Consider the following 115343-nt stretch of genomic DNA (forward strand, 5'->3'; position numbering starts at 1 on the left):
TTTTAGCGCGTGGTTTTCTTGTTTTTTTAACCACTTTTTCAGCCTCTTTTTCTACTTTTTTAGCGCCACGTTTTGCTTTTTTCTCTTCTTTTACCATGAAGTCTTTTGCGTCTTTTGCGACGTTTTTACCTTTTTTGTAAAGATCTTTTGCAGCCTCTTTGCCTTTGTCTAAGCCATCTTTTGCGCACTCTTTGATCTTATCTCTTTTACTCCAAGCAACTACTGCTAAACCGCCTACTGCTAAACCTGCTAAAAATGGTAATGCCATTTTAAATCCTTTCTTTGTTTGATTTTGTAAATTATTCATCTTCTCCATCCTTATTTAAATTTTTGCTAACTACTGAAATGCCTAATGCCCCAAGTGCAAGCCCGCTAAAAAACGAGAAATTTGGGTTGTTTGTGATCTTTGCCAACTCGCTTTTATCAGCCTTGCCACTTGCGATATTTTGCAAGCTTTTAGTTATCTCATTAAAGTCATTTTGATAGCTTTCTAAAATATTTGTTATGCCATTTTGCTCAAAATTTTGTGAAATTTCATTTAAATTTAGCTCATTTTTTGCCACAGCTCCGCTATAAATTTCTTTTAAGCAATGCCTTAAAGAGGCGATGTATTCGTTATTTGAAGTAGCCCAAAGTCTAAAAAATAGATCTTTTAGCTCCTCATCATCTAAGCTTTCACAAAATTTTTCATACATTTTGTTTAGCTCATTTTCATAGTTTAGTGCCTCTATCAGCGCATCTTCTTTATTTTTTGCTGGCAAAAAGATAGCTTCGTTTTCACAAACAAGCTCATACTCATGCGCGCTTGCAAATTTCTCTATCAAGATGATCGCATTTTTTCTTACGCTTGCGATTTGATCAAATACTTCACCAAACGAAGCTAGGCTTTCACATAGCCTTAGTGCGTTTTTTTCGCTCGTATAAGAGGCGTTTAAAAGCTCATTAAGCATATTTTACTTCTTTTGCTACTTCATTTACTTTAGCTGAAATTTCTTCTAAATTTTGCCCTTTTAAGAGATCCTCCCAGAGATTTTTAGGGAAAATTTCATGGTCGTATTCGATCGTTACAGAGCCGATTATCTTGTTAAATTTAACATTTTTTATGCCATTTATCTGAGCGATCATATCATCTAAACTAGCTAAATTTACGCTACTACTTAGCTCTTTGATCTTTGGGCTAACCCTTACTCTTAGTCTGCCATTTGTGTGAGCTATCATCGAAAAATAGCTTGCAACTTGTGCTAAAGTTTGTGTTTTTATATCCATTTTCATCCTTTTATTTTGTCTGCGTATTATCTAATCTGTAACTTAAATCAATCTGAAATTTTTTTGTCTTTCATTATCAAAAAGCAAAATGAAATGATAAATTTAAACCCCATTTTTTGCTTGGCAATCACTACAAATTCCATAAAGTATCATCTTGTGAGACTCTGCGCTAAATGAACTTTGGATACAAATTTGCTCCTGCCTTTGCTCTATCATCTCATCTTCAAAATCAACCACCTTTCCGCAATTTTCGCAGATCAGATGATCGTGAGAGGATTTTAAATTTAACTCGTAATTTTTAACACCATTTTGCTCAAAACTATTTGCCAAATGGTGCTCTTCAAGAAAATTTAAAAAGGTATATATAGAAGTCATTGAAATTTCATTTTTGTAAATTTCATAAATTTTTTGACAAATTTCTTGAGCATTTAGATGTGACTTGCTTGCAAAAAGCACACGCAAAATTTGCTCTTTTATCTCAGAGCCTTTTTGACCAAAAGCTTTTAAAAACTCGTTAAAATGCTTGTAAAATAGTTCAAAGTCTTCCACAAAATCCCTATCAAATTGATAATGAATGTAAAGATTTTACAACTTTTCTACTAAAAAATGCATAAAATTTATTACAAATTCTAAGTAAAGTATTTTATAAGCTTCTTTTGGTATAGTTTCGCATTTTTTAAATCAGAATTAAGGAACGAAATGACTTACGACGAGCTAGAATTAGACGCCGTTTTGTTAGAGGTTTTGGAAAATAGAGGCAGCTTTGACTCGATGGATGACGAAGAGCTTTACGAGCTTATCGAGCAAGTCGCGCAATATACTGACGGCGACTACGAAGAGGCGTTTGAATATATGACTCAATTTTCTCCGATCCCTAAAAAACGCTTTGTATCACTATTTATGGTTTAGCAAAAGGCTAAGCCATAATCTTGCTAATTCATAAACTAAATTTCAAAAATCTTTAAAATGTAAAAAAGAGAGCTTGACTCTTCTAAAAGAGCCAAGACATGAGGTTATTATAAGAAGTATTTTGAGATTATCTCTTTAAATTTGATTGTGTATTTGCTAGCTTTTGGGCTGTTGTTGTAGATATCTTCAAAGTCATACATTCTCTCGTAGTAGTCGTTTGTATCTTGTGCGTTTATCTTAAGTCTTGCCACATCTAAGCTAACGCCAACAAAAGCTCCACTAGTCTTGCCACGCTCCTCGACAAATGCTGAAATTTCAGGCAAATCACTAGCTATCGCTACTTCGTTACCAACACCGCCAGTTGCCTCTGCTTTTAGGCTGATCGTATCTTTTGCGTTAAATAAGCTTGCATAGGCTTCCGAGTTTTTAAACAAAATGATCATATCAGCCGAGCTATATCCTAGCTGAAGGCCGATGCTGCCAGATGTGTAATTTACAAAAAATGGGCTTGACCACTCGCCATTGTCGTTTTTAGCGATAAATACGCCTCTGCCTTTTGAGCCAGTGATGATCGCGCCTGCTTTTGTCACGTCTGGGATGATAGCGATGGCTTTGATGCCTGTAAATTTAGTATTTGGTTTTAAATTTCTAGTGCCAAAAGCGTTTAAAATGTTTATCGCATTTTTTAATTTTTGATTTTGAATCACATCAGCGTTTAAATTTAGCGCAAAAAATGAGCCGATCAAAAAGAGTAAAGTTAGAATTTTTTTCATCAAATTTCCTTATTTAAAATTTTTGTTATTATAGCCTAAAATAAACTATTATTTAAAAATTTATTAATGAAATTTTATGAGATTTCATTATAAAATGCCCATTTTTTAAGGAAAAATATGAGCTTAATACTTTTTGTGGAGTACGTTGGTATCGCATCAGCTGCGCTTAGTGGCTTTTTGTTTGCTGTAAAGAGGGAGTGTGACTGGCTTGGCGTCTTTTTGTCCGCATTTTTGACCGCACTTGGAGGCGGTATCATGCGTGATATGCTCGTTGGCAGGGCAGTTTATTCATTCACTCACTACATGCCAGTAAGTGTTGTCATCTTTATGCTTGTCGTATCTAGGATCACAAATTTACATATAAAAAGAGAGGGCTTGGAGAAGAAATTTGTCTTTATCTTTGCCGACGCGATCGACGTTATCTGCTTTTCTATCGTTGGAGCAATGGTTGCCATCGAGTATAGTTACAACATCTTTGGCGTCATGATGATCGCCTTTTTTAACGGCGTTGGCGGCGGTATCTTAAGAGACATCTTGCTAAACGAAGTCCCGTGGTTTTTACGCACAGGACTTTATGGCACGATAAGCCTTGGCGTGGGGCTTGCCTACTTTATCCTCTATCATCTGGGCCTTACCAACATATTTTTTACCATGCTTTTGCTAGCTGCTGGTATCACGGTCAGGATGTTTGCATTTTATAGAGGCTGGAAGCTGCCTGATCTATGAAATTTAGCGAGTTTTTTGATATCTGGGTCAATGAAAACTACTATAAATTTGGCGTGGATATCGGCAAGAAGGGCGATTTTTACACAAATGTAAGCGTTGGCTACCTCTTTGGCGCCTGCCTTGCAAACTACTTTATAAAGTTACTTAAAAATGGCGAAATTTCTAGCTCTTGCAAGGTCGTGGAGATCGGCGCAAACTCAGGCGACATGCTGGCTGATTTCGCGCAGGGCATTTTTACGCTTGAGCCAGAAATTTTGTCAAATTTGGAGCTTATCATCATCGAACCTCATGAAATTTTACGTAAAAAACAGCTTGAAACCTTTAAAAATCGCTTTGGTGACGAAGTAAAAATAAAACACTATGAAAATTTAGATGAGTGCTCGTTTGATGAAATTTTTGTCATCTCAAATGAATTGCTTGACGCATTTGGCTGCGAGGTGATAGACGCAGATAATATGCTTTTTGTGGATAGCGATCTAAAATTTCACTGGCAAAAGGCAGATCAAAATTTACTAGCTCTTGCAAAGAAATTTGGCATAAAAAAGGGCGAGATATCAACTAGCTACGCTAAATTTGCGCTCCAGCTTGCAAATGTGGCTAAAAAAATTAGATTTTTAAGTTTTGACTACGGTGAATTTGAGCCAAAAAATGAATTTAGTCTAAGAGTTTTTAAAGATCATCAAGTTTTTTCTTTATTTGAAATTTCAAACCTTGAGCCACATTTTAAAAGCTCAGACCTAACTTATAGCCTTTGTTTTAAGCAGGTAAAAGAGGCTTTCTCTCTGGCTGGCTTTTTGATGCTTAAATTTAAAAAACAAAATGATGCCTTAGTTTGCGACTTTGGCGTGGATGAAATTTTATCTTTGGTGCTTGAAAAAGGCAGCAAGCAAGCCTATGAAAATGTCACCAAACAGGCAAAATTTCTACTCTCGCCAGAGTTTTTGGGTGAGAAGTTTAAATTTATAGAGTTTTTAAAGGGCTAGCCTAGCGATATCAGCGTAATCCGCCTCACAAGCCTTCAAAAGGTCATTTGGAGCTATCTTTATCTGCTTGCCTCTTACTCCAGCGCTTACTAGCACATACTCTTGCGCTTTTGCTCGCTCATCGATGAATGTGGCAAAGTGCTTTTTCATAGCAAGTGGCGAGCAGCCGCCCCTAATGTAGCCGGTGATCTTTTCTAGGTCTTTTAAGTTTATGAGCTCGCAGCGTTTGGCCCCGCATGCATGAGCAAGTGCTTTTAGATCAAGCTCCAGATCGCCTTGTAAGCAGGCAACGACAAAATTTTTAGGCTCGCACTGGCAGACGATAGTTTTGTAAATTTGCTTTATATCTTGCTTGGTGCTAGCTGCGACGTGAACGGCTGAAAGATCGTTTAGATCAACTTCGTATTCAAGTATCTCATACTCTATTTTTAGATTGTCTAAAAGCCTAGCGGCGTTGGTTTTATGTATCATCTTTTCTCATTTTTGTGAATTTTTTGTATAATTATAGCCAAAACTTAAAGGAGGAAAGATGGCTGAAGAAGTTGAAGAGAAAAAAGCAAAAAAAGGTGGCAATGGCGCTTTGATGATAATCATCATCGCGATATTTGTTTTATTGCTAGTTATCGGAGGGCTAGTCGCGTTTTTGATGCTTAGTTCGGACGAGCCAAAAGAGGCAAATATGGCGCAAACACCAGCTCAGACTCAAACTCAACCAGCACCAGCTCAAAATAAAGCAAAACGCGGTGGCAACGACTATTCGAACATGGGACCGATATATCCGCTTGATCAGTTTGTCGTAAATTTACTTAGTGAAAATGGATCAAGATTTCTTAAAACTAAGATCGATTTAGAGCAAAGCGACGAGCTACTAACTGCTGAGCTTGATAAGAAAAAGGCACTTTTAAGAGATATCATAATAAGAACGCTATCTTCTAAAACTTACGAAGAAGTAAGCACTGCAAAGGGCAAAGATAGGCTAAAAGACGAGATCGTCGGCAAGCTAAATGAAGTGCTAAACGACGGCTACATAAAAAACATATTTTTTACTGATTTTGTGGTGCAATGATAGGCATCGATATCGTTAAAATAGACAGGATATCAAGGCTGAAGGCTCGTCACGGCGAGCTTTTTTTAAAGAGATTTTTAAGCGATGATGAGATCGTGCTAGCAAAAAATGATGCGACTTTGGCTGGATTTTGGGCGGCCAAAGAAGCAGCTAGCAAAGCCCTTGGTGTGGGCATCAGCAAAGAGTGTGGCTTTTTGGACATTGTGCTTAGCAAAAGCGACAAAGGAGCACCAAAAATAAAATTTAGCCCAAGAATTTATACTCATTTTAATATCAAAGAAGCAAGCCTTAGTATAACTCACGACGGCGGATTTGCCGTAGCTGCAGTGATGATCGTATGAAATTTGTCTGTTTTAACTTTTAGCTACTTTTTTATGTAAAGCCTAATTTACAAATAAATACCTATATAAACTTTTTTACAAAAAAGACGAAATTTGATATAACGCTTTGGTGATCATAAGAACTAAGGATAGTAAAATGCAAATTTCTAATAATCTTTCAACCCCTAACTATCTCTCAAGAGAAAACATAGCAAGAGAGATGGGCTTTAAATTTAACGATATAAACGAGATACTTAGTAACGATATGGGTCATAGCATGACATTTCCTAAGTATGCAAGGCTAGATGATAAAGAAAGAGCAAGAGAATATGACAGATATGATCACTCACTCACTGGCTTTGTAAAAGGCGAAGGAGAGGCAAGAGTAAGCATACTTGGCAAACTAATGGGCTATGACGACTCTTTTTCAAAAGATGAGATAGATGAGCTAAAGAAATTTATAGATGATAGCGGTGTTTTAGGGCTTGAGAGAAATCCAGCGTTTGAGCCAAAGGGAATTTTCAAAGATCCATTAAATAGTAAAAAGCTTAGTGTTGATGATTTTATAGATCAGTTTGCAAATAAAAAAATCCTCTCTTTTATAGCTTTTGGTGGTAGTAAGACAGCTGAACTACTTGATAGCGATATGAGTGTTGATGAGTTCAAGGGCAAATGGGCTAAATTTGCACTAAAGGAGCGCTTTGGTTTAGAGCTTGACGAAGAGCTAGCAAAAGAGACTATAAATTCTATTAACGATCTTGAAACACAAAACGAAGAAGATAAAAAAGAGAAGAAATTTACACCTATACAAGTTACTAAAAAGTCTCAAACCTATAAGCTTGAAGCCGATGAGAGATTTAAGGAGCTTTATAAATTTATAAAGAGTGAATTTGATAGTGGCAAGAGTATGTTTGAAATTTTAGAAAAAGTGGCAAAGTTTAAAGTGGATAAGACGGCATAAAAAAATGGGGGTGGCTGAAATGATAACTAGCATAAACGGACTTAGCAATACACCAATACAAGATAACACTATCCAAAAAGAAAATGTAGCCAAAGAAAGCAAGCAAGACAAAAACGCTACCGAAGAAAAATTTGATTACTCAAAGTATATGTTTAGACCCTGGACTGATAATGTAAAAGAATTTATTGATATAGACCAAAGTAAAGAGGGTTGGATAACAGATACTATAAATCGAATAGATAATATGCTGTCTGATTATCCCATGAAAGAAAGAAGAGCTTTAGCATCAAAATATCCTCCAGAAACTATGGAAGAATTTAGAGTTGGAGAGTTACAAAGCTATATGGATTGGCTACTTACCAACTCTGTTGATGGCAAGCCAACAATAAATGGCTTTATGATTGGTCTTGGCACAGCAGAAGAAGCTGAGCTAGAAGATTTTATGAACTCGTTTCCTGAAGATACAATGATGAGTAATGATGGTGCTAGATTGTTTGCTAGAGCAGATCTAAGCATAGAAGAGTTTAAGAAGCTTTATAGAGAAGATGTAGAAAAAACTACAAAAGAGCATAAAGAATTTCTAACTAAACTACACAAAGAAGAGCAAGAATACAATGCAAATTTTGCCAAAGAGCAAAATGAGAAGAAATTTAAACCTATGCAGGTTAAAAAGAAGTATGAGACCTATGATATAAACAAGGATCAAAAATTTCTCTTTGCAAGAGAGCTTTTAAATTTTAAAGAAAAAAGAGGTATAGATGTCTTAGAGCTTATGCAAAAGATAGACAAGAAGCAAATTTTAAATAAGATGGCTTGATGGATTAAAGATAGCCACCTTTTAAATTTATCTATTTAGATTTTGTCTCGTTTTGAAGCTTTGTGGCATGAGCTAGCACACTATCTACTATCTCGCTCGCACTTTTGCCATCTTTTGAAATGAGTAAATTTCTCTTTAGTAGCTCTTCTAAGATAAATTTGATCATCTTCTCATTTTTTAAAAGCCTTGAGAGAGGCACTACATCATCAGCCAAGCTTTGCTCATTCATTAGCTTTGAGTAAGAGCTTGCTTCCGCACTAAGCTTCGTCTCACCACTATCACTAGCGATAGGGCTAAAACTCTTTAAAAATCCCACAAACACACCAGCATTGCTATAAGTATCATCTGCTTGATATACAGACATGTCAGGGTTAAATGTATATTCGTCACTGGCTCTTGTGTCAAGATGCTCTTTACTAAAATTTAGCTCATAGACCTCGTGGCTTACTCCAAAGCCTCTAAGCTCATCTCTAACGCTCTTTGCTTCACTAACTTGATCAAATGTTTTATATACATTTGTAACGGATATTAGGCTCACATCTTTTAAGAAATTTGCATTTTTACCAAAGGTTTTTTGATTGGTATCTAGGCTAAAGCCTTTTGGTAAATTTGTTAGATCAGCTTCGCCATATCTATCTTTTTCATCCCTTACAATGCTTTTAAAAAGTTTATAGTAGTGCTTTGTAGTATCAGCTACATCTATCTTTTCAAAGGCAGCCTTGCTTCTATCTTGCGCAAAAAGATATGTCTTGTTGTTGTATCTAACTATCTCATCAAGCGTGCTTTTATGGATTTTAAAGTCTTGCGGCAAGCCTACAGCTTTGTTAAAGTCAGCTCCCATAAACCCAGCCTTATCTACTGTGTAGCCGTAAGCTTGAAGATCACTGAAATTTAAAGAGATGAGGCTGTTTTGTGAAGAAGAGACATAGTTAAATTTAGCAGGCTCTTGGCTTGGCTCGCTAATCTTTTCTTTGGTTTTTTGGTTAAAGATATCACTAAAATTTGTAGATCTATCACGTTTATGTTGTTGCTTGGTGTATGAATTTACATTTGTGCTTAAGACGCTAATACCATTCATAGCTTGCTCCTTGATAAAAGCAAGCATGATTTGTTCCAGAGTAAATTTACATCCACTCAAGCACTTGCGTGATATCTTTGGCGTAAAAGCACTTTAGGCCTTGTGTGTCAAGCGGTTTATTTGGGATGATCGCGTTTTTAAATTTCTGCGTTTTTGCCTCTTTTAGTCGCTGATCGAGGTTGAAAATTTCTCTTATCTCGCCATTTAGGCTTAGCTCGCCGATGAAGACGCTGTCCTTGCTGATAGGGCGGTTTTTGAAGCTGCTGATTATCGCTGCGATGACGGCTAGATCGGCAGCGGTCTCGCTTATCTTAACGCCACCTGAAACGTTTATAAAGACGTCGTAGTGCCCAAGTGGAATTTCAAGCTTTCGCTCAAGTAGGGCTAGCAGCATATCTAGACGGTTTCTCTCAAAGCCAGTCGAGCTTCGCTTTGGATAGGCGCTTTCGCAAACAAGTGCCTGAATTTCTATGCTAAGCGCCCTTGAGCCTTCCATTATGATAGTGATCGCACTGCCACTCATCGCCCCGCCACGTGTGAAAAATTTACTCGATACCTCATTTGCGCTCACAAGTCCGTGCTGGCTCATCTCAAAGATGCCAACCTCGCTCGTCGAGCCAAAGCGGTTTTTAAATCCACGCAAAATTCTAAGCTCTCTACTCGCATCGCCCTCAAAATAAAGCACTACATCGACCATGTGCTCAAGCACTCTAGGCCCTGCGATCGAGCCCTCTTTGGTTATGTGACCGATGATGAAAACGCAGATATTTTGGTTCTTTGCAAGCCTCATCAGCTCAAATGTGATCTCGCGAACCTGCGTGATAGATCCTGGAGCGGAGGTTATATTTTGGCTATAAAGCGTTTGTATGGAGTCTATCACTAGCACCTTGTAGTCGCTCTTTTGCACTTCTAGTAGGATATCTTCTAGGCAAATTTCAGTTAGTAGGTATAAATTTTTATCCACCGCATTTAGCCTGTTGGCTCTCATTTTTATCTGGCTTTGGCTCTCTTCGCCGCTTACATAGAGCGTTTTTTTGCCGTCTTTTGCTAAATTTGAGCCGATTTTTAGAAGTAGGGTTGATTTGCCAATGCCAGGACTGCCGCCTATAAGCACAAGTGAGCCCTCAACCACGCCACCGCCAAGAACAAGGTCTAGCTCGCTATCTTTGGTGCTAAATCTCGTGAAATTTTGAATTTCAACTTCGTCTATGCTTATGGCTTTGCTAGGTGTGCTGCTGCTTTTTGCTATCTCTTTACTTATCTTTATCTCTTGTTGGCTAAGCTCGACAAAGCTATCCCAAGCCCCACATTGTGGGCATTTGCCCAGCCACTTTGCCTGTTGATTACCGCAAGCTTGACACTCAAAAACTGGCTTTGCTTTTGCCATAATATATCCTTTTTAAAATTTCAACTACTATCACTCCAAAAGTCGCTCCGATCATGTCAGCCACGATGTCAAGCAGGCTAAAGCTCCTATTTGGTAAAAAAGCCTGAACGAGCTCTATTTGCACGCCAAAGGCTAAAAGTAGGGCTAAATTCTTTAAAATTTTAAACTCATAGCCAAGGTAGAGCAGTATATAAAGGACGAAAAAGGCTAAAAAATGGTTTGCTTTGTCCCACGAATTTTCGATGATCGCGGGACTTTTTGGAGTAAATGCAAGAAAATCAATCGCCAAAAGAGCAGCGAAAAAGCAAATTTTACTAAGAAATTTTACCCTACTCAAAAATGGCGTCCATCAGCTCGTCTAAAAACTCGTCTGGGTTAAATTTGATGATATCATCCATGCTCTCGCCAACGCCTATATAAAATATAGGTAGCTCAAGCTCCCTTGCCACGCCAAATAGCGCTCCGCCCTTTGCAGTGCCATCAAGCTTTGTGATGATGACGCCATCAAGCGAGACGATCTCGTTAAATGCCTTTGCCTGTGCGACGCCAGCGTTGCCCTGCGTGCCATCAAGGATGAGGATCTTGCGGTGAGGCGCCTTTTCGTAGGCTTTTTTGCTGATGCGAACGATCTTGTCAAGCTCGTTTGCTAAATTTGTCTGATTTTGAAGCCTGCCAGCCGTGTCTAGGATGACGCGGTCGATGCCTTTTGCAAGGGCCGAGCTGATCGTGTCGTAGGCAACTGCTGAAGGATCATGCCCTTGCTGGGTGGCGACTATAGGCACATTTAGTCTGATAGACCACTGGCGCAGCTGCTCGATCGCCCCAGCTCTAAATGTATCGCAAGCGCCCAAAATGACGCTTTTGCCGTTATTTTTATATAAATTTGCTAGCTTTGCGATGGTCGTCGTCTTTCCAGCGCCATTTACGCCAAGGATAAGATCGACAAATGGCTTATCAGGCTCGATCACGCGCTCGTTTTCGTAGATAAAATAGCTACTCATAACGCGTCTAAGATCGGCTCTGCTCACTTCATCTTGTGGCGGCAAGTAGTATAAAATCTCCTCTACGATCTCGTAAGCCACGTCAGCTTCTAGTAAAATTTCCTCTAAGCTCTCTTTGTCGATCTTTTTCGACTTTTTAGCCGAGCTTATCGCTCCAAAGGTCTTTTCAAAGCCTCTTTTTAAAAACTCAAGCATTATTTTATGGCCCTATTTATGTCAGTTTCAAGCATCTCTTCAGGCACAAGACCGATGTAGCCTTGAGCGTAGTCGCCATTTGCTTTAAAAAGCGCAGATGCTGGGAGTCCTTTGATGCCGCCCATCGCCTTTTCAAATAAGAAATTTCCCTCGCCGACTGCGATGTCGTATTTGATCTTATATTTTTGTGCAAATTCTTTTACTTCGTCCTCGCTCTTGTCTTCAAGCAAGACGCCAACGATGTTTAACTCGTTTTTAAATTTCTCACTTAGGTTGTTTAAGTGCGGGATCTCAGCCTTGCATGGTGGGCACCAAGTAGCGAAAAATACGTAAAGTGTCGCTTTTTTGCCATCTTTTACGTCAAAGCCATTGCTTCTTTTGGTTACTTGCATCGTGCTGCCACTTATGAGCTTTAAATTTATCTCATTTGTCTCTTTTGTGTCGCCGCTTTGCGTGTTTTCGCTAGTTTTTAAAGCTGGCGTCTCTTTGCTCGTGTTTTCATCTTTGGTGATGTTTTTTTCTGTTAAATTTTTACTTTCTACGGCTTGCTCACTTGGCTTTTGCTCGCTTTTTTTACTCGAATCATCGCCGCATCCAAAAAATGCAAAAAGGCAAAGTAATGTTATAATTGCTCGTTTTAGTGTCATAAATTTCCTTTAGAATAAGATCTCGGGATTATACAAGAAAGAGCATAAAATGAGCGTTAATTTAGAAAAAAATGAATTTAGAAAAAATGCAAGAGCAAATTTGATGAGGCTTGCTAAATTTAAGGCTAAATGCTCACACTACCAAGCTACAAAAACGCTTTTAAATTTGATAAATTTTACAAATTCTAAGAAAGTTTTGCTCTATTTGCCGCTTGATTACGAGGTCGATGTGCTTAAAATGAGAAGAAATTTATCACGAAGATGTGAAATTTTTGCCCCTTTTATGGTAGGTCTTAGTTTAAAAATGGTAAGATTGCGACTGCCATTTGTCACTTATAAATTTCACGTCAGACAGCCTTCTGGCAGAAAAATGGATAATGTAAGACTTGATATGGCGGTAGTTCCAGCGATTGGGGTTGATGGAGCTATGGCAAGGATAGGGCACGGAAAAGGATTTTACGATAGATTTTTTGACACTTTGCCCATTAAGCCAAAACTGATAGTTTTCTTAGAGGTAAAAGACTTTTACACCAAAGATGTGCTCTCGCAGGCGCACGATGCGGTAGGAGACTTTTATATAACCCCAAGTAAAAATTATATAAAAAGAGGAATAAATGATAGAGGTTTTAATAGGCTTAGGAGCCGGTGTGGTGGGCGTTGGAGCAGGGTATCTCTACGCCAAAAAGATAAATGATGCAAACTACAACATATTTTTAGAGCAGGCAAAAGCAAAGGCAAAAGCCATTGAGTATGAAGCTGAGCTAACGCTTAAAAACTCTAAAATTTCAGTGCAAGAGGCTGAATTTGAGGCTAAAAAAAGATACGATGACAAGACGACAAAGCTTCAAAAAGAGTATGCAAGTAAATTTGATGAGCTAACCAAAAAAGAGAAAATTTTGCTAAATGAGCAAGAGCTTTTAAATGAGAGTAAAGAGCTTTTTGAAAAAGACAAGCAAGATGCAAAGGTTACTTACGAAGAGGGCTTAAATTTAAAAGCGACTTATCAAAACAAAGTAGAAGAGGCGATAAGGGTGCTTGAGCACGCTGCTGGCTTAACGGAGGAAGAGGCAAAAGAGGTCGTACTTAAAAAGGTCGAGGAGAAGTCACGCGCCGACATCGCTCACATCGTTAGAAAGTACGAAGAAGAGGCAAAAAGAGAGGCTAAAAAGAGGGTTAATTACATCTTGGCGCAGGCTACGTCAAGATTTGCTGGAGAATTTGCGGCCGAGCGACTGATAAATGTCGTAAATATCAAAAACGATGAGTTAAAAGGCAGGATCATCGGTAAAGAGGGGCGTAACATCAAAACCCTTGAAATGGTCCTTGGCGTTGATATCATCATCGACGATACACCACATGCGATCATCTTAAGCAGCTTTAACCTTTATAGACGTGCGATCGCTACAAGAGTGATCGAGCTTTTGGTGGAGGATGGCAGAATTCAGCCTGCAAGGATAGAGGATCTTCACAAAAAAGTGACTGAAGAATTTGAGCAAAGCATACAAGAAGAGGGCGAAAATATCGTCATGGACCTTGGTCTAAATAAAATTCACCCAGAGATAGTAAAACTAATAGGCAAGCTTAAATTTAGAGCAAGCTACGGTCAAAACGCCCTTGCTCACAGCCTTGAAGTGGCTCACCTTGCTGGCATCATCGCGGCTGAGTGCGGCGGAGATGAGAAGCTAGCAAAAAGAGCTGGCATACTTCACGACATCGGCAAGGCGCTAACTCACGAGTACGAGGGCAGCCACGTTGATCTTGGAGCTGAAATTTGCAAACGTTACAAGGAGCATCCAGTTGTTATTAATGCGATCTATGCTCACCACGGCCACGAAGAGGCGACAAGTATAGAAAGTGCTGCTGTTTGCGCAGCTGACGCACTAAGCGCAGCTCGTCCAGGAGCAAGACGTGAGGTGCTTGAGAGCTTCTTAAAACGTGTTGAAGAGATCGAAAACATCGCAAAAAGCAAAGAGGGCATCAAGCAAGCTTATGCGATCAACGCTGGCCGTGAGATCCGTGTCATTGCAAATGCTAAGCTCATAAACGACGATGAGGCAGTGCTTGTGGCAAAAGAGATCGCTCAAGAGATCGAGAGCAAGGTGCAGTATCCTGGTGAGATCAAAGTAAGCGTCATCAGAGAAACTCGCGCTGTTGATTTTGCGAAATAACGGCGAGATATGAAATTTCTTTTATCATTAATAATGTTTTTCTCGTTTGGCTTTGCCAGCGAGGAGCTCGTGCTAGACTCAGCAAATTCGTTTATAACGACGATGAGAGGCGCTAGAAACGCTCCTATAAAAGAGCTCATCGAGCAGTCAAAGGCGACGATCATCTTTCCAAGTGTAAAAAAAGTCGGTTTTGTAGTCGGTGGCATGGGCGGAGATGGCATCATGGTCGTTGGCAACATCAACTCGCCAAGTGAAATTTTGCCAGTTAGTATAAGTGGCGGCAGCATCGGCATACAGCTTGGTTATGAAGATAGCTCGCTTGTGCTATTTATATTTAAAGATAGCATCATCTACGACATAAAAGACGCCAAGATCACGCTTGATACGAAGCTTTCGGTGGCGTTTGGTGATATCGGACGCAATTATAGTAAAGTAAGCGACTTTAAATTTTCAAGCGACATCTACGCTTACGCTGCAAACGACGGATTTTTCGCTGGGGCTAGCTTTGGCGGAGCAGTCATTAGCGCAAAGGATGAAATTTTAAAGCAAAGTGGCTACGCATACGAGCAGCTAATATCTTCAGCTTCTAAACTTTTGGGGCAATGATGCAAGATATTATAAACTCAATCTCAATTTACGGCTACGTTGTGCTGTTTTTTTACAGCCTTGGTGGTGGCATGGTTGCGCTTATCGCCGCTGGGATATTAAGCTTTGCAGGCAAAATGGACATCACTCTTAGCATAATCGTCGCTGCCGTGGCAAACACGATAGGCGATACTTTGATCTTTTACGTCGCAAGGTTTAACAAAAGTTCGCTTATGCCTTATGTGAAAAATCACAAAAGAAAGCTTGCCTACGCTGGAATTTTGGCAAAAAAGCACGGTGATAAGATAATATTTATCAAGAAATTTATCTATGGCGTCAAAACTTTGGTGCCTATCGCACTTGGACTTACAAAATACTCTTTTTATAAATTTAGTGTTATAAATTTGATCTCTTCAGTGCTTTGGGCGGTGATCGTTGGTCTTGCTAGCTACAAAGCAGGGGATTATTTCGTGAGTGTGAGTGACTATCTTGGCGCGCATGGATATATCATGCCACTTGCTATGGTAGGCTTATTATTTGGTATCTGGTTGTTTTTACAACACATTACAAAAAGGAGAAAAGTATGAAAAAGGTGATATCTGCTCTAATCGTAGTTATCGTGATTATCGCAGGCGCTGTTTATTTCGCCTCAAACAAGGTTGAGGAGAACTATCAAAGGATAGTTGATAGACTAAATGATGTAAATGGCTTTAAAGTTTCAGAAAATAGCTATCAAAAGGGCTTTTTTGGCTCAAAAGGATCATTTGATCTTGTAGTTTCAAAAGATCTTTTGAAAAATTTAGCTGGCAAAGATGTAGATGAGGATCTAAATTTTAAGGTAGAAAATGAAATTTCTCACTCAGTGCTTGCATTTGTAAATGGTTTTGAGATCGACTCAAAAATTTCTATACAAAATGAAGCGATAAAAAATATCGTGGCTTCATTTCTTGGATCAAATGTCATCGCAACGGCTAAAACAAAGGCCAGCGTGAGTGGCGATAAAGATGTAAATGTTAAATTTAGCGATATCGACTTTAGCGACAAGCAAACTATGAACGTTCATACAAAGGATGTGAAATTTGGCTTGAAACTAGACGCAAAAGATAATGTAAATAGTGCAAACTTGGGCCTTGAAAAAGTTGTTTTAAAAGATCTTAATGAAGAAAATAAAGCAGAAGTTAATCTTGAAGGCGTCGATATAGATACAAGTTACACTGTGCCAGTTGAAATTTCAAAGATATTTGAGAGCAAACTAGCCCCTTACGTAGCAAAGGCTAAGATCAAAAAACTAGCATTATTAGATGAAAAAGATGGCAATGTTGCTTTAGATGATCTTGAGTATAGCTCGAAATTTGAAGTCTCAAATGATCTTGGTAGCTCAAAAGATGTGGTGAAGATAGGTGCAGTTGCTGTTAATAAAGTGAAATTTACAGATTTTATCTTAGATAGCAAGATAGCAAATATCAACGTACCAACTATAAATAATATACTTGATAGACTAAGCAATGTAAATGTTGATTCAAATGAAAGTGTCTTTGCTGGGCTAAATTTAGACGAAGTAATGGGTCAAATTTTGGAGAAAAACCCAAGTGTGAAAGTGGATAGATTAAGCTTTAAAAATGGCGATAATGCGATAAAATTGAAATTAGACGCTGCTATTAATGGCTTTAAAAGCGGAGAAAGTCAGCTTGCGATCTTTGATAAGCTATCACTTAATGGTGAGCTAAGTGTAGATGAGACTTTAGCTAAATTTTTTGATACACTCTTCCCTGAGATGACTCTTATCGAGCCAACGCTTATATCTGCTGGATATTTAAAAGAAGATGGCAAAAAAGTAGTAAGTAAATTTAAGTACGATCCAAATAAAAAAGATATTATTTTTAATGAAAAGGTTGGACTTCAAAATTTATTTATGGGCTTTTAAAAAAATAGCCTGATTTTTATCTACTTTTAAGCATCACTTCTATATACTTCACTTTCTGTTTTGCAGAGCGCAGAGCAGAAAGTTCTTTTAACTTACAATTGTTAAACTATTAGTCAATCTTTGAAATCTAAACAAGTGATCGATTGAGCCAGTCTATTATGATTAAATAATAGATTAGACAAACTAATATAAAAACTAAAAGTTTTTTTGATTAAAAACTTCATAATAAATACTAAAAAGCAATTTTAGTAAAAACATTATTACTAGATTGCATTAGCAATCCTAGTCTTTAGTGTTGCTTCTTAGTAAAGCTCTGCTTTACGCTAAAGAAGGTTAATATGGAGAGTTTGATCCTGGCTCAGAGTGAACGCTGGCGGCGTGCCTAATACATGCAAGTCGAACGGACAAGTAAGAGCTTGCTCTTATGAGTTAGTGGCGCACGGGTGAGTAATGTATAGCTAATCTGCCCTACACTAGAGGACAACAGTTGGAAACGACTGCTAATACTCTATACTCCTGTCTGACATAAGTTAGATAGGGAAAGTTTTTCGGTGTAGGATGAGGCTATATTGTATCAGCTAGTTGGTGAGGTAATGGCTCACCAAGGCTATGACGCATAACTGGTCTGAGAGGATGATCAGTCACACTGGAACTGAGACACGGTCCAGACTCCTACGGGAGGCAGCAGTAGGGAATATTGCTCAATGGGGGAAACCCTGAAGCAGCAACGCCGCGTGGAGGATGACACTTTTCGGAGCGTAAACTCCTTTTGTTAGGGAAGAACAATGACGGTACCTAACGAATAAGCACCGGCTAACTCCGTGCCAGCAGCCGCGGTAATACGGAGGGTGCAAGCGTTACTCGGAATCACTGGGCGTAAAGGACGCGTAGGCGGATTATCAAGTCTCTTGTGAAATCCTATGGCTTAACCATAGAACTGCTTGGGAAACTGATAATCTAGAGTGAGGGAGAGGCAGATGGAATTGGTGGTGTAGGGGTAAAATCCGTAGAGATCACCAGGAATACCCATTGCGAAGGCGATCTGCTGGAACTCAACTGACGCTAATGCGTGAAAGCGTGGGGAGCAAACAGGATTAGATACCCTGGTAGTCCACGCCCTAAACGATGTATACTAGTTGTTGCTAAGCTAGTCTTGGCAGTAATGCACCTAACGGATTAAGTATACCGCCTGGGGAGTACGGTCGCAAGATTAAAACTCAAAGGAATAGACGGGGACCCGCACAAGCGGTGGAGCATGTGGTTTAATTCGAAGATACGCGAAGAACCTTACCCGGACTTGATATCTAACAAATCATCTAGAGATAGAAGAGTGTCTGCTTGCAGAAATGTTAAGACAGGTGCTGCACGGCTGTCGTCAGCTCGTGTCGTGAGATGTTGGGTTAAGTCCCGCAACGAGCGCAACCCACGTCATTAGTTGCTAACAGTTCGGCTGAGCACTCTAATGAGACTGCCTTCGTAAGGAGGAGGAAGGTGTGGACGACGTCAAGTCATCATGGCCCTTATGTCCGGGGCGACACACGTGCTACAATGGCATATACAATGAGAAGCAATATCGCGAGATGGAGCAAATCTATAAAATATGTCCCAGTTCGGATTGGAGTCTGCAACTCGACTCCATGAAGCCGGAATCGCTAGTAATCGTAGATCAGCCATGCTACGGTGAATACGTTCCCGGGTCTTGTACTCACCGCCCGTCACACCATGGGAGTTGATTTCACTCGAAGCCGGAATACTAAATTAGTTACCGTCCACAGTGGAATCAGCGACTGGGGTGAAGTCGTAACAAGGTAACCGTAGGAGAACCTGCGGTTGGATCACCTCCTTTCTAGAGTACATATAGATATTCTCTCACAAGATATCTATAAGAAAGATATTCTCAATCATCCTTGTTTAGTTTTGAAAGATTGATAGACCTATAGGGGCCTATAGCTCAGCTGGTTAGAGTGCACCCCTGATAAGGGTGAGGTCACAAGTTCAAGTCTTGTTAGGCCCACCAGAGAATTTAATTGGGGAATTAGCTCAGCTGGGAGAGCGCCTGCTTTGCACGCAGGAGGTCAGCGGTTCGATCCCGCTATTCTCCACCATAAAATAGTTTAACAGTAAAAGTCTATATTAAGTGTTTTTAGAAACATTTACTTTAGACTTTTAAGCGTACTTAATCTTTATTGATGACGAAGTTGCCGAAAGCAACTTTGTGCTTTAGGGGTTTCCAAAGGGTGTAACTCTTTGGTCGTAAAGACTAGCTTGCTAGTCTGCGAAGTCTAAATGTTCTTTTAATTAATATTGTTAATAGTCACAAGCAAGTTTTAAAAACAATTTTACAGGACTTGTTAAAGATTTAAATTTCTATCATCTTTGCATTTAATGCAAAAGTTTGACATCACAATCTATTTAGGATTTAAAACTTATCTAAATAGTAGTCAATGCTTTCCGTCTTGAGAGCTAGAATTTAAATGTAGTAACATAAAGTTATCTTTAACAAGGAAGTGATGCGAATTAGAATAATCTAATATAGAAAAGGTAAGCTACAAAGAGCAAGTGGTGGATGCCTTGGCTAGTAGAGGCGATGAAAGACGTGCCAGGCTGCGATAAGTCTCGGGGAGCCGTCAAGGGGCTTTGATCCGGGAATTTCTGAATGGGGCAACCCAACTAATAGAGATATTAGTTACCGTATAACGGAGCGAACGAGGGGAATTGAAACATCTTAGTACCCTCAGGAAAAGAAATCAAAAGAGATTACGCTAGTAGCGGCGAGCGAACGCGTAAGAGGGCAAACCACTAGTTTACTAGTGGGGTTGTAGGACTGCAATATAGACTAAACTTAGCTAATAGAACGACCTGGAAAGGTTAGGCACAGAGGGTGATACCCCCGTATATGAAAGCTTTGTTTTACTTAGCAGTATCCTGAGTAGGGCGGAACACGTGATATTCTGTCTGAAGCTGGGTAGACCACTATCCAACCCTAAATACTACTACTAGACCGATAGTGCACAAGTACCGTGAGGGAAAGGTGAAAAGAACTGAGGTGATCAGAGTGAAATAGAACCTGAAACCATTTGCTTACAATCATTCAGAGCCCTATGATTTATCAGGGTGATGGACTGCCTTTTGCATAATGAGCCTGCGAGTTGTGATGTCTGGCGAGGTTAAGGAAACCCGGAGCCGTAGCGAAAGCGAGTCTTAATAGGGCGTTTAGTCAGACGTTGCAGACCCGAAACGATGTGATCTATCCATGAGCAGGTTGAAACCGGTGTAAGAACCGGCGGAGGACCGAACCCGCTAGCGTTGAAAAGCTATGGGATGACTTGTGGATAGGGGTGAAAGGCCAATCAAACATCGTGATAGCTGGTTCTCTCCGAAATATATTTAGGTATAGCGTCATGTAGTAACACTAGGGGGTAGAGCACTGAATGGGCTAGGGCATACACCAATGTACCAAACCCTATCAAACTCCGAATACCTAGTGTGTAATCATGGCAGTCAGGCGGCGAGTGATAAAATCCGTCGTCGAGAGGGGAACAACCCAGACTAACAGCTAAGGTCCCTAAATCTCATTTAAGTGGAAAACGATGTGGAGTTACTTAAACAACCAGGAGGTTGGCTTAGAAGCAGCCATCCTTTAAAGAAAGCGTAATAGCTCACTGGTCTAGTGATTCTGCGCGGAAAATATAACGGGGCTAAAATGAGTACCGAAGCTTTAGACTTAGTTTTACTAAGTGGTAGGAGAGCGTTGTATTTGCGTTGAAGGTATACCGGTAAGGAGTGCTGGAGCGAATACAAGTGAGCATGCAGGCATGAGTAGCGATAATTGGGGTGAGAATCCCCAACGCCGTAAACCCAAGGTTTCCTACGCGATGCTCGTCATCGTAGGGTTAGCCGGGTCCTAAGCAAAGTCCGAAAGGGGTATGCGATGGAAAATTGGTTAATATTCCAATGCCAACTATAATGTGCGATGGAAGGACGCTTAGAGTTAGAGGAGCCAGCGGATGGTAGTGCTGGTCGAAAGGTGCAGGTTGGAGTTCAGGCAAATCCGAACTCCTTTAAGCCGAGGCCTTACAGGTGCGTGAAGTTCTTCGGAATGAATCGTAAATCCTTGATACTGTCGAGCCAAGAAAAGTTTCTAAGTTTAGTTATAGTTGCCCGTACCGTAAACCGACACAGGTGGGTGGGATGAGTATTCTAAGGCGCGTGGAAGAACTCTCTTCAAGGAACTCTGCAAAATAGCACCGTATCTTCGGTATAAGGTGTGCCTAACTTTGTGAAGGATTTACTCCGTAAGCATTGAAGGTTACAACAAAGAGTCCCTCCCGACTGTTTACCAAAAACACAGCACTCTGCTAACTCGTAAGAGGATGTATAGGGTGTGACGCCTGCCCGGTGCTCGAAGGTTAATTGATGACGTTAGCTCTGCGAAGCGTTTGATCGAAGCCCGAGTAAACGGCGGCCGTAACTATAACGGTCCTAAGGTAGCGAAATTCCTTGTCGATTAAATATCGACCTGCATGAATGGCGTAACGAGATGGGAGCTGTCTCGAAGAGGGATCCAGTGAAATTGTAGTGGAGGTGAAAATTCCTCCTACCCGCGGCAAGACGGAAAGACCCCGTGGACCTTTACTACAGCTTGACACTGCTATTGGGATAAAAATGTGCAGGATAGGCGGGAGGCTTTGATCCATAGACGCCAGTTTATGGTGAGCCATTGTTGAGATACCGCTCTTTTTTATTCTGATAGCTAACTAGCTTGAGTTATCCTCAAGTAGGACAATGTCTGGTGGGTAGTTTGACTGGGGCGGTCGCCTCCCAAAATGTAACGGAGGCTTACAAAGGTTGGCTCAGAACGGTTGGAAATCGTTCGTAGAGTATAAAGGCATAAGCCAGCTTAACTGCGAGACATACACGTCAAGCAGAGACGAAAGTCGGTCTTAGTGATCCGGTGGTTCTGTGTGGAAGGGCCATCGCTCAAAGGATAAAAGGTACCCCGGGGATAACAGGCTGATCTCCCCCAAGAGCTCACATCGACGGGGAGGTTTGGCACCTCGATGTCGGCTCATCGCATCCTGGGGCTGGAGCAGGTCCCAAGGGTATGGCTGTTCGCCATTTAAAGCGGTACGCGAGCTGGGTTCAGAACGTCGTGAGACAGTTCGGTCCCTATCTGCCGTGGGCGTAAGAAGATTGAGGAGAGTTGACCCTAGTACGAGAGGACCGGGTCGAACCAACCACTGGTGTACGAGTTGTCCTGCCAAGGGCACCGCTCGGTAGCTATGTTGGGATGTGATAACTGCTGAAAGCATCTAAGCAGGAAGCCAACTCCAAGATGAATCTTCTTTTAAGAGCTCATATAGACTATGTGTTTGATAGGCTGGGTGTGTAATGGATGAAAGTCCTTTAGCTGACCAGTACTAATAGCTCGTCTGCTTATCTTTTAATAAGCATCACTTCCTTGTTAAGGGTAAAAACTTAATAAGATATGTTTTTATAAAACTTTGTTTATGACTTTTAACTTTATTTAGTAGTGTTAAATAAGAGATTTATATAATATATCTTTTATTTAACACTGCCCGTGACTATACAGACGAGGAAACGCCTTGCTCCATCTCGAACCAAGAAGCTAAGCTCGTCCTGGCTGATGATACTCTCCCTTACTGGGATGTTGGAAAAGTAGGTCGTTGCGGGCTTTGTTGTTTGTCTGCTTAGTTCTTATATTTTTAATCCTAGTTTTTATTAGTGTTACTTTCCGCTTAAGTATAAAATTATTGGTTTTTTACTTTCTTATTTGTTTTTAATTGGTTTTTATTGATTAGGCGTAGTAAGATTTTTATGTTCGTTCTTATGTTATTGAGGTGTTTATCTTTTTAAATTTTTATTCTCTTATTGGTGTTAGGGGCTGCTTATTTGTTAGATTGCGGTTTGATGTGATGTAAAAAATGGCTTGTATAATGCTTTTTTATAGTTAGTTAGTCGGCAATATTTTTAATGGTTTGAAATAAATTTATTGTTTATGAAGTAGGTTTTTTAATGGAAGGTTGTAAATCATGGGACAATATGCGAAGATATAAAGTCCTCGATCTGTGAGAAAATAGGTTTAATAGGTTATGGTAAAAACTGCGGTATTATGTAGTATCCGCACAAGACTTTCATTCTAAAATCCGCTAAAATTCAGTCTATTATAGCATACTATAAAGGATTTTATATGACCGAATCTCACGTAATATCCGCTCTAGTATCTAAGCACTCCGAGCTTCAAGGAAATATCAAATATTATCAAGATATAATCTCAAAGCTAAAATCCGAGCTTGAAACAATAGATAGGGCTATTACTATATTTGACCCTAGTTATAAAACTACGTTCATTCGAGCTAAAAGAATTAGTAATGCTTCGTATTTTCCTCACGGAGAATTAAATCGTAGGATTATAGAGTGTTTAAAGATAAAGCCTAGCACTGTAAATGAAATAGCCGAGTATGTTTTTAAAGATGAGGAAGTAGATGACACTCTTATAGCCAAGTATAGGCAAAACATATCCTCTTTAATTTCAAAGCTCATAAAAAGAGGAACTGTCTCGTTATTTACCGACAACGGAGTAAAATTTTATAAGATAGCTTCCTAAGCTCCAAGCCTTTCGGCTACTCTATGATTGCCTTGCCAGTAACCGCAAAATTCATTAGATATTGAGTTATCGGCTAGGCATCTTGATAAAATATCGTCCATTATAGCTTTATTATCTAGTCTTCTCGTATCTTCTCTATAGGCTATCTCGTTAGCATAGTTTGAAAGATAAAGCGTTCCTAGCTTATGGCATTGACCGTATTGCAAACGTCTAAATCTAGCGTTAAAACTTTCGCTTTGGTTATTATTTTCTCCGTTTAGTCCTGAATACTCTATTTGGTGATTTACCCTTTTTAAATCGTAATGAGTTAGCAAATCGTCGTAAGCCGAATTTTCATCGGTATGAATTTCGCTATTTGGCGCAATATGCGATTTAGCGATAGCGTTTATATCTATGTTATTTTCACTTTTTAGGATAAATGTCTTGGTTTTACTAGCTCCGCTTCCAAGCAAATTTCTTTCTCGAAGCGATATAATAACTCTCTTATTCGGCTTAAAAGCCTTACGCCTATCTATTCTATCGTTTATATTATTAGCGAGTTTTATATAGTTTCCGACGTATACTCCGTCCATTTCGACTACTCCGCTAAATTTATTTCCGTTATCGCTAGTCATAAGACTTTCTCTGATTTTATGAGATAAGACCCAAGCCGTTTTATATTGAACGTCTAGGTCTCTACTAAGCTGTAAGGCTGAAATACCTTTGGTAGCGTTTGAGAATATAACGATAGCAAGAAGGATAACTTTAAAATCAAGCTTATGAGAATGAAATATCGTTCCGCTAGTAACGCTAAAGGTATGAAAGCAATCCTTGCAGCGATATTGCAATCTACTTTCTATAAAGTAGTGAGACGATGCGCTTCCGCAAGTAGGACAAACGGGATTGCCCTTGTTGCTACTCCAACGAATCGACTTAAAATACTCGTAACACTCATTCTCGCTCATTGAAGCTATCTTTCTGACTGATATCGTTCTAGCTTTAGATGAGAGGAGGAAGTGTTGGGACATTTGATAATCCTTTATGTTTTTATAGCCTTATTATACATAAAAATGTATTAGATTTACCTTAAATATAGATATATTTATATCCTAAATTATTATAAATATATCTTAATAAGATATTTATAGCTAATAGTCAAGATTTTTTTAAGAATAAACTAGCTATAATTAAATTATGGAACTAAACGATTTGATAAACAGAATTCACAAGCTCATTGAGGCAAAAGAGATAAAAACTATATCGCAAGCCGAAATGGCGAAGCGTATAGGCGTTCAACATAGAACATACGTAGAGTATTCTCGCGGCAAAAATCAACCGCTTGCTATGAAAGCTTTGCTAAATTTACTTAATGAGTTGGATGACGACGAAATTGTTAAGGTAGTAAGAGAATGGGTAGATTGATAAAATTTATAGATTTATTTGCTGGTATGGGAGGCACAAGGCTTGGTTTGGAACAAGCAGCAAATAAATTAGGCATTAACGCAAAATGCGTGTTTACTTCCGAAATAAAGAGTTATGCACTGACTACATATAATAGCTTCTTCAAAGAGAACAACGATGTTGTGGATATTACCAAAGTAAATAGCGCAGATATTCCGGATTTTGATATATTATTGGGAGGTTTTCCTTGTCAGGCTTTTTCTGATGCAGGCAAACGCAGAGGTTTTGAGGATGCTAGGGGAACTCTATTTTTTGAAATTGCTCGCATATTAAAAGATAAACGCCCAAGCGCCTTTATTTTAGAAAATGTAGAAGGCTTAGTATCACACGACAATGGTAAAACTTTAGATGTGATTCTAAATATATTAGGGCAACTAGGTTATAACGTAGATTATAGAATACTCAACTCAAAACATTTCTCTACGGCGCAATCAAGAAGAAGAATTTATATCGTTGGGGCAATAAATAAAAAAATATGCTTGAATTTTAAAAAAGAAAAGCCTATATATTTTAAAGATATTCAAGAAAATAATTTGTCAACGATAAATAACGATTTAACCAAAAAGATATTAAAATATTATAAACCACAAGAGCTTTACGGAAAAGCACTAAAAGATAAAAGGGGTGGCAAAAATAATATACACTCTTGGGATATAGCATTAAAGGGGGAAGTTTCAAAAGAACAAAAAGAAATATTAAATAAAATCGTTACAGAAAGAAGAAAGAAGAGTTGGGCTGAAACAATAGGTATTGATTGGATGGACGGAATGCCTTTAACGGCTAAACAAATAGCCACATTCCATTCTAGCAAAAATTTAACAGATAATCTTAATGATTTATGCAAAAAGGGATATTTAAAACTAGAACACCCCAAGAAAAAGGAAGGAAACGCAAGAGTATTCGATACTCAAAAACCAAAAGGATATAATATTGTTGCCGGCAAATTGTCTTATAGTTTTTCTATGTTTCTAAACCCATGCGATACAACGCCGACATTAGTAGCAACTGACTTAGATAAGATAGGTGTCATAGATAAAGGCGGTATCAGAAAAATTAGTTTAACGGAAGGATTAAGGCTATTTGGGTATCCCGATAACTATCCTTTACAAAAAATTAAAGAAAAAGAGGCTTATGACTTATTAGGAAATACGATTTGTGTAAACGTTATAGAAAAAATAGCTAAAAACATATTATCTGTTATTTAAAACAAAAGTCATTTCCATATTTTGTTATCAAATTATTTATAATGTTGCTTTTCCATAACTGAGGGTTTTGTTGTGATATTTGATGGTAATTACATAAAGTGCAATAAATTGCTGTTAAAAAACTTGCAATATCTTGAAACGGTCCTTGACTATTGTGCTTAAAATCAGAATTTGGTCTTATATTATAAATCATATTTCGTTTTACTTGTGTTTTTAGAGGAGGATACTTTCCATTTGAAGTAGTTCCAGCTATTTCCCAAATTTTTTTTAACCAGATATCTTTAATTTCAATATCAAAATTGTCATCAAAATCATATCCAAAGATTAAATAGTCCGCAAAAAGCTTATGAGGTTCAAACGCAATCGCTTCACAATATGAAGAAAAATTCGCGATATCAAAAGCCGGATTTCTATTGTAATTAAACGATTTAACTTCCAATAAATTGACATCTTCGGAATTTGATAAAAAGAAATCTGGAAATTCTTGCGAATTTAAAGGTTCTCGATAATATATATTATTGGTTATAAAATAGTTTTTTACCCAATCTTGCAATACATTACCAATAATATCAGTATGGGTTATTTTTACAGTTGTATTTACTATTGAAAAATATATAGAACCTTTACTTCCTTTCCAGTTTATATTTTTTAATTCATTAAATAAAGAACTAGCGGTGATATATCGTTTAGACATTTGTTTAATCCATTTTCGTTTTAAAAGTATATCTTAACATTATTTAGTTTTTATTAAAAACTTGTGCAAATGCTACATAATACCGGAGTTTTGCATAAATAGCAGCTGGCGGTTACCGCGATATTCATTTAAAAATTCATTTACAGTATAGGCGGTATCTCTTAAAATTTTTGGCTTATCATTGTCTGGTTTTGCTTGCTGACCTTGTATATACTCTACAAACAAACCCTTGCTTTCATTTATGAAATTTTTAAGATCTGATAGCTGCTCGCTTGTAAAATCAGGATCATAGCCTCTAAGCTTTCCTATGATAGTGACTTTTGCTTCATCGCCTTTTGTAAAGCCAGATAGTGGATATATGTGTCTATCGTAAGCCGCAGCTTGAGCTTTTCTATCAAGCCTTGCGTATTTAGGAAAGCTCATACCATATCCCATGTCGTTACTAAGTATCTCGTTAATATCGTTAAATTTAAACCCCATCTCACTAGCTATGTGTTCTCTAGACAGATAAGGATATGGTGAGCTAGAAATTTGCATTTTACTATCCTTAGTAAATTTTAAACTACTCAACGATTTTCAAAATTTGTTTGAGTAAGGTTTTTCTTTGATTTAAATCGACCTTTCAACAATTTAGTTTATATATAGCCTATCTCTACACAAAAGTATTGCTGATAGCGCTTATCCTCCCACTCCAAGAATTTGCTAGAGAATTTATATCCTCGCTAGTTGGCTTAAATTTCTCATATTCGTGTGAGGTAACACTTTCTGCGTTAATGTTCTTTGATCTTGCATATATCAAAAGCGTTAGCTCTTTAAGTCTTTCTTTTATGAGCGCTTTTATGCTCTCACTATCTTTACCCACTTTTTCAAAATCCACAAAGTACTCTTTATGCTCTCCAGTGCTTGAGATATCATTTAAGGCAGCGCTACTTAGCTTAGTCTTTGCACTATCACTTGGTAGCGGTCTAGAGCTGCGCAAAAATCCCATAAAAAGAGCCTCTTTACTGTAGCCTTCATCTGACTTATAAAAAGAGATATCAGGGTTAAAGCTAAACTCATCACCTGATTCGCTCATCGTAAAATCAACCTCTTTTACTATGAGCCTAATGCCTGCGCTTGATAGCTCTTTACTTATAGACTTAGCGCTATTTAGCTCATCAGTGCTAGAGTAGATGTTTGAGATAGTAGAGTTTGATAGATCTTTTAGTAGGTGTCCTTTGGCATCGTAGCTAGTGCCTTTTGTGCTGTAGCCTTTTGGTAGTTTGCCTATATCTGCAAGGGTGTAGCTCTTTTTATCATCACCTAAGGCAGAGGTCATTTGGTCAAATAGTCTGTAGTAGTGCTTTATGGTGTCAGCCATATCAATATTATCAAAGATCTTTATCTGCTCGTCCTTGCTCTTGATGCGATTTAGCACATGGTTGCGCTCGGCAAATCTATTAAGTTCATCAAGCGTGCTTTTATGGATTTTAAAGTCCTTTGGCAAACCTGCTGCTTTGTTAAAATCAGCTCCCATAAAGCCAGCTTTATCTACTGTGTAGCCATAAGCTTGAAGGTCATTAAAATTTAAAGAGCTGAGACTATTTTGTGAAGAAGTAGTATAAGTAAATTTAGCTGGCTCTTGGTTTGGCTTGCTAATCTTTTCTTTGGCATTTTGCTTCAAAATATCACTAAAATTTGCAGACCTGCCTTGTTTATGCTGTTGCTTAGTATATGAATTTACATTTGTGCCTAAGATGCTAATATCATTCATGGCTTGATCTCCTAGCTTCTTTTATAGTTTAAAGCAAAAGGTGTTCCAGTAAAATTTGAGTTTAAGAAAATGTGGGGAGATATATCCCCACAAAAAATGTTATTTATTTTTTATCGTCACCTACTTCTTCGCAAGCTACTTTATAGCGGTATTTGCACGCTAGCTCTAGGTAACTTTTTTGAGTGGCTGCATCGTTTTTTTCGCCGTAAAAGTCAGCTAGTTTATAACAAGCAAGACCAAATCTTTGCTCACATGATTTTGCAAATAGCTCATTTGCTTTGCCTTGCATTTTTGGGTCATCTTCGTAGTATTCGCCAAGTTCAAAGCAAGCTTTTGGCGTGCCAAGATCGCATGATTTGGTTAGTGATTTTACGATCGTTTCATTATCTTTTTTTGAGTTAATTGATTTTGAGTTTAGTAAAACTGCAAGTCTGTAGCAACCCCTTTTATCGCCTAGATCACAAGCTTTTTGATAGTACATGACACCTTTGTTGATGTCTCTTCTAGCATATGTTTTGCCAAGCTTTAAACACCAAATAGCTTCATTATTTGCGCATTTTTGCTCGATCCTAGCTATCTTTTCAGCTCTACCACAACCTGAGATGAACAAGATTGCAACAGCCATTAGAATTAAATTTTTAAACACATTTACTCCTTTATCGTTAAAAATTTATTTAACTGCATTATAAAATCATATAACTTAGATTAAAATTTAAAAAGGAGCAGAAAGGTAAATTTGCCCCAAGAGGGACAAATTTATAGATATAGCATCGTCCCAAGGCGGATCATATTTGAGCCACATTTTATCGCTAGTTCGAAGTCGCTACTCATACCCATCGAGCAGATAGTTGCGCCTTTTGGCTTTAGGCTCTCGTAAATTTTATATGTTAGCTCGAAGCTCTTTTGCACCTCTTTTGGCTCATCCACATGCGCTCCGATGCTCATCACGCCTTTTAAATTTATATTTTTGCACTCGCTTTGGATGCGCTCATAAATTTCAGCCGCATTTGCGACGCTGACACCTTGCTTTGTATCTTCGTCGGCCGAGTTTATCTGAAGTAGGGTGTCTAGCTTGTAGCTAAGCCTTTTATCGACCTCTAGGGCTCTTTCGAAGCTATCGCAGCTTTGCCAAAGCACTGGTTTTAGGCTTATCATTTGATTGATTTTGTTATTTTGCAGGCGGCCTATCATATGCCATTTGATGTCAGTGAAATTTTGCAACTCTAGCTCTTTTTTGGCTAGCTCCTGGACTCTATTTTCGCCAAAATTTCTCTGCCCTTGTGCGTAAAGCTCCCTCACTTCAGTGCATGTCACATTTTTGCTAACGGCTATCAGCGTCACATCTTTGCTTAAATTTTCTATCTTTTCAAGTAGATCTTTTAAAACTATCATCATAAACCTCCGCTTAATCTCATAATGTCATTGAATGTCGCGAGCACCATGATGCCAAGCAGTAGTGCCCAGCCGCAGTAGGTAAGCGTAACAAGCACTCGCTCATTTATCTCGCGTCTGAAAATTAGTTCATAAATGTTAAATAAAATGTGCCCGCCATCAAGCGCTGGGATAGGAAAGAGGTTTAGCACGCCCAAATTTACAGAGATGAGCGCTACGATTGTTAAAAGCACACTAAGGCTGATCTTAGCGGCCTTTGATGTGACATCGGCGATCTGCACGATACCGCCAACCTCTTTTAGTGGCACAGCTCCAACGACTAGCTTTTCAAAGCTTTTAAAGATGAGCTTTGAAGCCTCAACTGTCTCACCAAAGGCAAATTTTAAGCTCTCTAAACCTGTGTGATAAATTTTCACCACTTCGCCATTAGGCTGGATGCCGATAAGTGGGCGCTGCATCTTTTCATTAAATAAATTTATCGTTTCACCTATCTTTGGTGTTAAATTTATAGTCATTTGCGAGCCGTTGCGATCTATCAAAATGGCGCTAGGTTCAAGCTTTACATTTTTGCTGATCTCGTCCCACTCGTTTATTTTTACGCCATTTATCTCTAAAATTTTATCGTTTATTGCTATGCCAGCGCTTGCAGCTGCCGAGCCTTCAGCTATGTGTCCGACACTTGGCGCAAGTCTTTCAACACCGATAAATCCAAGCAAAATGTATATGAAAAATGCCAAGATAAAGTTAAAAAATGGTCCTGCAAAGAGGATGTAGATGCGCTTTATGGGACTTAGTACGTTGTAGCTATCAGCGTCGTAGTTTTTGGCCTTTGGGTCGGTGTCGTCTTGCCCTTTTAGCTGCACGTATCCGCCAAGCGGGATAGCGCTTAGGCAGTAGTCGGTGCCGCCAACATTTTTGGTGTAAATTTTCTCGCCAAAGCCGATGCTAAAGGTATTTACTTTGACGCCGAGCATTCTTGCTGCTAAAAAGTGGCCAAGCTCATGGAAAAATATGAGAAAACTAATGGCTAAAACGGTCACTAAAAAATAAAACGAATACGCATAAAGCCCAAGGCAAAGCAGGGCTAGCGTGAAGAGAATGCCTTTCAAAACTTACCTTTTTTTGAAAAAATTGATGAGATTTTAGCCAAAGTTTATAAATTTACTCTCAAATTTGGCTTGCCATCTAGCTAGGCGAAAATTTCTCTTAGCCAAGAGAGTGTTTTGGCTCTATTTAGCCCTTTGCTGAGACTAAAATAAGTTTTATCTTTATCGTCTAGGTCAAATTTCACATTAAAACGTGACTTTGCTTGATCAACAAATGGCTTTAAATTTAAAATATCAGGGCAGGGCAAAATATCTTTTGGCAGCTCTTGTAAAAAGCTCATGCCATCATCGTTAAAATTTATTCTAGCCCTTGGCACAGCGTCGTTTCTAAGCTCTATCTCAAATGTGTGATCATACACAAATGGCGCAAAAAGGCGAATTTCTAAGTGAAATTTACCGGCTAGCTCATCATCGCTTAAGCCTTGATTACTAAACCAGTAGCCAAAATTTACAGCATTTAGCGAGATGTCAAAATCATAAGGATCAGCAGGGCTCACGCCTATACGGCGCAAAAGCTCATATATAGGCAGTTTTGCCTGCAAACCATCATAATAGTCATAAAGCTTGGCAAGTAGCGGATGTGAACGGCCGGCTCTCTCTTGCAAGCGTAAAATTTCAAAGATATATCTGTGCGCAAACGAGCGGTGCGATACCGAGCGAGTGACCTGCGTGCTTAGATAGTCTAAAATTTCAGGGCTTTTTGAAAAGCTCATCGCGCTCCAAATGCCACGCAAAGTCTCTACGTCGTTATCAAACGTATCAAATTTATCTGCATGGGTTTTGTTGTATTCTAAAGCGCAGCTTAATAAAAATTCATTTAGCTCGGGACCGATCACACCGCCGATCTTTTCTAAATTTTTAGCATCGTGATAAAAATTTGTATTAATGATCTTTTGATTTAGTTTTTTCGCTTGTTTTTGCAGTGCCAGCTCTAAATTTGCAACGCGTTTTAGAATGATCTCTTTTAGTTCGTAGCTCAAATTTAACTCTTTTTCATCGCCTTTACATAGGCAAAGATGTATTCAAACCCAGAATAAAGAGTGAGCGCAACAGCGATCCATAGCAAAAGCTCGCCACCAGGCCAGCTCATCAGTAAAAATCCAACCGCAAACATCTGCGAAACGGTTTTGACCTTGCCAGCCATCGAAGCTGCGACTTCGACGCCGTCACTTGCCATCACGACACGAAAGCCAGTTATAAAAAACTCTCTTATCAAGATAAGATAAACAGCCCAAGCACTCGCTCTACCAAGCATCATAAGGCCTAAAAATGCAGCCAAAATCAGCATCTTATCGGCTAGTGGGTCAAGGATCGCGCCAAGTTTAGTCTTTTGATCCCAGCTTCTAGCGATGTAGCCGTCAAAAAAGTCAGTCACCGAGGCGATCACAAAGATGAGGGCTGCGAAGTAGTTTATCCAGCTTATATGAATTTGCGTAAAAATCCCTGGCGCATTTACGAGCATAAAAAACATAAGCGGAGCTAGCAATATCCTAAAAAATGCCAGTGAATTTGGTAAATTTAAGCTCACAAATATGCCTTTATGCTTAGAAATTTCACTCTCATTTAAAAGTCGTGCCACCATCTATTATAAATGTATGTCCAGTCACCCAGCTAGCCTTAGACGAGCATAAAAATAGACATGCTCCAGCTAGATCAGCAGGCTGTCCCATGCGGTTTAGCGGGCTAAGCTTTGCCGTCATATCGCGCACCTCTTCGTAGTTGGTAAAGGCTCTTAGCGCGTCTGTCTCGATAGGGCCGCCGCTTACGACATTTACGCGGATGTTTTTCTCACCAAGCTCGGTCGCAGCGTATCTTGCCATCGCTTCAACGGCTGCTTTTGCTGTGCCGTGGCCTGCGTAGTTTTCGATATAGACTAAATTTCCAGTTGAGCTTAGGCTAATGATACTGCCTCCACCCACTTTTTCCATGCGTTTTGCAGCCTCTTGCGCGCCCACGACAAAGGCATTTACGGTTGCTGTGAAGATATTATTTATACCTCTTGGTTTTAGCTTCATAAATTTAGTGTATCCACCAGCCACTGCGCGACCTGAGATAATAGCGTTTGAGATGAAAAAATCAACCCTGTCAAAGTCCTCATCTATCTTTAAAAATAGCTCCTTATAAGTCTCTGGCTCAAGGATATTTAGCGCGTAGGCTCTAGCTTTTATCTTGTAGGTAGTCTCAAGCTCTTTTGCCTGCTCTTTGGCAAGCTCCTCGTTTGAGTTGTAGGTAAATGCTATATTTACGCCAGCTTTTGCAAATTCTTCGACTATGGCTCTGCCGATGCCTCTAGTGCCGCCGCTGATGACTAGCGTTTTACCTTTAAATTCGTTTAGTGCGTCCTTCATTAAAATCCCTTTATTTCGTAATTTTTAATAACTTCTTCGATCTTTTTGAAATTTTCTTTGCTCGGTTTGCAAAGTGGCAAGCGGTACTCCAAAGTGTTGATCAGTCCTGCTAGATACATCGCCGCTTTGATCGGTATCGGGTTGCTTTCGCAAAAGAGTGTTTTGTTTATCGTATAGAGGTTGTCATTTATCAGTTTTGCTTTTTTGTACTCTTCATTCATCGCAAGGTGAGTAAGCTGTGAAATTTGATCTGGTAAGAGGTTTGCAGTGACCGAGATGACGCCCTTTCCGCCGTATGATAGGATAGGGTAGTTTATCGCATCTTCGCCGCTAATGACCACTAAATCAGGCTCGTGAGCTAGCAGATCGACGCATCTATCGATGCTGCCTGTTGCTTCTTTGATGCCAAAAATATTTTTACAATCTTTAAAAAGTCTAAAAACGGTTGCTGGCAAGATATCTACGCCAACTCTGCCTGGGACGTTGTAAAGAAACACCGGAATTTCTATGCTGTTTGCGATAGCCTTGTAGTGCTCGTAAAGCCCTTCTTGCGTCGGTTTGTTATAGTAAGGAGCGACTGATAGGATGCCGTGAGCACCGTGAGCTTGAGCAAATTTAGCGATACCTATGGCCTCGTGAGTGGCGTTGCTGCCAGCACCAGCGAGCACCTTGACATTTGTGCCTTTACATGCATCTACTGCGATCTCGATGCAAATTCTATGCTCATCATGCGTTAGAGTTGCGCTCTCACCAGTTGTTCCCACTGGCACAACGACGTCTATGCCGTTTTTTATCTGTCTTTTTATCAGTTTTTCAAAACTGACTTCGTCTATTTTTTGGTTTTTAAATGGCGTAACTAGTGCTGTCATCGCACCTTGAAGCGAATTTTTCACGTCTATTCCTTTTTTAAGATTATTGTCGTGCTAGTTTTTTCGTTGAAATATCTATTTGCTATCTCTTTTAAAAGCTTGGCATCTATCTTATCTATATTTTTTTCAAGCTCGTAAAGTGGCTTTATATCGCCTCTAGCAAGGTATGAGCCGTATAAATTTGCCACCTTGCTCGCGCTCTCAAATGAGTAGATAAAATCAGTTTTTATCAAATTTTTAACTCTTAAAACGTCCTCTTTGTCGATCGGCTTTCTCTTTAGATCATCTATGATCTTTAAAATTTCAGTCTCAACCGCGCTAGCCTCGACGTCTGGGTTGCAAACTGCTAAAAATATAAATAAATTTTCATCAACGCAGCTCATATTGTAAGCGTAAATTTGATTTACAAGCATTAGCTCATCGACAAGGCGTTGCTGCAAGATAGAGCTTTTGCCAGTGGCTAGATATTCACTTATCGCATTTAGCCCCACTTGATCAGCATGCCTAAAGTCTGGGATCTTATAAGCGATTGCTAGCATTTGCGTTTGGCTATCTTTGTAGATGATAGCCCTTCTTGCACCGTCTTGCTCAGGCTCTTTGCAGTGTAGTTTTGGTATGGCTCTTTTATTTTTTATGCTGCTAAAGTTTTTCTTAGCTAGCTTAAATGCCTCGTCTTTGCTGATGTCGCCACTTATCATTAAAATGGCGTTTTTTGGCTGATAGTATGTAGCGTGAAATTCTTTTATATCAGCGATCTTCCAGTTTTCGATATCTTTTATAAAGCCTATTGGTGTCCAGTGGTATGGGTGGTAGATAAATGCGTGGTTGTAGAGCCTAAAGTAGAGGTATCCCATGGGGTTGTTGTCTGTTCGCCACCTGCGCTCTTCGTGCACCACCTCGCGCTCTGGCTGAAATTCTTTATCTTTTAGGCTTAAATTTTTCATAAGCTCGGCAAAAAGACCAAGCGTTTTGTCTAAATTTTCATTTGAAGCTTTTATGAAGTAGTGAGTGTAGTCAAAGCCCGTGCTTGCGTTATTTACGCCGCCAAAGCCCTTTACGATCTCATCAAATTCGCCAGCGCGTAAATTTTTGGTTGATTTGAAATTTAGATGCTCTAGCATGTGAGCGATGCCACTTTTGCCCATCACTTCGTTTCTGGAGCCAACTTTATAAAAGACATCAACACTTATCACTTTTGAGCCAGGATTTACTGGCACGTGATAAATTTCAAGTCCATTTTCTAGTTTAAATTTATTAAATTTTATCAATCTCTTGCCCTCTATTTTTTAACATTTGCGCCGACTGCTTCGCTGATAGAGGCAAAGCCATCTCTTTTTAAAAGCTCTAAAATTTCTAAATTTATATCTCTTGCGATCATCGGCCCTTTAAAGATAAAGCTTGTAAAAATTTGAACTAAATTTGCTCCCATTTTTATGCGCTCATAAGCCTCTGCACCGCTATCTATGCCGCCACACGCGATAAGCGTCGTCTTGCCATAAAGCTCATCAGCCACGGCTTTAAAGATCTCTTTTGATTTTTTGGCGATCACCTTGCCACTTAGTCCGCCAAAGTCCTTTAAATTTGATGAGTGAGAGAGCGAATAATCAACGCTTGTATTTGAAACAAGCACGCCACTAGCGCCGTTTTCTACCGCACAGCTACAAAGCTTGATCGCATCTTCGTGGCTCATGTCAGGAGCTATTTTAAAGATGATCGGCTTTTTAGTTAGTGGCAAAATGACGCTAAAAAGCTCTTTTATAAAGCTCTCATCCTGCAATGCTCTTAAATTTGGCGTGTTTGGCGATGAGACGTTTATGACAAATGTATCGCAAATTTCGCTAAATTCTCTTACTAAAATTTCATAGTCTTTTATCGCATCTTCGTTTGGTGTAACCTTGTTTTTACCGATGTTTGCCCAAACTGGTATGGTGAAAGGATATATCTTTTTTACTCTATTTTTGATAGCCTCACAGCCTTCGTTGTTAAAGCCCATTGCATTTTGGATGCTCTCTTCGTCTATGAGCCTAAAAAGCCTTGGTTTTGCGTTGCCAGGTTGTGGTTTTGGTGTAAATGTGCCAAATTCTAAGTGTCCAAATCCAAGAGCCGTTAGCGCTTCAAACATCGTGGCGTTTTTATCAAAGCCACCAGCTATGCCAACTGGGTTGTGGTAGGTGCTTGAGAATAAATTTTGTTTTAGCGCATTGTCATCGACCACGCATTTGTGCGCTAAAAAGCTTAGCGAGCCAGGGAATATTTTGTTTGCCCCAACCATCGCGACTTCAGCGATCTTGTGGGCGGTTTCAGGATCAAATTTGAAAAATATAGATTTTAAAGTATTGTAGTTTAAGCTCATTTTAACCTCTTTAAAATGCCTAAAATTTCTGCAAATCTTAGCAAAAATCGCCTTAAACTAAGGCTTTGCCCTTAAGTCTTGCATAAATTTCATTTCTCTTGCTAAGCTCCTCGTCGCTTCCACTATCAATGATCTTGCCATCACTCAAAACTGCGATCTTATCGGCATTTTCAACCGTGCTTAAGCGGTGAGCGATGACAAAGATGATCTTTTTGCTTCTTAGATTATTTATCGCTTTTGTGATCTCTTTTTCACTCTCGTTATCAAGTGCAGAAGTAGCCTCGTCAAAGATTAGAATTTGTGGATTTTGATAAAGCGCTCTAGCTATGGCAATGCGCTGTCTTTGACCGCCTGAGAGGTTGGTGCCAAATTCATTTAAGATAGTGTTTATGCCGTTATCTAGCTTGCTTACAAACTCATAAGCATTGGCTAGTTTTAGTGCGTTTATCACGGCTTCTTCGTCAAATTCTCTGCCGTAAGCTACGTTTTTAGCAACTGTGTCGTTAAAGATATAGACGCGCTGGGTTACAAGGCCGATATTTTGGCGAATTGAGTGAATTTTGATATCTTTTAAATTTGTGCCGTTTATCAAAATTTCTCCGCCATTTACATCGTAAAATCTCATAAGTAAATTCATAAGCGAGCTTTTTCCGCCACCACTTGAGCCAACAAGGGCTATAAATTCTGACTTATTTGCCTCTAAATTTATCCCTTTTAAGACTTCTTTGTCGCCGTAGCTTAGGCGGACGTCGTTAAATTTGATCAAATTTATCTCTTCATTTAGCTCTTTTTCGCCATCTTTTATCTGGCTTACTTTATCCATTAAGAAAAACGTCCTCTCGCTTGCTGCGATGGCATCTTGCATCTTATTATAGATATTTACGATGCGTTTTAGCGGGGTGTAGAGCATGAAAAGCGCTGTTAGAAATGAAAAGAATGCACCCATGTTTATATGTCCGTCGATGACGTCTTTGCCGCCTATGATGATGACCGCCGCCACGCCTATTGAGCCGATAGTCTCCATTAGCGGGCTTACTAGCTGCTCGATCTTGACACTTTTTAAATTTAACTTGAAAAATTTGTTATTTTCATCAACAAAGCGTGAATGCTCGTATTCTTGGGCGTTATTTGCTTTGATTATCTCGATATTTGTAAAAATTTCACTAAGCGCAGAGGTGATGTCTGATGTTTTTTCTTGCGACTGCTTTGAAATTTTCTTCATCCTTTTAGCAAGGCGCGAGATCGGATAGATCGCCACTGGCATAACGACAAGGGCAAAAAACGCCAGCTTTGGACTTTGGTAGATGACGACGCAAAGAAGTCCGATGATAGTTATAAATTCCCTCGTAAGTTCAGGGATCATGCTTGAAACTATCGATCTTATGCGGTCGATGTCGTTTGTTGTTCTGCTGATTAGCTCGCCGGTTCTAAATTCGTTGAAAAAGTCCATATCTAAATTTAAAAGGTTTGCAACCATCTTTTCGCGAAATCTTCTAATCGTATCTTGCCCGATATATGCCGTAAAATAGGCCTGCATGAAGGTTCCGATGTTTTTTATCACGTAGATTGCGATGATGGCGCAAGGTAAGATGTAAAGTAGCTTTTCGTTTTTCTCAACGAAAATTTTATTTAGCACAGGCTCCACAAGATAGGCACTTACCGCCGTTCCACCACTGGCAAGCCCCATGCCGATGATGGCAAAGATGAAGTGTGGGATGTAGTCTTTAAAGTAAGGACCAAAGCGCTTTAGCACATCTTTTAAGCCAAAATTATTCATTATTTCTCTCCCAAACTGCGCCATTTGGCGTATCCATGATAGAGATATTTAGGCGAGAAAGCTCATCTCTTATCTCATCAGCTCTTGCAAAATTTCTCTCTTTTTTAGCTACCGCGCGCTCATCAAGAAGCCTCTTTATCTGCTCTTTTTGCTCGTCACTTACGCCAAACTGAAAATACTCCACATAGTTTGTGATAGCAATGCCTAAAATTTCGCCTATCAGCTCTAAATTTGCCACCACTTCGGCCTTATAAGCTTTATCTTTTGGGTTGTTATCAAGTCTTTCATTTGCCGTTTTTACAAACTCATCGACGCTTGCAAGCGCTTTTGAAGCATTTAGATCATCACTTAGCGCCTCAAGCAGCTCATTTTTAAAACTATCACTTGCCATGCCAGATTGCACGCCATCAACTCTTTTTTTGAGGCGGTAAATTTTATCAAGTCTCTTTTTTGAAGCGTTTAGATCCTCGTGTGAGTAGTTAAAGTGCGCTCTATAATGGCTCGTAAGCAAGTAATATCTAAGCACTTCGCCATGAACGTTTTTTAGGGCGTCTTTTACAAAAAAGCTGTTGTTTAGGCTCTTGCTCATCTTTTCGTTATTTACTTTTATAAAGCCGTTGTGCATCCAGTATTTGCTCAAATTTTTATGATAGGCGCATCTGCACTGACTTGCCTCATTTTCGTGGTGCGGAAAGAGCAGGTCGATACCGCCAGCGTGGATGTCGATCTCAAATTCTTCGTTTTCTTTATCGCTTAAAAACTCCCTTATCATCGCCACACACTCAGTGTGCCAGCCAGGGCGACCCTTGCCAAATGGGCTCTCGTACCATTTCTCGTCAAATTTCCAAAGCACAAAGTCTTTTTCATCTCTTTTCTCGCAAAAACATACTACGCGTGCGATTAGATCGGTGTTGTTATCCTTACCGCTAATGCTAAAATATCCGCTATCCTTGCTCGTGTCAAAGTAAATTCCATCGCTCGTTTTATACGCCACACCTCTATCCATAAGCACTTTGATGTAGCTAATGATCGCTTCCAAGCACTGCGTAGCCTTTGGTTTAAAGTCTGGATCAAGCACGTTTAAAGCACCCATGTCGCTCTCATAGTGCGCTATATATTTGTTTGTGATCTCTTCAAGAGTTTGACCAGTCTGCGCCATTTTATTTAAAATTTTATCGTCGATGTCGGTGTAGTTTCTTACAAATTTGACCTTGTAGCCAAGCGCTTTTAAGACCCTTCTTAAAAGATCAAAGCTAACGGCTGACTTTGCATGTCCCAAATGCGCGTCGTCATAGACCGTTGGACCGCACAAATAGATGCTAACTTCGCCATCTTTAATAGGGCTAAACTCAACCTTTTCTCTTTTAGAAGTATCAAAAATTCGCATTAAATATATCCTTTAAAAATGTTAAACCAAAATAGAGCAAAACCGCCGCAACAGCGATAGCGGCTATAAATTTAGGCTCGATTATAGCTAAAAATCGCTTAGCTCCAAAGGCTCTTATATATAAAATAAGCTGCAAAAATCCCCCAAGCGAGCTTGCAAATGCAAGGCCAGCAGCTCCAAATTTCTGCATCAAAATGACAGCTAGGATCAAATTTATCACAAGGCAGATGATAGAAATTTTGGCTGCCTCTTTTTGCTTCATATTTGCATAGAGCCAAAGTGAGAAAATTTTAGCCAGTCCAAATGGCGTAAGCCCCACCAAATAAGCACTTAGCACCTTGGCGCACTCGGTCGTGTTTGCCCTTACGAAATTTCCTCTTTCAAACAAGAGCCAGATGATAAACTCGCTTAGCACAACGCCTGCGATCGTGGCTGCTAGCAGGGCGCAAAGTAGCAGGTAAAAGCTCTTTTTCGTCCAAACTAGGGCGTTTACTTCGTCTTTTTGCTTTAAAAGTCTGGTGATCTTTGGAAAAAGCGCCTGAGAGAGCGCGATCGCAAAGATGGCAAGTGGGAGCTGGAAAATTCTATTTGCATAAAAGAGGTAGCTTATCGAGCCACTTACTAAAAAGCTAGCTAGCCAAGTGTCCATAAATGCGCTTATCTGCATAGCACTTGAGCCAAGTAAGCCATGGTAGAAATTTATAAAAAAGCCTTTGCTCTGCGCTCTTTTGCCTTTAAAATATCCGCTTAGACCACCCCAGAAAATTTTATTTAAGGCGTTAAATTTCATAGCAACTAGATGCACCAAAACCTGCAAAATACCGCCCGCAACAACGCCAAAGCTAAGATAAAGCGCAACTACGCTCTCACTCTTGCCGCGAGCCAAAAGTAGTGAAGCGATCATGGCTAAATTTAGCAGCGCAGTAGAAAACGCAGTCGTAGCAAAATGCCCTTTATACTGAAGTAGCGCCCCCATGAAAGTGACGATATAAACAAGGGCTAGATAGTAGAAATTTATACGTACAAGTGGCACTGCGTCTGTGATATTTTGCTCGCTCAAGCCGCTTGCGATGATCTTTATAAAGTAGGGCGTAAATAAATTTACAAGAAGCGTCAAAACGCCTATAAAAAGTAGAAATTTGATGAAAATTTCAGCTTGAAAGATCGCTTTTTTCTTGTTGTTTGTAAAATTTGGCAAAAATGCCTGCGTAAAAGCGCCCTCACCAAAGATACGGCGAAATAAATTTGGTATCTTAAATGCTATAAAAAAAAGGTCGCTAAATATGCCAGCACCAAGGATAGAAGCCGTTAAAAGATCTCTTACAAGCCCTAAAATCCTTGAAGTCATGATGCCAACTGAGTTTGAAAAAAAGCCTTTTATAAACATCACCCACCTAGTAAATTTAAAAACGCAATAGTAACAAAAGATGCTTTAAAGCTTACATAACCCAAATTTAATAAAGTTTTAGAGATAATAAGAGCCAAAATTTTATGTGAAATGGATCAAATTTGAGCGAAAACGTGCAAGAAAACGAGAGATTTTTACCGCCAACGCAAATTCAAACTTCAACGCCTTATCTATCGCTTAAAGAGTTAAGCAAACAATATAGCGTGCCGGTGGAATTTATAGACTTTAAACTCTCAAATATCTTAACTTACTACAAAAATAAAGATAACGTCGAGCCAGTTTTTGTCCCTGAAGAAAATTTAAGCTTTTTTGATGACAACACATTTTATCTTGACGAGACGCTAGAGATCGAGCAGGTCTATGACGTGGAGTTTTTTGACGTTAGGCTAAATGCCACGCCAAAGTTGCCAAAGATAGACATTGGCGTAAATTCAACCATAACAAAGGTCATCGCAAAGGTTAGGGCGAGCAAAGAGTGCGAATACGAACAACACTACGAAGATAAGCTTTTTGAATACATCGCAAAACAGCTTATGAAGGCTCAAATTTTAATAGGCATAAGGATCGGCAAGCTAAAAGAGGAGCTAAAGCAAATCGCCTCGATAATTCACGTAAAGGGCGAGCTTGACAAGGACTACACGCTAAATTTAACCCAAGGTATCAACCCTAAAAAGTCTATCGACGCAAAGATCATATACTATTATAAAGATAAGCTTAATGAGCTAAAAGAGGAAGACAAGGTTGATTATGCCGATAGGGGCTTTGTCTTTGGCGTGGCAAAAGATGAAGTGATAATGGAGGAGAAAAAGTCACATGAGGGCGCAAATGGACGCGATGTAAGAGGAAAGCTTATAGAGGTTGCAAAGCCAAAAGAAGAGAGTGAAAAAGAGATAAGCATAAGCGAAAATATCGAGCGCGTAGAAAATGACGAGAGCATAAAATACATCGCTAAAAAAGCAGGCTACGTGGTCGAGAAAAACGGCTCTTTTGACATCGAAGAGCGCATAGAGATAAATGAAGCAAATTTTAAAACGACTGGCTCTATCCAAGCAGGCACCGACACAAACGTCACACTAGTAGTTCGTGAGACTGACACGATAAAAGACGCTATCGGCACTGGCATCATTGTTGAGGCTGATGAGATCGAGGTAAAGGGAAACGTCGGCGCAAATGCGATGGTCAAGGCAAACGATGTAAATATCGGCGGTCAAACGCACCAAAAGGCTAAAATTTACGCCAAACACGCCAAAATTTCTATCCACATCGGCAAAGTCGAGGCTGAAAGCGTCGAGATAGATAGGCTAGAAGGTGGCACCGTCATAGCAAAAAGAGTAAAGATAAATAGCGTAGTTGGTGGCTCGATAACAGCTCAAAACATCCAGATAGATACGCTTGGCTCAAACTGCACCATCACAGCCTCGCACCTAATCGACGTTAGATATCTAAAAGGCACTGATAATAAATTTATCATTGACGCTAGCAAGATGCCAGAAAGTGCGGAGGCTACGCAAGATCAGTTAGGAAAGATAGAGAGCACCAAGTCAGAGCTAGCTACGCTTCTAAAAAACATAGAGAGCAAGAAAAATGTCATCAATGAGAACAAAGACTCGATATATACGATAAAAGCTAAGATCGAGGAGCTATCAAAGGCAAAAGTGATACCGCCAGTTACATTTATGAAAAAGCTAAAAGAGTATCAAGGGCTCGTTAATGAATACAACACCTTGCTTAGGATATTCAAAGAGAAAAAAGAGCTGCTTTCTGATCTAAAAGATGAGCTTGAGATGATGCAAAATGGCATATTCTCAGCCAAAGTGATAAACAGAGGCAACTGGATCGAGCTAAATGAGATAAGATTTGTCATCGTCGATCCTCCGCAAAATGTCACCTACGTCTCAAAACAAAACGAGACCGCCCACGTCATCACGCTAGATAAATTTGATAACGGCGGCGAGGTCGAATACAAGATCAAAAAGTCAAACAAGCTAGAAGACTACGCGGATATAAATTTCATGGAACAAAAGGTTAAATGATGATAAAAGCAATCGAAGGCATCGTTACGAAAAAAGAGCCTGCATTTGTGATACTTAAGACAAATAGCGGCGTAAGTTATGGAATTTTCATCTCGCTTTTTTGCTCAGCAAAACTTAACAAAGGCGAAAAAACCGAGCTTGCCATAACGCAGATCATAAGAGAGGACGCAAATTTACTCTACGGCTTTTTAGACGCAAATGAGCAAAAGATGTTTGAGATGCTTATCAAGCTAAATGGCATAGGCGCTAGCACAGCGATGGCAGTTTGCTCTAGCCTTAGCTCGCAGGCATTTACAAATGCCATAATAAGCGGCGACGCTGACACTTTTAAAAGCGTGCCAGGCATCGGACCAAAGACAGCTAGGCGCATAATAGCTGAGCTAAGTGACGCAAAACTAATAAGCGACGAGAGCGTGCCAAGCTACCAAAATGAGGCACTTTTGGCACTTGAGGCACTTGGCTTTAAGCGTGAAAAGATAGTGAAAATTTTGCCTGATTGTAAGAGTGAAAACACGAGCGATCTTATAAAAGAGGCACTTAAAAAACTAGGATAAGGATAAAAAAGATGAATTTAGGCGTGATATTTGGAGCAAAGAGTTTTGAGCATGAGATAAGCATAGTAAGCGCGATAGTTTTAAAAAACGTCCTAAAACAGGAGCTAAAATTTATATTTTGCGATGCAGGTAGGGACTTTTACTTGATAGAGCAAAAAGATATGAGAGCAAATTTCTTTAGCTCTGGTAAATACAAAAACTCAAAGAAGCTATCTTTAGCAAAGGGTGGCTTTTACGCGCACTCGCTTTTTGGCGCAAACAAAGTTGAATGTGACGTCATTATAAATTTAATCCATGGCATGGACGGCGAAGATGGCAAAATAGCGGCACTTTTTGACTTTTATGGGGTCAAATATATAGGTCCAAGGCTTGAAGCAAGCGCGCTTAGCTACAACAAAGAGCTTACTAAATTTCTAGCGCAAAAGGCTGGCGTAAAGGCACTTGACTACGAGATGCTAACTCGCCAAAATGAGCCAAAATTTCACTATCCTATTATATTAAAGCCAGCAAGGCTAGGCAGCAGCATCGGCGTGAGCGTCGTGCATGATGATAGCGAGCTTGCCTACGCAAAAGATGTGGCGTTCGAATTTGACAAAGATGTTTTGGTAGAGCCCTTCATAAATGGTGTTAAAGAGTATAACCTAGCAGGATGTAGGATCGATGGAAAGATCAAATTTTCTATCATCGAAGAGCCAAAAAAGAAAGAATTTTTAGACTACGAGCAAAAATATCTAAGTTTTTCAAATGAAAACAAGGTAAAAGAGGCGGAAATTTCAGAAGAGCTAAAGCAAAAGCTTAAATTTAACTTTTTTAAAATTTATGATTGTGGATTTGACGGAGCGATCATTAGATGCGACTTTTTCGTAATAGATGACGAGGTCTATCTAAACGAGATCAATCCAAATCCAGGCAGCCTTGCAAACTACCTATTTGATGACTTTGAAAGCACGCTAAATGCCCTTGCTAACTCACTTCCAAAAGAGCGTGATATAAAGATTGATTATAAATTTATAAACTCTATCACTTCGGTAAAAGGTAGCGGCAAGCTCTAATTATTTAGCGATATATAAAGTAGTTTGTGATATTTTACGTAAAATTTTACATAAAGAGTGAAAATGGTGACTTTTACAAAAGATGAAATTTATACAGCAACCGAGGTGGTTAGAAATTTTAGCTCTGTCCTTTCTCGTGTGGGAGCTAGCGAGCTAAAGCACGCTGTCATCGTTAAAAACAATAAATTTGAAGCTGTCCTTTTAAATATGGAAGAGTACGAGCGCCTTTGCGAGGCTGTAAGCGTGCTTGAGAGCATTTACGCTGCTAAAAAGAGAGAGAACGATGGCGAGTAGGGCAGTAAAATACGGCTCAGAAGAGTACGAGATCAGCTACGAAGTAGTAAATCCAAAATGCAAAAAATTAGTGCTTTTCTTGCATGGCTGGGGTGCTAATAAAGAGATAATGAAAAAGGCTTTTGGTTTATATCTAAGCGAGTTTTGCCATGTCTATATCGACATGCCAGGCTTTGGCAAAAGCTCCATTTTTAAGCCTTTAAAAACAAGTGACTACGCAAAGATCGTTACAAATTTCTGCGCTGAGCTTGGCATAAAACCAGACATCATCGCAGGACATAGCTTTGGCGGCAAGGTCGCAACGCTTCTAAAACCACCATATCTAGTGCTTTTAAGCTCTGCTGGCATAGTTGTCAAAAAGCCATTTATCGTGCGAGCAAAGATAGCGATATTTAAAATTTTAAAGATATTTGGCTTTGGTAAATTTTACAAACTCTTTGCCACAAAGGATGTGAGCGGCATGAGCAGAGTGATGTATGAAACCCTAAAAAACGTTGTTGATGAGGATTTTACAAAGCATTTTGCTGACTTTGGGGGCAGGGCTTTTATATTTTGGGGTGAAAATGACAAGGCAACGCCTGTAACAAGCGGCGAGAGCATAGATAGACTTATCAAAAATAGCTCATTTTTCCCACTTAGTGGCGATCATTTTTTCTTTTTGCTTCACGCTAAATTTATAAGTGATGAGATAGAAAAAGGGATAAATTTTGAGCCAAATGAAGCAAAAAATGTCGTATTAGATGACGATGAGAGCGGGATCGAGGAGATAAGATGAGTATATTTTTAAGTCTAAGCACAGTTTTATTTATCTTTGCGCTTGCTTTTTATGTGATCACTTGCTTCCAGTGGTTTTCATATAAGCCTGAGCGTGTGCTCTTTCACTTTACAAAGCCCGCTTGGCACGTATTTTTCTTCATTGTACCGTTGGTGCTTTTTTACACGACTGGTAAGTGGTTTTTCATCTACTTTTACTTTGCGCTTTTGCCAGCTCTTTATCTGTGGCATAAAAAGCTTGATAAAAAACTGGTCTTTACCGCTAGGATCAAGCACTTTTTTGTGATCCTAGCTTGCGCTATCATCATAAACTACGCTTTAAATTTCATCATACACAAGGCGTTTTTGGCTCCCATGCCACTTTTTGTCTTGGTCGTGAGCCTATTTTTTAGTGAAATTTTAGAAAAGATCAAATTTCAAGGCTTTAAAAACAAGGCGCTTAAAAAACTGGGCGCAAACAAAGAGCTAAAGATCATTCTAATCACCGCAAGCTATGGCAAAACAAGCATAAAAAATTTTCTCTTTGAAATTTTAAAAGATAGCTTTGTCTGCTATAAAACGCCTCGAAGTGTCAATACAATGGCTGGCATCATCAAAGATATCAATGAAAATTTAAGCGAGCAAACGCAAATTTACATCGCTGAAGCAGGTGCTAGACTAAAGGGCGACATCCTAGAGATCACTAAATTTCTAAATCCGCAAATCGTAATCATAGGCGAGATCGGCGCGCAACACATTGAGTATTTTAAAACGCTTGATAATATCCGCGCAACCAAGCTTGAGGCACTGCAAAGCGAGCGTTTGCAAATGGCATTTTTGCATAGCTCGACAAATAAAGAGCCAAGCGAAAACATAGAAATTTACGACGAAAGCCTAAAAGATATAAATGCAAATTTAGATGGAATTTCATTTATGCTTGATGGCAAAAGCTACGCTTCGCCACTACTTGGCAAATTTAACGCTACAAATTTAGCCGTTTGTATCAAGGTGGCAAGATACCTAAAAATGAGCGATGAAGCGATAAAAGAGGCGCTTTTAAAGATGAAAAACGTCGAGCACCGCCTAAGCAAGATCGAGGCTGGTGGCAAGCTAATAATAGACGATAGTTTTAATGGAAATTTATCAGGCATGTGCGCTAGCTACGAGCTAGTAAGCACCTATGTTGGCAGAAAAGTGCTGCTAACGCCTGGTATCGTCGAGAGCGATGCAGAGCAAAATGCAAATTTAGCCAAGGTGATAAATGAAATTTTCGACCTAGTCATTATCACAAGCTCACTAAACGCCGAAGTCTTGCTAAAACACATCGTAAAACCAAAGATCATCATCCTAAAGGACAAGAATAAAATGCAAGAAATTTTAGCCCAAAACACGTACGCTGGCGATCTTATACTATTTTCAAATGACGCACCGAGTTTTATATGAAAAAGATAGTTTTTTTAGCTCTAATCTTAAGCTTAGCCTTTAGCTTTGACATTGATGACTACGACAGGGGCAACGAGGCTATAAATGCCGGAGACTACGCAACTGCGTATGAAATTTTTTACGATGGCTGCGAGCAAAAAGACGTGCTTTCTTGCGAGGCTTTGGGCGATATGTTTGTAAATGAAGAGATAAACGAGCAGATGGATAATGATCTAAAAAAGCACTCAAATATCGAGCTTGGAGTGAGTTATTTTATGAAAAGCTGCGATCTTGGTTATCAAAACGCCTGCGATGACGTACTAAGCCTAAAGGACGATCTAAACATCACCTTGCCTTCTGGCGTCTATGAAAATGCCAAAGCTAGATATGACGAGCTTTTTGAAGAGTTTAAAGAGCAAGAGGCAAATAAGACGGTAGAAGAAGAGGAGCCAAAAGAGAGGGGCAAAAAGTAAAATTTAAGGCTTTTAAATTTGGCTTTGCAATGTTAAATTTAGGCAAGCCTAAATAATAGCAACCTTTAAAATATGCTCTTTTAGGCCGCTTGGTATCTCGCCATTTTCAAGCGCCATTAGCTCGCTCGCTCTTAGGACGTAAAAGTCTTGCAAGCTTCTATTAGCAGACTTCTCAAGCTTTTTTGCTAGCGTGTCAAAGATATAAAACTCGGCCTCGTTGCTAGCTAGTAAAAAATCAGCCCCACTATCAAATGCGGCAAAAAACTATCTTACTAGCAAGCTTGCAAGCTATTTTTATCAAATTTAATTTACAGCATATGCAAAAATAGCCTCAAAATGCTTAGTATTTTTCTCTCTTTATGAAAGTGACCTATTCTAAAAAGTTGCAAATTATACCGCAAGGTTTTAGGCTTGCTCGTCTGTGGCTTTTAAGTTTTTCTAAATTTTGCTTTCTCACGGCGCTACTGGTTAGAAAGATAGGCAATCATCAAATGGTTATGACAAAGCCCTAGATACCAACTATAAAACTATTTACTCAGATTAGTTTAAAGGCATTTTGCAGATATTCGTTTGTAACGTTTGTAACTGGGTTAGGTGTCGCACTGATTATGAAAATAAAAAGGACGGCGTGAGCTAGAAAAGGGCGAGTTTTAGTGCTCCAAGTCAAATTTGTCCCGTTATAAAGTTGGGAGTTTATAGGCGTTTGCCTTTGGATTGCTTGGGCTTTAAGCTAAATTTGCCCCGTCATAAAGCGATTTACGCCAAGCACTCCAAAGACGAAGTTACCCACCCAAAAGACAATCGTAGGTGATTTTAAGTTAAGCTGTGGGATTTTTGAAACCAGATCATTTATTTTTGTTTCATCAAAAGAGTTGAGCTTGTCTTCTAATGTTTTTAGCTGAGCATGATTTTTTGGTAGCTTATCTTGCAGCATTGCTATAACAGAACTTGCGTTCATTTTCTCTCTTTTTTTGTAAATTTTACTCGCCAGCCAAGTCCTCAGCCACTTTTGCAGCAAGCTTTAGCTTGTCACTATCAAAGTGCGTGTAAATTCGCGAGGTATTTAGGCTTGCATGCCCAAGAGCTTCTTGCACTAGCACGAGGTCTTTTTGCTTTTTATAAAGCATCGTTGCAAAGGTGTGGCGCAGCATGTGAGCGCCGTTTTTCTCCTTTCTGATACCTGCTTTAAATAAAATTTGCTCCACGATACGGCTAACATAAGCTTGCGTGAGCCTCGTGCCTTTTTTATTTATAAAAAGATAGCCCTCTTTGTTGATGTAGTTTATGGCGATTGCGTTTAGATGAGCTTCGATTAGGTGTCGCTTTATCATTACTATGCGGTATTTGTTGCCTTTGCCACGAATTCTAATGATAAAAAGATCGCCGTCCTCTGTGATATCTTTTCTCTTTAAATTTAGCGCCTCGCTCACACGGATACCAGTAAAGATGATAGTTTTTATGATGAGCTTGTTGCGGTTTGAGTTTTGCTTAAAGTCGCTCTCCTCGATCGCATCAAGAAATTTCTTGACCTCCTCTTCGCCCATAAACTCAGGCAGCTTTTGCCCTTTGTTACCACTAACGCCGCCCCAGTTTTTTAAATTTATATCAAAAACATGAGCCTTGCCGTCCTCTTCATTTTGTTTGTCTAAAAAGGCAAAGAAATTTATCACTGAAATTCGGTAGTTTTTCTTGCTTGCGTCACTTAGTCCGCCAGTTGTACTGGCTAGTATTTCACTTAGCAACTCTTCATCGATCTGTTTTAGACTGCTAAGCTCATAAAATTTCATCGTCTCATATATCTTTTTAAGAGGGTTAAAGTAGGTATTTATGCCAGTAAGCCCCGCATTTCTAGCGCTTTTTACCAGCCCATCAAGCTGCTCTATGTTTTTTATCTCGCGGCTTAGGGCGAAATTTACACTTGCAAGCGCCTTTGGGTCTCTTAGCTCCTTGTTTGAAAGTGAGCTAAGTTTAAATTTGACATATCTTGTGAGCCAAAATATAAATGAGTTTTCAAAACTATCTTTGCAGTCAAGTGGGAATTTCATACTTAAAGCGTTCTCTCTTTTATCACTCTGGCTGTCTCTATGGCGATCTCAAGCTCTTCGTTGGTTGGGATGATGAGCGTTTTTATCTTAGCGCCTTCTTCATCTATACACCTCTCGCCTCGCTCGTTTGAGAAATTTAGCTCGTGGTTGATGTGAATGCCAAGATGCTTTAGATCATCACAAATTTTTTGCCTTGTGTTTGGCGCATTTTCGCCGATGCCGCCGGTAAATATGAGCGCATCAACGTGCCCTAAAATGGCGTAGTATGAGCCGATGTACTTTTTCACTCGGTAGCAAAACATATCAAATGCAAGCTTGGCTCGCTCGTCGTTTTGCATCTTAGCTACGACCTCTCTCATGTCGCTTGAGCCACAAATTCCAAAAAGTCCGCTCTTTTTGTTTAAGAAGTTATCGATCTCGTTCCACTTTAAAACGCCGATATTTAGCAGATAGATGACTACGGCTGGGTCCATATCGCCACTTCTTGTGCCCATTATGAGCCCTTCAAGTGGGCTAAGACCCATCGAAGTATCGATACTTTTGCCATTTTGCACAGCACAAGCTGAGGCACCGTTGCCTAAGTGAAGCGAGATAGCGTTAAATTTATCAAACTCTATGCCAAGCATTTTGGCTGCTTGCTTACAGACATATCTGTGCGATGTGCCGTGAAAGCCGTATTTTCTGATGTGATGAGTCTTACAAACATCGTAGGGTAGGGCGTAGCGGTAGGCGTACTCTGGCATGCTTTGATGAAAAACAGTGTCAAAAACGACCACATGAGGCACGTTTTTGCTCTCTTTCATCGCGTTTTTGATGCCAGCAAGGTGACCTGGGTTGTGAAGTGGGGCAAGTGGGCTTATCTCCTCAATCTTTTTGATGACGCTCTCATCAACGATCATCGAGCTAAAAAAGCTCTCGCCACCATGCACTATCCTGTGTCCTATGCCGTCAAGCTCGCTTAGATCGTGCAGTGTATGCGATGTGGTGAAGAGCTCGTTCATCGCCTCAAGTCCGTCGTGGTGGTCTTTTATGAAGCGTTTTATCTCATAAACTTCGCCATTTGCCTTTAGCACCGCCCTTGAGCTAGAGCTGCCGATTTGCTCGACTAGGCCGCTTGCTAGGCTTGTTTTTGTCTGCATATCAAAAAGTTGAAATTTTATCGAGCTGCTACCTGAGTTTAAAACTAAAATTCTCATATCACTCTCCTGCTTGTATCGCGCTTATTAAGATGGTATTTACCACGTCTTCGACGAGGCAGCCGCGGCTTAGGTCATTTACTGGCTTTTTTAGTCCTTGAAGTATCGGTCCAACAGCTAGGGCATTTGCGCTTCGCTGAACTGCCTTGTAGCAGATGTTTCCGCAGTTTAAATTTGGAAATATAAATACATTTGCCTGTCCTGCGACATCGGAATTTGGCATCTTTTTACTAGCCACGCTTAGATCAACCGCCGCGTCAAACTGAATTGGCGCTGCGATTTTTAAATTCTCATCAAGCTCGCTCGCCTTTTTGGCAGCCTCTTTTACAAACTCCACGTCAGCCCCGCTACCACTATCAGCTGTTGAGTAGCTTAGCATAGCGATCTTTGGGCTAAGACCAAAGGCACTTGCCGTTTGAGCGCTACTTAGCGTTATGCTTGCTAGCTCATCGCTGCTTGGATTTGGCGTGACAGCGCAGTCGGCAAAGAGTAAAATTTCCTCATCAAGCGCCATGAAAAATGCCCCGCTTACCACGCTTACATTTGGCTTTGTTTTTATGATCTGAAGGGCTGGGCGGATAGTATCAGCCGTGCTCATCGTAGCACCACTTACTAAGGCGTCTGCTATGCCTTCATGTATTAGCATCGTGGCAAAGTAAATTTTATCTTTTGCAAGCGCGTTTGCCTTGCCTTCATCGACGCCTTTATGTTTTCTTAGCTCATAAATTTTCTTTGCAAACTCTTCGTTCAGCTCGTTTTGTGCTGGGTTTAGCACCTTTGCTTTGCTTAAATTTAGCCCCAAAGTGGCTGCCTTTTTTGAAATTTCGCTCTCAAGCCCTAGCAAGATTACCTTTGCCGCACCTTTTTCTAGCACGATGTGGGCCGCTTTTAAAATTCTCTCATCATCACTCTCTGGCAAAACGACTGTTTTGTTTGCCGCTTTGGCTCTTTTTAGAAGCAGGCTTTGAAATTTAAATGGCGTGATGATCTCGGCGTTGTAGCTTAAAATTTCATCAAATTTATCAGTTATTAGAAGCTTTGAGTTTAAATTTAGCGCCCTTAGTTCGTTTGCGTTTTCATCAAAGATTGGAGCGTTTAAATTTCTAGCTAGCTTTAAATTTAGCTCGCTCTTGCCAAAGACACTAAAGCCCTCACAGCCAATGACTATGACGAAGTCGCTTTTTGCCTTTAACTCTTCAAATTTATCTATAAATTTTAAAAAAAACTCCTTTTCATTTAAATTTATTAGATTTTTTTTGTCGTTTTCGTCTGGAGTTATCTTAAAGATCTCAACTTTTTTGAATTTTGTAGCTATAATTTCCTGCAAATATGCTAGATTTTTGTCTGAAAAAATGTAACAACTTTTCATTTGTGACCTTTTTGGGAACTTAAATTGCTTAATCTTAGCACAAAGATACTTATTTTAAGGCATTTTATGAACTATAAAAATATTTGGCTCGTCACATTTGCGGGCATTTTTTACATAGGTTGCACCCCAAGTGCAGATCCTCACATTAATATGAAACCTCCAGTTTATGTCGAGCAACTCCCTTCAAAAGATAGTGGTAGCGGACAAAGTAATGCTGGCAGTCTCTTTGGCAAGGGCGACAACCCGCTATTTTCAGATAGAAAGGCGATGAATGTAAATGACATCGTAACCATCGTCATCTCTGAAAACGCAAGTCAAATTTCAAGTGGCAGCAAAAGCACCAACAAAGATAGCACCATTTCGCTTGGCGGCGGCGTTTTTGCAGCTGGGGCTGCACCACTCTCAACCGTGGCTGATAATCTAAACAAATACGGTGACATCGGCTTTAAAGCAGGTGGCGGCAATAAATTTACAGGTAGTGGCACGAGCAACAGAAGCGAGAAATTTACCGCGACCATCTCAGCTAGGATCATCAAGATCCTAAATAACGGCAACTACTTCATTGAAGGAAGCCGCGAGCTACTAATAAATGGCGAAAAGCAGATCATGCAAGTAAGTGGCGTCATCAGACCTTACGACATCTCGCAAAACAACGAAATCGACTCAAAATACATAGCTGATGCCAAAATTTTGTATAAAACCGAGGGCGAGCTAGACAAATCAACCAAAAAACCTTGGGGCACAAGGCTTATGGAGGCTATCTGGCCATTTTAATGCAAATTTAAAAGCCTAAATTTAACCAGTTTAGGCTTTTAAAAATTTATATTTCAAAGCTCTTTCTTCTTAAATATACTAAATTATATTTTTTAAAAATTATTAAAAAAATTTGAATTGATATTTACTTTCAGAAAAAAATATCTTTTTTTCTTTAGCAGTTTGTAAAAAAATAGGATAAATTCCCACTAAATATTATTTTTTTAGCATATTTTAGGACCATTGATAACAAGGCATTTAAAAATTTATACTTTAAAATTTATTTAAATATAATTATTAATGAAATAAAATAATATTTCTCTTTTCAAAAAAAGATAATATACAAAATAAATAAATTTCTAATGAAGGAGCTTATATGAATAATGACTTGCGTCAAAAGATAAATAGACGCTTAAGCGAACTTAGTGCATTGCCTAAGATGAAAAATGACACTAGTATTGCGCAGCTTTTAAAAGATAAAGGCTTTACTAGGCGTGATTTTATGAAGTGGGCTGGCGCGATGACAGCCTTTATGGCATTGCCAAGTGCGATGACGCCGATGGTTGCTCGCGCTGCTGAGCTAAGCGATAGGCTCCCAGTGATATGGCTTCACATGGCAGAATGCACTGGCTGTAGCGAGGGCTTGCTAAGAACTGACGCTCCAAGCATAGATAGCCTTATATTTGACTACATAAGCCTTGACTACCACGAAACTATCATGGCGGCTGCTGGCTGGCAGGCTGAAGAAAATTTAGAGCATGCGATAGAAAAATATAAGGGCAGATATATCCTGCTAGTTGAAGGTGGCGTGCCAACGGGAGCTACTGAGCACTTTTTAACAGTTGGACCTCACGGCACAAGCGGCAAAACTCACGCCGTAAATGCCTCTGCTAACGCTGCTGCTATCTTTGCCATTGGTACCTGTTCTAGCTTTGGCGGTATCCAAGCAGCTAAGCCAAATCCAACAAATGCAGTCGGCCTTTCAAAGGTGACTAATAAGCCAGTCATAAACGTGCCAGGCTGTCCTCCAAGCGAGAAAAACATCGTTGGCAACGTGCTTCACTACTTACTATTTGGCACTTTGCCTGCACTTGATGTTTATAACAGACCAAAATGGGCTTATGGCTTAAGAATTCACGATCTTTGCGAGAGGCGTGGTCACTTTGATGCAGGCGAGTTTGTCCAAAGCTTTGGCGACGAGGGCGCAAAAAATGGCTACTGCTTATATAAAGTAGGTTGCAAAGGTCCATATACATTTAATAACTGCTCACGCGAGAGATTTAATCAACACACATCATGGCCAGTTCAAGCAGGTCATGGCTGTATAGGCTGCTCAGAGCCAGACTTTTGGGATACGATGGGGCCATTTGAAGAGCCGATGGCTGATAGGCTATTTGACACTGTTTTGGGGCTTGGCGCTGATAATGTAAGTGATAAAATAGGCATTGGAATTTTAGCACTTGCTGGTGTTGGCATAGCGGCTCACGCTGCACTAGCTTGTATGAGTAAAGATAAAGAATAAGGCAAAAAAATGAGTGAAAAAAGAATAGTAATAGACCCTATAACACGTATCGAAGGGCACTTAAGAATAGAAGTCGTAGTCGATGAAAACAATGTTGTCAAAGAGGCTTACTCTGGCTCAACTCTTTGGAGGGGCTTAGAGCAGATAGTAAAAAACAGAGACCCAAGAGATGCTGGCTTTTTCATGCAAAGAATTTGCGGTGTTTGCACATACTCGCACTACCGAGCAGGTATAATTGCGGTTGAAAACGCACTTGGTATAAAACCCCCATTAAATGCTGAGCTAACTAGAACGCTCATGAACGCAGCTTTATATCTTCACGATCACATCGTGCACTTTTATCAGCTTCACGGCATGGACTGGGCAGATGTCGTCTCTGCACTAAGCGCAGACGTGCATAAGGCTAGCGAAGAGGCGTTTAAATACACAAGCACGCCATTTGCCACGGGAGCTGATAAGCTAAAAGAGGTAAAAGAGAGGGTTGAAGCCTTTGTTAAAAAGGGCAACCTTGGACCATTTGCCAACGCATACTGGGGACATAGCACATATAAATTTACTCCTGAGCAAAATTTAATCGTCCTCTCTCACTACTTAGAGTGCCTTAGAATTCAAAGAACAGCAGCTCAGATGATGGCTATCTTTGGCGCGAAAAACCCACATCCACAAAGCCTAACAGTTGGTGGCGTGACCTGCGTGATGGATCTTATGGATCCAGCTAGAATGGGCGAATATATAAGTAAATTTGCCGAGATAAAAGAATTTGTAGATAGAGCTTACTATCCAGATATTTTGATGGCTGCTAAGGCTTATGCAAACGAGCCGAGCGTTCTAAACGACGTTGGCGTATCAAATTTATTCTGCTACGATGAGTTTTTGATCGGCAAAAATGACCATCTATTTAAAGGCGGTATCATCTTAAATGGTGATATTAGCAAGGTTTATGATATCGACGAAAACAAAATTACAGAAGAGGCTACAAGATCTTGGTATAAAAATGACAAAGCGCTTCACCCGTATGACGGCGAGACAGAGGCAAACTACACAGGTCTTGTTGATGGAGAGAGCATAGACGGCGAGGGCAAGCTAGCTCACAGCAAGCTTTTTGACACAAAGGGCAAATATAGCTGGATCAAAGCACCAAGATATGATGGTATGCCTATGCAAGTAGGACCGATCGCAAGCATCGTCATAAACTACGCTAAAGGCAACGAGAGAGTTAAAAAGATAGTTGATGAGTTTTTAGCAAAGAGTGGCTTGCCACTAAGTGCAGTCTTTTCAACTCTAGGCAGAACAGCTGCTCGTATGCTTGAAGCAAAAGTGGTCGCAGAGCACACAATGGACGCATTTAATGCCTTGATCGAAAATTTAAAGACAGATCAAGAGACTTGCACAAAATATGTAATAGATAACAAAAAAGAATATAAAGGAAATTTTCAAGGTAACGCTCCAAGAGGCGCGCTAAGCCACTGGTGCCGCATAAAAGATGGCGTCATCTCAAACTGGCAAGCAGTTGTGCCAAGCACTTGGAACGCCTCTCCAAAAGACGCCAAAGGTCAAATGGGAAGTTACGAGGCGTGCTTGATAGGCTTAAAGATCGCTGATCTTTCAAAACCACTTGAGATAATACGAAAAATTCACTCTTACGATCCTTGCATTGCATGTGCCGTGCATGTTATGGATACGAAGGGAAATGATTTGAGTACTTATAAGATAAATCCAAATTTGTAAGGAGAAAAGATGTCACATAAAAATCCTGACAGGATCAGCGAATACGAATTCTCCATCGGCGTTAGGCTGACACACTGGATTAGATTTATAGCTATCACACTTTTGGTTGTGAGTGGCTACTACATCTCTTATGTCTTTATGAGTCCAGAGATCACAAGCGAGCCTACAAATTTCATGCAAGCAAAGTGGCGTTTGGCGCACCAGGTCGCTGGCTTTGTGCTAATAGCGGTATTTATCTTTAAATTCTATCTATTTGTCTTTGATAAACACAGCAAAAAAGAGTGGATGAGCGTGCTTGACTTTTTAAGTCCAAAAGTTTGGATAGCGCAGATAAAGTACTACATCTTTATGGGACCGCACCCGCATTTAAGGGGCGTTTATAACCCATTGCAGTTTGCCTCATACTTTTTCTTTTACGTCGTCTTAGCGCTCATCTGCCTAACTGGCCTAGTGCTTTACGCTCACGTTTATCACAATGGACTTGGCGGAGCGATCTACGAGCCAGCGAGATACTTTGAAGAGCTTATGGGCGGACTAGCAAATGTTAGAACGATACATAGAATTTGCATGTGGATCATCATGATATTTGTGCCAATTCACGTTTATATGGCGATATTTAACGCCGTTAAAGGCAAAAATGGAGCGATGGACGCCATCGTTAGTGGCTATAAATTTGTAAAAGAACACTGATGAGAGTGCTAGTTCTTGGCATCGGCAACGTTATGTTTGCTGATGAGGGCATAGGTGTTCATTTTGTAAATTTGATGGCTAAAAACTATAAATTTACAAGCTCTAAAAATGAACTTACTCTAATGGACGGGGGCACTTTAGCCCTCGCTCTAACTCACATTATAAGCGAATTTGACTATCTTATCGTCGTTGATTGCATTAGTGCAAATGGCGCAAGCGTGGGCGATGTTTATTTTTTCGACTTTCTAAACGTACCAAATTTTATCAGCTGGGACGGCTCGGCTCACGAGATCGAGATGCTTCAAACCCTTCATCTAATGGAGCTTGCAGGCGACAGACCGATAACCAAAATCCTAGGCATCGTGCCTAGCCGCATAGAGTCATCAAATTTTAACCTCTCAGATGAAGTGATAAAAGCTTCTAACATCCTAGAAAAAACGCTACTTGAACACTTAAAAGAGCTTGATTTTAAGTGTGAAAAGGTGGCAAATTTCACTCTAAACGACACCCTCGATGACTACGCCAAAAAAGGTTTAAAATGATACTTGCTTTTAAATTTGACTGCTTTAAAGACCCAGCCTTTTTGGCGCCATTTCTAAGCTCATTAGCTAAAGATCTTAAGCACTCTATAAGCTGCAAAGATGATCAAATTTGCCTAAAGGTAAGTGGCTTCGCCAAGGAGCTTAGCACCCTAGCAGACAGAGCTAGCGTCATCTTGCCTTATAGCCTTTATATAAAGCATAGCGAGGTTGATACAGCAGATGAGCTTGACGTGGCAGGTGAGATTAAAGATATAAAATTTGGCACGCTTAGCCCATCTCAAGCGGCGGCATTTTTGGCTAATGGCAAGGCTATTTTAAATGAAAGTGGCACGCTTGCTTTGAGTAAATTTGATGGTGAGATAACGCTTGATAATTTTAATGAAAAGCTAAAAACCTGCCTAAATTTATTAAAAAATGGTAAGAGCATTTGCGTAGAGCAAGATGAAAATTTATATGAAATTTCTCTTGTGGTAAAATTTGATGTAAATTTCTTGATGCCTGTAAATTTAAAGCAGCTACCAAAAATTTTTATAGCTGGTGATAGGGCGCAGATCGCGCTTGCTAGCTTTGAAAAGCCACTTTTGGCACTAAAAACGACAGCTATTTATAGGCAAAACCACGAGGGCACACCGCTATTTTTTGACGTGATGGCGCCAAATGACCTTTTTCTTTACGCCCTTTGCGAACAGCTAAATAAAGATGGCTTTAGCTTTTTAAGCGTTTCTGTAAAGGAGCAAAAAAGAGCCCTTTCAAGGCTTGCCTTACTTGAAAATAGCGCACTTTTAAGCCCATTTTTTTATGTAAAAGATGAGAAATTTGAGCTTAGCTATTTGGGCGAGGTGGCTTTGGGGCTAAAATTTAGCAAATTTAGCGATGATGAAATTTGCCTGCTTTCAAAATCAAGCAAAACGCAGCTTCTCTTTTTACCAAAATTTAGTAGCTTTGAAGAAATTTATGAGCTTATAGGGGCTGAGGAGGGTGGCGAAAGACTACTTGAAAACTTCAGCAAAGAGCGCGCCCTGCCAAGTGGTAAATTTAGCTCAAACGCTAGCTTTTTCTCGCTATTTTGCATAGCTGGACGCTTGCTTGGCACAAGTAGTGACTTTAAAAAAGCAGGGGAGAATTTGCTTCTTATGGCAGCTGATTTTAGCGGTCAAAAGGGCGTTAGGATCGATTATAAAATGAAAGATGACTTTGGTTTAGACGGGGTTAAGTTTGTAAAAAGTATTATTTCATTTATCCTTGCTGGCGCTGGAGAGAAGAATATCAGCTTTGGTTGCACCGAGTCTTTGGCGCACTTTTTGAGCGATTTTAGCTATGAAAAACGAGATAAATTTAAGATCAAAAATGTTACTTTAAGCGGGGATTTATTTTATAATAAGGTAGTTAGCAACTTGATAAAAAAGCACCTAAACCCAAATATAAAAACAAATTTTGACCCCGGATTTGGCGTTGAGATCAAGCTTTAGATATGAGATCAAAGGCTTAGTTCAAGGCGTTGGTTTTAGACCTTTTGTCTATACTTTGGCGCATAAATTTGCCCTTGTTGGTGAAATTTACAATGATGATGAGGGCGTGAAGCTAAATTTTAGCGGCGAAGAGGCCAGCTTTTTGGCTTTTGAAAAGGAGCTTTTTAGCTCGCTACCAGCCCTTGCTAGGATCGATGAACTGCATAAATTTAAGATAGATAAAATTTATGAAAAGCTCGAGATCATCGCCTCAAAGAGTGCTGCCAAGCAAGCGCCTATCTTGCCTGATTACGCACTTTGTGATGACTGCTTGCGCGAGTTTTATGACCCCACAAATCCACGCTACAAATATCCATTTATAAACTGCACCAACTGCGGACCGAGATTTTCCATCATAAAAGCCTTGCCTTATGACAGGGTAAATACGACGATGAGCGAGTTTAAGATGTGTAAATTTTGCGAGAGCGAATACAAAGATCCGCTTAATCGCCGCTACCACGCAGAGCCGATCTCTTGCCCAAACTGCGGACCAAAACTATATCTAAAAGATAAATTTGGCAAAGTCTTGGCTAGTGGGAACGAAGCGGCAAAAGAGGCGGCTAAGCTCATAAACGAGGGCAAAATTTTAGCCATTAAGGGCCTTGGTGGCTTTCATCTGGTTTGCGACGCGACAAATGAAGCAGCAGTTTGCGAGCTAAGAGCTAGAAAACATCGCCCAAGCAAGCCCTTTGCTCTGATGAGTAAAAATTTACAAAATGCTAGAGAGATAGCGCAAATTTCAGAGGCTGAGGCGAAGCTTCTTACTTCAAATTTAAAGCCAATCGTCTTGCTTGAAGCAAAAAATGGCTCAAATATCGCAAAAAGCGTAGCTCCAAATTTAAACAAACTTGGCGTTATGCTCGCATTTAGTGGCATACATCTTTTGCTATTTGACCACTTAGAACACGACATCATCGCAACTAGCGCAAACATTTCAGGCGAAGTGGTCATAAAAGACGAGAGCGAGCTAAGAGAAAAACTAGGCGATGTCATAGACTTTTATCTTGATCACGACCGAGAAATTTACTCGCCAAGTGACGATAGTATTGCATTTTGCGTTGGTGATGAGATAATTTTTACAAGAACAAGTCGTGGGCTAAATCCAAATTTCATCCATACAAATTTCAAGCAAAAAGGGACATTTTTAGCCCTTGGAGCGGAGCTAAAAAGCTCATTTTGTATCTACAAAGACGGACTTTTGATGGTTAGTCCGTATATCGGCGATCTAAAAAACGTGGCGACTTTTGATAGGTTTAAGGACATTTTCACCCTTTTTGAAACGACTTATGATCTAAAAATAGACAAGGTCATAGCCGATCTTCATCCAAATTTTTTAAATACAAAATGGGCGAAAGATCAGGGCTTTGAGCTAGTTCATCTGCAGCATCACTACGCGCATTTGCTAAGTGTGATCTTTGAAAATGATTTGCCAGACAAAGAGTATCTTGGCTTTTGTTTTGACGGCACTGGATACGGAGAAGACGGCAAAATTTGGGGTGGCGAGGTTTTTAGGCTAGATAAAAATAGCTACAAAAGGGTTTGTCACTTTGATGAATTTAGCTTATTTGGTGGCGAAAATAGCATAAAAAATATCTATCTCATCGCTTATTCTATTATTTTGAAGTATCAGCTTGAGGATGAAGGGCGTAAATTTTTAGTAAATTTTGATGAAAAGGTGCTTAGAAATTTCAAGATGATGGAGCAAAAGGGGCTAAATTTAGTAAAAACTAGCTCTGTTGGTAGGATATTTGACGCATTTGGTGCGATAATATGTGGCATTTTTCACTCGAGTTTTGAGGGCGAAAGTGGCATGAGGCTTGAAGCACTTTATGATAAAAATTTAGATGCGTGTTACAAATTTAGTCTAAATGACGGAGTTATCGGCTTTAAAGATGCCTTTAAAAGTGCTCTAAAAGATAAGCCAAGAGTGGCTGCGACGGCATTTATAAATGGCATGGCTGATATTATTTTTGAAATTTCTAAAAGTGAGAAAAAAGAGATTTTATTAAGTGGCGGAGTTTTTCAAAATAAGACTTTGCTTGAGCTTATTTACAAAAAATTTACTAAAGTAAATTTGAAATTTTATATCAATAAGAAATTCTGTAGTAACGATTCTAACGTAAATTTAGGGCAAATTTATTATTATTTATCCACATTTTCTAATAAGTGATGTATAATTATTTTAAACGGTAATCAAACGAGAAAGGAGCAAAAAATGGATAGTGTTATACGTTTTAGTGTTTCTTTGCCTAGTCAATTACTAGACGAACTAGATAGAAAAGTTAGCGAACAAGGCTACGCTTCTAGGAGTGAATTTACAAGGGATTTGATCCGTGAAAAGATCGTAAGCGACAGCTGGAAGGACGCTAACGAGGAGTTGATCGGGGTTTTGACGCTTATTTATGTGCATCATCACAACGATTTGGTGAATAAAAAAATGGATATCGAGCATGACTCTGATGTGAAGATCATCTGCACAAATCACGTCCATGTCGATCACCACAACTGCTTAGAAACAATCTCTATAAGGGGCGAAGCGGAGAAGATAGAGCGCTTTGCTGATAGGATTGCTGGCTTAAAGGGTGTTAAGTTTTCTAAACTTACAAAGGCCGCTGTGCCTAAATTTTAAGCTAAAAGCCTTTTTGGCTGTTAAATTTAGGATTTTTGTAAATAGCTAGCAGCGCTTTCTTGGCTGCGGAGCTTGTCTTATTTTGTCTTTTTGTTAGTTTTTTAGCAGTTTTTGTGATCCATTTTTGCAAATTTATAGCAGGTTTGCTATTTCTTGCTTGCCTGATATCTTTTTTGTGGCGAAAAGTTTGATGACCGTTTGTTTTTTGCTTGGGCTTTGGCTAAAGCTAAATTTGCAAAAGCCCGCCCAAGTTTTTTGACTTTTTAAATTTCTCTCTTTTTTGCTTCATTTTTGTTCTGGCATTTTTGTCGCTTGTATGCTATCATTAGCCACAAAAAAATGTCATTTAAAGAGAATGAAAGATGAATTTTTACAATAGAAATTTTCTAGCCAAAGAGCTAGATCGCTGGCAAAAAGAGGATGTGGTCGATAAGGCCACTGCTTTAAAGATAGCAAATTTATATGAAATAGATCTAAACGCTCATAGCGAAAAGACTAGCTTTATCTTAAAGTTGGTTGCTTATCTCTTTTTCGCGCTGGCTTTTTTTACCCTTGTTGGAGCTTACTGGGAGGAGATACCAAGGATGGGGCGCCTTGTCATCATCTTTGGAGTGCTTGCTCTTTTAAATTTTGGAGGAGTTTATTATCTCAAAAAAGGCAAAGACAAGCTTGGCACGGCTACGCTCTTTTTGGGAAATTTCTGCTACGGCGCAGCCATAGCGCTCATCGCTCAAATTTATAATATTAGCGACGAGCCAAGCGGAGGAGTTTTGCTCTGGAGCGTTGGAGCTATGGCGCTCTCTTTTGCTAGCAAAAAGGCCTTGCTAGTGGCTCAAAGCCTCGTTTTTGCGACGATCTGGTTTGTTTTAAAGGGCATGGGCGGCGAGTTTGCTTATGAATTTATCGTCTTTATAGCCATTGGTGCCTACACGCTTTATAAAAGCGACTCAGTATTTCTTGCGATTGTGCTTTTAGCGGATATATTTTTCTACATCGTTTCACTTTGCGCTAGGATCAGTGGGTTTAACGAATTTTATGACTATGATCTTATGTTTAGAGCGCCGATGGCTGCTACTTTATCGCTCTCATACGCGCTTTTACTTGTTGCACTCTTTAGCACGTTAGCTAGCTTTAGAGATAGGCTAGCACACCTTGTAAAAGGCTTTGGCAAGTATCTTGGCATCGTTATCTTGGTCGTTTGTCTGATAGCTTATGCAAATGGTGATATCTACGAGCTAGAAGAAGATAAATTTTGGTTTGCAAAAGCATTTTTTTATAGTAGCTTTGGCAAGATTTTTGCCGTATTTAGCATCGCTAGCATTGCGCTATTTTTCAAAGAGAAAAACAAAAGTGGCTTGTTTCTTGGCTTGATACTCTTTGCGTTGCCATTTGTCTTTAGTCTGGGTGTGGGATATGCAAATATCTTCTTCTCGCTAGCAAACATTATCGTTGCAGCCGTGCTTATAAAAAATGGCGAGCTTGCACTTGGACTATGCATGATATTCTTAGTTGCGGTGATTAGATACTTTGAACTAATAGGCGATTATTTAGGGGCTACGGCGCTATTTATCATCTTTGCCTTCGTCGTGCTCGTAGTTGCTGCTAAAAAAGGAGGCAAAAAATGAAGATAAGATCGCTAATACTAGCCATAATTTTTCAAATTTTACTAATAATTGCGATGCTCGCATACGCACTCATGCCACTTTATCTTGGAAAAGAGGTAAAAGTGAGGGTAAATCTTTATGATCCAAGGGATCTCTTTCGCGGAAACTACGTGAGCTTGAGCTATGATTTTTCAAATTTGCAGCAGTATAAATTTGATGAAAAAACTGGCAAAGAGATAGATCTATATGATAGAAATTTCTCAAAAAATGATGAAATTTACGCCATTTTAAAGCAAGATGCGAATGCCACTTATGCTTTTGATAAATTTAGCTTTACTAAGCCAAAAGATGCTCTTTTCTTAGCTGGCAAATTTGATGGATATTTATTTGTAAAATACGGCATCGAAGAGTTTTATATGCCAACTAAAAAGGCTCAGCAAACCGAGCGAGAGATGATGGATCAAGATGTGGATGCTTTTGCTGTTTTGATGGTGATGGATGATGGCAGAGCGAGGCTAAAAGATCTCATCATCACACCAAATGGCAAACAAAAAAATAGCGATGAAAATTTTGATGAAAATGGCTACACAGATGATAACGAAAGCTTTGAGGAGCTAGATAAAAACACAAGCTTGCAAGATCAAAGGTAAATTTAAAGGTTAATTAAAAAACGGGTTAATTTATCTCATTTGCATAAAATGCCCTTAAATTTTAATTTTATTTTTAAATTTAAGCGTTAAAATCTCTAAAAATTAATAAAAAAGGATAATAAAATGTGTAAAGATTGCGGTTGTTCAATGGGAAATCACGCCCACACTCACACTCATGCTGACGGCACCACTCACTCACACCCACACACTCACGACGGGCATACAGATCACGCTCATGACGCACACGAGCATAGCCACGAGGCTCACGCACACCCTGTGCTAAACGAGAGTAAAACGATAGACGTGATAGAGAAAATTCTATCTGAAAACGACAAAGAGGCCGCTCACAACAGAGCGCATCTTGATGAAAAAAAGATACTTTGTGTAAATTTGATGAGTAGTCCGGGCGCTGGCAAGACTACGCTTTTAGAGGCTACGATAAAGGCTGGCAAATTTAAAATAGGCGTTGTCGAGGGCGATTTAGAGACTAACCAAGATGCCGACCGCATAGTAAAAGCTGGCGCAAAAGCTCATCAGATAAGCACAGGTCAGACCTGCCATTTAGACGCTTTTATGGTGCATGAGGGGCTTCATCATCTGCCACTAAACGAGCTTGATCTAGTCTTTATAGAAAATGTTGGAAATTTAGTTTGCCCTGCAAGCTACGACGTTGGCTCACACTTTAACGCTGTGCTTCTTTCAGTGCCAGAGGGCGATGATAAGGTGAGCAAATATCCAGTGATGTTTAGAGCTGCTGACGTGCTTTTGATCACAAAAGCTTCGCTTGCACCGCACTTTGACTTTGATATCGAGCGAGTGAAAAACGACGCTAGAAAGCTAAATCCAAAGGTTGATATCTTTGTAGTAGATAGCAAAACAGGCGAGGGCATCGATAAATGGATAAGTTATTTGGAATTTAAAAAAGAGCTAAGATAATGTGTCTTTCGATCCCTTCAAAAGTAATAGAAATAGATGAAAATAACGTTGCTACCGTCGAGACTCTGGGCGTTACTAGAAAGGTAAGCCTAGATCTCATCTCTGAAGAGGTAAAGGTTGGCGAATACGTGCTAATCCACGTTGGATACGCCATGCAAAAGATTGACACGCAGTTTGCGCTTGAGAGCTTGGAGGTCTATCAAAAGATCGCTGAGGATATGGACGCGGGGAAAATTTGATGGATCTTATCAATGATTTTCGCGATAAAAATTTAATCCTAGCCCTTTCAAAACTGATACAAAAAGAGAGCGTAAAACCGCTAAATATCATGGAAATTTGCGGCGGCCACACGCATAGCATTATGAAATTTGCACTGCCAAGCTTGGTTGGAGAGCATATAAATTTCGTCCACGGCCCAGGCTGTCCGGTCTGCGTGATGCCAAAGAGCCGCATAGATGAGGCCTGTAAGCTTGCTAGCATGGATAATGTGATCTTTTGCACGCTAGCTGACATGCTAAGAGTGCCTGGCTCAAAGACAAGCTTGCAAAAGCTTCGCGGCGAGGGACACGACATAAGGGCACTTTACACGCCACTTGATGCGCTAAATATCGCTAAGCAAAACCCAGACAAAAAGGTCATATTTTTTGCCATTGGCTTTGAGACGACGACTCCGATGAGTGCAAATTTAGTTGAAAAAGTGGTGCAAGAGGGCATTAAAAATTTATACTTTCACATAAATCACGTAACCGTCCCAGCTCCAGTTAGAGCCATAATGAGCGATGAGAACGTAAGGATAGACGCATTTTTGGGGCCAAGCCACGTGAGCGTCATCACTGGAAGCAAAATTTATAAAGAGCTAGCAGATGAGTTTAAAAGACCGATCGCCATTAGCGGTTTTGAGCCGCTTGACATCATGGCAAGTGTGCTAAATTTAGTCCGTCAGCAAAACGCAGGCACTTATGAAGTCTATAACGAGTATGCAAGGGCGGTTAAAGAAGAGGGCAATTTAAGAGCAAAAGAGCTCATAGCTAAGTATTTTGAGCCGTGCGACTTTGTCTGGAGAGGCCTTGGTGAGATAGCGCAAAGTGGCATGAAACTAAAAGATGAGTTTGCCTACCTTGACGCCAGAGTGCAGTTTGACTGCAGCGTAGAGAGCGCTGGCGAGAGCAAGGCTTGCATTTGCGGGCAAATTTTAAGAGGGCTAGCAAAACCGACCGATTGTAAGGTCTTTGGCAAGGTCTGCAACCCACAAAATCCGATAGGATCGTGCATGGTATCAAGCGAGGGCGCTTGTGCGGCATATTTTAAATACGCAAGAGTTGGTTAAGGAATTTAATGAAAAAGATAATGCTAAGCCACGGCGGCGGCGGCGAGGAGATGAACTCGCTTATAAACGAAACGATATTTAAAATTTTTGATAATGAAATTTTAAGGCAGAGCAACGACTCGGCGATATTAAATTTAAACGGCAAGATCGCATTTAGCTCAGATAGCTTTGTGGTAACTCCCATTTTTTTTAATGGCGGCGATATCGGCAAGATCGCAGCTTGCGGCACGATAAACGACCTTGCGATGGTTGGAGCAAGCGCAAAATACCTAAGCTGCTCGCTCATCATCGAAGAGGGGCTTAGTATAGAGGAGCTTGAAAAGGTGCTTGGCTCACTTGCAAAAACATGTAAAGAGAGTGGTGTGAGCGTCGTTTGTGGTGATACAAAGGTCGTGCCAAATGGCAAATGCGACAAAATTTTTATAAACACAGCAGGCATCGGCGAGATAGTTTGCGAGGGCGTGGAGCTTAAAAATTTAAAAGCAGGGGCAAAAATTCTCATCTCTGGAGATGTTGGCAGACATGGCGGTGTGGTGCTAGCAGCAAGAGAGGAATTTGAGCTTGGGCTTGATCTAAAAAGTGACTGCAAGAGCCTAAAAGAGGTTGCTTTAAGGTTATTTGGCGCTGGCATAAAGCCGCAGTGCATGCGCGATGCGACTAGGGGCGGACTAAGTGCGGTGCTAAATGAGTGGGCTAAATTTAGTAAATTTGACATCTTGGTTTTTGAAGAAAATATCAAGGTGGCAGACGAAGTGATGGGCGTTTGTGAGCTCTTTGGTTTTGAGCCTTATGAGCTTGCAAATGAAGGCACTTTTGTTATGGCTGTTGATGAGAGCCAGGCTGAGGACGCGCTTAAAATTTTAAAAGAATTTGATAAAAACGCGATGATAATTGGCGAGGTAATGGAAGCTAAAAACGAGCGTGTCATCATCGAAAACGCCTATAAATCAAGAAGATTTCTCGAGCCACCAAAGGGCGAGCTACTACCAAGGATCTGCTAATGCACGAGCTTAGTATCGTTCAAAATTTAGTCAGTCTTTGCGAGAAAAATGCCGCCAAAGAAAATGCTAAAGAGATAAGCAAGATCGAGATAAAAGTTGGCCGCTTAAGCGGAGTGGAGCCACACTATCTAGAGAGTGCCTTTGATGTTTATAAGGCTGGCACGATCTGCGAAAACGCCGAGCTTGTCATAAATTTACAAGGCATTGTGGTCGAGTGCTTGGATTGTGGATTTGGCGGGGAGCTTAGCGAAAATGACTTTACTTGCCCAAAGTGCAAAAGTCAAAATTTAAAGGTGACTGACGGCGAAGATATGTATCTCATGCGCCTTGAGATGAAGTAAATTTTACGTATTATAATACGTAAAATTTTATGAATTTATTGATTTTTTATGGATAGTGTTAAATTTTTCTCAATCAAACGCCTAAAGAGCTATAAAAACGAGCAAGAGCATAAAAAGAACTTTTTGCTAGTACAGGCATTAGCTCCAAAACTTGGTATTTTGGAAATAACTACGAGAAATTTAGCTTTTAAGGCTTTGGTGGATAATAACAAGGTAGATATTTTAAGCTCTTTTAATAACTACTTTTAGCTAGATGATCTCTTTGTCTCAAAGCAAACTTTTGGATTTTGGGCAAAAATCATCGATGAAGCCAAAATCCACAATGATATTGTCAATCTTGATAAGCTTGATTTTAAAAAGTATTCTAAATTTAACCGCAAGAATAAACTTTTAAACTATCAAAAAGTAAAGATTTTATATGACCTTGCTGTTAAAATTAGAAACCGAGCATTTCATTTTGAAAATCTTTATAAGCTAAATGATGATCAAACGCCGAGAATTTCAACTCGTGTTGGTAAAACTTTAGTAGGCATTGATCCGCAAATGTTAGAAGATTTTATTAATGATGCGTTGTTTTGTTTTGATGAGGATCTGGCAAGATACTTAGAATGAGTGGCGGATAATAAGCTCCGCCGTGAACTTCGTCGCAATTATACTAAACAATAATTATTTTACGCTTAATGCTTTTTACTCAAATATCAAAAACGGAGCTTGCAGGACGTTTCTTATTATCTTTAGTGGCGAGAGCAGGGCGTCTTGCAGTATCTGCGTCGAGTACTCTGGCTTTTCAGTCGTGCCACGTATGGCGATGACGGTTGAGAGTGAGCGGTCTTTGCCAAGGATGATTTGGTTGATAAGTGGGATCTTATCGATGATGCCGCTTGCGTCTTTTAGTATCTTTAGCTCTAGGTCGATATTTATCTTTTTGCTATTTAGATCGATCGTGCCGCGTCCGCCGATATCTGCGCTCGTGCCTATCATCTCAATCGCCAAAAACTCGATCACGTCACCCTTTCTAGTAAGTAAAATTTTGCCGTTTTTAACAGTAAAACCCTTGTCGTTAAAGTCAGGCGTTTTAAAGCTAAGAAGCGACGGCACCGAGTTTAGAAAGCTTAGCAGTTTTTGATAAAAGATGTAGTCTTTTAGATAGGTGCCAAAAAATCTCACCTCCGCCTTAAACTCTTTCGTGCTCTCTCCAAGCAGTTTTAGACGAAATTTACCGCCCTCAAAGCTCTTGATACTAAAAAGATCGTTGATAAACTCGCCGCTTATGTCGGTTGCGTCTAAATTTATGCTTTTCTCATCGCTAAAATATCCAACTCTGCCTTGTTTTGCCAGTCCATTTAGCGAGGTGCTTTTGCCCTTTTTTTCGGCGCTAAAGCTGGTAAATGGCAAGGTTTTGTTAAGGTCTTGCAAAATGATGTCGCCATTTTTTGCAAAGAGCTCAAGTGGTGTGCTTTGCTCTTTTGTGTTGTTGTCATCAAGCACTAGTAAATTTAGGTCGTTGCTCTTAGCCTCTATGCCCTTTTCAGCGATGTTTAAAGAGAGTTTTTTGCTTGCACTTTGCACTTTTACGCCAGTCTTTGAGACTGCTATCAAAAAGTCATCGTTTGCGTATTTTGAGCCATTTTTATCCAAAAACGGCATGTCAAATTTAAGCCCTTTTGCCAAAATTTCAAGATTAGTAAAGTCCTTGCTTTTTATACTCACATCTTCAAAACCAAGCACGCCATTTTGCTTTAAAAGTGGGGAGTTTTGCATGATAAATTCGCTATTTTTAGTAGCTATCGTGCTCTCATCGCCAAAGCTTAAATTTAGCCCAAATGGCTCAATGCTAAGCGTCGTTTCGCTTGGCTTGCTAAAGTCAAGATGCGCGGTAAATGGCTCATTTTTAAAGGCTAAAATTTCATCATTTTTCTCTTTTAGATCAAAGCTCTCTATGACGCCTTTTATCTCGCCAGTGCTTTTTTGTAAATTTATATCTGCTTTTGCATTTGCTCTAAAAAAGTCAAGCCCAAAGCCGCTTGCATCGATGTTTAGCTCCGAAGTATTTACAAGCTTTACAAGGGCACTTTTAGCGTTAAATTTACTCCCAGCGATATCTAAAACCGCGTCACTTATCTTAAATTCGCCATTTGCGATGACGCTTTTTTCATCAAAATTCTCTAAGCTTTTCTCGTCAAGTTTTATTAAAATTTTAAGCCCAGCGTCCATTTTACCGCTTAGTTGCTTAACTGGCACGTTGATCTTATAAGCTCTTAGTATCTCATTTATCGCCTCATCGTAAATAGAATTTGTCTTTATAAATAGCTCTAAATTTGCGCTCTTTTCATCAAAGATGTTGTTTATCGCGACGTTTGAGCCATCAAGCTTTTTGCCTTTATAAATAGGCGCTGTAAGGTCAAATTTAAGCTTTGAGTTATTAAGTGTGATGTTTGCCTCAGCGACATTTATGGCTGGTAAGCCTTTATCAAATTTAACAAGTAAATTTTTAGCATAGGCAGTCGCATTTAGGTCGTTTAGATAAAAGTCGTTTTTGGCTAGATCAGCCTTGCCGTTTATCTCGTTTAGGTGGTAGTCATCAGCCACGATGTAGCCATATATCCAGTTTTTAACCTCGCTGTTTAGGTGTATGCGACTATCAAGCTCAGTGATGAAATCCTTGATACTGCCTGCATTTACGTCATAGGCTTTGTAAGTTAAAAGTGTATCTTTTAAGGCAAAGCTAAGCTTGCCATTTAGCTCGTGCGAGGTGAAATTTCCATCAAATTTATAATCATCCTTGTCAAAATTTGCGCTGCCTTCGCCGCTAATGCTTACGTTAAAATCTTTAAGGCTTAAATTTCTTACTATGAAGCGATCAACGCCATTTTGTTGCTCATTTTGAAATTTGATATCGATGTTTAGATAAGGGCTATCGACGAAAAATATATCATCTAAAAATAAAATTTTGATCTTAAAATCATCGCCTATTTGCACGCTCTCAAGCGAAATTTCTTGAAAAAATGTGTCAAGATAATCCACACCCTGACTAAGGTTTAAAAGCTGCTTGTCGCTGGCTTTTTGCTCTGCGTTTTGTTTAAATTTAGGTAGCTTGATCTGCTTTGCTCTTACAATTATTTTTTTATCTAACTTTATATATAATTGCTCCAATTTTACGCCGTAAAACTCGAAATCGTTAATTTTTATGCCGTATTTTAAAAGCAAAAGAAGCGAAAGAATCAAAATGATAAAAAATTTTATAAAAAAGCCGTATCTGGATATTTTCTTTGATATCGTACTCATCGTTGTCCTAAGCGTATTTGTTTATTTGGCACGCCCCATAAACACGAGCAAAGTCGTCTTTGTGCCAAAGGGAAGTGTGGGCGAAATTATATCTTATTTAGCTAATCGCAACTTTAACTTAAGTGCGATCGACAAGTACGCCATGCGCTTCATTGGCTCGCCTCAGTCAGGCTGGATCGAGATAGGCAAAGATAAAATTTCAAGGGTTGATTTTTTAAAAAAACTTGCCAAAGCAAAGGCTGCGATGACCGAGATCACGCTAATACCAGGTGAGACTACGATCGTTTTTTTAAACCAGATCGCTGCCCAGCTTGGGCTTGACGGAGCTAAACTAAATAGCGAGTATAACGCCATTGCTCCAGTTAGTGATGGCTTTTTAATGCCAAATACTTATAAAATTCCAGTTGGCATCAGCGAAAGACATCTGGCATATTACCTTGTAAATTCATCTAAAAAGGCGCAAAGCGAGATCAGCAGGAAAATTTTTGGCGAGTACAACGAGAAAAAATGGTTTAAAATTCTAACCATCGCCTCGATCATCCAAAAAGAGGCCGCAAATGACGCTGAGATGCCTCTTGTCGCTTCAGTCATCTACAACCGCCTAGATAAGGGCATGAGGCTGCAGATGGATGGCACGCTAAATTATGGCATCTACTCGCACGATGTGATCACAGCTGAGCGCATAAGAAGCGATATGAGCGAGTTTAACACCTATCTAAATGACGGCATCCCGCCAAGCCCAGTCTGCTGCGTCTCTATAAGTGCGATAAAAGCGGCAATAAACCCTGCAAAGAGCGATTATTTATACTTTGTGCTTGATAAAAAGGCGAAAAAGCACATTTTTTCAAAAACCTTAAGCGAGCACAATCAAAATATCGCAAAATAGGGCTAAAATACAACTAGCTTTAATAAAAAACGTGATAAATTTCAAAAAATCAAAAGGGCTAAAATGAGTGACATTATCTGGACTAAAACCGACGAAGCACCGCTTTTTGCAAGCTACTCTCTCTTTCCTATCGTTAAGAGCTTTTTATCCCGCGCTGGCATTAGTATAACAAGGGCTGATATCAGCTTGGCAGGGCGAATTTTATCTCTTTTTAGCAAAGAGCTTGGGCGAAGTAAGGCCGATGAGCTAGAGCTTTTGGGCGAGCTAACCGCACACAAAGAGGCAAATATCATAAAGCTGCCAAACATCTCAGCCACGATCGTTCAGCTAAAAGCGGCGATTGAGGAGCTAAGAAACAAGGGGATAAATGTGCCATTTTATCCAGACGAGATCATCACAGACTACGACGAAGAGATCGCTAAAAAGTACCAAAAAGTGTTAGGAAGCGCGGTAAATCCTGTGCTTAGACAAGGAAACTCAGACAGAAGAGTCCTGCCTCCGGTTAAAGAATTTGTCAAAAAGCATCCGCACAGCAACGGCAGCTGGGATAAGGCAAATAAAACCAAAATTTGCTACATGCAAAGGGGCGATTTTTTCGAAAATGAGCGCTCAATCATCGCAGAAAAAGATGAGAAATTTTATATAAATTTCATAAGCTTGGAGGGCAAAAAAGAGCTTTTAAAAGAGCTTACCGTTCAAAGCGGCGAGATCGTAGATGCTACCTTTTTAAGTGCAGATGAGCTAGATAGATTTTATGAAAGCTGCTTTGAGACGGCGCTAAAAGAGAATTTGACCCTTAGCCTTCATCTAAAATGCACGATGATGAAGGTTAGTGACCCAGTCATCTTTGCACACGCGATAAAGAGCTATTTTAAAGAGGTTTTTGAGCTATATGGTGAGGAGTTTAAGGCTCATGGCGTTGAGGCAAAAAACGGCTTAAAAGATATGTTTGCTAAAATTTCAACTCTTAAAAATAAAGATGAAATTTTGGCTAAATTTGATGAAATTTTGAGCAAAAAAGCAAAAATTTGGGCATTAAATGAAAATGTCAGCAACTTTGACGTGCCAAATGACGTTATCATCGACGCCTCTGTGCCAGCGCTCATTAGAAACTCTGGGAAGGTAAAAGACAAAAACGGCGAGCTAAATTTCTCACTTTGTATGATCCCAGATAGAACCTACGCTAGGGTTTATGAGGCCTGCGTGGCGGACTTTAAGGAGCATTGTGCGCTTGATGTGAGTAAGATCGGCAGCGTGGCAAACGTGGGGCTAATGGCTAAAAAGGCCGAGGAGTATGGCAGCCACGATAAGACTTTCATCGCAAAAGAGGACGGAGAATTTGTAGTTTTTGATGAGGCAGGGCAGAGCGTCTTTAAATTTAGCGTTAAAAGTGGCGACATTTTTAGGATGACGCAGGCAAAGGATGATGCGATAAATGCGTGGTTTGAGCTTGCTTTAAAAAGAGGTGAAATTTCAAAAGATGAGCTTATATTTTGGCTAGATAGCAGCCGTGCTCACGATCGAAATTTAATAGCTAAATTTGAAAAATTTAAAGAGAAATTTACTAGTGCCGGTGTGAAATTTAAAATTTTAAACTACGAGCAAGCGACGCTAAGATCGCTTGAAGCAATAAGAGCTGGCAAAGACGTCATAGGCGTAACTGGCAACGTTTTAAGAGACTATCTAACTGATCTTTTCCCGATATTTGAGTTAGGTGGCAGCTCAAAAATGCTCTCAGTTGTGCCGCTACTTGCTGGTGGAGCGATGTTTGAGACAGGAGCTGGCGGAACGGCTCCGACGCTTGTAAAAGAGCTAAAAGAGAGAAATCATCTGCTTTGGGACAGTCTTGGCGAGTTTTTAGCACTTAGTGCTTCGCTTGAACATCTAGCGTTTTTTAGGCAAAAAAAAGAGGCAAAAGAGCTAAGCGAGGCGCTAAATAGAGCAGTTGCTAGCTATTTGGATGAAAACAAAGCGCCAAATGCTACTCTTGATACTAGAGAGTCGCACTTTTATCTAGCACTATTTTGGGCGAGAGAGATGGCAAAAAGTGGCGGGATTTTAAGCGTGATATTTGCAAATTTAGCAGACGAGCTAGAAAAAAATGAGAGCGAAATTTTAAGGCAGATCAGAGAAAAAGAGGGTGCTAGCGTGGAATTTGGCGGATATTACCTGCCAGATGAAACAATGGCAAATGAGGTCATGCGACCAAGTGAAATTTTAAATAAAATAATAGGATAAGAGATGAAAATAAGTGTAGTTGGAGCTGGAAACGTCGGTGCTAGCATAGCTTATGCGCTTTGCATGAGAGAGCTTTGCGATGAGATCGCGCTTGTGGATATATTTGGTGACGTGGCGCGTGCAAAGGCGATCGACCTAGCTCAGTCAAGCTGTGTCTTTAACGCTAAAACTAGCGTTTGTGGTGGCGATGATTTTGTACTTATTGAGGGCAGTGACATCGTCATAGTCACAGCTGGAAGCCCAAGAAAAGAGGGTCAAACTAGAGAGGACTTACTGCTTAAAAACGCCGTTGTTGTAAAACAAACTGCGCAAAAGATAGCTGAATTTGCCAAAAACGCAGTGATAATCGTAGTCACCAATCCACTTGACGTGATGGTCTGGACGGCTCATAAATTTAGCGGTTTTAGCAAAAACAAAGTGATCGGCATGGCTGGTGAGCTAGACAGCGCAAGGTGCAGATATGAGCTAGCGCTTTTAAAAGATAAGGACGCCAGCAAGCTAAGAGCAAAGATCGTTGGCACTCACAATGACGAGATGATCGTATCAGCCAGCAATATCAGTGAAAATTTAAATGAAAATGAGCTTGCAATCCTTAAAAAAGAGACAAGCACTGGCGGCGCAAAGATCGTTAAACTGCTTGGTACTTCGGCTTACTACGCACCAGCGGCTGCAGCTGTGAAGATGTGCGAGATGATCGTTGGTAAGAGCGATGAGATAATAAGCGCTAGCGTGCTAATCGATGATGAACTAAGCTGCGGCAGGCTAGTAAGACTCGGACGTGATGGCTTAAAAGAAATTTTAGAGCTAAATTTAGATGAAGACGAGCAAGAGCAACTAAACAAAAGTGAAGCTGAAATTAGAAAAAATATCAAATTTTTAAAAGAAAACTTAGAGTAGGAAGATATATGATCGTAAAAGAAAATGTCCCAGTTTGGGTCGATGAGAGCAGGTGTAAGGCCTGTGATGTCTGCGTGAGCTACTGCCCAGCAGGCGTGCTAGGCATGAGGCTTGAGCCAAAGGCGGTGCTTGGCAAGATGATAGAGGTGGTCTATGCTGACTCATGCATAGGATGCCGTGACTGTGAGCTTCACTGTCCTGATTTTGCCATTTATGTGTCTGATAAAGGCTTTAAATTTGCAAAGCTAACGCCTGAGAGCAAAGAGCGAGCTGCGGCTGTAAAGGCAAATAAATTTGCCAAGCTTGGAGAGAGCGCATGAGAGAGGTAGTATCAACTGGAAATGCCCTAGTAGCAAGGGCTGCCGTCGAGTGTGGCTGTAACTTCTTTGGCGGATATCCTATCACTCCAAGCAGCGAGATCGCCCACGAGCTAAGCGTGCTTTTGCCAAAAAACGGCGGTACATTTATACAGATGGAAGATGAGATAGCTGGCATTTCCGTAGCTCTTGGTGCAAGTGCGAGTGGCGCTAAAGCGATGACTGCAAGTTCTGGTCCAGGAATTTCACTAAAGGCTGAGCAAATAGGCCTTGGTTTTATCGCTGAGATACCGCTTGTCATCGTAAATGTAATGCGCGGCGGCCCTTCAACTGGCCTACCAACACGTGTCGCACAAGGCGATATCTTGCAGGCTAAAAACCCAACTCACGGCGATGTAAATATGATAGTGCTAGCGCCTAGTAGCCTAGAGGAGTGCTATACGCAAACGGTGCGTGCCTTTAACCTCGCAGCTAGGTTTATGACGCCGGTTATGCTGCTACTTGACGAGACGATAGGTCACATGCAAGCAAGGGTGCGCCTGCCAGAGATTAGCGAGCTAGAAATTTATAAAAGAAGAGAATTTAGCGGCGAGCCAAAAGAGTATAAACCATACGAGGCTGCACCAGATGAGCCAGCCACGCTAAATCCTTTCTTTAAAGGCTATCATTACCATATAACAGGGCTTCATCACGGCGCTACTGGCTTTCCAACTGAAGATGGCAAGATCGTTGAAAACTCGATGAATAGACTATTTGATAAGATAAATTTACACACTGATGAGTGCGAGAAATTTGAAGAGTTTATGCTTGATGACGCGCAAATTTGTATCATCGCCTTTGGAAGTGTCGCTCTCTCAGCTAAGCAAGCGATATTAAATTTACGTGAAAAAGGGCTAAAAGTAGGGCTATTTAAGCCACTCACACTTTTCCCAGCTCCAGCCAAAAAGCTAAAAGAGATATCAAATAAATTTAAGAAAATTTTAGTCTGCGAGCTAAATTTAGGTCAATATAGTGGCGAAATTTCAAAGATCATCTTAAGAGATGACTTTGCAAAACTGCTAAAAGCAAACGGCAGACCGATAAGCCCAAGCGAGATCGAGGCGAAGATAGGAGAAATTTATGGCTTTTAATTACGATAAATATTTACGAACAGATAAAATGCCTACTCTTTGGTGCTGGGGCTGTGGCGACGGCGTCATACTAAAGGCGCTCATCCGCGCTATCGACACCATGGGCTGGGATATGAACGACGTTTGCGTGGTCTCAGGCATAGGCTGCTCTGGTCGCTTTAGCGGATATCTTGACTGCAACACCATCCACACAACTCACGGCAGAGCCGTAGCATATGCCACTGGCGTAAAGATGGCAAACCCAGACAAGCACGTCATAGTTGTAACTGGCGATGGCGACGGACTAGCTATCGGAGGCAACCACACGATACACGGATGCCGCCGAAATATCGGGCTAAATCACATCTTAATCAACAACTTCATCTACGCGCTAACCAACTCGCAAACCAGTCCAACCACGCCAAAGGGCATGTGGACGGTCACAGCACAATACGGCAACATCGATCCTAGTTTTGACGCCTGTAAGCTCGCAACTGCCGCAGGCGCTAGCTTTGTCGCGCGTGGTAGCGTCATCGAGCCAGAGAAGCTTACAAAGCTCTTTGTGGAGGGCTTTAGTCACGATGGATACAGCTTTTTTGATGTATTTTCAAACTGCCACATAAATTTAGGCCGCAAAAACAAAATGGGCGAGGCGGTGAAAAATTTAGAGTGGATAAAGGGTCGCACGACTAGCAAGGTCAAATTTGACATGCTAAGCGATGAAGAGAAAAAGGGCATTTTCCCACTTGGCGTGCTGCACAAAGATGAAGAAAAGATAGAATACACCAAGGCTTACGACAAGGTAAGAAGAGCTGCAATGAGCAATGAAGCGATAAATTTTGAGGAGCTAGCATGAAGTCACAATTAAGATTTGTCGGCGTTGGCGGACAGGGTGTCATACTAGCTGGCGAGATCCTCTCAGCTGCCAAGATAAAAGCAGGCGGATACGGCGTCAAGGCATCTACCTACACATCTCAAGTGCGAGGCGGTCCAACAAAGGTCGATATCATACTAGATGAGAAAGAAATTTTATATCCTTACGCAAACGAGGGCGAGATAGACTTTATGCTTGCCACTGCGCAGATAAGCTACAACGCCTTTAAAAGTGGCGTGAAAGAGGGTGGTGCGATCGTTGTTGAGCCAAATTTGGTAAAAGTGAGCGACGAGGACAAAAAGCGCTGGAAAATTTATGAAATTCCTATCATCTCTATCGCAAAAGACGAGGTTGGTAATGTCATCACTCAAAGCGTCGTGGCTCTTGGTGTGGCTGTGGCGATGAGTAGGTGCATGGATGAAAATTTAGTGCGTGAAGAGATGCTAGCAAGCGTGCCAGCTAAGGTCAAAGAGGCAAACGCCAAAGCTTACGAGCTAGGCCTAAAATACGCAAAAGAGCTTTTAAAATAAAAATTTGGCTAAATTTGATTTAGCCAAAACCTCACAATATGGATCAGATAAAACTAGAAAATTTCCGCAAAGAACATGGCTTTAAGATGCCTATCATTAGGAGTTTATCGGCGGCTGAGTGCTTAGAGATAAGAGAGAATTTACTTCATAAATTTAGCCTACAAAACATAGATGAGTTTTTTAAGATAGATAAATTTAATAAATTTGATGGCTTTAGTGCGGACGAAGAAAATTTTGATCTCAAGGCTGTTTTTAGAAAGCTTAACATCACCACGCCAAATGAAATTTGCATAAATTTTAATAAATTTGAGAGCATTGATATTTTGCATTTTGATGACCTTTCTAAATTTTTTAGCGATATCTGGTATCCGTCACTTGATGACATTGAGATATTTGATATAAATTTAAGCTTTATTTTATCAGTCAGACACTACGGGGCTATCTATCATTTTACTTTCTAGCTATCAAAGAAATTTACAAATTTATATGATTTTTTTGATAATCATACGATTTTTTTATCTCATTTAAATTTATTAGTTTTAATTATTTATTTAGTTTTTAAGAAATATCCTCAAAGATACGTAAAATTGGCTATTTTATAATATTTTATCTATTTTCATTAATATATATTGCGAGATAATATTATTTTTATCTTTATCAAAATAATAAATTTATAAGTATTAGCCACAAATACGATAAAATGGTCTTTTATCAAATGATTTTAGCTATCAAATCTCACTATACAACCTAAAATAAATTCTTATGTTTCTTTTAAGTAAATTTTATGTAAAGTTACATTATTAATTTTTTAATTAATCTACTTATTTTAAAAAATATTAAGAAATGAACTGGCGGTGCGTCTTAACGCTAATAAACTTATTAAAATAGGAAGTTATCAATGAGTGAAAAATTTACCAGAAGAGAATTTCTACAAAGCGCCTGTATCAGCGTAGGTGCGCTAGCTACAACAGCTGGTGCGACCAATGTTCTTGCTGGCGAGTTGCCAAAGGGCAATGAAAAAGGCTTGCCATCTGTTGATGTGCTAATAATCGGCTCTGGCGGTGCAGGACTTCGTGCAGCAACAGCCGTTCGCAAACAAAACCCAAATTTAACAGTCGTAGTTGCCACAAAGATGATGCCATCACGCAACGCGACCTGTATGGCAGAGGGCGGTATAAACGGCGTTACTGACTTTAGCAACGGTGACAGCTTCAAGCTTCACGCGTATGACACCGTAAAAGGTGCAGCTTATCTTGCTGATCAAGATGCAGTTGTGAAATTTTGTGAGGCAGCAGGCGCAGTTATCCACGAACTAGACTACAACGGCATGCTCTTTTCTCGTAAAGATAATGGCGACGTGGCATTTCGTTTCATGGGTGGCGCTAGCAAAAAACGCTGTAACTACGCAGCTGATAAAACCGGACACGTTTTGATGCACACCTGTCTTGACGACGCTATCACAGCTGGGGTTAAATTTCTAATGGATCATGAGCTACTTGAGATCGGTCTTGAAGATGGTAAAGTAGAGGGCGTCGTTCTTCGCAACATCCAAGATGGTCAAATTTACCCAGTTCTTTGCAAATCTCTAGTCATCGCAACTGGCGGATACACTAGAATTTTCTATAACCGCACTTCAGTTCCATTTATAGCAACAGGCGATGGTATCGCTGCTGCGCTTAAAGTAGGTCTTGGTTTTGAAGACCCTGAGATGCTTCAGTTTCACCCAACTGGCGTTCAAAACGGCGGCACACTTATCACAGAAGCTGCTCGTGGTGAAGGTGGATACTTGTTAAATAATAAGGGCGAGCGTTTTATGAAAAACTACCATGAAAAAATGGAGCTAGCTCCTCGTGACGTCGTCGCTCGTGCTATCGAGACAGAAATTCGCGAAGGTAGAGGCTTTGGCGAGGGCATGAGCGCTTATGTACTTTGTGATGTTCGCCACCTTGGCAAAGATACTATTATGAAAAAACTTCCAAAAATTCGCCACACAGCGATGCTTTTCCAAGATATCGACCTAGTCGAGCAAGCAGTGCCTATCCGCCCAACAGCTCACTACTCAATGGGTGGCATAGAGGTGGCTAAATTTGATGATATGAGCACAAAAATACCTGGAATTTACGTAGGTGGTGAGGCTTCATGCGTATCTATCCACGGCGCAAACCGCCTTGGCGGAAACAGTCTAACTGATGCAGTAGTCACTGGCGATCTAGCTGGCAAAGGTGCTGGCGCTTATGCTCAAAATGCAAAATTTGCAAGCGGCAAGAAAACTTCTGAGCTAGCAAAAATGTGGCAAGATAAATTTAAATCTATCGCAACAGGCGAGGGTGGCGTAAATGATATGTACGCACTTCGTGAAGAGCTTGGTAAAAATAACTGGGATCTAATGGGTATCTTTAGAACTGGCGCAAAACTAGATCAGCTCTCTAAAAATCTAGAAGCCATCCAAGCAAAATATGACACCATCAAAGTGCCAAATCAAAATCCAGTAATGAACACAGCATTTACTGACTACGTCGAGCTTGGCAACCTTATACTTCTATCTCGTGCAGCATGTCTTGCAGCGCAAAATCGTCTTGAGAGCCGTGGCGCTCACACAAGAGAGGACTATCCAAAAAGAGATGATGTAAATTTCTTAAAACACAGCATAGTCACACTAAAAGACGGCAAGTTGGAGCTTGGCTACAAAGATGTTGTGATAGGCATATTTTCACTTGACGGCAAGAAGCCAGAGTAAGGAGCTAGGATGAAAATTATTATCGACCGTTTTGACGGAACTAAAAAATATGAATCAACTTATGAGCTAACAAATGAAGAGGTCAAAGGCAAAACTCTTTTAACAGTGCTTTTTGATATCAAACAAAAAAAGGATGCGACATTAAATTTCACAGCATCTTGTCGCTCAGCGATATGCGGTGCGTGCGCTGTTAGAGTAAATGGTCACTCATATCTAGCTTGCGACACAAAGATGAATGAGCTTTTGGCTGAGTATGGCAACCCAGATACTATTAGAATTTCACCACTTGGAAATTTCAAGGTTATCTCAGACCTTATGGTGGATTGGGAGCCAAGTATAGAAAATTTACGCAAGATCAGACCAAGCATCACTGCTAAGCCAGAATTTAGCGCTGCAAAAGGCTGTAAGCAAAGCCAAAAAGAGTACGATAAAGTAGCGCTTGAGTGGGACTGCATACTTTGTGGTGCGTGTGCTAGCGAGTGTAATAAGCTTGAAGCAGATGCGAGTGACTATATGCAACCGTTTGTATTTGTTCATGCTTATAGGGCTGCCTTTGACTCACGTAGCAAAGATCCTATGCCACACCTAAAACCAGCTATCGACAACGGACTTTGGATGTGTGTAAAGTGCCAAGAGTGTGCTGATCGCTGTCCAAAAGGCATAAGCGCATGCGCTGACATAACTGATCTTCGTATCATGGCTATACAAAAAGGCTTTAATGAGGGCATGGGACCAGATCACGCTGAGGCGTTCTTGACTGATCTAGTTGATGGCTCAGGCAGACTAAATGAGGTTAGACTTGCACTTCGTTCAGAAGGCGTTATCAAAAATATGGGCAAACTAGACATCGCTGCAAACTTAATGCTTGCTGGTAAGATGAATCCGCTTCATATTTTCGGCGAAGAGGACATTGAAGGACATGATGATCTAGTAAAAATGATAAATGCGGCTCGCAAAGCTGCTAGTAAGGAGTAACTATGCAAAACGAATTCGCTTTTTTTCCAGGATGCGTACTCTCTCAAGCAGCTAAAGAGGCTAAGATGTCGCTTGAGGCTATCGCTCCGATACTTGGCTGGAAGCTTCACGAGATAAAGGGCTGGAGCTGCTGTGGTGCCCAACAAGCACAAGACGTCGATCCTATCGCTACGCTTGTGGCAAATGCTAGAAACATAGCGCTTGCAGAACAGATGAATATGCCGATGCTTACGACATGCTCAACTTGTATGCTAACTCTAACAAGAGCTAAAAGCACGCTTGATAAGGGCGCAAAAGATCGTATCAATACATTTTTAGCTGAAGGCAATATGAAATATAATGGTACATCTGAGGTAACAAGTCTTCTTTGGGAGCTTTACCAAAATGTTGATACGCTAAGAGCAAAGGTTGTTAAACCACTTAGCGGACTAAAAGTAGCGCTATTTTACGGCTGCCACAGCCTAAGACCTGAAAAAGATCTACACAATAGAGAAAGCTCAGTAAATCCAAAGAGCTTTGAAACTGTTGTAAGCGCACTTGGTGCTACTATCGTGCCATTTGAGAAAAGACTTGACTGCTGCGGCTTCCACGCTAGCTATCCAGCTGGAAAATCAGTAAGAAAAATGTCAAGCCAGATCGTAAATAACGCTGATCAAAATGGCGCAGACGTAGTTGTCACTCCATGCCCACTTTGCCAAATGCAACTTGACATCTATCAAGAGAGGTATCAAGATGAGAACCACTCAGATGTTAGAAAACCTATCATCCACCTCTCTCAGCTTGTAGGTCTTGCACTTGGACTATCTGTTGAAGACTTGGGTCTTGATCTAAACATCATCGACGCTACCAAGATAGCGTAAATTTTATCCCACGTCTTTTGGCGTGGGAGATTTCAAACATAAATTTTTCAAAATAAATAAAATTTGATAACAAAATAGTTTTAAAATTTACTTTGTGACATAGAAATTTGCCTGCAGCTAAAATTTATTTAAATTTACTCTTTTATATCATCGTAAAAATAGCGTTACATCAGGTAATTGCATTAAATTTTAAATATAAAAAATAGCGATAAAATCACAATTTATTATATAAGATAAATTATTTTTACTTATAGTAATCGTCTACAAATTCAATTTTATGTAGTTTTATATATAAAAATAATATGTAAAATTTTATGTAAATAAAGCTAAATTTGCTCGTTTTTTTGCTATCTACTATCTTTTTTATAAGCTCTATATCGCCGTTCATTGCTAAGCCCATAAAGCAAATGCCGCTTGCACCAGCTTTTATAGCTTCTTTGTAGTTTTGGTTGTCTAGTCCGCCAAGTGCGTAAATTTCTTTGTCTAAGCTTTTTAGCTCGCTTATAAAATTTAACCCTTTTGGCTCTAAGCCCGCCTTGCAAGAGGTAGCAAATATATGAGAAGCAACGAGCACGTCAGCGATAGTGGCTGAAATTTTAGCCTGCTCTAGGTCGTGAGCTGGGGCGTAAATTTTAGCTGTTTGTCTAAATTCTTCTAAAAAAACGGTGTGATTTTTAAAAAAGTCAAGCTGCGCTGAAGTGAGCCAAAAGTCGCTATTTAGCTTGCAGGCTACGTCAAAAAATTGATTAATAATAAATTTCTTGCGATAGTTTTCACAAATTTGAGCCACAACCCTAGCAAGATCGTAAAATTGAGCCTCGCTTAGCCCCTTTGCACGAAGCAAAATTTCATCCACGCCAGCCTTGCAAAGCAGCTGTATCCTCTTTAAAAAGTCATCGCCCTCATAGCTTTCAAAGTCGGCCACACAGAGAATTTTAAACATATACGTACTCGCTCATCAAGGGCTCTAGTCCGTTTGCTTTTATCATAGCCTTGATCTCATCCACGCTTCTATCGTCGCTTATCTCAAACTGCTCGTCACCCTTTTTCTCTTCGCCGTGAGCTCCGATGCTCACTTTTACGCCAGCGCTTATTTTGTTTGTGGCGATCTTTACGGCGTTATCGCGAAATTTCGCCTTTTCTCTGGTTGAGATCGTTATGCTAGCTGTTGGCATGAAAATTCTATAAGCGCAGATCACTTGCAAAAGCTCGCGCTCGCCCACGTCACGCGGGTTGATGCGGTCGTTGTTAATGATAGGACGAAGTCTTGGGCATGAAAATGCGATCTCGGCGTGCGGATATTTTTTTTGAACCAAGCTTGCGTGCAGTGCGGTCGCAAAGGCGTCAAGTCTAAAGTCATCTATGCCAAGAAGTGCCGCAAAGCCAACCCCTCTCATGCCTCCAAGAAGCGCTCGCTCTTGCGTGTTTATGCGGTAAGGGAAGATTCTTTTATTGCCGCCAAGGTGGATCTTCTCGTATTTTGTGGGATTGTAGGTCTCTTGAAAGACGGTCACGTAGTCCACGCCGCTTTTGTGAAGCAGGGCGTAGCCGTCTGAATTTAATGGGTAAATTTCAACCCCAACGACTTTAAAAAATTTCTTTGCCAAAGCGCAGGCATTTGCGATGTAGGCGACACTTGAGTTGGTCTCGCTCTCGCCTGTTAGGATCAAAATTTCTTCCAAGCCGCTCTTTGAAATTTCTCTTAGCTCTCTTGTGATCTCCTCGTCGCTTAGCTTTGCCCTTTTTATTTTATTTTTAGCGTTAAAACCGCAATAAACGCAGAGATTATCGCAGTAGTTTGCTATGTAAAGTGGAGTAAAAAGAGTTATGTTTGAGCCAAAATTTGCCCTTGTTTTTGCCTGAGCAAGCTGAGCTATTTGCTCTAAAAATGGCGCTGCAGCAGGTGAGAGTAGGGCTTTTAAATTTTCAAGCGAGCAGTGCTTTGCATTAAGAGCTGCTTTTACGTCTGTTTCGGTGTAAAATTCTGGCTTGTAATTCGCGCGCTCTTTTAAAATCTCATTCATAATGTCGCTGCCAACATCCTCCATGTGAGGTAGCAGCTGCATGTGGTCGGTTCTTGTAAATTTCATCAGTCTAAAAATCCAGTGAGCGGTGATGAGGCATTTGCGCTTTTGCTTTTTGCGCCAAGCCCTGCTAGGTAGGCGTTGCGACCAGCGATGATAGCCTCTTTGAAGGCTCTTGCCATGAGTGGGATATTTTTAGATGAGGCGATGGCTGTGTTTGCCATGATCGCAGCCGCCCCCATCTCCATCGCTTCGCACGCTTGTGATGGCCTGCCTATACCAGCATCAACTACGATCTGCGTATCAAGCTCGTTTATCAAAATTTCAATAATATCTTTAAAAACTAGCCCTTGGTTTGAGCCAATGGGAGCAGCTAAAGGCATTATGCAGCTAGCTCCTGCACTTAGCATCGCTCTTGCGGCGTTTAGATCAGGAAACATATAAGGCATTGGCACAAAGCCGTCATTTGCCAGCGCTTCGCATGCTTTTATGGTTTCAGCGTTGTCTGGAAAGAGAAATTTAGAGTCAGTTATGATCTCTATTTTAACAAGCTCCCCGCACCCAAGCTCACGTGCGAGCTGGGCGATACGAACGGCCTCTTTGGCGTTTCTAGCGCCACTTGTGTTTGGCAAGAGCGTCACGCCTTTTGGGATAAAGTCAAGTATATTTCGCTCTTTGCTCTCGTTTATGCGCCTAAGAGCAAGGGTTAAAATTTCTGCGCCAGCCTCGTTTATGGCTGAGTCGATGAGCTCGTGTGAGTACTTGCCAGAACCAAGGATAAAGCGGCTTTGAAACTCCTTGCCGCCAAGGATCAAACTATCATTTTGCACTTACGCCTCCAAGCCCATAAGCAGTCTAATGGCTAAATTTGCCTCATGATTTGCGCAGATCGCAACGCGCGGTGCCATGAGCCCTTGACCGATCTTTGCTTCGTTTGTGAGGTCACCGCAAAGGTAGACATTTTTGGCAAATTTTATGGTTTTTATGAGATTTGAGCTAAAGTATCCTGCCATGCCAGAGGCGCCGATGATCTTTTTCTCTTTTAAGCTCGCACCAGCTTCGTTTAGTATCATCGCCTTGCCAGCGACGTTATCAAAGGCTTCGCATAAAATTTCGCACTCGTCAAAGACGCTAGCTACGTTTTTTTCATCTAAAAATATATCGTGAGCCTCGACCTCGACAAAGGGATTTACGTCATTTATCAGCTCTTTTAGCGCCTGCGTCTTTTTTAAGCCGATGTGGCGGACGAAATACTGCTGGCGGTTTAGATTACTTGGTTCAACGACGTCAAAGTCGGCAAGCACTAGCTTTTTTACGCCAACTCTTGCAAGACTTAGCGCGATATTTGAGCCAAGGCCGCCAAGTCCAGCCATGCCGATCACGGCTTTACTTAGGGCTAAATTTAGCTCAGGGCTGTTTCGTGAAGCGATCATCGAGCGTAAAACTTCACGCTCAGGCATCACGCCACGCCTTATAAATACGACATTTGAGCCATCTTTTAGCTCGCTATCTTCTTTTATAGCAAAGCCATCAACGATAAAAATGTCTGGCTTTGTCGCGTTAAATTTCTCTAAGAATTTATAAATTTCACTCTCTTTATCGCCAAGAGCAAGCTCTTTTAGCTCGCTAAGGCTTTTTACTGGCACTTTAAATTTTGTGCCGTTTAGTACTATCTCTATCATTTTCTCCTCATCCACCGCCAACTAAAGTGACGATCTCATAAGCTTTGCCATCACTCATAAAGTGCTCACTCCAAAACTTTTTTGGCAAAATTTCTCCGTCTCGCTCAAGGGCTATAAATTTAAGCTCATAGCCATTTTGAGCTAAAAAATCATAAACGCTTATATCGTTTTCAAGCTCGAAAATTTTGCCATTTAGTATAAATTTGATCATTAAATTTTGTAGCTTTTTACAAAATTTGCGATCCTCTCGATCGCTTTTTTTATGCTCTCGATGTCTGTTGCAAAAGAAATTCTAAAGTATCCCTCCATGCCAAAGCCCACACCTGGCACGGTTGCTACATTTACCTCTTCAAGCATCTTTTTGCAAAATCTAAGTGAGTCGCCGTCCACATCTTTACATTTTACAAATAGATAAAATGCGCCATCAGGCTTAACTACGCTTAGCCCAGGGATAGCGTTTATCATCTCAACTGCCACATCGCGTCTTCTTTCATACTCTTTTCTCATGTTTTCGATGTCTTCGTCAGTTTCGCCTAGAAGTGATGGGATAGCGCCTATTTGCACGATCGAGCTGATATTGCTTGTGCTTTGGCTTTGAAGCTTTTTGATGCCAGCGATGAGCCAGTCCATCGAGCTTGCGATATAGCCAAATCTCCAGCCAGGCATCGCGCCACACTTGCTTAGGCCATTTATCGTGACCGTTCTTTTGAAAAGATCCTCGCTTACTGAGGCCACTGCGTGAAATTCTTTGCCGTAGATTACTTTTTCATAAATTTCATCGCTCGTGACGATGATGTCAGTACCCTTTAAAACCTCGCCAAATGCCGCGATCTCTTCTTTTGTATAGACAGCTCCAGTTGGATTTGTCGGGTGATTTAGCGAAAAGACCTTTGTTTTTGGAGTGATCGCTTTTTTTAGCTGCTCGGCTGTGACTTTGAAATTTGTGTTCTCGTCCGCCTCGATAAAGACAGGCACGCCGCCACAAAATTTAACGATCTCAGGGTAGCTCACCCAGTATGGAGATGGGATGATGACCTCGTCACCTGGGTTGATAAGCGCTTGAAATACATTAAAAAGTGAGTGCTTTGCACCGATATTTGTGACGATTTGATTTGCTTTGTAGTCAAGTCCGTTATCTCTTTTTAGCTTTGCTCTAATGGCCTCTATAACCTCAGGCAAACCTGGCACTGGCGTATATTTGCCGCTTTTGCTATCGTTATCAAGTGCGTTTTTTACAGTTTCTCTTATCTTTTTTGGAGTCATAAAGTCAGGCTCACCAGCTGAAAGTGAGATCACGTCGATGCCAGCAGCCTTCATCTCTTTGGCCTTTGTGCTGATCGCGATTGTGATTGATTCGCTTAATGTTTGCATTCTGTTTGCTAGTTGCATTTTTGTCCTTTTTAGTTGATTGTCTTTAAGTAGCTATTATCATTTAAAAATAGATAAAGTTCGCCCAAAATTTGCTTCTTTTGTGTTTCGTTTATCAGAGTTGATTTTTCTAAGCGCTCATTTAAAGTGTCTTGGATCTCGTAGATATCGTAGTCCATGTCCTCCATGATATCAAGGATCGACTGGCTCTCTAGTAAATTTGTGACCTTGTAGCCATCACTTGTTATCTCTACCGTGGCTTCTGTTGGATGAGTGAAGAGGTTGTGCTTCATGCCGATCACCTCTTGATACGCTCCAACTAGGAAAAATCCCAAGAAATAATCCTCCTTCTCCACATCCACATCGTGCAAAAGCAGTGGGTTTTTCTCGTCATCATAGCTGATCTCGCCGTCGCTATCGCAGGTGATGTCCCAGATCGAAGCTGGCAGGGTAGGGCGCTCATCAAGCCTGTCAAGCGGCATGATAGGGAAATTTTGCTTTAGCCCCCAAAAGTCTGGCAAGCTTTGAAAGATCGAGAAATTTAGCAGGTATCTCTCTTGAACCTCTTTTTGAATTTTAGTTAGATCGCTTGAGTTGCTCTTATTACCAAGCATCACGACAGCTTTTTTGCTAATGAGCCTTAAAAGTACCTCTGCGTTTGATCTATCTTGCAGATCGACATAGCCTAGATCAAAGAGCGTGAGGATGCTCTCGGTGTGATGGATGGCGTCGTGCAGGTATTCTAGGGCATTTGAAGGCTTGATTGATTTGTAAAGATCAACTAGCTCGGTTATTAAATTTGGATTATTTTTCTTTAAATTTAGCTTCTCTTCGGTGTATTCTTGAGAAAAAAGCTCAAGTACAGGAGCCACCAAAAGCGCGTGAGAAGCGGCGATGTAGCGACCTGACTCTATGAAAATATCTGGTTCGATCTCCTTTTTTTGCTCACTTATGGTTTTAAGCATATAAACAACGTCGTTTGCGTATTCGTTTAGCGTGTAGTTTCTGCTGCTCTCCTCTTTAAACTGCGAGTATTCAATCGCTAGACCGCCGCCCAAATTTATCGCTTTTAAATTTGTTGCGCCCATTTTTCTAAGCTCAGCGTAGATGTTGCCAGCCTCGATGAGTGCCTTTTTAAGAGGGTGGATCTCGCTTATTTGAGAGCCGATGTGAAAGTGTATCATCGTGAAGTTTTCAAGCAAATTTGCCTTTTTTAGCATCTTTACAGCTTCTATTAGCTCGGTTGATGTTAGGCCAAATTTAGAGTGTATGCCGCCACTTTTTGCCCAGAGCCCCGATCCTGTCGAGTGTAGTCTCACTCTAAGTCCGATCTTTGGTTTTGGTTTAAAGCGCTCTTTTGCGATGGCGATTATCGCTTCAAGCTCGTTTAAGCCCTCAATCGTTAGCGTGATGTTATGCCCCATTTCTGCGGCGATGAAGCCTATGTTTATCATCTCTTTATCTTTAAAGCCATTTACCGTTATAGGCGCTTTGTCGTTGTTATAAGCCATAGTTAGAAGTAGCTCAGCCTTGCTACCAGCCTCAAGGCCGTAGTTATAGGGCTTGCCAAGGCGAACTAGATTTTTTACAAAGCCTGGATATTGATTTACTTTAAGCGGGAAAACGGCGTTAAAGCTGCCTTTGTAGGCAAATTCTTTCTTTGCCTTTGCAAAGCTTGCGTGGATCTGCTCGATCTGCTTTTGGATAAGGTGCGGAAAGCGAAGCAGCAGTGGACCTCTGTAGCCATCGTCTCTTATCTCTTTTACGATGTCGATGATCGCTGGCTTGCTAGCTTCGTTTATGCAGACTTTGCCGTCTTCTATCACAAAATTTGAATTGCCCCAAATGCTAAGTCCAAAATCATTCATCCCAGCTCCTTTTCAAGCTCATCTAAATTTATCGTTTTTTCATCTTTGGTCTCTAAATTTTTATACCAAATTTTATTCTCTTTCATCTCGTTTTCGCCCACGCAAAGGAAAATTTTTACATTTTTATTGTCGGCATTTTGCAGATGTTTTTGAAGTTTTTTGGCTTCGTATGAAATTTCGACCTGACATTTTTTGCGAAGTTTTGAGCCAAGATTATAGACAAAGTCTAAATTTGCCGCATCAAGCGCGCAAAGATAAATTCCAGCTCGCTCATCCTGGGCCTCACCTAAAATTTCCATTATCCTCTCAACGCCCATCGCAAAACCAACGCCGTAACTTGCTCTACCGCCAAGATACTCAACAAGCCTGTCGTATCTGCCGCCACCTGCGACTGCACTTTGTGAGCCGATCTCGTTGCTTATAAACTCAAACGCCGTCTTGCAGTAGTAGTCTAAGCCGCGAACGAGCTTAGTGTCTATCTCAAATTTAACGCCATTTGCTGTTAAAATTTCTTGCAGTTTTGCAAAATCAGCCTGCGCCTCATCGCTTAGGCTATCTGTGATAACTGGGGCATTTTTATAAATTCCTTGGCAGCTCTCAACCTTACAGTCAAGCACGCGGATAGGGTTTAAAAGCTTACGTCTTTTGCAGTCTTCGCAAATTTTATCGTCGTTTTCATCTAGAAATTTTACAAGTTTTTCTTTGTAAGACTTCATCGAGCTCTCGTCGCCTAGCGAGTTGATTTTTAATGTAGTTTTTATATTTAGTCTGTTAAAAATTTCGCTCACCATCAAAATAATGCTCGCATCCTCATAGACGCTGCCCTCGCCAAAGCATTCACAGCCAAACTGGTGAAACTCTCTTAAACGGCCTTTTTGTGGGCGCTCGTAGCGAAACATCGAGCCATGATAAAAGCAGCGTTTTATAGCGTTTGCCCTGTCAAGCTTCGCCTCGATAAACGCTCTAACAACGCCAGCTGTGCCCTCAGGACGCAAGCAAACGTCGTTGCCGCCTTTGTCTTCAAACTGATACATCTCTTTACCCACGATGTCGCTACTCTCACCGACACTTCTTTTAAAAAGCGCCGTCTCCTCGAGGTGCGGGGTCAAAATTTGCTCATATCCGTAGTTTTTTGCGACTTCCTCGCAGGTTTTGATTATCTGTGCGTAAAGTTTCGCGCGAGCTGGAAGCATATCTTTCATGCCACGAAGTGCCGTTATCATCGCATTATCCTTTTTATTTTTTGTGATTTTACTTAAAATTTATAAAATTTTCTATCTCTTTTGAAATTAGCTCTATGCTTTTAGACGCGTCTATAAAAAGTGTTTCAAAGCCATTTTTTATAAGAATTTGCTTCATCAGGCTTTGCACTTTTAAAAGATACTCTAGCCCACGAGCCTCGATCTTATCGCTTGTGCCTCTATTTTTTAAGCGCGAGCTTATAAGCTCATGGCTTGCTTCAAAAAAGATGATCTTATCTGCAAATTTATCATTTAATGCAAATTTATTAAGCTCTAAAAGCACGCTTTCATCTAAGTTTTCATCATTTGCCAAAGCGTAGGCAATGCCCGAGATAAAGCCTCTGTCGCTTAAAATGAGCCTACCTAAATTTGGAGCGACCAGCTTTTCAAAATGCTCAGCCCTATCAGCTAAAAAGAGTAAAATTTCAGCTCTTTTGCCTATTTTTATGTTTGAGCTTAGTAAAATTTCACGTAAATTTACACCAAGCTGCGTGCCACCTGGCTCTTTTGTGACGATGGCATCACTAAATTTAGAAGCTAAAATTTCTATCTGCGTGCTCTTGCCAACGCCATCAATGCCTTCAAACAAAACATACATTTTACGCCTTTAAATTTTTTAGAATTTTTGCTGGCACTAGGTTGCTCACGTCGCCGTCGTGGCGCAAGACTGAGCGGACGATCGAGCTTGAGATGAAGGCGTTATTTAAGCTTGGCATAAGATAAACCGTCTCAAATTCGTCCCAAAGCGCAGCGTTTGCGTAGCCGATTTGTAGCTCATACTCGAAGTCGCTAACCGCGCGAAGCCCTCTGATGACGGTGTTTATGCCGTGAGATTTAGCAAAATCAACGAGTAAATTATCAAAACCAAGCACGCTTACGTTTTTTAGCTCACAAACTGCCTCTTTTGCCATTTCGATGCGCTTTTCATGTGCGAACATCGGCTGTTTGCTGTCACTTTTTGCAACTGCGACGATTACCTTGTCAAAAATTTTTGTAGCCCTTATGATAACGTCTAAATGGCCGTTTGTGATGGGGTCAAAGGTCCCTGGATAGATGCAAGATTTTTTCAAATTTGCCACCTTTTGTAAAGATTATTTTCGATTTTTAAGGCATCAAGCCACTTGCCGACGATGAAATTTTCCATATCAAGAAGGCTCTTTATGCCTGCATAGTAGCCTAAAACTGGTGGTGCGATGATGGCTCCAAGAGATGAGAGCAGTTGCATCTGAGAGAGTGCGATCGCAGAAAACGGCATCTCTCTAACGCCCAAAACTATGGTTTGTCTCTCTTTTAGCGCGACGCTTGCGGCTCTTGTGATGAGCGTGTCGCTTATGCCGTTTGCAACTTTTGCTAGCGTGTTGGTAGAGCAGGGCGCTATGATCATCGCCTCCGTGCCAAACGAGCCAGAAGCAGGGCCTGCGCTAAGGTCTTGATCATCATAAATTTTTACACCAAGATCATCTAAATTTAGCCTCAAATTTTCTTCAGCCTCCAAGACTTTCAGGGCGTTTTTGCTAACTATGACGTGCGCCTCGCAACTATCTTTGGCGGCATTTACTAGCTTTAGAAAAAGCCCAGCTCCGCTTGCTCCGGTGGCTGCAAAAACTACTTTTTTCATCTTATAACTGCCTCATCTTTGCCTGAAACTGTGGCCTCTAAAATTTTATTTTCTCTTGTTCTTATCTTTATCATATCGCCTAAATTTCCATCTTCAAGTGCCTTTACCTCGGCAATTATCTTGACGCCACCTTCGCTTAAGACGGCGTTTAGCATTTGACCTTTTTTTACTAAGCTTATGGCGTTAAACTGGCGTTTGGTTAAAATTTCTCCGCTTCTTATCTGCACTTTTGTGACAAGCGTTGAGGCGCTAAGTCCAAAAAGCGCGTCACGTGGCCATTTGCTAAACTCGATCATCGTTGGTTGGTAGTCAAGTAGGCTTAAGATGTGGTTTGTATTCATAGAATTTATAGCGATAAAAACTGGCATTTTTGCGTTAAAGCTAAATTTAAAGTAAAGGCTCTTTAAGCTTAGATCAACATCCTCAAATGAGGCTCTAAAAACGCCTTTTTGGCTATTTTGGTCGTTTAAGAAGATATTTTTAAAGACTAAGTCTTTAAAATTTGCAGGGAGTTTGTTTTGCGGGCTTATGCTAAGATCGCTCACGCTGATACCTGGGTACTCGTTGCTGATCTCTCTTAGAAATTGCATCTGAATTTCATCCATGATAGAGCAGTTCTTCACAAAAGCCACGCTACCGCCGCTTTTGTCATTATATGTTTTAAAATTTGCTGTTAGAATTTCATAGAGTTTTCTGCTATCTATCTTGGCAGCTCTTTTGCCCTCTAAGTTTAAAATTTCATTGTCTTCGCCTTCAAAGCCAAAAGTACTGAGTGAAATTTGATCATTTACGACGCAATACATCGGATAGATGCTGACTTCATTTGCAAAAAGTTTTGTGGAAAATAAAAGAATGAGTATAAAAAAGATGGAGCGGGAAACGAGATTCGAACTCGCGACCCCAACCTTGGCAAGGTTGTGCTCTACCCCTGAGCTATTCCCGCAATCAAAATGAAGTCCGCATTTTATCAGATTGTTTTTCATTTGTCAAGGATTATGGAAGCTTTATAAGTGAAATTTCACTATTTTGTAAAATTTCACCTTGATCAGGGCTAGTTATCAACACAAAATCACTCTTTAATATATGATTTATCATGCCTGAGCCATATTTTCCGCCGTCAGTTGCTATAAATTTACCATCAATTACATTGCCAAAAACAGCATTTGCTCTGCCTGATTTTACCTTTAAATTTTCACTATTTATAGCTTTTTGTGTCACAAAATATTCGCTTTTTAGAAGTGGCAAAACAAGCATCATCGTGCAAAGATAAGCAGCCATAGGGTTGCCAGGCAAGATAAAAACAAGTCTGCCGTCTTTTTCGTAAGCCTTACAAGGTCTGCCAGGTCTTATGTCAAGGTGTGAGAAAATTTCGTTATATCCAAGCTCGCTTAGGGCTATCTTCATAAAGTCAGCCTCACCAGCGCTCGCTCCACCAGAGCAGATAACGATGTCGTAGTTTTCAGCGTTTAAAAATGCCTGTTTTACGGCACTTAGCTCATCTTTTATGATGCCAAGATATGAGCTTTTTTGGCTGATTGAGCTAAGAAGTGCAGCGATGCCAAGTGCGTTTGCGTTGTAAATTTCATCCTCGCTCGCTCTTTGCCAAGGCTCGATGATCTCGTTTCCGCTTGAGTAAATTCCAACACTAGGTTGCTTTTTAACTTCTATAAAGCTTATGCCCTGAGCTGCAAGCATCATCACGCTTCTTGTGTTTAAAATTTCACCACTTTTTAGTAAAATTTCACCAACCTTTGTCTCTTCGCCTTTAAAGCGATAAGCCTCGCCTTTTTTAAGCTTAGCTGGTGCTTTCACAAATTCGCCCTCAACTACGCAATCTTCAAATCTCATGACCGTGTCAGAGCCCTTTGGCATCTTTGCGCCAGTCATTATCTTCACACACTCGTTTTTGCCGATACTTAGCTGCTCTTTATCGCCTGCAAAGGCACTTGCGATGATCTTATAAGGCTCATCTTTTTCATCAAATTTAACCGCAAATCCATCAAGCGCTGAGTTATCAAAGCAGGGCAGGTCTTTGACCGCTATCACGTCATTTGCTAAGGTTTTGCCAAGAGCCTCGCTAAGAGGTAAAATTTCACTCTCATTTTTTGGTCTAAATTTAGCCCTTAAAGCCTCAAGTGCGTCATTTACTAGCATTTTTACTCCTCAAGCCTAACTATTTTTGCCCCAAGGCTTTTAAATTTCTCCTCAAGCCTCTCGTAGCCTCTATCAAGGTGGTAAATTCTATGCACCAAGCTCTCGCCATTTGCGATAAGAGCGGCTAGTATCAGCGCTGAGCTCGCTCTAAGATCTGTCGCCATGACATCAGCTGCGTTTAAATTTGCAGGGGCATAAACGCTTGCGATGTGACCGTTTAGGCGGATATCTGCGCCCATCCTAGCTAGCTCACTAACGTGCATAAAGCGGTTTTCAAAAAGCCTCTCATCTATCGTGCTAACGCCATTTGCTGCTAGACAAAGCGCCATAAACTGAGCCTGCATATCGGTCGGAAAGCCAGGATATTCAGTCGTTCTTATCTCGACTGGTTTTATCTCATTTGTCGGCAAAATCGTGATCTTATCGCCATCCACTTCGATACCAAAGCCCATCTCTTCAAATTTATTTAAAATGGCTGTCATGTGCGCAGCATTCGCCCTTGTGACTGAAATTTTGCTATTTGTGATAGCTCCAGCGCAAAGGTATGTGCCAGCCTCGATCCTATCTGGGATGACCTCGATATCGCAAATTTCAAGTAGCTTTTGACCGCTACCAGTGATCTTTAGCTCGCTCGTGCCGATGCCTTCTATCTTTACGCCACTTTTTGCCAAAATTTCACAAATTTGCACCACTTCAGGCTCAAGTGCGACGTTAAAAAGCTCTGTCGTGCCGTGCGCTAGGGCCGCTGCCATGATGATGTTTTCGCTGCCAGTTACGGTGATCTTATCAAAAACTATCTTTGCGCCTTTTAGGCCATTTGGTGCGGTTGCGACAACGTAGCCTTGCTTTATCTCGATATTTGCGCCCATTTTCTCAAGTGCGCTTAGATGCAGATCTATTGGCCTTTGTCCGATCGCGCAGCCACCAGGCAGGCTCACTTCGCAGTGTCCAAAGCGCGCTAGAAGCGGACCCAGCGTCAAGATAGAAGCACGCATCTTTCTAACGATGTCGTAGTTCGCCGTGGTCGAATTTACACTGCTCGTGTCGATACTTAGTGAGTTTTCATCTTTAAATTCGCACTTTGCACCAAGATTAACTAGCAACTGACAAAGCGTCTTTATGTCAGCGACATTTGGGATATTTGTTAAATTTATCTTATTTTTAGCAAGTAGGGTTAGGGCGATGATAGGTAGGGCGGCATTTTTAGCTCCGCTGATCTTTACTTCGCCGCTTAATTTGGCATTGCCTTCTATTTTTAGATAGTGCATCATTGTTTTTTTGCCTTAAGAAAATATATTTTTTGCCGATTATATTGTTTTTAAACTTAGAGTAAAGAAAACAGGGCGCTATTTTCGCTTTATTTACATTTAAGAGTTAAAATTACGAAAATTAATTATTTTGGATAAAAATATGTTAAGTTTAATAAATAAAAGAATATTTTTTGCACTCTGCATTGCGCTTTTTACAGGTTGTTCTTTCACCTCAAATGAGCCTAAAACCCCACAAAATGACTATAATCAAACCGCCTCTACAAACGAAGACTTTAGCAGACAAACTTCAAGTGAGCTTTTAGACGAAGATGACGGCAGAGCAGATAAAGAATTTGGTTCATTTTTTAAAAAATACTTAAACACTAGAGCAGGGGGCGACTGCTCAGGCTTTGTCTCTATTGTAAATGCAAAATATAAAAATATGTATTTTGATGAAAAAACCATCAATAACTATTACAGCAAGGGTGGCAGGAAGTCAAAAGCCATCTATAACTTCTATGAAAGCCAAAATTTAATCACTCATAAAAATCCAAAAAAAGGCGATCTTATCTTCTTTTCAAACACTCTTGGCAAAGGCATACAAAAAAATAAAGACAAGAAAAATGTTACTCACGTTGGCATCGTAACAGCTATACTCCCAGACGAGACGGTGAAATTTATCCACAACTCTGGCGGTAGGATCATCCACAGCTATATGAATTTAAAACAAAAAAACACGCATCTAAAGGGCGACAAAGAGATAAACAGCTACGTCGTAAGATGTTCAAACGCTAGCTGCCTTGCGGCAAATAGATTTGCTGGATATGGCAAAGCTAAGTAGCCCAGCTACATTTGCACTTATCCTTTTAAATTTAGCTGCATTTTTTGGTGCCACCTTTCTGCACTCGCGTGAGTTATGGCTCGCGCTTGGCTTAAATATCTATTTTTTAGAAAAACTCTATCTATTTCAGCCTCTCACATCTATCTTTATGCACGCAGGCGCAGGTCACTTGCTCATGAATATGCTCTTTTTATACCAAGTGGGCACGATGAGCGAGCTATATCTTGGCACGAAAAGATTTATCATTTTTTATATCGTTGGTGGAGTTTTGACGCAAATTTTAAGCTTTATTTATATATATTTTGCATTTGAAAATGAGAAATTTATAAATTTAGTCGGTGCAAGCGGCGCTTTGTGTATGCTCTTTGGTATGCTGGCGACCTCGATGCTATACTCTGATAAAAAGGCGTGGTTTGGCTACTTTGCTATCGTTGTCGCCATGAGCTTTTTGCCGCTATTTATGGGCATAAATGTCGCATGGTATGCGCACTTTATAGGCTGGGGGATTGGCTGTTTGTACGCTAAATTTTACTTAAAGAGAGCAGATGAGATTTTTTGATGAGATCTGGGACATTTTAAACGAAGGCGACGTGGGGCTTAAATTTTTAAAATTTGAGCTGTTTTACGAGAAATTTAGATCAAATTTGGATATTTGCTTTGATGAAATTTCTGCGCCAAATGAGCTAACTACCCCATGCTACACTAAATTTTGTGACGTCGTTAGTATGAAAGAGCTAAACAAAAAGGTAAAGCCAAAAGATAAAAACCTAAATTTCATCCACTCAGTCGCTCACATCGAGTTTAGTGCCATTGACATCGCGCTTGATGCTTGTTATAGATTTAGAGGGCTCCCAAGGGAGTTTTATGAGGACTGGCTGGAGGTAGCTGAGGATGAGATCAGGCACTTTTGCATGATAGAAAATTTACTCACAAAACAAGGCGGCAGATACGGCGAGCTAAGCGTGCATGACGGCCTTTTTATCGCACTTCAAAAGACTTCAGACAAGCTCACTAGCCGCATGGCACTGCTACCAAGATATATGGAGGCAAACGGCCTTGACGCAAACGCTCACATCATTAAAAGGCTAGAGGGCGAGGGTGGCAATGAGGAGCTGATAAAGTGTCTAAAAGTCATCTTAAAAGAGGAAGTTTCTCACGTTTATAAGGGCGATAAGTGGTTTAAATTTGCCTGTAAAAAAGAGGGCGTCAATGAGAAAAGCTACTTTGACATCATATTAAATTTATATCCAAATTCATTTAAAAGCATTAGAGAGATCAACGAAAAGGACCGCTTAAAGGCAGGTTTTAGCGAGGAAGAGCTTAGTTGGATAAAGAATTTCTCAAAGGAGAGATCATGAGCAAAATTTACTTCATAAGGCACGCAAAAGCAGTCGATGAGAACAAAGACAGCGCAAAAGACGCTTCAAGAGAGCTTAGCCCAAAAGGAAAAGAAGACGCTAAATTTATGGCTAGCAGGCTAAAAATGTATGATGTGATGCCAGGAGCTATCTTTTCAAGTAGCGCTAAAAGAAGCGAGCAAACAGCAAAAATCATCGCTAAAACTTTAAAATTTAAAGAAAAATCCATAGAGATAAAAGATGAGCTTTACGACATAAGCTTTGAAGATCTTTTGGAGTTTGTAAGAAATTTAGATAAAAATTTAGATGAAATTTTCATCATCACGCACAATCCAAGCATAACTGAAATTTGCGAATATCTAAGCGACTCATCGATCGATAATATCCCAACTTCAGGCATTTTTTGTATAGAGTTTGAGTGTAAATTTAAAGAACTAAAAGAGGGCAGCGCAAAAGCTTTGTTCTTTGACCACCCAAAGAAACATCAAAGATAAGTTTTAGAAAAAATCGCAAATTCATTTATTGTGATCTGACACAGGCATAAAGATTTGATTTTTCAAATGCAAGTTTTGCTTTTGAACCAAAAACATTTTCTACTCAAATTTTAAAATTTATCACTCCAATTCAAATTCATATTACCAATTTTTAAAATTTAACCATTTCAAGTTCAAAACACCAAACATAAAAACAAATTTAAAATCAACCATAACTGCAATGCCAAAATATGATAAAAGGTAAAATGCAAGGTATTTTATATATTTTGTATTGAAAACTGTAATTTTCAAATTGATATTTTAAAATCTTTATTCTGCTCTTTTAAAAGTTTTAAATGACTATATTTGGCTATATTTTGCATTTTATCTTTTGTGTGATCTAAATTTATCCATTAAATTTGGTGTAAAAATATTTGTAAGAAAATTAGTTAAATTTTACACTTTTTCAAAAATTGTGAAATTTACATTTATCTTATACATAACTTAAAATTTGATCTACCCTATTTTGAAAATGGCGAGCGAGAGTTACCTTGAGCGCTTGTGCTTCTTGCTCTAAAAAGTAGCACGACCTTGAAAAGCCGCGATAAATGTAAATAAAGCACTTGCTCAAGCTGGCATTTTGGAGGCAAATTTAATCCAAAGCGAGTGTTTTTCCAAAAAACTGATAAGGTGATCATGTGCGTGCTAAATTTAAGAGCAGTAAAATAAGAATAATGCATGATTTTTGTTCTTGTGCGCCAAATATTGAAATTGCGCGTTAAATTTTGGAGTAAGGGGTTAATTTTGCCATTCAAATGCAACTTATAAAACTAAAAAATTGTTTTTGTATGTCAAAGAGTTGTCTTTTGCGTTAAATTTTTAGATTTGAGCGATCTTTCGTGCTAAATTTAAGAGCTAGTATTTAAATTTAGCGCGAAAACACGCCTGAAAACTATTTTTAAAGATAAAGTGCGTGAATTAAATTTTATCGTTAAAAAGTGTGCGGATATCTAGTGTATAGTTTTTGGGCATAAAGATCGGTGAGTCTAAAATTTCAAGCACGCCGTCATCAAATGAGAGAAATTCCACTACTCTTTGGCGCTTGTTATTGGTTTTTATGCTCATATCAGCTAGGCGCACTATCTTTACGATCTGCATTTTATCTGCCGTCCATTCACAAAAAGCTAGAAATTTAGAGTCCTTTGAAAACAAAAAGCAAGCGGACGCTCTATCGCTAAGTAAAATTTGCTCGCAGTTAGCACCATTTGTGTTTAAATTTTGATCCAATTAAATTTGCCAGCCATCGCTTTATAAATATTTAGCTCATCTTGCAAAAGCGTGTATTTTGCTTTTAGTAACCCTATTTTGGCCTCTAGTTCGCTATTTTTAGCCTCTAAAAACTGCTTTAGTTCTACCTTTCCGTAAGAGTATTTTAGCTCGTAAATTTTTGAAATTTCCTCGTAGTTTTTTATCTGCTCTTGGTAGTTTGTAAGTAGTGCTTCGTCATTTAAGTAGCCTTTGTAAAATGCGTCTATCTCGTTTAATGCGCTATTTAGTGTGCTTATGTAGTTTAGCTTTGCAAGCTCAAAATTCGCCTCGCTAACCTTTAAATTTGACTTTAGCTTGTGGTAGTTTAAAAATGGCAAATTCAAAGCGATGTTGCCATTTAGAAATTTAAGACTGAAAGCTTCCTCTTTTTTGTTGGTGCTGCTTTTGAGGCTGGCTCCTAGCGTGATGGTCGGATAGAACTCTTTTTGGCTCGCTTTGTAGTTTAAGATGCCCTCTTCTATGCGGTAAATGGCCGCTCTTAGATCAGGTCGGTTTGCTATGGTGCTTGTTGGCACATCCAGATCAACACCCACTCTTTTAACTGGACTTAGTGTGAGACCTTCAAATTTAAGCTCAAATTCTGGCCTCTCATTTAGCAAAATCCTAAGCGTTTTTTTAGCATTCACAAGCTCTTTTTTGGCACTTTCTATCTTATTTTGAGCGTTTAGTTGCTGTGAGTTTATCTGCTTTAGACTTAGCGCCTCCTCTTTGCCAAGCTCAAATTTAAGCCCAACTATCTTATTTAGCTCATTATAAATTTCTAAAATTTGCTCATAAGTTTTTATGCTCTCGTTTAGATATAAAATTTGAAAATAAGCGTCTGCTACGGAGTTTATGACGCTTAGTTTGCTAGCTTCCAGATCAAATTTGCTAGCATCTGCTTCAAACATCGCTGCGTCTTTGCTGTTCGCTAGCTTTTGCCAAAGGTCAAGCTCGTAGCTAAGCCCTATGCTTGAGCCAAAACTTCTACTAGAAGCGCCGCCCTCTTTTATGTTTTTGCTACTTCCGGCCTCAAAACCAGCATTAAAGCTTGGGATGAAATTTGCCTGCAAAACGCCAGCTTGAGCGAGCGCTTTATTTACATTTATCGCAGCTTTTGCAAGGTCGGTGTTGTTTTTAAGCGCAAGCGCTACAAGCTCATCAAGATAGCTTTGCTCATACTGCTTCCACCAAGAAGTGTCTAAATTTAGCTCACGGCTGGCGTTATCTTCAAGTAAAATTTGCTTGTAGTTTTCATCTATATTTTTAACAGCGCAACCGCTTAAAACGAGCACTAAAGCTAGGCTTAGAAATTTCATATTACTCCCTTGAAAGCGCATCTATTGGATTTAGTTTTGAGGCGTTTTTGGCAGGCATGTAGCCAAAGATGATGCCAATCGCCATCGATGTGACAAGTGCAAGCACGATCGAGCCGTTTGAAAAGATCATGCTAAAGCCGTTTAAGAAGTTGTTAAAGATGTAGCCTATCGCGTAGGATAGGACGATGCCGATGGCTCCGCCGATAAGGCAAAGTAGCACCGCCTCTATCAAAAACTGCTGCAAGATGTTGCTCTGTCTGGCTCCGATCGCCATTTTTATGCCTATCTCTTTGGTGCGCTCGGTGACTGAGACTAGCATGATATTCATGACGCCTATACCCCCAACTACGAGCGAAACGACGGCTATGCTTGAGATGAGAAGGCGCATGGTTGAGATGGTCTCTTCGATCGTTTGCTTGATACTGTCTGAGTTTCTTGTAAAAAAATCCTTTTTGCCGTGCTTGATCTCTAAAAGCTCGCTTAGGCTCTTTTCGGCGATTTGCGCATTGACGCCCTCATTTACTTTGGCGGTGACCGAGCTTATAAATTTATCTCCAGTGACCTTGTTTAGCACGGTCGTGTATGGAGCGTAAATTTTAAGCGTGCTTGAATCGCCCATCTTAAAATCATCCTTTTGCAAAACGCCGATAATGCGAAGTGGCTTTTTGTTAAAAAGTATGATCTTGCCGATAGGATCATCATTTTTAAAGATGCTATTTTTGGTGTTTTGATCGATTAGTGCGACTGAAGCTGAGTTTAAAACCTCGTCATCATCGTAAATTCTGCCCTCTTCTAGCTTTAGCCCATTTACGTCAAAGCTCCCTACCCCACCGCCTTTTAAGCTCGCACTTAGCGAGATATTTTCATAAGTTAGCACGCCTGAGGTGCTTGTATTTGGCGTGACTGAGTCTAAAAAGGACTGCTTAGCAAGCATGTTTGCATCGCTTATGGAGAGCGTTTTTACCTTGCCTGAGAGCATATCGCCAAAGCCTTTACCAGGCATGATATCGATCGTGTTTGTGCCGATCTTTCTGATACCAGCTAAAATTTGCTCCTGCGAGCCTTTGCCAAGGGCTACGACGCTAATTACCGCTGTAATGCCAATTATAATGCCAAGCATCGTTAAAAGCGATCTTAGTTTGTGCGCTAGCATCGCATTTACCGACATTTTAAAGCTCTCTATGAGCTGGTCTTTATAGTAGGTAAATTTGCTCTTTTCTGGCTGAGTTTGCTTTTTGGCCTCAAAAATTTCACTATTTTTTACATTATCACTTACGATGTTACCATCTTTTATCTCGATCACTCTACTCGCATACTCTGCGATCTTTGGGTCGTGCGTGACGATGATAATGGTGTGGCCTTTTTTGTAAAGATCAACTAAAATTTCCATCACCCTTAACCCACTTTTGCTATCAAGCGCGCCAGTTGGCTCATCAGCCAAGATGATCTCGCCGCCATTCATAAGCGCCCTTGCTATGGAGACCCTTTGCTGTTGTCCGCCTGAGAGTTTATTTGGTAAATTTTTCGCTTTTTCGCTAAGTCCAAGCGAGCCAAGAAGCTCATTAGCTCTTTTCTCTCGCTCGCTCTTGTTTGCACCTGCGTAGATGCTTGGCAGCGCCACATTTTCAAGAGCATTCATCGTGCTAAGCAGGTTATATCTTTGAAAGATAAAGCCAAATTTATCTCGTCTAAGTTTAGCAAGTGCGTCGCTATCAAATTTTGATATGTCTTTGCCATCAAGCAGATACTGCCCACCACTTGGGCTATCAAGGCAGCCAAGGATGTTCATCAGGGTTGATTTGCCAGAGCCAGACTGACCGATGATGGCTATAAACTCACCCTTTTTTATCTCTAAATTTATGCCATGCAGGATCTCTATCTCATTGTCGCCTAGCTTAAAGCTTTTAGTGATGTTTTTTAGGCTTATCACTTAAAACTTCTTATGTTCTTTTGCGATCATCTTAGCGATCTCGCTTGATGAGCCTTGAGATGTGATGATCTCATCGCCTTCGTTTATACCGCTGATGATCTGTGTATCGAGATTGTCTTTTATGCCAGTTTTGACCGCTGTTTTTACTGGCTTGCCATCTTTTAGCAGATAGACAAAAGTGCCGTTTTCATCTTTTTTGATGCCGATGCTTGGTACGATGATGGCGTCCTCGACGTTTGCTATTAAAAGCTCATTTTGTGTGGTCATGCCTATTCTTAAAATACCATCTTTATTATCAACGATGCTTTGCGCGTAGTAATAAACCGCCGAGCTGCTGCTTGAGCTACTTGAGTATGAAGACTTACTGCTGCTACTTGAGCCGTAGCTACCATCACTTAGTGTGGTAAGCCCCGGGTCGATCGAGCTAACAGTCGTTTGAAATTTCTTCGTTGGCTCAGAGAGGATCGAGTACTCAACAGGCGTGCCGACTTTGATCTTTGTGATGTCGCCTTCTGCTATTTGCATCTTCATCTTTACATGGCTAAGATTAGCGATATTTACGATAGTTGGCGTAGTTTGGTTGGCATTTACAGTCTGACCCTCCTCAACTTGCACGCTTACAACAGTGCCGTCTCTTGGAGCGGTGATCTTTGTGTAGCCTAAATTTATCTTAGCGGTGCTTAGCTCGATATTTGTCTGCTTGATCTGCGCTTCAAGCTCTTTTATCTTTGCGCTATTTGCACTATATGTGTTTTTTGCGCTTTCAAATTCTTGCTTTGAGGTGGCATTTTTGGCAAAAAGTGCATTTTCTCTATCAAACTGCGTTTTAGCGATATTTAGAGCCACTTTTGCGCTTTCTAGCTGGGCTTTGTAGATGGCAAGCTGAGCTTCTTTATTATCGATGCTATTTTGCTGGGTTGAGCTATCGATACTTGCGATCATATCGCCCTTTTTTACCTGATCTCCAAGCTTAACATAGAGCTTTTTTATCTGACCGCTCACCTGAGCTCCCACGTCGATTAGCTCGGTGGCGAAAATTTCTCCAGTCGCATCGACCTTTTTGCTAAATGAGCCCTTCTTTGCCTTTTTGGTGATAAACTCCACCTTTTCATCTTTTGCCTTAAAAAATTTATCGTAGGCAAAGTATCCACCGACGCCTAAAATAAGCAGGATTATTAAAATTTTAGTTTTTTTCATCGCTTCTCTTTGTAAAAAATTGGTAAATTCTACTTCACAAGAGTAAATACTCTTTAAGCTTCCTCTTTTGCCATGCCAGCCTCTATCAAAAACCTGCTTGGCTGATAATTGACCTTCTTTATCTTGTCGTATTTTGCATAGCTTAGATAAAGCTCATCTTTAGCCCTTGTTACTGCTACGTAAAAGAGCCGCCTCTCCTCTTCTAGGCTGCCGCCCATGCTCATTAGCTTTAAATTTGGAAAGCGGTTTTGCGCGAGATCTACTATGAAAACTTGGTCAAACTCAAGCCCCTTGCTCGCATGCACGCTAAGCAAGCTAACGCCCTGCCCTTCGCTCATCTCGTTGCTTCCAAGGGCTAAGAAGTTGTAAAATTTGCTGATATCTTGATACTTTTTAGCTAGCTCGCTTAGTACCACGCTCTTTGCCATTATGCGCTCTTTGACCTCTTCTTTGAGCGCGAGATCAACATTGCCATTTTTTAGAGTTGCCCTTTTTGTGCTGATGTTTTCGACGATTAACGAGTAAATTTTGCTAGTTTTTATCTCATTTATCATCGTGGCTGGCTTTGAGATATTTCTCATGCCTCTTAAAAAGTTGTAAATTTCATATAAAAACTGTGCCCCACTCTCGCTTAGCTTTTGCAGTTTTAGCACAGGGTGTCCTAGAAATTTATCGCTAAAGCCAAGTTTAGAAAACCTCGAAACCTCGGCAAATTCATCAAGGTCGTCAAAAAGGCCAAGCTGGTAGTTTCGCCTTTTGTTTGATGAGATATTTACGCTCTCGTCTGGCTCAACTATCCCTTTTATCAAATTTCCATGCCCAAGCTTAAGCAGTGCGTCAAAAATTTCCTTGCTAACTGCGCTACCAACGCCTTTTGCGTATTCGCAGATGTGGATAAATGCCATTATATCTTTTGGATTGACATAAATTCCCATGATATCGATGAGCGCCTTGATCTCGCGGCTCTCAAAGAAGCTCACCCCACCCTTTCGCTTTGAGCCGATACCTCGCTCTTTTAGCGCGACCTCGATGCCATCGGCTGATGAGTTATTTCTAAAAATTATGGCGATATTTTCTCTATTAAATGGCGAAAATGAGATGATATCGGCGATATTTTGATACTGGTCAAAAAGCTCGTTATAGACAAGCAACCTTGGAGGCTTAAAATTTCCCTCGCGGCTAACTGTGAGGTGCTTTTCATAAAGCCTTGGATTGTTGTTTATGACCTTGTTTGCAAGGGCAAGTATGCTTGAGCTTGAGCGGTAATTTACATTTAAAGCGTAGATATTTGCGTTTGGGAAGCGATCTTTAAATGAGCCTATGATCTCGATATTTGCGCCGTTAAATGCGTAAATGCTCTGGTCAAAATCGCCCACACAAAATAGGCTCTTTGTCTTAAATGCGTCTATGAGGCTGCCTTGAAGGGTGTTTGTATCTTGATACTCGTCGATCAAAATTTCATCATAAGCTAAATTTGCCCCATTTTTTAGCTCGTCGCGCATTTTTATAAGAAGGTCGTTAAAATCAGCGTAAGAAAATTTAGCCTTTTCGGCCTCAAACTCCTCTAAGACATCTTCATAAATTTCAGCATAAACGCCCTGCTCTTCGCTCTTTGCGCTTATCCATTTGCCAAAAGTTGTGCCTTGCTCGCTGTTTTGAAATAGCGAATAAAGGTCGTATAGATAGGCTCCGCCGTAAGGCTTGACGTCGCTTAAATGGTAAAATTTACGCCTCTCAACAAGACTTTTTAAAAGCGTCTTTAGCTCGCTAGGCTGCTTTAGCGTGACGCCTTTATCAAGACTTTTTAAAAGCGAAAATGAGACCGAGTGAAAGGTGCCTGCGGTGATTTTTGAGGTGATTTGTTTATCAAAATACCTATTTAAACGTTCTATCATCTCGCTGGCTGCTTTGTTTGTAAAGGTTAGAAGCAAAATTTTCTCTGGCGCAACGCCTAAATTCAAAAGATGAGCTATGCGTGCGACTATGGTGCTAGTCTTGCCAGTGCCAGCTGAAGCGATGATGAGATTGTGTCCAAATGGCGCAGTTGCGGCGGTGTATTGTTCTTTGTTTAACCTAGATAAGGGCATGTCTTCCTCTTTTTTAAAAAGGTCTAATTATAGCTACTTAAACTTTAACAGCTATAATCACGCCGATGAAAAAGTTTAAATTTCTAAAATTTCTTGCCCTATTTTTGGCTCTAATGGTCGGTATTTTTTTGATACTGGATCAAATTTATCCACTAAATTTAGACACACTAAAAAAAGACGAAGCCAAAATTTTGCTTGATAAAAATGGCGAGATCATAAATATGAAGCTTAGCAGCGACGGAATTTGGAGATTTCACGAGCAAAGCTTTCCAAATTCGCTAAAACAATGCGTCGTGCTTTTTGAAGATAGATACTTTTACTACCATTTTGGCGTAAATTTTGCCTCCATTTTTAGAGCGTTTTTTCACAACCTAAGAAGCGACAACCGCATAGGGGCTAGCACTATTACGATGCAAGTAGCCAGGATGCTGGAGCCTGGAGATCGAAGCTATAAAAATAAGATAAAAGAAATTTTTAGAGCATTTCAGCTCGAGCTTCACTTTAGCAAGGATGAAATTTTAAATTTATACCTAAATTTAGCCCCATATGGCGGCAATATCGAGGGAGCAAAGGCGGCAAGCTTCTTTTACTTTGGCAAAGAGCTAAACGAGCTTAGCTACGCTCAGGCCGCACTTTTAAGCACGATCCCTAAAAATCCAAATAAAAATAGACTTGACCGCGTCTCAAACATAAACGCCCTAAAAAACAGGGTCATAAAGATGCTTTACAAGGCAAATTTAATCGATCTTAGTGCCTTTAAAAGGGCTCAAGCTGAGCCATTTAAAAATGTAAGGATAAGAGCCGTCGTAAATGCAGGCGACTACGCAAATGTCGCTTTTAAAAACCAAATCGCAAAGGCAAGTTTGGATCTAAATTTGCAAAAAGATATGCTTAAAATTTTAAAAGATGCGATGTTTTCGCTAAAGGCTAAAAATGCAAATAATGCCGCAGCCGTGGTCATCGACAATAAAAAAATGAGCGTTGTTGCATTTATCGGCTCGCATGATGAGCGTGCGCGTGATGGCAAAAACTCTGCCCTAAATATGAAACGAAACACCGGCAGCACGCTAAAGCCTTTTATCTACTCGCTTGCACTTGATAGCGGGCTTATCACGCCAAATTCCCAGCTAATTGACACGCAAATTTATGTAAATGAATATGTACCAAAGAACTTTAGTAATGACTTTTTGGGGCTTGTAAGCGCAAAAGACGCTCTGAATTTTAGCCTAAATATCCCAGTTATAAATTTAGACTTAAAGCTAAAAGACAACTCGCTTTATGAGCTGCTTGAAAAGGTAAATTTAGTTGATGAAAACAAGGAATTTTACGGCTCTTCGATAGTTTTAGGTAGTGCTGAGATGAGCCTGCTTGATCTTGCGCATCTTTATACAATATACGCAAATGAGGGCGTTTATAGGCCGCTTGAGTTTGCTGGGAAAAACTATAAAAATGAAGATAAAAACATAACCCTCATCTCGCCTCAAAGCGCCTATCTAACCGCTAAAATGATGAGCGAGGCCTCAAGGTCATATCTAAAAAATGCTTGGCAATACGCGCAAAACACGCCAAAGATCGCCTTTAAAACAGGCACAAGTGCAAACTCACGCGATCTTTACGCCATAGGAGTTGATGAGGACTACACAATAGCTGTCTGGGTGGGCAACTTTAACGCCGAAAAAACTGACAAGCTAACTGGGCTAAATGACGTTTCAAAGATCGTTTTTGACATGTTTAAGATCACGGCGCAAAGGCAAAATTTAGAGTTTATGAGCGAGCCAGAGGGCATCGAAAAAGTGCCAACCTGCCTTGATGCTTTTAGCTATGAAACATGCAAAAAAACGGCGCTTGATGATAGGATAGTTGGAGTTAAACTGCAAGATAAGTGCGAGAGTTTAAGGGGCGAGGAGCTTGAGTTTTTGATAAAAAATGGCTTTTTAGACAAAAATGGGGTCAAAAATAGCCCTTGTGCTGAAGTCTTTAAAGATAAAAAGCCAGTTTTTGCCTATCCGTATGACGGCGAAGAGATCGTGACAGATGAAAATGTAACACAAATTATGCTAAAATGCTACGCGTTTTTAGGTGATGAAATTTACCTAAAAGTGGATGATTTGAACTTTTCTAAGATAGAAAATGCAAGTGAAAAAAGGCTAGATCTAACTCTTGGCGAGCACACTTTAAAATGCCTTGATCAAAACTCAAATCAAAGTGAAATAACAATAAAACTAAGGAGATAAAATGCAGCAAAAAGCGCTACTTCTAGCACTTTTAGGAGCAGTAAATTTATATGCTTTAAGTCTAAATGGCAATGTCGAGGTGAAGTCGCCTTTAAGCGTGGAATTTGGGCTAGAAGATGATGTTAGCAAAAATCTCATAGGCACACTAAGCGAGAAAAAGATTATCTCGTGCGAGCCAGCACTAAGTGGCACGGTGAAATTTAACGCTCAAAGCCTTACACTTTTTACAAAAGATATGCACGCAGGTGCTGAATATAGCTGTAAGTTAGAAAATGGCAGTAGCGCTAGCTTTGAGACGAAAGAATTTGCGCTTGAGAAGATAGAAAAGCTCACTGATAGTAAATTTATCCTTAAATTTAATGACGAAGTTAGTGAAGAGCTTGTGAAAAAAATAGCCGTAAAAGGCGCAAGCTTTAACGCCTTGCAGCTCTCTCAAAACAGCTTTGAGCTTGATCTTGATAAAAATATAAGCGAGCCTGTTTTTGAGTTTGGAGAAAATTTTGAGAGTAAATTTGGCGCTAAGCTTGCAGGCGATGGCGTGGTGAAATTTAGTGAGCAAGTAAGCAGTGAGAGCGTAAATATAAATGCCGAAGCTAAAAGCTTTGAGATAGCTAAAATCTATCCAGCAAGCCTAGATAACGGCATCTTGGCATTTAGAATTTATCTAAAAGAGTGGCTAAGTGACGATAATAATCTAAAGAAATTTATAAAGATCAAAGGCGTAAAAAGCTTTAGCATAAGCGACGTGTCATATAAAAATGATGATGAGAACGGCGCGCCAAATTCTGAGCTTGATGGGTATGATTATTACATCGATATCACAAGCGATGAGTTTAAACCACAAAATAGCTACGAGATCACGATAAAACCGGGCTTTGGAGACGATAGAAATGTCGTAAGAGAGGCTAAAACCTACGAGGTGGTCGCTAGTAACTTCACTCCATTTGCAAATTTCACAAATGAAGAGCCTTATATCTCAAGCGTTGGCGAGATCGGCATTAGAAGTGCAAATTTACCTGAGCTAAATGTGAGCGTTGAAAAGTTAAGCGATCAAAATTTTAGATACTTTTTAAATTTCAACGACAATAGCGAAGATTTAAGCAACTTTAGCTCAAAAGTAGCAAGCAAAAGCTACAAGCTAGAAGGTGCATTAAACGAAATTTCACTAAATAAGATCAAACTTGACTTTGCAGGAGCAGGAGACGGAGTTTATAAGATAAGCTTAAACTACGGCAAAGATAAGAGCGTCTCAAAGGTCGTCTATCTAAGCGACATCGCCATAAATGCAAAGCTTGGCAAGGATGAAATTTTTGTCTTTGCAAACCGCCTTGGCGAAAACACAATGCTACCAAACGCAAATGTAAAAATTTATGGCAAAAGAAACGAAGAGATCGCAGTTGGCGCGACAAATGATGTTGGCGTCTTTAAATTTAACAAAAAAGATATCTACAAAGAGATCTCATCAGTCGTCGTCTCACTTAGCAAGGAGCAAAATTTCCTCATCATAAAAGATGGCGAAGCGCTAAATGAGGCAAAGCTCATCAGTCAAAATCCAAGCGAGAACATCGATGCTTACACACATTTTGCCTCAAATATCATAAGACCAAACGAAAGCTTAAAAGGAGCAATTTATCTAAGAGATAGGGACTTTAACCCGCTTAAAAATATGCCAGTTAAGATCAAATTTATCGATCCGCAAGGCAAAAGTAGCGCCCAGATCACGCAAAATACAAATGATGTTGGCATGATAAATTTCGAAAAAGAAATTTTAAGCGATCTAAGCGGTAGATTTAACATGCAGATAATCTACGCTAGCAAAGTGATAGCGAGTGTGCCATTTTACGTCGAGAGCTTCGTGCCAAACAAGATAAAAAATAACATAGCCATAGATGCGGATAAATTCTTTGCAAACGAGCTAGTAAAGGTAAATTTAACAAGTAGTTATCTTTTTGGCGGAGCAGCTAGCGACTTAGCTGGCAGTATGCAGGTTAGCTTCTTTGATGATGAGTATAAAAATAGCGAATTTAAAGAGTATAAATTTAAAAACGACACTCTAAAAGCGGCTGCCTATCCAAGCATAGAAAATGATCTAACTCTTTCAAAAGATGGCAAATCAAGCCAGATGATAGATCTTAGCTTTAACACCAAAAACGCACCATCAATAATAAAAGGTGTCATAAATTTCAACGTAAATGACGATGGCAAAAACGTAAGTGACGCAAAAAGCTTTACGCTCTATCCTTATAAAGATATGGTTGGCATCGCTGCTAGCACGGCATTTGCTGATCCAAATGAAGATGTAAAGATAAGAACAGTAGTTATTGATATGTCAAGCCAAAAGGCAGTGAAGTCAAATTTGAAATTTGATATAAAACGTGTCTCATGGCAGTATCAAAGGGACGCAAACGGCTATATAAAATGGATCCAAACACTTGAAGATGTGGATAGCTTTTATAAAAATAGTGGCGAGTTTAGCTATAAATTTACGCAAAGTGGCTCATACGTCATCACTGCTACAAATTTAGTAAGTGGTGCGAGCACGAGCCTTGATATGGACGTGAGCGGCTACAACTACTCAACCCTAGCACCTACAAAAGAGCTTAGCAAGTCTCAGATCAAGCTAAACAAAAGTGTCTATAAAAAAGGCGACGAGCTAAGCGCAGACATAAGCTCAGCCATAAAAGAAGGCATCGCGCTTGTCACGCTTGAAGATGCAGGTGTCAAAGCCTACAAGGTCGTCAAGATCAAAAACAACTCAGCAAACGTTAAATTTAAGCTCGACTTTGACTTTAGTGGCCTTTATGTGAGCGCAAATATCTACCGCATGACTGACACTGGGCTAACTCCGTTTAGAACCTACGGCAAGGTCTATGCAAACGGCGATAAATCTTCAAGAAAGATAGAGCTTACTCTTAATGCGCCAAAAAGTGCAAAGAGCGATGAAAATATCAAAATTTCACTAAAAACAAAGCCAAAAGCTTATGTAAATTTATTTATTACAGATGTTGGCGTGCTTGATATCACTTCGCAAAAACCAGCCGATCCGCTTAAGTTTTTTGACAAAATTTTACCTGATGGCGTCTTTGACTACGACATTTACAATATGCTCACAAACTACAAGGTCGAGGGCAAAACGCTAAGCTTTGGCGGTGATGCCGCGGCGATGGCTGTGGCGGCAAAAATGGCAAAACACGCAAGCCCAGTTGATAGCAAAAATGTAAAAACTTATGCAAATTTAGTGAGCCTTCAAGCAGACGACAAAGGCGAAATTTCATACGAATTTAAAACACCAAATGGCTTTAACGGCGCAGTTAGAGTAGATGCTGTGGCAAATGACGCAACTGCAATGAATGCCGTAAATAGCGAGATAAAAGTAAAAGATGATGTGATTATTAAGCCAAGCGCTTTAGTTTATCTTTTAAAAGGCGATGAATTAAGCGCAAATTTAAGGCTTATAAATACGACAAATACGGACAAAAACCTTACTATAAACATCGTAGCAAGTAAAAATTTAAACATCAAAACGCAAGAAAAAGCTAACCTAAAGCCGCTTGAAAACAAGGCGTTTGTGCTTAAAATTTCAGCCCTTGAAACAGGTGCTGGCGAATACAATATAACAGTAAGCGACAAAAATAGCTCAAAAATGCTTCAAAATTTACTAGACGTCATTAGTCCTTATACGATCAGCACCTACGCAAAGAGCAGTGTCTTTGACAAAGAGAGTAAAATTTCACTTCCAAAAGGCTATCAGGATGTGAGTGTTGATGCGTCAAGCTCGGCCTCAAGCGTGCTTTTAGCAGCTTCAAAGAATTTAGTAGAGTATCCTTACGGATGCGCGGAGCAAAGGAGTTCAAGACTGCTTGCGCTTTTAAATTTAAAACCAAAAGATGAGCTTGAAAAAAATGACCAAAAGAGATTTATCGTTAGCGGCATAGATGAGCTAGTTAAGATGCAAAAACCAGATGGTAGCTTTGGCTACTGGAGCGATCTAGGCGAGACAAATGCATTTGCAAGTATCTTTGCAACTGATGTTTTACTTGATCTTAGCGAGGCTGGATATGAGGTAAGCAATGGCGTCAAACAAAATGCGCTAAACTCTCTCTTAAAATACGCAAATAACGACCTTGAGGCACTTTACGCTCTTTATGTAAGCTCACGTGCAAATATGGCTGACAGATCGATCTTAAATAAAATTTACGACGACAAAGCCTACAATAAAACAGCACTAAGTAAATACCTAATGGCAGCAGCTCTAAAGCTAAACGGCCTAAATGACGAGGCAAAGGTCGCGCTAAAAGATATCAAAAATGCTAAAACAAGCGAAGAAAATGCATCTGATTTTAGCTCAAAAGTAAGAGATAACGCCTTTATCTTATACTTGCACGCAAAATACTTTGAGAAAAACGACTACTCAGACGACCTTGCAAATTTCTTGATAGTAAATTTAAATGAGCTAAGCTCAACGCAAGAGCGTGCATTTGCCCTTAGAGCGCTAAATGCATACTTTGGCAAAGATAACGGTGAGAAAAATAACAAATTTAAGCTTAGCTACAACGGCGAAAGTAAAGAATTTGACGGTCTTTTAAGCACGTCATTTACCACAAAAAATGGCGAATTTAGCATCGCTCCACTAGGCTCAAACAAGCTCTACGCAACTATATTAAGCTACGCTTACTTGCCGCTTGATATTAGGCATAAGATCGAGCCAAAAGAGCTTGATATCTACCGCGTCTTTGTCGATGAAAAAGGCAAAGAGCTAGATCTAAATAGTCTAAAAGTAAATGACGTCATCTACTCAAAAGTGGTGATAAACTCAAAAACAATGGTCAGAAACGGCGTGATAAACGAGATCGTAAGTAGTTGCTTTGAGCCGATAAATGAAAATTTAAGCAACTTTAGCAAGAGCTTAAAAAACAGCTTACAAGTTGAGTATAAAAGCATAAAAGATGACCGCGTGCTAAGCTTTTACACTCTAAGTAGCGACGAAAAAGACGCCGTGCTTTACACACCTTATAGAGTAAGACTTGGCGGTAAATGTTCTCTTGGTGCAGTCACAACTGAAAATATGTACAACGAAAGACAAAACGACTACGACCTAGCCGTGAGAAGCTTTAACGTTAAATAGCTATTTAAACTCTGGGGCGTTTAACCGCCCCAAGCCCATATTTCCCCACTTTTGCAAAGATTTTTTTAAACAAATTTTAGATAACATTAAGCATTTTTTAAACGAAACTGAGGAGATAAAAGTGGCAGAATTTTACAATGCAAAAGAGATAGAAGACAAATTTTATAAAATTTGGGAAGAACGCGGATATTTCGAGATAGACGCAAACAAAGATATCCAAAAAGATGGACGTAAATTTTGCATTATGATGCCACCTCCAAACGTGACTGGCTCACTTCACATCGGACACGCCCTAACCTTCACACTTCAAGATATTATGACTCGCTACAAGAGGATGGACGGCTACAAGACACTTTGGCAACCAGGACTTGACCACGCTGGTATCGCTACTCAAAACGTCGTTGAAAAGCAGCTTTTGGCTCAAGGGATCAAAAAAGAAGAGCTTGGACGCGAGAAATTTGTAGAAAAAGTGTGGGAGTGGAAGGAAAAAAGTGGCGGCATGATAGTCCATCAGATGCGAAAACTTGGCATCACTCCGGCTTGGTCACGCCAGAGATTTACTATGGATGAGGGCTTAAGAAAAGCTGTGAAAAAAGCCTTTGTAAATTTATATGATAAAGGGCTAATTGTCCAGAAAAACTATATGATAAACTGGTGTACGCATGATGGCGCACTCTCTGACATCGAGGTCGAACACAAAGAGAATAAAGGCAAGCTTTATCACTTAAGATACTACTTTGCAGAGAAGCCAAACGAATTTGTTGTTGTTGCGACCACTAGACCTGAAACATATTTCGGCGATACGGCGGTAATGGTAAATCCAAACGACGAGCGTTATAAAAATTTAATCGGCAAAAAAGTGGTGCTACCTATCATAAATAGAGAGATCGAGATCATCGCAGACGAGCACGTTGATATGGAGTTTGGAACAGGCCTTGTTAAGGTCACGCCTGCGCACGATCAAAACGACTACGAGGTTGGCAAAAGGCACGACCTTGAGTTTATCACTGTATTTGATGAAAAAGGCATTTTAAACGACAAGTGCGATAAATTTGCAGGTCTTGAGAGGCTTGAGGCTAGAGACATTGTCGTGGCCGAGCTTGAAAAACTTGGCAATGTCGAGAAAATCGAGGACTACGAAAACCAAGTAGGTTACTGCTACCGCTGCAAAAACGTCGTCGAGCCATATATCTCAAAGCAGTGGTTTGTCAAAAAAGAGATCGCAGACGAAGCGATACAAAAGGTCTCAGAGGGTCTTGCTAAATTTTACCCGCCGCACTGGATAAACAGCTTTAATGCGTGGATGAGAGAGCTAAGAGATTGGTGTATCTCACGCCAGCTTTGGTGGGGACATCAAATTCCAGTATTTTACTGCGATGATTGCGGTCATATGTGGGCTGACGAGGGAGAGCCATGCGAGTGCAAAAAGTGTAAAAGTAAAAATTTCCACCAAGACCCAGACGTGCTAGATACGTGGTTTAGCTCTGGTCTTTGGCCATTTAGCACGCTTGGCTGGGGCAATGAAAATGAGCTAAAAAATGAAAAGTGGTTTGAAGGCGATTTGGCTGAGTTTTATCCAAACAACCTTCTCATCACTGGCTTTGATATATTGTTTTTCTGGGTTGCTAGGATGATGTTTCAGGGTGAAAACGCCCTTGGCAAGCTGCCGTTTGACGACATCTACCTGCACGCGCTTGTAAAAGATGAGTTTGGCAGAAAGATGAGTAAAAGCCTTGGCAACGTCATCGACCCGCTTGATAGCATAAATGAGTATAGTGCCGATATATTGCGCTTTACACTAACTCTTCTAGCCGTTCAAGGACGCGACATCAAGCTAAGCGACGCCAAGATGAAGCAGGTAAGAAATTTCACCAACAAGCTTTATAATGCGAGCAAATACCTCATGTTAAATGAGAGCAAATTCCCAAATTTAGAGGATATCAAGCTTGAAACAAAGCTTGGAATTTATA

At 40.2% G+C, this 115343-nt stretch carries 107 protein-coding genes, 3 tRNA genes and 3 rRNA genes (2 of these 113 running past the window's edge); 61 read left to right on the top strand and 52 right to left on the bottom strand.

The window, feature by feature from the left end; genetic code table 11:
- The 4 genes from CVT08_RS04275 to CVT08_RS04290 form a co-directional block, all read right to left on the bottom strand.
- A protein-coding gene (locus CVT08_RS04275) for a hypothetical protein (RefSeq protein WP_230855955.1) crosses the window boundary here: on the bottom strand, positions 1–268 show its 5' portion. It extends 44 nt beyond the left edge of the window; only the first 268 of its 312 coding nucleotides appear in the window; its start codon is at positions 266–268; the stop codon falls past the left edge of the window.
- A gap of 31 nt (positions 269–299) precedes the next feature.
- Positions 300–950 carry an aminotransferase gene (locus CVT08_RS04280; RefSeq protein WP_107856932.1) on the bottom strand — a complete coding sequence of 217 codons (651 nt, stop codon included), beginning with the start codon at positions 948–950 and terminating at the stop codon, positions 300–302.
- Positions 943–1266, bottom strand: a complete 324-nt coding sequence (locus CVT08_RS04285; protein ID WP_021088492.1) for an HMA2 domain-containing protein — start codon at positions 1264–1266, stop codon at positions 943–945. The genes CVT08_RS04280 and CVT08_RS04285 overlap by 8 nt, the downstream gene beginning before the upstream one ends.
- Before the next feature lie 102 nt (positions 1267–1368).
- Positions 1369–1815, bottom strand: a complete 447-nt coding sequence (locus tag CVT08_RS04290; protein WP_107856933.1) for a Fur family transcriptional regulator — start codon at positions 1813–1815, stop codon at positions 1369–1371.
- Between the two features lie 150 nt (positions 1816–1965).
- On the opposite strand from CVT08_RS04290, the gene CVT08_RS04295 reads away from it, so the two are divergent.
- Complete coding sequence (locus CVT08_RS04295; protein WP_002942234.1) at positions 1966–2175, top strand: hypothetical protein; 210 nt, start codon at positions 1966–1968, stop codon at positions 2173–2175.
- Between the two features lie 107 nt (positions 2176–2282).
- Here the strand turns inward: CVT08_RS04295 and CVT08_RS04300 are convergent, their stop codons facing one another.
- The gene (locus tag CVT08_RS04300) at positions 2283–2948 is read right to left on the bottom strand and encodes a lipid-binding SYLF domain-containing protein (RefSeq protein ID WP_103569923.1); all 666 of its coding nucleotides are present in this window, start codon (positions 2946–2948) and stop codon (positions 2283–2285) included.
- Between the two features lie 117 nt (positions 2949–3065).
- Here CVT08_RS04300 and CVT08_RS04305 point away from each other — a divergent pair, with 117 nt between their 5' ends.
- Both CVT08_RS04305 and CVT08_RS04310 read left to right on the top strand, forming a co-directional pair.
- Positions 3066–3674 (top strand): trimeric intracellular cation channel family protein, encoded by a 609-nt coding sequence (locus CVT08_RS04305; RefSeq protein ID WP_021093519.1) that lies wholly within the window; start codon positions 3066–3068, stop codon positions 3672–3674.
- The gene (locus tag CVT08_RS04310) at positions 3671–4657 is read left to right on the top strand and encodes an SAM-dependent methyltransferase (RefSeq protein WP_107856934.1); all 987 of its coding nucleotides are present in this window, start codon (positions 3671–3673) and stop codon (positions 4655–4657) included. Before CVT08_RS04305 ends, CVT08_RS04310 begins: the two co-directional genes overlap by 4 nt.
- Here the strand turns inward: CVT08_RS04310 and ybaK are convergent.
- Complete coding sequence (ybaK, locus tag CVT08_RS04315) at positions 4646–5128, bottom strand: Cys-tRNA(Pro) deacylase (RefSeq protein ID WP_107856935.1); 483 nt, start codon at positions 5126–5128, stop codon at positions 4646–4648. The genes CVT08_RS04310 and ybaK overlap by 12 nt on opposite strands.
- Positions 5129–5186: 58 nt before the next feature.
- Here ybaK and fliL point away from each other — a divergent pair, with 58 nt between their 5' ends.
- The 4 genes from fliL (at position 5187) to CVT08_RS04335 (ending at position 7821) form a co-directional block, all read left to right on the top strand.
- A complete protein-coding gene (fliL, locus tag CVT08_RS04320; protein ID WP_002942267.1) occupies positions 5187–5723 on the top strand; it encodes a flagellar basal body-associated protein FliL in 537 nt (178 codons plus the stop codon).
- The gene (acpS, locus tag CVT08_RS04325) at positions 5720–6064 is read left to right on the top strand and encodes a holo-ACP synthase (protein WP_107856936.1); all 345 of its coding nucleotides are present in this window, start codon (positions 5720–5722) and stop codon (positions 6062–6064) included. Before fliL ends, acpS begins: the two co-directional genes overlap by 4 nt.
- A gap of 136 nt (positions 6065–6200) precedes the next feature.
- Positions 6201–7004 carry a hypothetical protein gene (locus CVT08_RS10145; RefSeq protein ID WP_107856937.1) on the top strand — a complete coding sequence of 268 codons (804 nt, stop codon included), beginning with the start codon at positions 6201–6203 and terminating at the stop codon, positions 7002–7004.
- Between the two features lie 19 nt (positions 7005–7023).
- On the top strand, positions 7024–7821 hold the full coding sequence (locus CVT08_RS04335) for a cell surface protein (RefSeq protein ID WP_107856946.1): 798 nt from the start codon (positions 7024–7026) through the stop codon (positions 7819–7821).
- 31 nt (positions 7822–7852) lie between these two features.
- On the opposite strand, the gene CVT08_RS04340 is transcribed toward CVT08_RS04335, so the two are convergent.
- Genes CVT08_RS04340 through CVT08_RS04360 form a run of 5 tightly spaced genes read right to left on the bottom strand, consistent with a single transcriptional unit; the run spans position 7853 to position 12129 of the window.
- Positions 7853–8899, bottom strand: a complete 1047-nt coding sequence (locus tag CVT08_RS04340; RefSeq protein WP_107856938.1) for a Cj0814 family flagellar-dependent secreted protein — start codon at positions 8897–8899, stop codon at positions 7853–7855.
- 46 nt (positions 8900–8945) lie between these two features.
- Entirely contained in the window at positions 8946–10286 is a 1341-nt protein-coding gene (gene radA / locus CVT08_RS04345) for a DNA repair protein RadA (RefSeq protein WP_107856939.1), read from the bottom strand.
- On the bottom strand, positions 10261–10623 hold the full coding sequence (locus tag CVT08_RS04350) for a VanZ family protein (RefSeq protein ID WP_107856940.1): 363 nt from the start codon (positions 10621–10623) through the stop codon (positions 10261–10263). The genes radA and CVT08_RS04350 overlap by 26 nt, the downstream gene beginning before the upstream one ends.
- Positions 10616–11482 carry a signal recognition particle-docking protein FtsY gene (ftsY, locus tag CVT08_RS04355; protein ID WP_012001848.1) on the bottom strand — a complete coding sequence of 289 codons (867 nt, stop codon included), beginning with the start codon at positions 11480–11482 and terminating at the stop codon, positions 10616–10618. Before ftsY ends, CVT08_RS04350 begins: the two co-directional genes overlap by 8 nt.
- Complete coding sequence (locus CVT08_RS04360; RefSeq protein ID WP_107856941.1) at positions 11482–12129, bottom strand: TlpA disulfide reductase family protein; 648 nt, start codon at positions 12127–12129, stop codon at positions 11482–11484. Before CVT08_RS04360 ends, ftsY begins: the two co-directional genes overlap by 1 nt.
- Before the next feature lie 49 nt (positions 12130–12178).
- On the opposite strand from CVT08_RS04360, the gene CVT08_RS04365 reads away from it, so the two are divergent.
- From CVT08_RS04365 to CVT08_RS04415, 11 genes are all read left to right on the top strand, one after another.
- Positions 12179–12823 (top strand): 5-formyltetrahydrofolate cyclo-ligase, encoded by a 645-nt coding sequence (locus CVT08_RS04365; RefSeq protein ID WP_107856942.1) that lies wholly within the window; start codon positions 12179–12181, stop codon positions 12821–12823.
- Positions 12744–14297 carry a ribonuclease Y gene (rny, locus tag CVT08_RS04370; protein WP_034901872.1) on the top strand — a complete coding sequence of 518 codons (1554 nt, stop codon included), beginning with the start codon at positions 12744–12746 and terminating at the stop codon, positions 14295–14297. Before CVT08_RS04365 ends, rny begins: the two co-directional genes overlap by 80 nt.
- 9 nt (positions 14298–14306) lie before the next feature.
- Positions 14307–14903 (top strand): lipid-binding SYLF domain-containing protein, encoded by a 597-nt coding sequence (locus tag CVT08_RS04375; RefSeq protein WP_107856943.1) that lies wholly within the window; start codon positions 14307–14309, stop codon positions 14901–14903.
- Complete coding sequence (locus CVT08_RS04380; RefSeq protein ID WP_196381031.1) at positions 14903–15469, top strand: DedA family protein; 567 nt, start codon at positions 14903–14905, stop codon at positions 15467–15469. The genes CVT08_RS04375 and CVT08_RS04380 overlap by 1 nt, the downstream gene beginning before the upstream one ends.
- Positions 15466–16806: a DUF945 family protein gene (locus CVT08_RS04385; protein WP_107856945.1), complete on the top strand. Its 1341-nt coding sequence runs from the start codon at positions 15466–15468 to the stop codon at positions 16804–16806. Before CVT08_RS04380 ends, CVT08_RS04385 begins: the two co-directional genes overlap by 4 nt.
- 335 nt (positions 16807–17141) lie before the next feature.
- Positions 17142–18652, top strand: a 16S ribosomal RNA gene (locus CVT08_RS04390).
- A gap of 94 nt (positions 18653–18746) precedes the next feature.
- Positions 18747–18823, top strand: a tRNA-Ile gene (locus tag CVT08_RS04395).
- Positions 18824–18835: 12 nt separating this feature from the next.
- Positions 18836–18911: transfer RNA gene (locus CVT08_RS04400), tRNA-Ala, on the top strand.
- Positions 18912–19345: 434 nt separating this feature from the next.
- Positions 19346–22250, top strand: a 23S ribosomal RNA gene (locus CVT08_RS04405).
- Positions 22251–22383: 133 nt separating this feature from the next.
- Positions 22384–22502, top strand: a 5S ribosomal RNA gene (rrf, locus tag CVT08_RS04410).
- The 16S, 23S and 5S rRNA genes sit together here with 2 tRNA genes alongside, the layout of an rRNA operon.
- Before the next feature lie 515 nt (positions 22503–23017).
- Positions 23018–23434, top strand: coding sequence for a hypothetical protein (locus tag CVT08_RS04415; RefSeq protein ID WP_107856842.1), 417 nt, complete (start codon positions 23018–23020; stop codon positions 23432–23434).
- Here the strand turns inward: CVT08_RS04415 and CVT08_RS04420 are convergent.
- Complete coding sequence (locus tag CVT08_RS04420) at positions 23431–24441, bottom strand: IS1595 family transposase (protein WP_107856843.1); 1011 nt, start codon at positions 24439–24441, stop codon at positions 23431–23433. The genes CVT08_RS04415 and CVT08_RS04420 overlap by 4 nt on opposite strands.
- A gap of 181 nt (positions 24442–24622) precedes the next feature.
- Here CVT08_RS04420 and CVT08_RS04425 point away from each other — a divergent pair, with 181 nt between their 5' ends.
- Together CVT08_RS04425 and dcm are read left to right on the top strand one after the other, a co-directional pair.
- Positions 24623–24835, top strand: a complete 213-nt coding sequence (locus CVT08_RS04425; protein WP_230855956.1) for an XRE family transcriptional regulator — start codon at positions 24623–24625, stop codon at positions 24833–24835.
- On the top strand, positions 24823–26079 hold the full coding sequence (gene dcm, locus CVT08_RS04430; protein WP_107856845.1) for a DNA (cytosine-5-)-methyltransferase: 1257 nt from the start codon (positions 24823–24825) through the stop codon (positions 26077–26079). The genes CVT08_RS04425 and dcm overlap by 13 nt, the downstream gene beginning before the upstream one ends.
- Here dcm and CVT08_RS04435 read toward each other — a convergent pair.
- The 15 genes from CVT08_RS04435 to murJ form a co-directional block, all read right to left on the bottom strand.
- Positions 26072–26773 (bottom strand): NgoBV family restriction endonuclease, encoded by a 702-nt coding sequence (locus CVT08_RS04435; RefSeq protein ID WP_107856846.1) that lies wholly within the window; start codon positions 26771–26773, stop codon positions 26072–26074. The two genes, dcm and CVT08_RS04435, sit on opposite strands and share 8 nt — an antisense overlap.
- Positions 26774–26845: 72 nt before the next feature.
- Entirely contained in the window at positions 26846–27310 is a 465-nt protein-coding gene (locus CVT08_RS04440; protein WP_196381032.1) for a hypothetical protein, read from the bottom strand.
- A 115-nt stretch (positions 27311–27425) separates the two neighbouring features.
- The gene (locus CVT08_RS04445) at positions 27426–28526 is read right to left on the bottom strand and encodes a Cj0814 family flagellar-dependent secreted protein (protein WP_230855957.1); all 1101 of its coding nucleotides are present in this window, start codon (positions 28524–28526) and stop codon (positions 27426–27428) included.
- Between the two features lie 103 nt (positions 28527–28629).
- The gene (locus CVT08_RS04450; protein WP_107856847.1) at positions 28630–29172 is read right to left on the bottom strand and encodes a tetratricopeptide repeat protein; all 543 of its coding nucleotides are present in this window, start codon (positions 29170–29172) and stop codon (positions 28630–28632) included.
- 110 nt (positions 29173–29282) lie between these two features.
- Positions 29283–29921, bottom strand: a complete 639-nt coding sequence (locus CVT08_RS04455) for a YggS family pyridoxal phosphate-dependent enzyme (RefSeq protein ID WP_181000210.1) — start codon at positions 29919–29921, stop codon at positions 29283–29285.
- Entirely contained in the window at positions 29918–31027 is a 1110-nt protein-coding gene (gene rseP, locus CVT08_RS04460; protein WP_107856848.1) for an RIP metalloprotease RseP, read from the bottom strand. Before rseP ends, CVT08_RS04455 begins: the two co-directional genes overlap by 4 nt.
- An 80-nt stretch (positions 31028–31107) precedes the next feature.
- A complete protein-coding gene (locus CVT08_RS04465; protein WP_107856849.1) occupies positions 31108–32004 on the bottom strand; it encodes a hypothetical protein in 897 nt (298 codons plus the stop codon).
- 2 nt (positions 32005–32006) lie between these two features.
- The gene (gene pgsA, locus CVT08_RS04470) at positions 32007–32552 is read right to left on the bottom strand and encodes a CDP-diacylglycerol--glycerol-3-phosphate 3-phosphatidyltransferase (RefSeq protein ID WP_009293904.1); all 546 of its coding nucleotides are present in this window, start codon (positions 32550–32552) and stop codon (positions 32007–32009) included.
- 31 nt (positions 32553–32583) lie between these two features.
- Complete coding sequence (locus tag CVT08_RS04475) at positions 32584–33372, bottom strand: enoyl-ACP reductase (protein WP_009293903.1); 789 nt, start codon at positions 33370–33372, stop codon at positions 32584–32586.
- Positions 33372–34241: a 4-hydroxy-tetrahydrodipicolinate synthase gene (gene dapA / locus CVT08_RS04480; RefSeq protein WP_413784349.1), complete on the bottom strand. Its 870-nt coding sequence runs from the start codon at positions 34239–34241 to the stop codon at positions 33372–33374. The genes CVT08_RS04475 and dapA overlap by 1 nt, the downstream gene beginning before the upstream one ends.
- A 26-nt stretch (positions 34242–34267) precedes the next feature.
- Positions 34268–35509: a M16 family metallopeptidase gene (locus CVT08_RS04485; protein ID WP_107856851.1), complete on the bottom strand. Its 1242-nt coding sequence runs from the start codon at positions 35507–35509 to the stop codon at positions 34268–34270.
- An 11-nt stretch (positions 35510–35520) separates the two neighbouring features.
- Positions 35521–36594: a quinone-dependent dihydroorotate dehydrogenase gene (locus CVT08_RS04490; RefSeq protein WP_107856852.1), complete on the bottom strand. Its 1074-nt coding sequence runs from the start codon at positions 36592–36594 to the stop codon at positions 35521–35523.
- 52 nt (positions 36595–36646) lie between these two features.
- Positions 36647–38371: an ABC transporter ATP-binding protein gene (locus tag CVT08_RS04495; protein WP_107856853.1), complete on the bottom strand. Its 1725-nt coding sequence runs from the start codon at positions 38369–38371 to the stop codon at positions 36647–36649.
- The gene (gene cysS / locus CVT08_RS04500; RefSeq protein ID WP_107856854.1) at positions 38364–39758 is read right to left on the bottom strand and encodes a cysteine--tRNA ligase; all 1395 of its coding nucleotides are present in this window, start codon (positions 39756–39758) and stop codon (positions 38364–38366) included. Before cysS ends, CVT08_RS04495 begins: the two co-directional genes overlap by 8 nt.
- Positions 39745–41145: a murein biosynthesis integral membrane protein MurJ gene (gene murJ, locus CVT08_RS04505; RefSeq protein WP_107856855.1), complete on the bottom strand. Its 1401-nt coding sequence runs from the start codon at positions 41143–41145 to the stop codon at positions 39745–39747. The genes cysS and murJ overlap by 14 nt, the downstream gene beginning before the upstream one ends.
- Before the next feature lie 122 nt (positions 41146–41267).
- Here murJ and CVT08_RS04510 point away from each other — a divergent pair, with 122 nt between their 5' ends.
- The 7 genes from CVT08_RS04510 to CVT08_RS04540 all read left to right on the top strand — a co-directional run bounded on the left by CVT08_RS04510 (position 41268) and on the right by CVT08_RS04540 (position 47747).
- The gene (locus CVT08_RS04510) at positions 41268–43199 is read left to right on the top strand and encodes a flagellar assembly protein A (RefSeq protein WP_107856856.1); all 1932 of its coding nucleotides are present in this window, start codon (positions 41268–41270) and stop codon (positions 43197–43199) included.
- Positions 43199–43753, top strand: coding sequence for a Holliday junction branch migration protein RuvA (gene ruvA / locus CVT08_RS04515; protein ID WP_107856857.1), 555 nt, complete (start codon positions 43199–43201; stop codon positions 43751–43753). Before CVT08_RS04510 ends, ruvA begins: the two co-directional genes overlap by 1 nt.
- 11 nt (positions 43754–43764) lie before the next feature.
- The gene (locus CVT08_RS04520; RefSeq protein ID WP_107856858.1) at positions 43765–44805 is read left to right on the top strand and encodes a D-alanine--D-alanine ligase; all 1041 of its coding nucleotides are present in this window, start codon (positions 43765–43767) and stop codon (positions 44803–44805) included.
- A gap of 63 nt (positions 44806–44868) precedes the next feature.
- A complete protein-coding gene (locus CVT08_RS04525) occupies positions 44869–45099 on the top strand; it encodes a type II toxin-antitoxin system Phd/YefM family antitoxin (RefSeq protein WP_107856859.1) in 231 nt (76 codons plus the stop codon).
- The gene (locus tag CVT08_RS04530) at positions 45089–45874 is read left to right on the top strand and encodes an alpha/beta fold hydrolase (protein ID WP_107856860.1); all 786 of its coding nucleotides are present in this window, start codon (positions 45089–45091) and stop codon (positions 45872–45874) included. The genes CVT08_RS04525 and CVT08_RS04530 overlap by 11 nt, the downstream gene beginning before the upstream one ends.
- Entirely contained in the window at positions 45871–47295 is a 1425-nt protein-coding gene (locus tag CVT08_RS04535) for a Mur ligase family protein (protein WP_107856861.1), read from the top strand. The genes CVT08_RS04530 and CVT08_RS04535 overlap by 4 nt, the downstream gene beginning before the upstream one ends.
- Entirely contained in the window at positions 47292–47747 is a 456-nt protein-coding gene (locus CVT08_RS04540; protein ID WP_107856862.1) for a hypothetical protein, read from the top strand. Before CVT08_RS04535 ends, CVT08_RS04540 begins: the two co-directional genes overlap by 4 nt.
- A gap of 730 nt (positions 47748–48477) precedes the next feature.
- Here the strand turns inward: CVT08_RS04540 and CVT08_RS04545 are convergent.
- Genes CVT08_RS04545 through pta form a run of 4 tightly spaced genes read right to left on the bottom strand, consistent with a single transcriptional unit; the run spans position 48478 to position 52357 of the window.
- Positions 48478–48705 (bottom strand): hypothetical protein, encoded by a 228-nt coding sequence (locus tag CVT08_RS04545; RefSeq protein WP_107856863.1) that lies wholly within the window; start codon positions 48703–48705, stop codon positions 48478–48480.
- 22 nt (positions 48706–48727) lie between these two features.
- Positions 48728–49792 carry a tyrosine-type recombinase/integrase gene (locus CVT08_RS04550; protein ID WP_107856864.1) on the bottom strand — a complete coding sequence of 355 codons (1065 nt, stop codon included), beginning with the start codon at positions 49790–49792 and terminating at the stop codon, positions 48728–48730.
- 2 nt (positions 49793–49794) lie between these two features.
- Complete coding sequence (locus tag CVT08_RS04555) at positions 49795–50988, bottom strand: acetate kinase (RefSeq protein ID WP_107856865.1); 1194 nt, start codon at positions 50986–50988, stop codon at positions 49795–49797.
- A gap of 1 nt (position 50989) precedes the next feature.
- On the bottom strand, positions 50990–52357 hold the full coding sequence (pta, locus tag CVT08_RS04560; protein WP_107856866.1) for a phosphate acetyltransferase: 1368 nt from the start codon (positions 52355–52357) through the stop codon (positions 50990–50992).
- 66 nt (positions 52358–52423) lie between these two features.
- Between pta and flgH the strand changes: the two genes are divergently transcribed.
- The 16 genes from flgH to CVT08_RS10150 all read left to right on the top strand — a co-directional run bounded on the left by flgH (position 52424) and on the right by CVT08_RS10150 (position 67837).
- Positions 52424–53131 (top strand): flagellar basal body L-ring protein FlgH, encoded by a 708-nt coding sequence (gene flgH, locus CVT08_RS04565; RefSeq protein ID WP_107856867.1) that lies wholly within the window; start codon positions 52424–52426, stop codon positions 53129–53131.
- A gap of 355 nt (positions 53132–53486) precedes the next feature.
- Positions 53487–54632 (top strand): hydrogenase small subunit, encoded by a 1146-nt coding sequence (locus CVT08_RS04570; RefSeq protein ID WP_107860965.1) that lies wholly within the window; start codon positions 53487–53489, stop codon positions 54630–54632.
- 9 nt (positions 54633–54641) lie between these two features.
- Positions 54642–56360 carry a nickel-dependent hydrogenase large subunit gene (locus CVT08_RS04575; RefSeq protein WP_107856764.1) on the top strand — a complete coding sequence of 573 codons (1719 nt, stop codon included), beginning with the start codon at positions 54642–54644 and terminating at the stop codon, positions 56358–56360.
- Positions 56361–56369: 9 nt separating this feature from the next.
- Positions 56370–57050, top strand: a complete 681-nt coding sequence (gene cybH / locus CVT08_RS04580; RefSeq protein ID WP_107856763.1) for a Ni/Fe-hydrogenase, b-type cytochrome subunit — start codon at positions 56370–56372, stop codon at positions 57048–57050.
- A complete protein-coding gene (locus CVT08_RS04585; protein ID WP_107856762.1) occupies positions 57050–57592 on the top strand; it encodes a HyaD/HybD family hydrogenase maturation endopeptidase in 543 nt (180 codons plus the stop codon). The genes cybH and CVT08_RS04585 overlap by 1 nt, the downstream gene beginning before the upstream one ends.
- The gene (locus tag CVT08_RS04590) at positions 57589–59061 is read left to right on the top strand and encodes a hypothetical protein (protein ID WP_107856761.1); all 1473 of its coding nucleotides are present in this window, start codon (positions 57589–57591) and stop codon (positions 59059–59061) included. Before CVT08_RS04585 ends, CVT08_RS04590 begins: the two co-directional genes overlap by 4 nt.
- Positions 59045–61270: a carbamoyltransferase HypF gene (gene hypF, locus CVT08_RS04595; RefSeq protein ID WP_107856760.1), complete on the top strand. Its 2226-nt coding sequence runs from the start codon at positions 59045–59047 to the stop codon at positions 61268–61270. Before CVT08_RS04590 ends, hypF begins: the two co-directional genes overlap by 17 nt.
- Positions 61271–61315: 45 nt before the next feature.
- Complete coding sequence (gene nikR / locus CVT08_RS04600; RefSeq protein WP_107849568.1) at positions 61316–61729, top strand: nickel-responsive transcriptional regulator NikR; 414 nt, start codon at positions 61316–61318, stop codon at positions 61727–61729.
- Between the two features lie 362 nt (positions 61730–62091).
- A complete protein-coding gene (locus tag CVT08_RS04605; protein WP_107856759.1) occupies positions 62092–63354 on the top strand; it encodes a DUF2157 domain-containing protein in 1263 nt (420 codons plus the stop codon).
- Positions 63351–63983, top strand: coding sequence for a GDYXXLXY domain-containing protein (locus tag CVT08_RS04610; protein ID WP_107856758.1), 633 nt, complete (start codon positions 63351–63353; stop codon positions 63981–63983). The genes CVT08_RS04605 and CVT08_RS04610 overlap by 4 nt, the downstream gene beginning before the upstream one ends.
- 123 nt (positions 63984–64106) lie before the next feature.
- Positions 64107–64919, top strand: coding sequence for a hydrogenase nickel incorporation protein HypB (hypB, locus tag CVT08_RS04615; protein WP_021093192.1), 813 nt, complete (start codon positions 64107–64109; stop codon positions 64917–64919).
- Positions 64919–65158: a HypC/HybG/HupF family hydrogenase formation chaperone gene (locus CVT08_RS04620; protein ID WP_009293878.1), complete on the top strand. Its 240-nt coding sequence runs from the start codon at positions 64919–64921 to the stop codon at positions 65156–65158. Before hypB ends, CVT08_RS04620 begins: the two co-directional genes overlap by 1 nt.
- Complete coding sequence (hypD, locus tag CVT08_RS04625) at positions 65158–66246, top strand: hydrogenase formation protein HypD (protein ID WP_107856757.1); 1089 nt, start codon at positions 65158–65160, stop codon at positions 66244–66246. Before CVT08_RS04620 ends, hypD begins: the two co-directional genes overlap by 1 nt.
- A gap of 8 nt (positions 66247–66254) precedes the next feature.
- Positions 66255–67247, top strand: coding sequence for a hydrogenase expression/formation protein HypE (gene hypE, locus CVT08_RS04630; protein ID WP_107856756.1), 993 nt, complete (start codon positions 66255–66257; stop codon positions 67245–67247).
- Entirely contained in the window at positions 67247–67588 is a 342-nt protein-coding gene (gene hypA, locus CVT08_RS04635) for a hydrogenase maturation nickel metallochaperone HypA (RefSeq protein WP_021085088.1), read from the top strand. The genes hypE and hypA overlap by 1 nt, the downstream gene beginning before the upstream one ends.
- A 48-nt stretch (positions 67589–67636) precedes the next feature.
- The gene (locus CVT08_RS10150) at positions 67637–67837 is read left to right on the top strand and encodes a hypothetical protein (RefSeq protein WP_230855958.1); all 201 of its coding nucleotides are present in this window, start codon (positions 67637–67639) and stop codon (positions 67835–67837) included.
- A gap of 438 nt (positions 67838–68275) precedes the next feature.
- On the opposite strand, the gene CVT08_RS04645 is transcribed toward CVT08_RS10150, so the two are convergent.
- Complete coding sequence (locus CVT08_RS04645) at positions 68276–70741, bottom strand: AsmA-like C-terminal domain-containing protein (protein ID WP_107856766.1); 2466 nt, start codon at positions 70739–70741, stop codon at positions 68276–68278.
- A gap of 73 nt (positions 70742–70814) precedes the next feature.
- On the opposite strand from CVT08_RS04645, the gene mltG reads away from it, so the two are divergent.
- From mltG to sdhE, 11 genes are all read left to right on the top strand, one after another.
- A complete protein-coding gene (mltG, locus tag CVT08_RS04650) occupies positions 70815–71759 on the top strand; it encodes an endolytic transglycosylase MltG (protein ID WP_107856755.1) in 945 nt (314 codons plus the stop codon).
- 63 nt (positions 71760–71822) lie between these two features.
- Positions 71823–73997, top strand: a complete 2175-nt coding sequence (locus CVT08_RS04655; RefSeq protein WP_107856754.1) for an NADP-dependent isocitrate dehydrogenase — start codon at positions 71823–71825, stop codon at positions 73995–73997.
- A 3-nt stretch (positions 73998–74000) separates the two neighbouring features.
- Positions 74001–74894 (top strand): lactate/malate family dehydrogenase, encoded by an 894-nt coding sequence (locus tag CVT08_RS04660; RefSeq protein ID WP_107856753.1) that lies wholly within the window; start codon positions 74001–74003, stop codon positions 74892–74894.
- Between the two features lie 8 nt (positions 74895–74902).
- The gene (locus CVT08_RS04665) at positions 74903–75214 is read left to right on the top strand and encodes a 4Fe-4S dicluster domain-containing protein (RefSeq protein WP_107856752.1); all 312 of its coding nucleotides are present in this window, start codon (positions 74903–74905) and stop codon (positions 75212–75214) included.
- Positions 75211–76341 carry a 2-oxoglutarate synthase subunit alpha gene (locus CVT08_RS04670; protein WP_107856751.1) on the top strand — a complete coding sequence of 377 codons (1131 nt, stop codon included), beginning with the start codon at positions 75211–75213 and terminating at the stop codon, positions 76339–76341. The genes CVT08_RS04665 and CVT08_RS04670 overlap by 4 nt, the downstream gene beginning before the upstream one ends.
- On the top strand, positions 76331–77176 hold the full coding sequence (locus tag CVT08_RS04675; protein WP_021091283.1) for a 2-oxoglutarate ferredoxin oxidoreductase subunit beta: 846 nt from the start codon (positions 76331–76333) through the stop codon (positions 77174–77176). The genes CVT08_RS04670 and CVT08_RS04675 overlap by 11 nt, the downstream gene beginning before the upstream one ends.
- Positions 77173–77724, top strand: a complete 552-nt coding sequence (locus CVT08_RS04680; protein ID WP_021087611.1) for a 2-oxoacid:acceptor oxidoreductase family protein — start codon at positions 77173–77175, stop codon at positions 77722–77724. Before CVT08_RS04675 ends, CVT08_RS04680 begins: the two co-directional genes overlap by 4 nt.
- 38 nt (positions 77725–77762) lie before the next feature.
- Positions 77763–78185 (top strand): heat-shock protein, encoded by a 423-nt coding sequence (locus tag CVT08_RS04685; RefSeq protein WP_107856750.1) that lies wholly within the window; start codon positions 77763–77765, stop codon positions 78183–78185.
- Positions 78186–78622: 437 nt separating this feature from the next.
- Entirely contained in the window at positions 78623–80461 is a 1839-nt protein-coding gene (sdhA, locus tag CVT08_RS04690) for an 8-methylmenaquinol:fumarate reductase flavoprotein subunit (RefSeq protein ID WP_107856749.1), read from the top strand.
- Positions 80462–80470: 9 nt separating this feature from the next.
- The gene (gene sdhB, locus CVT08_RS04695; protein WP_107856748.1) at positions 80471–81436 is read left to right on the top strand and encodes an 8-methylmenaquinol:fumarate reductase iron-sulfur subunit; all 966 of its coding nucleotides are present in this window, start codon (positions 80471–80473) and stop codon (positions 81434–81436) included.
- A 2-nt stretch (positions 81437–81438) separates the two neighbouring features.
- Positions 81439–82296: an 8-methylmenaquinol:fumarate reductase membrane anchor subunit gene (gene sdhE, locus CVT08_RS04700; protein WP_107856747.1), complete on the top strand. Its 858-nt coding sequence runs from the start codon at positions 81439–81441 to the stop codon at positions 82294–82296.
- Between the two features lie 244 nt (positions 82297–82540).
- On the opposite strand, the gene CVT08_RS04705 is transcribed toward sdhE, so the two are convergent.
- The 15 genes from CVT08_RS04705 to murA form a co-directional block, all read right to left on the bottom strand.
- Positions 82541–83239, bottom strand: a complete 699-nt coding sequence (locus CVT08_RS04705; RefSeq protein ID WP_230855959.1) for a thiamine phosphate synthase — start codon at positions 83237–83239, stop codon at positions 82541–82543.
- The gene (thiH, locus tag CVT08_RS04710) at positions 83232–84386 is read right to left on the bottom strand and encodes a 2-iminoacetate synthase ThiH (RefSeq protein WP_107856745.1); all 1155 of its coding nucleotides are present in this window, start codon (positions 84384–84386) and stop codon (positions 83232–83234) included. The genes CVT08_RS04705 and thiH overlap by 8 nt, the downstream gene beginning before the upstream one ends.
- On the bottom strand, positions 84386–85150 hold the full coding sequence (locus CVT08_RS04715) for a thiazole synthase (protein WP_107856744.1): 765 nt from the start codon (positions 85148–85150) through the stop codon (positions 84386–84388). The genes thiH and CVT08_RS04715 overlap by 1 nt, the downstream gene beginning before the upstream one ends.
- Positions 85151–86002 carry a sulfur carrier protein ThiS adenylyltransferase ThiF gene (gene thiF / locus CVT08_RS04720; RefSeq protein ID WP_107856743.1) on the bottom strand — a complete coding sequence of 284 codons (852 nt, stop codon included), beginning with the start codon at positions 86000–86002 and terminating at the stop codon, positions 85151–85153.
- A gap of 7 nt (positions 86003–86009) precedes the next feature.
- Positions 86010–86213, bottom strand: a complete 204-nt coding sequence (thiS, locus tag CVT08_RS04725) for a sulfur carrier protein ThiS (RefSeq protein WP_107856742.1) — start codon at positions 86211–86213, stop codon at positions 86010–86012.
- Positions 86213–87391 (bottom strand): pyridoxal phosphate-dependent aminotransferase, encoded by a 1179-nt coding sequence (locus tag CVT08_RS04730; RefSeq protein WP_107856741.1) that lies wholly within the window; start codon positions 87389–87391, stop codon positions 86213–86215. Before CVT08_RS04730 ends, thiS begins: the two co-directional genes overlap by 1 nt.
- A gap of 11 nt (positions 87392–87402) precedes the next feature.
- Positions 87403–89238, bottom strand: a complete 1836-nt coding sequence (gene speA / locus CVT08_RS04735; RefSeq protein ID WP_087581652.1) for a biosynthetic arginine decarboxylase — start codon at positions 89236–89238, stop codon at positions 87403–87405.
- Complete coding sequence (gene hisS / locus CVT08_RS04740) at positions 89235–90461, bottom strand: histidine--tRNA ligase (RefSeq protein ID WP_107856740.1); 1227 nt, start codon at positions 90459–90461, stop codon at positions 89235–89237. Before hisS ends, speA begins: the two co-directional genes overlap by 4 nt.
- 28 nt (positions 90462–90489) lie before the next feature.
- On the bottom strand, positions 90490–91077 hold the full coding sequence (tmk, locus tag CVT08_RS04745) for a dTMP kinase (RefSeq protein ID WP_107860956.1): 588 nt from the start codon (positions 91075–91077) through the stop codon (positions 90490–90492).
- 1 nt (position 91078) lies between these two features.
- Positions 91079–91549 (bottom strand): pantetheine-phosphate adenylyltransferase, encoded by a 471-nt coding sequence (coaD, locus tag CVT08_RS04750; protein WP_012001782.1) that lies wholly within the window; start codon positions 91547–91549, stop codon positions 91079–91081.
- Positions 91546–92097, bottom strand: coding sequence for a UbiX family flavin prenyltransferase (locus CVT08_RS04755; RefSeq protein WP_107857003.1), 552 nt, complete (start codon positions 92095–92097; stop codon positions 91546–91548). The genes coaD and CVT08_RS04755 overlap by 4 nt, the downstream gene beginning before the upstream one ends.
- Complete coding sequence (flgA, locus tag CVT08_RS04760) at positions 92094–92900, bottom strand: flagellar basal body P-ring formation chaperone FlgA (RefSeq protein WP_107857002.1); 807 nt, start codon at positions 92898–92900, stop codon at positions 92094–92096. Before flgA ends, CVT08_RS04755 begins: the two co-directional genes overlap by 4 nt.
- 65 nt (positions 92901–92965) lie before the next feature.
- Positions 92966–93040: transfer RNA gene (locus CVT08_RS04765), tRNA-Gly, on the bottom strand.
- Positions 93041–93090: 50 nt separating this feature from the next.
- A complete protein-coding gene (locus tag CVT08_RS04770) occupies positions 93091–94251 on the bottom strand; it encodes a molybdopterin molybdotransferase MoeA (RefSeq protein WP_107857001.1) in 1161 nt (386 codons plus the stop codon).
- A gap of 2 nt (positions 94252–94253) precedes the next feature.
- Positions 94254–95522: a UDP-N-acetylglucosamine 1-carboxyvinyltransferase gene (gene murA, locus CVT08_RS04775; RefSeq protein ID WP_103567538.1), complete on the bottom strand. Its 1269-nt coding sequence runs from the start codon at positions 95520–95522 to the stop codon at positions 94254–94256.
- 139 nt (positions 95523–95661) lie between these two features.
- On the opposite strand from murA, the gene CVT08_RS04780 reads away from it, so the two are divergent.
- From CVT08_RS04780 to CVT08_RS04795, 4 genes are read left to right on the top strand one after another with little or no spacing between them, the layout of a single operon-like run.
- Entirely contained in the window at positions 95662–96342 is a 681-nt protein-coding gene (locus tag CVT08_RS04780; protein WP_107857000.1) for an NlpC/P60 family protein, read from the top strand.
- The gene (locus CVT08_RS04785) at positions 96326–96901 is read left to right on the top strand and encodes a rhomboid family intramembrane serine protease (RefSeq protein WP_107856999.1); all 576 of its coding nucleotides are present in this window, start codon (positions 96326–96328) and stop codon (positions 96899–96901) included. Before CVT08_RS04780 ends, CVT08_RS04785 begins: the two co-directional genes overlap by 17 nt.
- On the top strand, positions 96888–97700 hold the full coding sequence (locus CVT08_RS04790; protein ID WP_107856998.1) for a ferritin-like domain-containing protein: 813 nt from the start codon (positions 96888–96890) through the stop codon (positions 97698–97700). The genes CVT08_RS04785 and CVT08_RS04790 overlap by 14 nt, the downstream gene beginning before the upstream one ends.
- Positions 97697–98194 (top strand): SixA phosphatase family protein, encoded by a 498-nt coding sequence (locus CVT08_RS04795; protein ID WP_107856997.1) that lies wholly within the window; start codon positions 97697–97699, stop codon positions 98192–98194. The genes CVT08_RS04790 and CVT08_RS04795 overlap by 4 nt, the downstream gene beginning before the upstream one ends.
- Positions 98195–99151: 957 nt before the next feature.
- Here the strand turns inward: CVT08_RS04795 and CVT08_RS04800 are convergent.
- From CVT08_RS04800 to CVT08_RS04820, 5 genes are read right to left on the bottom strand one after another with little or no spacing between them, the layout of a single operon-like run.
- A complete protein-coding gene (locus CVT08_RS04800; protein WP_230855960.1) occupies positions 99152–99460 on the bottom strand; it encodes a hypothetical protein in 309 nt (102 codons plus the stop codon).
- Positions 99445–100800 carry a TolC family protein gene (locus tag CVT08_RS04805; protein ID WP_107856175.1) on the bottom strand — a complete coding sequence of 452 codons (1356 nt, stop codon included), beginning with the start codon at positions 100798–100800 and terminating at the stop codon, positions 99445–99447. Before CVT08_RS04805 ends, CVT08_RS04800 begins: the two co-directional genes overlap by 16 nt.
- Position 100801: 1 nt before the next feature.
- On the bottom strand, positions 100802–102730 hold the full coding sequence (locus CVT08_RS04810) for a MacB family efflux pump subunit (RefSeq protein ID WP_107856176.1): 1929 nt from the start codon (positions 102728–102730) through the stop codon (positions 100802–100804).
- On the bottom strand, positions 102731–103927 hold the full coding sequence (locus CVT08_RS04815) for an efflux RND transporter periplasmic adaptor subunit (RefSeq protein ID WP_107856177.1): 1197 nt from the start codon (positions 103925–103927) through the stop codon (positions 102731–102733).
- A gap of 53 nt (positions 103928–103980) precedes the next feature.
- Positions 103981–106014 (bottom strand): ATP-dependent helicase, encoded by a 2034-nt coding sequence (locus CVT08_RS04820; RefSeq protein WP_107856178.1) that lies wholly within the window; start codon positions 106012–106014, stop codon positions 103981–103983.
- Positions 106015–106079: 65 nt separating this feature from the next.
- Here CVT08_RS04820 and pbpC point away from each other — a divergent pair, with 65 nt between their 5' ends.
- The 3 genes from pbpC to CVT08_RS04835 form a co-directional block, all read left to right on the top strand.
- Complete coding sequence (gene pbpC / locus CVT08_RS04825; protein ID WP_107856179.1) at positions 106080–108248, top strand: penicillin-binding protein 1C; 2169 nt, start codon at positions 106080–106082, stop codon at positions 108246–108248.
- A gap of 1 nt (position 108249) precedes the next feature.
- The gene (locus CVT08_RS04830; protein ID WP_107856180.1) at positions 108250–113373 is read left to right on the top strand and encodes an alpha-2-macroglobulin family protein; all 5124 of its coding nucleotides are present in this window, start codon (positions 108250–108252) and stop codon (positions 113371–113373) included.
- A gap of 121 nt (positions 113374–113494) precedes the next feature.
- A protein-coding gene (locus CVT08_RS04835) for a valine--tRNA ligase (protein ID WP_107856181.1) crosses the window boundary here: on the top strand, positions 113495–115343 show its 5' portion. It continues 773 nt past the right edge of the window; 1849 of the gene's 2622 nt are visible here — the first part of the coding sequence; the start codon lies at positions 113495–113497; the stop codon falls past the right edge of the window.

The organism is Campylobacter concisus (genome assembly GCF_003048835.2).
GTDB lineage: Bacteria > Campylobacterota > Campylobacteria > Campylobacterales > Campylobacteraceae > Campylobacter_A > Campylobacter_A concisus_D.

What these genes read in the sequence shown, in the direction of transcription:
- CVT08_RS04280 (WP_107856932.1), bottom strand. Translation starts at nt 950, where the DNA reads ATGCTTAATGAGCTTTTAAACGCCTCTTATACGAGCGAAAAAAACGCA.
- CVT08_RS04285 (WP_021088492.1), bottom strand. Translation starts at nt 1,266, where the DNA reads ATGGATATAAAAACACAAACTTTAGCACAAGTTGCAAGCTATTTTTCG.
- CVT08_RS04295 (WP_002942234.1), top strand. Translation starts at nt 1,966, where the DNA reads ATGACTTACGACGAGCTAGAATTAGACGCCGTTTTGTTAGAGGTTTTG.
- CVT08_RS04300 (WP_103569923.1), bottom strand. Translation starts at nt 2,948, where the DNA reads ATGAAAAAAATTCTAACTTTACTCTTTTTGATCGGCTCATTTTTTGCG.
- CVT08_RS04305 (WP_021093519.1), top strand. Translation starts at nt 3,066, where the DNA reads ATGAGCTTAATACTTTTTGTGGAGTACGTTGGTATCGCATCAGCTGCG.
- CVT08_RS04310 (WP_107856934.1), top strand. Translation starts at nt 3,671, where the DNA reads ATGAAATTTAGCGAGTTTTTTGATATCTGGGTCAATGAAAACTACTAT.
- ybaK (WP_107856935.1), bottom strand. Translation starts at nt 5,128, where the DNA reads ATGATACATAAAACCAACGCCGCTAGGCTTTTAGACAATCTAAAAATA.
- fliL (WP_002942267.1), top strand. Translation starts at nt 5,187, where the DNA reads ATGGCTGAAGAAGTTGAAGAGAAAAAAGCAAAAAAAGGTGGCAATGGC.
- acpS (WP_107856936.1), top strand. Translation starts at nt 5,720, where the DNA reads ATGATAGGCATCGATATCGTTAAAATAGACAGGATATCAAGGCTGAAG.
- CVT08_RS10145 (WP_107856937.1), top strand. Translation starts at nt 6,201, where the DNA reads ATGCAAATTTCTAATAATCTTTCAACCCCTAACTATCTCTCAAGAGAA.
- CVT08_RS04335 (WP_107856946.1), top strand. Translation starts at nt 7,024, where the DNA reads ATGATAACTAGCATAAACGGACTTAGCAATACACCAATACAAGATAAC.
- CVT08_RS04340 (WP_107856938.1), bottom strand. Translation starts at nt 8,899, where the DNA reads ATGAATGGTATTAGCGTCTTAAGCACAAATGTAAATTCATACACCAAG.
- radA (WP_107856939.1), bottom strand. Translation starts at nt 10,286, where the DNA reads ATGGCAAAAGCAAAGCCAGTTTTTGAGTGTCAAGCTTGCGGTAATCAA.
- ftsY (WP_012001848.1), bottom strand. Translation starts at nt 11,482, where the DNA reads ATGCTTGAGTTTTTAAAAAGAGGCTTTGAAAAGACCTTTGGAGCGATA.
- CVT08_RS04360 (WP_107856941.1), bottom strand. Translation starts at nt 12,129, where the DNA reads ATGACACTAAAACGAGCAATTATAACATTACTTTGCCTTTTTGCATTT.
- CVT08_RS04365 (WP_107856942.1), top strand. Translation starts at nt 12,179, where the DNA reads ATGAGCGTTAATTTAGAAAAAAATGAATTTAGAAAAAATGCAAGAGCA.
- rny (WP_034901872.1), top strand. Translation starts at nt 12,744, where the DNA reads ATGATAGAGGTTTTAATAGGCTTAGGAGCCGGTGTGGTGGGCGTTGGA.
- CVT08_RS04375 (WP_107856943.1), top strand. Translation starts at nt 14,307, where the DNA reads ATGAAATTTCTTTTATCATTAATAATGTTTTTCTCGTTTGGCTTTGCC.
- CVT08_RS04380 (WP_196381031.1), top strand. Translation starts at nt 14,903, where the DNA reads ATGCAAGATATTATAAACTCAATCTCAATTTACGGCTACGTTGTGCTG.
- CVT08_RS04385 (WP_107856945.1), top strand. Translation starts at nt 15,466, where the DNA reads ATGAAAAAGGTGATATCTGCTCTAATCGTAGTTATCGTGATTATCGCA.
- CVT08_RS04415 (WP_107856842.1), top strand. Translation starts at nt 23,018, where the DNA reads ATGACCGAATCTCACGTAATATCCGCTCTAGTATCTAAGCACTCCGAG.
- CVT08_RS04420 (WP_107856843.1), bottom strand. Translation starts at nt 24,441, where the DNA reads ATGTCCCAACACTTCCTCCTCTCATCTAAAGCTAGAACGATATCAGTC.
- dcm (WP_107856845.1), top strand. Translation starts at nt 24,823, where the DNA reads ATGGGTAGATTGATAAAATTTATAGATTTATTTGCTGGTATGGGAGGC.
- CVT08_RS04435 (WP_107856846.1), bottom strand. Translation starts at nt 26,773, where the DNA reads ATGTCTAAACGATATATCACCGCTAGTTCTTTATTTAATGAATTAAAA.
- CVT08_RS04440 (WP_196381032.1), bottom strand. Translation starts at nt 27,310, where the DNA reads ATGCAAATTTCTAGCTCACCATATCCTTATCTGTCTAGAGAACACATA.
- CVT08_RS04445 (WP_230855957.1), bottom strand. Translation starts at nt 28,526, where the DNA reads ATGAATGATATTAGCATCTTAGGCACAAATGTAAATTCATATACTAAG.
- CVT08_RS04455 (WP_181000210.1), bottom strand. Translation starts at nt 29,921, where the DNA reads ATGATGATAGTTTTAAAAGATCTACTTGAAAAGATAGAAAATTTAAGC.
- CVT08_RS04475 (WP_009293903.1), bottom strand. Translation starts at nt 33,372, where the DNA reads ATGAAGGACGCACTAAACGAATTTAAAGGTAAAACGCTAGTCATCAGC.
- dapA (WP_413784349.1), bottom strand. Translation starts at nt 34,241, where the DNA reads ATGACAGCACTAGTTACGCCATTTAAAAACCAAAAAATAGACGAAGTC.
- CVT08_RS04490 (WP_107856852.1), bottom strand. Translation starts at nt 36,594, where the DNA reads ATGAGCTTAAACTACAATACTTTAAAATCTATATTTTTCAAATTTGAT.
- CVT08_RS04495 (WP_107856853.1), bottom strand. Translation starts at nt 38,371, where the DNA reads ATGAATAATTTTGGCTTAAAAGATGTGCTAAAGCGCTTTGGTCCTTAC.
- cysS (WP_107856854.1), bottom strand. Translation starts at nt 39,758, where the DNA reads ATGCGAATTTTTGATACTTCTAAAAGAGAAAAGGTTGAGTTTAGCCCT.
- murJ (WP_107856855.1), bottom strand. Translation starts at nt 41,145, where the DNA reads ATGTTTATAAAAGGCTTTTTTTCAAACTCAGTTGGCATCATGACTTCA.
- ruvA (WP_107856857.1), top strand. Translation starts at nt 43,199, where the DNA reads ATGATAAAAGCAATCGAAGGCATCGTTACGAAAAAAGAGCCTGCATTT.
- CVT08_RS04520 (WP_107856858.1), top strand. Translation starts at nt 43,765, where the DNA reads ATGAATTTAGGCGTGATATTTGGAGCAAAGAGTTTTGAGCATGAGATA.
- CVT08_RS04525 (WP_107856859.1), top strand. Translation starts at nt 44,869, where the DNA reads ATGGTGACTTTTACAAAAGATGAAATTTATACAGCAACCGAGGTGGTT.
- CVT08_RS04530 (WP_107856860.1), top strand. Translation starts at nt 45,089, where the DNA reads ATGGCGAGTAGGGCAGTAAAATACGGCTCAGAAGAGTACGAGATCAGC.
- CVT08_RS04535 (WP_107856861.1), top strand. Translation starts at nt 45,871, where the DNA reads ATGAGTATATTTTTAAGTCTAAGCACAGTTTTATTTATCTTTGCGCTT.
- CVT08_RS04540 (WP_107856862.1), top strand. Translation starts at nt 47,292, where the DNA reads ATGAAAAAGATAGTTTTTTTAGCTCTAATCTTAAGCTTAGCCTTTAGC.
- CVT08_RS04545 (WP_107856863.1), bottom strand. Translation starts at nt 48,705, where the DNA reads ATGAACGCAAGTTCTGTTATAGCAATGCTGCAAGATAAGCTACCAAAA.
- CVT08_RS04550 (WP_107856864.1), bottom strand. Translation starts at nt 49,792, where the DNA reads ATGAAATTCCCACTTGACTGCAAAGATAGTTTTGAAAACTCATTTATA.
- CVT08_RS04555 (WP_107856865.1), bottom strand. Translation starts at nt 50,988, where the DNA reads ATGAGAATTTTAGTTTTAAACTCAGGTAGCAGCTCGATAAAATTTCAA.
- pta (WP_107856866.1), bottom strand. Translation starts at nt 52,357, where the DNA reads ATGAAAAGTTGTTACATTTTTTCAGACAAAAATCTAGCATATTTGCAG.
- flgH (WP_107856867.1), top strand. Translation starts at nt 52,424, where the DNA reads ATGAACTATAAAAATATTTGGCTCGTCACATTTGCGGGCATTTTTTAC.
- CVT08_RS04570 (WP_107860965.1), top strand. Translation starts at nt 53,487, where the DNA reads ATGAATAATGACTTGCGTCAAAAGATAAATAGACGCTTAAGCGAACTT.
- CVT08_RS04575 (WP_107856764.1), top strand. Translation starts at nt 54,642, where the DNA reads ATGAGTGAAAAAAGAATAGTAATAGACCCTATAACACGTATCGAAGGG.
- cybH (WP_107856763.1), top strand. Translation starts at nt 56,370, where the DNA reads ATGTCACATAAAAATCCTGACAGGATCAGCGAATACGAATTCTCCATC.
- CVT08_RS04585 (WP_107856762.1), top strand. Translation starts at nt 57,050, where the DNA reads ATGAGAGTGCTAGTTCTTGGCATCGGCAACGTTATGTTTGCTGATGAG.
- CVT08_RS04590 (WP_107856761.1), top strand. Translation starts at nt 57,589, where the DNA reads ATGATACTTGCTTTTAAATTTGACTGCTTTAAAGACCCAGCCTTTTTG.
- nikR (WP_107849568.1), top strand. Translation starts at nt 61,316, where the DNA reads ATGGATAGTGTTATACGTTTTAGTGTTTCTTTGCCTAGTCAATTACTA.
- CVT08_RS04605 (WP_107856759.1), top strand. Translation starts at nt 62,092, where the DNA reads ATGAATTTTTACAATAGAAATTTTCTAGCCAAAGAGCTAGATCGCTGG.
- CVT08_RS04610 (WP_107856758.1), top strand. Translation starts at nt 63,351, where the DNA reads ATGAAGATAAGATCGCTAATACTAGCCATAATTTTTCAAATTTTACTA.
- hypB (WP_021093192.1), top strand. Translation starts at nt 64,107, where the DNA reads ATGTGTAAAGATTGCGGTTGTTCAATGGGAAATCACGCCCACACTCAC.
- CVT08_RS04620 (WP_009293878.1), top strand. Translation starts at nt 64,919, where the DNA reads ATGTGTCTTTCGATCCCTTCAAAAGTAATAGAAATAGATGAAAATAAC.
- hypD (WP_107856757.1), top strand. Translation starts at nt 65,158, where the DNA reads ATGGATCTTATCAATGATTTTCGCGATAAAAATTTAATCCTAGCCCTT.
- hypE (WP_107856756.1), top strand. Translation starts at nt 66,255, where the DNA reads ATGAAAAAGATAATGCTAAGCCACGGCGGCGGCGGCGAGGAGATGAAC.
- hypA (WP_021085088.1), top strand. Translation starts at nt 67,247, where the DNA reads ATGCACGAGCTTAGTATCGTTCAAAATTTAGTCAGTCTTTGCGAGAAA.
- CVT08_RS10150 (WP_230855958.1), top strand. Translation starts at nt 67,637, where the DNA reads ATGGATAGTGTTAAATTTTTCTCAATCAAACGCCTAAAGAGCTATAAA.
- mltG (WP_107856755.1), top strand. Translation starts at nt 70,815, where the DNA reads ATGATAAAAAATTTTATAAAAAAGCCGTATCTGGATATTTTCTTTGAT.
- CVT08_RS04655 (WP_107856754.1), top strand. Translation starts at nt 71,823, where the DNA reads ATGAGTGACATTATCTGGACTAAAACCGACGAAGCACCGCTTTTTGCA.
- CVT08_RS04660 (WP_107856753.1), top strand. Translation starts at nt 74,001, where the DNA reads ATGAAAATAAGTGTAGTTGGAGCTGGAAACGTCGGTGCTAGCATAGCT.
- CVT08_RS04665 (WP_107856752.1), top strand. Translation starts at nt 74,903, where the DNA reads ATGATCGTAAAAGAAAATGTCCCAGTTTGGGTCGATGAGAGCAGGTGT.
- CVT08_RS04670 (WP_107856751.1), top strand. Translation starts at nt 75,211, where the DNA reads ATGAGAGAGGTAGTATCAACTGGAAATGCCCTAGTAGCAAGGGCTGCC.
- CVT08_RS04675 (WP_021091283.1), top strand. Translation starts at nt 76,331, where the DNA reads ATGGCTTTTAATTACGATAAATATTTACGAACAGATAAAATGCCTACT.
- CVT08_RS04680 (WP_021087611.1), top strand. Translation starts at nt 77,173, where the DNA reads ATGAAGTCACAATTAAGATTTGTCGGCGTTGGCGGACAGGGTGTCATA.
- CVT08_RS04685 (WP_107856750.1), top strand. Translation starts at nt 77,763, where the DNA reads ATGGATCAGATAAAACTAGAAAATTTCCGCAAAGAACATGGCTTTAAG.
- sdhA (WP_107856749.1), top strand. Translation starts at nt 78,623, where the DNA reads ATGAGTGAAAAATTTACCAGAAGAGAATTTCTACAAAGCGCCTGTATC.
- sdhB (WP_107856748.1), top strand. Translation starts at nt 80,471, where the DNA reads ATGAAAATTATTATCGACCGTTTTGACGGAACTAAAAAATATGAATCA.
- sdhE (WP_107856747.1), top strand. Translation starts at nt 81,439, where the DNA reads ATGCAAAACGAATTCGCTTTTTTTCCAGGATGCGTACTCTCTCAAGCA.
- CVT08_RS04705 (WP_230855959.1), bottom strand. Translation starts at nt 83,239, where the DNA reads ATGTTTAAAATTCTCTGTGTGGCCGACTTTGAAAGCTATGAGGGCGAT.
- thiH (WP_107856745.1), bottom strand. Translation starts at nt 84,386, where the DNA reads ATGAAATTTACAAGAACCGACCACATGCAGCTGCTACCTCACATGGAG.
- thiF (WP_107856743.1), bottom strand. Translation starts at nt 86,002, where the DNA reads ATGATAGAGATAGTACTAAACGGCACAAAATTTAAAGTGCCAGTAAAA.
- thiS (WP_107856742.1), bottom strand. Translation starts at nt 86,213, where the DNA reads ATGATCAAATTTATACTAAATGGCAAAATTTTCGAGCTTGAAAACGAT.
- CVT08_RS04730 (WP_107856741.1), bottom strand. Translation starts at nt 87,391, where the DNA reads ATGCAACTAGCAAACAGAATGCAAACATTAAGCGAATCAATCACAATC.
- speA (WP_087581652.1), bottom strand. Translation starts at nt 89,238, where the DNA reads ATGAATGATTTTGGACTTAGCATTTGGGGCAATTCAAATTTTGTGATA.
- hisS (WP_107856740.1), bottom strand. Translation starts at nt 90,461, where the DNA reads ATGATAACGGCACTTCGTGGCATGAAAGATATGCTTCCAGCTCGCGCG.
- tmk (WP_107860956.1), bottom strand. Translation starts at nt 91,077, where the DNA reads ATGTATGTTTTGTTTGAAGGCATTGATGGCGTTGGCAAGAGCACGCAG.
- CVT08_RS04755 (WP_107857003.1), bottom strand. Translation starts at nt 92,097, where the DNA reads ATGAAAAAAGTAGTTTTTGCAGCCACCGGAGCAAGCGGAGCTGGGCTT.
- flgA (WP_107857002.1), bottom strand. Translation starts at nt 92,900, where the DNA reads ATGTATTGCGTCGTAAATGATCAAATTTCACTCAGTACTTTTGGCTTT.
- CVT08_RS04770 (WP_107857001.1), bottom strand. Translation starts at nt 94,251, where the DNA reads ATGCTAGTAAATGACGCACTTGAGGCTTTAAGGGCTAAATTTAGACCA.
- murA (WP_103567538.1), bottom strand. Translation starts at nt 95,522, where the DNA reads ATGATGCACTATCTAAAAATAGAAGGCAATGCCAAATTAAGCGGCGAA.
- CVT08_RS04780 (WP_107857000.1), top strand. Translation starts at nt 95,662, where the DNA reads ATGTTAAGTTTAATAAATAAAAGAATATTTTTTGCACTCTGCATTGCG.
- CVT08_RS04785 (WP_107856999.1), top strand. Translation starts at nt 96,326, where the DNA reads ATGGCAAAGCTAAGTAGCCCAGCTACATTTGCACTTATCCTTTTAAAT.
- CVT08_RS04790 (WP_107856998.1), top strand. Translation starts at nt 96,888, where the DNA reads ATGAGATTTTTTGATGAGATCTGGGACATTTTAAACGAAGGCGACGTG.
- CVT08_RS04795 (WP_107856997.1), top strand. Translation starts at nt 97,697, where the DNA reads ATGAGCAAAATTTACTTCATAAGGCACGCAAAAGCAGTCGATGAGAAC.
- CVT08_RS04805 (WP_107856175.1), bottom strand. Translation starts at nt 100,800, where the DNA reads ATGAAATTTCTAAGCCTAGCTTTAGTGCTCGTTTTAAGCGGTTGCGCT.
- CVT08_RS04815 (WP_107856177.1), bottom strand. Translation starts at nt 103,927, where the DNA reads ATGAAAAAAACTAAAATTTTAATAATCCTGCTTATTTTAGGCGTCGGT.
- CVT08_RS04820 (WP_107856178.1), bottom strand. Translation starts at nt 106,014, where the DNA reads ATGCCCTTATCTAGGTTAAACAAAGAACAATACACCGCCGCAACTGCG.
- pbpC (WP_107856179.1), top strand. Translation starts at nt 106,080, where the DNA reads ATGAAAAAGTTTAAATTTCTAAAATTTCTTGCCCTATTTTTGGCTCTA.
- CVT08_RS04830 (WP_107856180.1), top strand. Translation starts at nt 108,250, where the DNA reads ATGCAGCAAAAAGCGCTACTTCTAGCACTTTTAGGAGCAGTAAATTTA.